We start from the raw sequence: 113767 nt of genomic DNA on the forward strand, positions 1-113767 counted from the left end.
TCGCCGTGACGAGCCGACACAGCCGCGCCCAGCCGCGCCCGGCCCCGATGCCCGACCCGCGGGCCAGGACGGTCACGCGCGGCAGCCGCTCGTCGACCTGGGCCCCGCCGCGCACCGGCGTGCGAGGTGCCCCACCCGATCCGCTCTGCCCACCTGGCCCGTCCGCGACGCGCCGGGCCGCGGACGGTCGCCGCTGGTCGGCCAGGAGCACCGGACGGCAGGCGAGGTCGACGCCGTGGACGGCACCGATCCCCGCGGCCTGGGCGGCCTGGGCGAAACGGACCGCGCCGTAGAGCCCGTCCCGGTCGGTCAGTGCGAGGGCCGGCTGCCCCCATTGCGCGGCGCGGTCGACCAGGGTCGCGGGGGTCGAGACGCCGTATTGCATGGAGAACCCGGACGCGACGTGCAGGTGGACGAAGTCAGTCGTCACCTCGCACCTCTCCCCGCGGCTCCTGACGGGGCTCGACGTGAGTCACCCGCAGCGGCGGCAGCGCCGGGTGGGGCGGCGCCGCGAGCACCCCCTCGACGAGGGTGAGGAACTGCTCGGACTGACGCAGCAGGTCGTCGGCCTCGCGGGCCGGAGAGGTCCCGCCCTGCTCGATCTGCGCCCGCCGCCTGGCCGAGGAGGTGTAGAACGCCGCCCACTCCCCGAGCTCGGGCGCCACCTGCGGCAGCACCTCCCACACGCTGCGGGGCCGGGCCCGGCGCTCGGGCCGGCTGCGCGCCGCGAGCAGCGCCGCCCCCGCCCGCAGCGCCGCCAGGTGGGCGGCGACGTAGCGCTCGGCGCTCGTCGGTGCGTAGCAGGACTGGACCAGGCTCACGTAGGCCCGGTCGAGCAGGTCGGTGGTCGCTACCCCGAGGGGTGCGGCCAGGGTCGGTGCGGTCATGACGTCCTCCTGGCTGGTCGTGCTGGCTGGTCGTGTCGGTGGGTGCTGAGCGCTGGTGCTGGCTGGTCGTGCGGCGGCGGCGCTCAGTCGTCGAGACCGACGAGGTGCCACCGGTCCCCGGAGCGGCTGAGGTCGTAGACCCCGGTGCCGGCAAGCCGTCCCGGACTGGCGACGACCCGGTAGACCCGCCCCTCCAACGCGTCCGGGGCGAGCAGCCGAGCGGGCTCGACCTCACCGGCGTCAGGGGCGAGCACGTCACGCCACCAGGCGCGTCGCTCGCGCCAGCTGTCGAGGACCTCACGCACGAGGTAGAGCCGGCCGCGCCAGATGAACTGATCGGGCACCTCCTCGGCCTGAACCCGCACCTCGCGGACCTCGATCACGTCTGCACATCGCCGCCCCATGACTGCTCCCTCATCGCAGATCTGTCCCACTATTCGAACTCTTGATCCGAACAGGTTTTCGATGAACGAGAGCCTAGCGCGCCCCTCTGACAGACCGCCAGTCCCTGGTCGCCTCGTTCCCCTGACCGGATGAGCCACACCCTAGGAGCGACCACCGACAGACCCCCTCGACGCACGCCCCGCCAGCCGCTCTACCAGCCGTTCCAGCGACCACAGAGGTCACGGAAGCACTACGACCCGATCGACGTTGACCTGCGCGAGGATGCCGGTAGGCCATCCTGGGTTGGATGGGCCACGGGGCCTACCGAGCACGAAGGAGCAAGCATGGGAACCGAACTGCTGCCGTGGGTCTTCACGTCCGGCTGGGCCAGTGGCATCAACGCCTACGCCGTCGTGCTGATCATGGGGCTGGCGGGTCGCTTCTTCGGCGTCGACGCCATCCCGTCCGTCCTCACCCGCTGGGACGTGATCATCCTCGCGGCCGTGCTCTTCGCGCTGGAGATGTTCGCCGACAAGATCCCCTATGTCGACTCGCTCTGGGACACCGTGCACACGGCGATCCGCCCGCTCGTGGCCGCCACCATCGGTTACCTGCTGGCGGGCCACGAGGGGTCGAGCCTGGACGCCGCGTTCGCGGCGGCGACCGGCGGCTTCGCGGCGCTCGCGAGTCACGGCGTCAAGGCGGCGCTGCGGGCCGGGATCAACACCTCCCCCGAGCCGGTGTCCAACGTGGCGGTCTCGACGGCCGAGGACGTCGCCGTCACCGGCGTCATGGCGTTGGCCATGAACCACCCGTGGTGGGCGGCCGGCGTCGCAGGCGTACTCCTGCTGGCCGGGATCGTCGCCGTGATCTGGCTGTTCTCCCGGCTCAAGCGGCTCAAGGACCGCTACGACGAGTGGGGCACGAACGCGCTCCGGCGCGAAGACCGGATCTGAGCCGGATCTCAGCCAGGCCCAACCCCCTGCCCGCCGGCGCTACACCCGCAGCCCGAGCGCGCTGAACACCTCGACCGTCGCGGTGGACCGGTTCATCGTGTAGAAGTGCAGGCCCGGCGCACCCTCGTCCATCAGCCGCTGGGCATGCTCGGTGGCGATCCGCACGCCCTCCTCGCGCACCGCGACCGGGTCGTCCTCGACGGCCCGCAGCCGCGACACGACGGCGTCGGGCAACGCACCGCCGGACAGGTCAGCCATCCGGGTCAGCTGGCGCACGTTGGTCACCGGCATCAGGCCGGGGACGATCGGCAGGTCGCAGCCGCGGGCGGCGACGAGGTCGCGCAGGCGCAGGTAGTTGTCGACGTCGAAGACCATCTGGGTGACCGCGAACGCCGCACCCGCCTCGGCCTTGGCGACCAGCACGTCGGCGTCGTGGTCGAGGGAGGCGGACTCGGGGTGCTTGTCGGGGAAGGCTGCGACCCCGACGGTGAAGTCGCCCTGCTCGTGCACGAGCCGCACCAGCTGGTCGGCGTGGTCGAGGCCGTCGGGGTGGGCCGTCCACGGGGTGCCGAGGCCGCCGGCGGGGTCGCCGCGCAGCGCCATGACGTTGCGGATGCCGGCGGCGGCGTACTGCGCGATCACGTCCACGAGCTCGGCGCGCGAGGACCCGACGCAGGTCAGGTGGGCCATCGGGGTCAGCGTGGTCTCGCGGGCGATCCGCTCGGTGATGCGGACGGTGCGGTCGCGCGTCGAGCCACCCGCGCCGTAGGTCACGGACACGAAGCTCGGCGACAACCGCTCGAGTCGCTGCACGGCCTCGAAGAGCGCCGCCTCCCCCGCGTCGTCGCGCGGCGGGAAGAACTCGAAGCTGAACGACGTCTCGCGGGCCGCCAGCGCGCTCGGGATGGTGGGGTCTACGGACATGGTCCGTGATGCTAGAGCAGCCGCGGCCTCGACCCCGGCGCTCCCCACCATCTGGGCACCCCACCTGCACCGTCTTGGCCGGCGGGCACTGCGCGGGCGATGCCAGAAATGCCTCGCGGCGGCGCTACCGTAGGGGCCATGAGCGACGGGGCGCTGCAGCGGGAGGTCCGGGAAGTCACCGACCTGGCGACGCTGCGCGCCGAGGTGCAGGCGGCCATCGACGCCGAGATCGCCCTGCGCGCCCGCCAGCTCGAGCCCGTCGGCCCCGAGACGACCCTGCTCGTCGACGCCATCGCCGACCTGCTGCGCGGCGGCAAGCGGCTGCGCGCGGCGTTCTGCTACTGGGGCTACCGGGCGGCCGACGGACGCGCCGCCGAGGAGTCGATCGTCAAGGTCGCCACCGCGATGGAGCTCTTCCAGGCCGCGGCCCTGATCCACGACGACGTGATGGACGACAGCGACACCCGGCGCGGCATGCCGGCGGCGCACCGTCGCCTTGCCACCGTGCACGCCGACCGCGACTGGGACGGCGAGCCGGACCGGTTCGGTCTCGCCGGCGCCATCCTCGCGGGCAACCTGTGCCTGACCTGGACCGATGCGCTGTTCGCGACCAGCGGCCTGCCGACCGACGAGCTCGCGCGTGCCCGGCCGATCTTCGACGAGATGCGCAACCAGCTCATGGGCGGGCAGTTCCTCGACGTGCTCGAGTCGGTGCGCGGCTGGGAGGACCTCGGTCTCGTAGAGCGACTGGCCACCTCCCGGCAGGTCATCGCCTACAAGAGCGCGAAGTACTCCGTCGAGCACCCGCTGCTCATCGGCGCCGCGGCTGCCGGCCTGGGCGCCACCGACCTCACCGAGCTGTCCCGGTTCGGCCTGGCGGTCGGTGAGGCGTTCCAGCTGCGCGACGACCTGCTCGGGGTCTACGGCGACCCGGAGGTGACGGGCAAGCCCGCCGGCGACGACCTGCGTGAGGGCAAGCGCACCGTGCTGATGGCCTACACGCTCGACGGGCTCGGCGAGCAGGAGGCCGACCGCTTCCTCGATCGCCTCGGCCGCCCCGACCTCGGGCCCGACGACGTCGCCTGGATGCGCGAGCAGATCACCGGCTCCGGGGCCGTCACGGCCGTCGAGGCCGACATCGCCGGCCTCGTCGACGACGCCCTCGCCGCGCTGGGGCGCACCCAGGGCCTGGTGCCCCACGGCCGCCAGGCGCTCCAGGAGCTCGCCCACCTGGCCACCCGCCGCAGCAGCTGACGCGGCGGCCGCCGCAGCTCCGGGGCTCTCGAGGCGCCGACGTTCTGGACATGCTGAGTGAGCTGCTCCGCGATGGGTGACCTGCTCAGCACTGGGTGAACTGCTCAGCGCTGGCCATCCTCACCCAGCGCAGAACAGTTCAGCCATCGACGAACACGTCACCCAGTGGAGCGGCGGCCAGATCGCCCAGGAGCACCCGTCCGCGCAACTTGATGGGCCACGATCATCCGGCAGCGGCAGCGTTGATCGGCCCGCAAGCACACGACGGCGGTAGCCGACCCGGCTCGGCCGAGCGGTGACGCATCCGGTGGCCCCGACCTGTCCGATGCGTACCCTTCGGACTGATTCATGGGCCGAAACGGCAGATTCGAGCCTTCAAACGGCCGTCAACCAGTCCGAACGGTACGAACCGCGACACCTCGGCGACGTGGGCGGCGGCGGTGGAAGCGACGGCGGTGGCGGGCGAGGCGGCGGCCGACCGACCTAGTAGGCCAGCTCCTGGGCGCGGCGGCGGACCTCCGTCTTGTGCCCGGCCAGCAGGTCGCTGATCGCGGAGCCGGTGCGCCACGACGAGTCGGGACGGTAGAGCCACTCGATGGCTTCCTCGCCGCTCATCCGGGAGTCAGCCAGCACGGTCAGGGTGCCGGGCAGGTGGTGCAGCGGTCCCTCGTCCGTGACGAAGTCGGCCGGGATGCTGACGATCAGGCGGCCTTCGCTGCTGCGCCGGCGCACGGCCACCAGCTCGCCGTCCTTGATCCACGCCCGCACCAGGGTGACGGGGCGGCCGGTGAGCTCGACGATGTCGGGCACGGTCAGCCACGCGGGCACGAGCTCCTCCAGGCGGGCGAGCAGCGCGGCGTCGACCGGCTCGCTGCTCGGTCCGGTAGACCCGTCGGTGCCGACCGCGGCCTCGCTCGGGCCGCTGGTGCTCTGGGGCTTGGTCTTGCGGTGGGGCTGGGTGGACGGGGTGCCGTCACGCCGCGCGTTGGTGCTCACCAGGCCAGGGTAGCCACTTCGCGGACGACGGGCCGACCCTCACCATCCGTAGCGGTCCCGACACAGGTCACGGTGCGGAAACAGTCCCATGTGCTCGACGGCCTATCCACCCGTTCGGCCCTGTCGGATGCCATCGTGAGGCACGCGGGTCTGACCACATCAGCCCCACCAGCCTCACCCGTCGAGTCCCCAGCGAGGCCCCTCAGCCTCGGCCCCGATCGTCCCGGGCCACCCGCCCGGACCAGGAAGGACCCCATGTTCGTGCCCCTGGCTCTCGCCGCCGCCACCGTGTCACCCACGGCAGCCGTCGAAGCGGCGGCCACCCCCGCCCACGCCGCCACCGCCACCGCCACCCCCATGCAGGTCGCCGCGGTCGCCCCCGCCGCTGCGACCTCGCCAGCCACCGTCACCGCGGCGACCACGGCCGCGACCACCGCAACGGCGAGCACCCCGTCTGCGCAGCAGGACGCCGGGTGGACGGGTTACCGCGTGCAGCGGGGCGACCGGCTCGCGACGATCGCGAAGCGCTACCACACCAGCGTCGGCGTGCTCGTGGCCAAGAACGGCATCACCAACGCGCACCGCATCGTCGCCGGCACCCGGATCCTCGTCCCCACCACGCCCCAGACGGCCGCTGGTGCTGGTGCGGGTGCTGGGGCCGCAGCCACGCCCTCCCCCGCCACCCGGCCGCAGCCCGCCACGGTCACCGCCAAGAAGGCAGCCCCGGCCACGCCCGCGGGGTGGACGACCTACACGGTGCGCCGCGGTGACGCCCTCGGTGCCATCGCCCGCCGAGCCGGGACGACGCCGGCGGCGCTCGCCGCCGCCAACCACCTCCCCCACGCCCGCCGCATCACCGTCGGGCAGCGCCTCGCCGTCCCCACCGCGGGCGCCCAGCCGGCACCCCAGAAAGCAACACCAAAGAAGGCAGCGCCCACGACGGCCTCGAGGCCCACCCAGCCCGGCCAGCTCTCGGCGGCGGAGGCGAAGGCGTTGATCCAGCAGACGGCCCGCAGCCGCGGGGTCGACCCGCGCCTCGCGACGGCGATCGCGTGGCAGGAGTCCGGCTTCAAGCAGGGCGTCGTGTCGCACGTCGGTGCCATCGGCATCATGCAGGTGATGCCGGCCAACGAGTCCTGGCTGAGCGCGATGGTGGGTCGTCCGCTCAACCTGCGCGACCCGCACGACAACATCACCGCCGGCGTCGCGCTGCTCGGCTACCTCACGAGCCGGACGAGCAGCGACGACTATGCCATCGCGTCCTACTACCAGGGCCTCGGGTCGGTGTCGCGCAACGGGTTCTACAGCGACACCGCGCAGTACGTCCGCAACGTCCAGGCCCTGCGCAACCGGGTCTGACACCGCCATGCCCTGCCCTGGAGCGGCCACGCGCCGCACGTGGTCGCTCCAGGGTCGGGAGCACCCCCGCCACTAGACTTCCCCCGTGCCTTCCGCCCCCCGCCAGGACCTCAGCGGCCGTCTGCTCGACGGTCGCTACGAGATCGTGGAGCACCTCGCCGACGGCGGCATGGCCTCGGTCTGGCGCGGGGTCGACCGGCGGCTGGATCGCGAGGTCGCGATCAAGATCCTCGGGCGGCACCTGGGCGGTGACCCGGCGTTCGCCGACCGGTTCCGGCGCGAGGCCCGGAGCGCGGCCCGGCTGAACGACCCGCGGGTGGTCGCGGTGTTCGACCAGGGTGAGGACGACGGCGACCTCTTCCTGGTGATGGAACTCGTGCCCGGCCGCACGCTGCGCCAGGTCATCCACGACGAGGCGCCCCTCACCCCGCGTGCCGCGCTCGACCTCGCGCTGCCGGTCGCCGAGGCCCTGTCCGTAGCCCATGACGCCGGCCTGATGCACCGCGACATCAAGCCCGAGAACGTCATCATCCGACCCGACGGCCAGGTGAAGGTGGCGGACTTCGGGCTCGCTCGGGCCGTCACGTCCGACACGGCGACGGCGCTCGGCGGCAACCTCATCGGCACCGTCTCCTACCTCGCCCCGGAGCAGGTGGAGCGTGGGGCCTCCGACGCGCGCAGCGATGTCTACGCGACCGGGCTGCTGCTCTACGAGATGCTCACCGGACGCAAGGCCTACGAGGGTGACAACCCGATCCACGTGGCCTACCAGCACGTCCACGGCACCGTCCCCGCGCCGTCCGAGACCGTGCCCGGCACGCCGAAGGCGCTCGACGAGGTCGTCGCCTGGGCGACGGCCCGCGACCCGCAGGACCGCCCGGCTGACGGCGGCGCGCTGGCCGCGCGGCTGCGCCGTGTCCGCGCGAGCCTGCCCGTCGAGGACCTCGACGCCCGCCCGGTGCCGCTCGACGTGGCCCCGACCACGCCCACCATCGCGATGCCTCGGCGCAAGCCCGGCGACACCGCCCCCGACCTCCCCACCGGCGCCGCAGTGGGCGCCGCAGTGGGCGCCGGCTCGACCAGGACCACCAACAGCCCCGGACGGCCACGACGCCGCACCGCGCTGTGGCTGGTGCCGCTGCTCGCGCTGCTGCTCGGCGGCTGGTACTTCCTCGCCGGTCCCGGTGCGACCACGCAGGTGCCGGCGGTCAAGAGCCTCAGTCAGAGCGACGCCGAGCAGGCACTGACGGGCGCGCACCTGACGTCGTCGGTCGAGGAGGGCTACTCCGAGACCGTCCCCAAGGGGGCGGTGATCGACTCGACGCCGCAGGGCGGCAGCACCGCACACCGCGGTGACACGGTCCAGCTGATCGTGTCCAAGGGGCCCGAGCGCTACGCCGTGCCACAGGTCGCCGGCCAGGACCAGGATGCCGCCACGGCCGCCATCACGGCGGCCCACCTGTCGGTCGGCACGATCCGCCAGGACTGGTCCGAGACGGTCGCGAGCGGCAAGGTCATCGCCACGGACCCGCCCGTCGGCAGCGAGCAGAAACCGCTCACCAAGGTCACGGTCATCGTGTCCAAGGGCAAGCAGCCCATCGATGTGCCGAGCCTCACCGGCAAGACGCTGGCGGACGCCACCACGATCGTCACGGACCTCAAGCTGACCCTCGCCCAGGCCCCCGAGCAGGTCAACCACCCGACCATCCCCGCCGGCTCGATCGTCTCGCAGACGCCGAGCAAGGGGCAGGTGCACGCCGGCGACACGATCACCGTGACCGTGTCGAAGGGGCCGAAGATGGTGGCGGTCCCCAACCTGTTCGGCAAGCAGCGCGACGAGGCCGTCGCGATGCTGCGCTCGGCCGGTCTCGGGGTGTCGGTCGAGGAGCTGTTCGGCGGGGTGTTCGGCACCGTCCGGAGCCAGGACCCGTCGGCCGGCACCCAGGTCCCCGAGGGCACCACCGTCACCATCCGCGTGGTCTGAGCGGCGCACAGATGACCCCCAATCTGCCTGCGCAGGGCCCTGACCGGCGCCGACGCCCCAGCCACCGCGCGTTGGCCACCGTGCTGCTGGTGCTGATCACTGCGGTCTGGGGCTCGACGTTCTTCATGATCCACGACCTGATGCAGACGCTGCCGGCCGCGGACTTCCTGGCCGTCCGGTTCGCCATCGCGGCGGTGCTGATGCTGGTCATCTTCTGGCGCCAGGTGCGGGCGCTCACCCGACGCGAGTGGGGCATCGGGCTCGGTCTTGGGGTGCTCTACGGGGTTGCGCAGGTGCTGCAGACCATGGGGCTCGCGCACACCGACGCCTCGCGCTCCGGCTTCATCACCGGCATGTACGTCGTGCTCACACCGGTGTTCGCCGCGCGGCTGCTGCGCGACCGGGTCTCCCCTGCGACCTGGGGCGCCGTCGGGCTGGCGACGCTCGGGCTCGGCGCGCTCTCGCTGCAGGGAGTCGGGCCGGGGTTCGGCTACGGCGAGACGCTCACGCTGGTGGGCGCCGCGATCTACGCGCTGCACATCGTCGGGCTGGGCCGCTACTCCACGGCGGCGTCGGCCACCGGGCTCGCGACCGTGCAGATCATCATGGTGGCGCTGCTGTGCACCATTGCGGCGCTGCCCGACGGCATCAGCATGCCCCGCTCGGGCTCGGGCTGGCTCGCGCTGCTCTACATGGCATCCATCGCCGGCGCCGGAGCGATGTGGGCGCAGACCTGGGCGCAGGCGCACCTCACCGCCGCCCGCGCCGCCATCGTCATGACCCTCGAGCCGGTGTTCGCGGCCTTCTTCGCCGTGCTCCTCGGCGGCGAGTCCGTCACCGTGCGGATGCTCCTCGGCGGCGGGCTCATCCTCGCCGCGATGTACCTGGTCGAGCTCACCGGCCGCCGACCGGACGAGCCCGGGCACGAGCGCACCGCGCTCGAGGAACCGCCCGCCGAGGCGCTCCACCACGAGGGGTAGCGCTCCCGAGGGCTAGCTGTACTGACCGGACACGTTGATCGACTGATTCTGTTACTCGGTAACTGTGACTGGGTATCATTGCGGCATGACTGTTCCGATTGACCGCCGACGTTTGCATGACATCGCCCTGCGCCTGTTCCGCGAGTTTGGCTACGACACCGTGTCGGTGGCCCAGATCGCTGAAGCGGCTGGAGTGTCACGGATGACCTTCTTCCGGCACTTCTCCAGCAAGGAGTCCGTCCTGGTGGAGGACATGTTCGATCCGGCGATCGCACTGGCCGTCGCCGCCCAGCCAGCGTCAGCACACCCGCTCGAGCGAGTGGTGGGCGGCTTCCTGGCCGCGCTGAGCGAGCCCGAAGCGGCGCGCGAGTTGTCGTCTCCCCAGTTCCGGGACCGCATCCAGCTCGTCGCGGCCACGCCCTCTTTGCGTGGGGCTGTCTGGGCTTCCAGCGCGGCAACGGAGCAGGCGATTCGCGAGGCCCTGGTCAGCTCCGGCGCATCCGCCGACCAGGCGCGAGCTGCTGCAGGGGCCGTGATGGGGGCCGCCACGGCGATCCTGCTGGGCTGGGCGGCCGAGCCCGAGCCCAGCCATGTTGCGATGGCCCTTGCCGGCGGGCTGCAGAGCTTGTTGGGCTCGGCCCGATGACCGCCGCGCTGACCTTGTCGGGGATCCAGGTCCGGCTGGGCGGATGCGAGGTGTTGCGTGGACTGGACCTTGAGCTGTCCCACGGACAGATTCGTGCGCTCGTCGGCCTCAACGGTGCGGGCAAGACGACCGCACTGCGGGTGGCGCTGGGCATGCTGCGACCCGATGCGGGCCATGTCCTGCTCCACGGCCAGGACATCTGGCCCAGCCCCGCAGAGGCCTGGTGTCGGGTCGGTCACATGGTCGAGACGCCGGCCGCCTATCCCGAGCTGACAGCGCGCGCCAACATCGACAACGCGATCATGCTCCACGGCATGGACCCATCAGGGTGCGCGCCACGCGTCGCGCAGCTTTCGCGGGCGCTCGGCATGGAAGCCCATCTTGACCAGCCCGTTCGGCGGCTTTCCCTAGGCACACGTCAGAAGGTGGGCCTGATCAGCGCGCTCGCCCATGAGCCCAGCGTGGCCGTCCTCGACGAGCCCACCAACGGCCTCGACCCTCTGGCGGTCGTGGCGTTTCGTGACGAACTGCGTCGCCTGGCAGGCCAGGGCAGCTCGATCCTGATCACCAGCCACCACTTCGACGAACTCGCCCGTGTCTCCGATGCGGTCGACGTCCTTCACCACGGACAGGTCATCGCCACCATCACCCCCGACGAACGTGACCTCGAGAAGGTCTTCTTCGACACCGTACTGGCCGCCGACCAACAGTTGCAGGAGATCTGATGACCCCACACGCCCCAGTCCTGCGCATCGAATCCCGAAAACTCTACGCATCCCCCGTGGCCAGAACCGCGGCCTGTGCCGTTCTCATCATGGCCACAGCCACCTCGGCCGGTGGCTACGCAGCAGCCGTCCACGCCCCAGGGACAGACATGGGCCGCAAGGCAGCCGCCATGATCAGCGGGCAGGGGTGGAGCGGATATGTCAGCCTGGCCGCCCTGAGCCTTGGAGTCACCCTGCTGCTGGCAGCCGGAATCGTCGCGGCGTGGGCAGTCGGCCGCGAGTTCACTGACGGCACCATCGTCGGTCTCTTCGCGATCGGCACGTCCCGCGCCGCGGTGGCACGCGCAAAGCTTGTCGCCTGCCTCGGCTGGGGCCTGGCCCTCACTCTGGTTCAAAGCGTCGCATCGATCATGGCAGGGATCGGTCTCGGGCTTGATCCGGCAGGGGCACTCCATGCCGGGCTGACACTGACGATCAGCGGATTCTGCCTGGTGTGCAGCGTGCTTCCCATCGCTTGGGTGGCCACCCACTGGCGCGGATACCTGGCCGGGATCGGCGCGACCCTGGCCGTTCTCGTGGCCACCAACCTGACCTCCGGCTTCGGTCTCGGCCGCTACGTGCCGTGGGCGATCCCGACCCTGTGGGCCTCTGGCGATCCGACTGTGCCGGCAGTTGCACTTGTCATCCCCCTGGCGGTCGGTCTGCTCGGCTGGTGCGCAACGTCGTCGGCATGGAAACGCATCCAGATCGGCCGCAGCTAGCCCTCAACTGCACTTTCCGGAGAACGCAATGTCTCACCACAATGCGGCCCTGACGCCGCGTCATCGCCTGATCGTCGCTCGTCTCGTCGTCGACGAGGGCTGGCCTGTCAGTGAGGTCGCTGCACGATTCCAGGTGTCGTGGCCGACGGTGAAGCGCTGGGCCGACCGCTACCGCGCCGGCGAGTCCATGCAGGACCGCTCCTCGCGCCCGCACCACTCGCCCAGCAAAACCAGCGCGCGGGTCACCCGACGCTGCATCCAGCTCCGGCTACGTCTCCGCGAAGGACCGGTGCAGCTCTCGTATCGGCTCGGGATCGCACCGTCGACGGTCCACCGCATCCTCACGGATGCCCATCTCAACCGGCTCTCCCACGTCGACCGCGCCACCGGTGAACCCGTCCGTCGCTACGAACACGCCCATCCCGGCGCGATGCTCCACGTCGATGTGAAGAAGCTCGGCAACATCCCCGACGGCGGGGGCTGGCGCTACGTCGGCCGACGACAAGGCGAGAAGAACCGCTCGGCCACCGCCGGCAAGCCCAAGAACAAGCACTACGACCCGTTGATGGGCAAGGCCTTCGTCCACACTGTCATCGACGACCACTCCCGTGTCGCCTACGCCGAGATCCACGACGACGAAACCGCCCAAACGGCCACCGCCGTCCTGGTCCGGGCCGTCGAATGGTTCAACGCCCGCGGCGTGATCGTCGAACGGGTCCTGTCCGACAACGGCGGCGCCTATCGCTCACACCTGTGGCGCGACACTTGCGCAGAACTCGGCATCACGCACAAGCGGACCCGGCCATATCGGCCACAGACCAACGGAAAGATCGAACGTTTCCATCGCACCCTGGCTGACGGCTGGGCCTATGCCCGCTGCTACACGTCTGAGGCCGAACGACGGGGCGAGCTCGAGGGCTGGTTGCACTACTACAACCAGCACCGGCCCCACACGGCCTGCGGGAACCAGCCGCCGTTCTCACGCTTGATCAACGTCCCCGGTCAGTACAGCTAGCGGCTCTCGGGCTGCGGAGGAGAGCCTGCACCCAGCTTGTTCAGCAACGGCCCGACGATGTCCATCGGCAGCGGGAAGACGACCGTGGAGTTCTGGTCGGCGCCGAGCTCGAGCAGCGTCTGCAGGTAGCGCAGCTGCAGCGACGCCGGGCTCTGCGACAGCGTGTCGGCCGCCTGGCGCAGCTCCTCGGAGGCCTGCAGCTCGCCGCGGGCGTTGATGACCTTGGCGCGCCGCTCCCGCTCGGCCTCGGCCTCGCGCGCCATCGCCCGCTGCATCGTCGAGGGGATCTCGACGTCCTTGATCTCGACGGTGTCGACCTTCACGCCCCACGGGTCGGTCTGCAGCTCCATGATCTCGCGCAGGTCCTTGTTGAGCTCGTCGCGGTGCGCGAGCAGGGTGTCGAGGTCGACCCGGCCCAGCACGGACCGCAACGTGGTCTGCGCGATCTGCGAGGTGGCTACGGCGTAGTTCTCCACCGTCATCACCGCGTTAACCGGCTCGACGACGTTGAACAGCACCACCGCGTTGACCCGCGCCGGGACGTTGTCCTTGGTGATGACCTCCTGCGGCGGGATGGTCAAGGTCACGACCCGCAGGTCCACGCGCTGCATCCGGTCGACCCCGGGCAGCACCACGTGCAGCCCCGGCTCGTAGAGCGGCCGCAACCGCCCCAGCCGGAAGACCACGGCCCGCTCGTACTGCGCCACGACCTTGAGCGACGTGGCGACGACGGCGGCCGCGATGACGAGCAGGGCGAGGATCACGGTGATCCACAACGACATGGAAGGCTACTTCCTGCTGTAGGTGCGGGGGCGACCCGGCCCACGGGACCTGCCAGGGGACCGAGACGTGCCCTCAGGGTCTACCACGGAGCCCCTCGCGGCCGGATCCGCCACGGCCGGATCCGCCACGGCCGGATCCGCCACAGCCCCGTCCACCACGGCCGGGTCGACCCGGGGCCGGTCACCGGTCCACCGGGTGGCGTAGCGGTCGATGACCAGGTCCAGGGGCACCGGCTCGCGGGTGCGCGGGGTGTCGACGTGGTCGGAGGACGCCTCGTGGACCAGGTGCGTGGGGAAGTTGTCGGGGCTGCCGGCGAGGTGCTTGCCGAGCGGGACCACCCCGAGGATGGTGACGACCGCGAGGGTCGCGACCAGCACGACGACGTCCGGCACGGCGTGGTCGGCGAGCAGCATGCCGGCGGGCAGGAACACCGCGATGACCGCGAGGACGAGCGCGATCCCGCGGTGGAACCGGCCGGCCTCGGAGTGCGGCCACGGGTCGACCGCCTTGGTGATCTCGCGCGGCCCGGGGGTCGGGGAGCACTCGGTCTTCGCGGGGCAGCGCCCGCAGATCGCGTGCTGACCCTGGTAGCGGATGACCCGCTTGTCGGGGTCGAACGACGCCGGCCACAGCCACTCGTCCTGGTGGCACTTCCAGGCGTCCCGGTCCTCGTGGTAGACGAAGTTGCCGGTCCGCCACGAGGCCGAGCGCGCCGAGGACTTCTTGCCGAGGCCGTCGAAGACCCAGGCGACGACCAGCAGCGCGACGCTGTAGCCGGCGAGCAGCAGCGCGATCAGTGAGGGCATGCGAGCCCCCGCCGGTCACGCCGGCCGGTCACCACTTCTTGGCCCCCGACGACTCGAGCTCGGTGAAGAGCACGTCCTGCGGCATCTGGTCGACCGTCCTCCCGGAGCGGTAGCTCAGCAGCCCCTTCCACGCCAGCCAGAGGAACGGCAGCACGCCGCCGATGATGAAGATCAGGTCGCCCGGCAGGCGCCCCCACTCCAGCAGCGTGTTCGTCGAGTTGGTCACGTAGTTGAGCTCCCGGGCCTCGTAGTAGCCCGATCCGACCGCGTGGTAGAGCTGCAGGATCCCGAGGGGCAGCAAGGTCGCGAAGACCATCCAGGCCAGGCCGATGTTGAGCGACCAGAACGAGATCTTGGCCAGCTTGTCGTTCCACTGGTCGGCCGGGATGAGATAGCGCAGGGCAAACATCGACAGCCCCACCGCGAGCATCCCGTAGACCCCCATCATGGCTGCGTGCCCGTGGTTGGCGGTGAGCGCGGTGCCGATCTCGTAGTAGGACACGATCGGCAGGTTGATGAGGAAGCCGAAGATGCCGGCGCCGACGAAGTTCCAGAATCCCACGGCCACGAGGAACATCACGGTCCACCGGTGCGGGAACGGCGCGCTCGACTTGGCCTCCTGGCGGGCGCCGAGCTGCATGAACGCCCAGGCCTCGACGGTGAGGAAGGTCAGCGGGATGACCTCCGCGGCCGAGAAGAACGAGCCGAGCGCCATGTGCTCCACCGGCGTGCCGGAGAAGTAGAGGTGGTGCATGGTGCCGAGGACGCCACCCATGGAATACAAGATGATGTCCATGAAGATGATGCCGATGGCGATGCGTTCACGCACCACGCCGAGCATCACGAAGATGTAGGCGACCATGACGGTCGTGAACAGCTCGAGGAAGTCCTCGACCCACAGGTGCACGACCCAGAACCGCCAGAACTCCGCGACCGACAGGTGGGAGTCGGTGGAGGCGAGCAGACCGACCGCGTAGAACGCGGGGATGGCGAGCGCGGAGAAGAAGAACAGCCAGGGCATGTTGCCCTTCGACTCGCCCTTGAGCCGGCTCCTGATCCCGCGATAGACGATCGCGATCCAGATGAACATGCCGGCGGTCAGCAGCACCTGGAAGACGCGCGGCAGGTCGAGGTACTCCCACTGTTGGCCGAACAGCGGGCCGTCCGCCCAGGAGACGCCGTGGATCGACAGCGCCTCGGCCGCGAGGGAGCCGAACACGACGACGGCGACCGCGCCGAGCAGGATGTAGCTGAGGACGTGCTGGTTCTTGGCCTCGCGCCCGGAGATGAACGGCGTGAGGAAGATGCCGGCGGCGAGGAAGCCCGCGGCCGTCCAGAACAGCGACAGCTGCAGGTGCCAGGTGCGAGCGAGGTTGTAGGGCAGCAGCTCGTTGATGAAGTCGAGCCCGAAGAACGAGCCGATGTCGGCGCGGTAGTGTTCCGCGAGCGCGCCGACGAGGGTCTGGACGAGGAACAGCAGCGCGATCACGAAGATGAACCACGCGACGGTGCGCTGGGACTTGGTCAGCCCCACCTCGCCGGGCTGGCGGAACGCGATGGCCGGCGCCTCCTCGGAGTGCCAGCCGATCTTGCGGCTCCAGCGCCCGTAGATCGCGAACAGCACGCCGGTGCCACCGATCAGCACGACCAGGGACAGGGCCGACCAGAGCAGCAGGTCGGCGGTCGGGCCGTTGTCGACCCGCTTCTCGGCGGGCCAGTTGTTGGTGTAGCTGTAGTCGTGCCCCGGCCGGTCTGCAGCCGACGCCCACGCGGTCCACGCGAAGAAGGACGTCAGCTGCTTGATCTGGGTGGGGTCGGTGATGCCGTTCTCGAGCAGGCCGTTGGAGCGCGCGTCCTTGCCGAAGAAGTCGCTGTAGTGCGAGATCAGCTGCTGGTAGGCGGTCACCTGGTTCGGGCTGAAGGTCAGCGTCCCGTCGGTGAACCGGTTGGTGCGCCAGTCCTTGACGTTCTGCTCGGTGGGGTCCTGGATGCCCGACTGGCGCTGCAGGTCCGCGGTGATGTCGGTCGCGCGCCGCAGGTAGTCGGCCGTGAAGTCGGGCCCGAGGTAGGCGCCGTGGCCCATGATCGAGCCGTACTCCATCAGCCCGCGGGCCTGGAACAGCTCCTGGCCCTGGGTGATGTCGGCACTGGTGAACAGGCGCTCGCCGCTCGAGGTCTGCACCACGTCCGGCACCGGCATCGACGCGGTGTAGGTGCGGTAGACGAGGATCCCCATGACGGTGAAGCTGAACAGCATCACCATGACGACGCCCTGCACCCAGCCCTTGCCGACCTGCATCATCCGTCGATCGGTGACGATCGTGTCGTGCGACATGTTCTCTCCAGAAGGTGTCGAGCCCCGGCGACCGCCTATTTGGAGGACGCTGCAAAGAAAATAGCGCATCAATTCCTGGACGTCGCGGCGGGGCCACCCCTGATGACCGAGTCGTGACCTGGACGAGTCCCTGGGCCTGGAGCAGCTGGGCCTACCAGGACCGCGCCTCGCTCACTCCTGGTAGGCGTACCGCTCCTCGCGCCAGGCGTCGCCGACGAGGTGGTAGCCCCGCTCCTCCCAGAAGCCGCGCTCCGGGGTGGAGGTGTAGCAGATCTCGCGGAGCCACTTGGGCCCCTTGAAGGAGTACAGATGTGGCACGACCAGGCGCACCGGTCCGCCACGCTCGGGGGCGAGCGGCGCGCCGTCCAGCGCGAGCGCCAGCAGCGCCCGCGGCGAGCTGAGGTCCTCGACCCGGAGCGTCGCGGCGTAGCCGTACTCGGCGACGACCAGCGCGTGCTCGACGCCGTCGGCGGGCGGCGCGAGGTCGACGACCGCACGGGCGAGCACGCCGCGCCAGCGCAGGTCCTGGCCGGTCACCTTGGAGACGCAGTGCAGGTCGGCCACGACATCGGTCTCGCCGAGCGCGACCAGCTGCTCGTAGTCGATGTGGGTGTCCTCGCCGGACGCGGTGTCGCCGGTGATCGACAGGGTCCAGGTGCGCGCGTCGACGGACGGCACCCGGCCGTAGTGCCGGACGGGCACCTCGTCGACCAGGCGCTGCCCGGGCGGCGTCGCCCGGGGCTCGGTCCACGGCGGCATGCCGGTCACCCTGCCACGGGTGGGGCGGTGAGCAGCTCACGGCACGCGGCGAGCGCCCGCGCGGTGCCCTCGTCGTCGACGTCGAGGTGCCACACCAGGCGGACCGTGCGGGGGCCGGTCTGGGAGGCGACCACCCCGCGCTCGGCGAGGGCCGCGACCAGGCCGGCGGCGGTCCAGCCGCTGGCCAGGGGGTCTACGAGGACGATGTTGGTCTGGACCCGCTCGAGGTCGACCGACCCGGGGGCGGTTGCGGCGAGCGCCTCGGCGAAGGAGCGGGCGCGACGGTGGTCCTGCGCGAGCCGCTCCACGTGGTGGTCGAGGGCGTGCTCGGCCGCGGCGGCGAGGACGCCGACCTGGCGCAGGCCGCCACCGAAGCGCTTGCGCAGCACGCGAGCACGCGCCATGTCGGCCGCGGACCCCACGAGCATCGATCCGACGGGGGCCCCGAGTCCCTTGGAGAAGCACACCGAGATCGTGTCGACGCAGGCGCCGTAGTCGGCGAGCGGGACGCCGGTCGCCACGTGCGCGTGCCAGAGCCGTGCCCCGTCGAGGTGCACCCGCACGCCGGCGGCCGCGGTGCCCTCCCGGACGGCCCGCATCGACTCCAGCGAGGCGATCGTGCCGCCGTGGAAGTTGTGCGTGTTCTCCAGCACCACCAGCGCGGTCGACACCAGGTAGGGGCCCGCGTCGGGGTGCATCAGCGCGAGCGGCTCCGCCGGGTCCAGCGTGCCGTCGCGGCTCACCCAGGTGCGGGACGAGATCCCCGACATCACCGCCCCGGCGCCGAGCTCGGCGCGCAGGACGTGGGCGAGCGAGTCGGCCACCAGCTCCTGCCCCGGCTCCACGCCGAGCCGCAGGCCCACCTGGTTGGACAACGAGCCCGTGGGCATGAAGAGCGCGTCCTCGTGGCCGAGCAGGTCCGCGACGCGGCGCTGCAGCCGCAGCACGGTCGGGTCCTCGCCGTAGACGTCGTCGCCCACCGGCGCGCAGGCCATCGCCTCGCGCATGGCCGCGGTCGGAAGGGTGACCGTGTCCGAGCGCAGGTCGACGACGTCCTTCGGGCGGTCCATCGCGTGGTCCATCGGCCGGTCCATCGGGCGGTTCATCAGGTGCTTCAGCCGCGCGCGTCGCGCGTCGAGAGCATCTCGGCGACGAGGAACGCCAGCTCCAGGCTCTGCTGGTGGTTGAGCCGCGGGTCGCACAACGTCTCGTAGCGCTTCTCGAGGTCGGCGTCCGCGATGTGCAGCGAGCCGCCGGTACACTCGGTGACGTCGTTGCCGGTGAGCTCGACGTGGATGCCGCCGGGCACGGTGCCGAGGTCGTCGTGGACCTCGAAGAAGCCGCGGACCTCCTCGACGACGTCGTCGAACGCCCGGGTCTTGTAGCCCGTGCTGCTCGTGTGCGTGTTGCCGTGCATCGGGTCGCTCACCCACACCGGCGTGTGACCGGCTGCGGTGACCGCCTCGACGATCGCCGGCAGCGCCTCGCGGATCGTGCCGGCGCCCATCCGGGTGATCAGCGTGAGCCGGCCGGGGACCCGGTCGGGGTCGACCTTGTCGATCAGCGCGAGCGCGTCCTTCGGCGAGGTCTTGGGGCCGAGCTTGATGCCGATCGGGTTGTGGATGCGGCTGACGAAGTCCAGGTGGGCACCGTCGAGCTGGCGGGTGCGCTCGCCGACCCAGACCATGTGCCCGGACGTGGCGTAGGGCAGGCCGGTGCGCGAGTCGATGCGGGTGAGCGCCCGCTCGTAGTCGAGCAGCAGCGCCTCGTGGCTGGCGAAGAACTCGACCGTGCGCATGGCGTCGAAGTCGGCTCCGCAGGCCGCCATGAAGCGCATCGCCTTGTCGATGTCGCGGGCCATCGACTCGTAGCGCGAGTAGGCCTGGTTGGCGGCGAACCCCCGGTTCCACGAGTGCACGTGGCGCAGGTCGGCGAACCCGCCGGTCGTGAACGCGCGCACGAGGTTCAGGGTCGCCGCGGAGTTGTGGTAGGCCCGGACCATCCGGGTCGGGTCCGGCGTGCGGGCCTCGAGGGTGAAGTCGAAGTCGTTGACCATGTCACCGCGGTAGGCGGGCAGGGTCACCTCGCCGCGGGTCTCGGTGTCGCTCGACCGAGGCTTGGTGTACTGCCCGGCCAGGCGGCCGACCTTGACCACCGGCACGCCCGCGCCGTAGGTGAGCACGGCCGCCATCTGCAGGATGGTCTTGATGCGGTCGCGGATGTTGTCGGCGGTGGCATACGCGAAGGTCTCGGCGCAGTCGCCGCCGGTCAGGACGAAGGCCCGCCCCTCGGCCGCGTCGTGCAGCCGGGTGCGCAAGACGTCGCACTCCCCGGCGAAGACCAGCGGCGGGAAGGTCGCCAGCGTGGCGACCGCGTCACGGCGGGCCCCGTCGTCCGGCCACCGCGGCTGCTGGGCAGCCGGCAGCTCGCGCCAGGCGTCGAGCCCGGCCAGGACCTCAGGGGTTGCATCGATACTCACAGGGCCAAGCCTACGAAGGCTGGCAAACCGCTGAGTCCTCGTCCAGGGGATGGGCCCGTCGAGCAGCCCATACTGGGCCATGACCTTCTCCATCGTGGCCGCCCTCGGTCCCCGCTGCGGCGTCGCCGTCGCCTCGAAGTTCCTGGCGGTGAGCAACACCGTCCCCGCCGTCGGACCGTTCGGCGCGGTCGCCACCCAGGCCGCCGCGAAGGTCTCGTTCAAGCCCGACCTGCTCGCCCTGCTCGCCCAGGGTGTCCCCGTGCACCAGGCGCTCGCCAAGGTCCTGGCCGCCGACCCGGGTGCCGACGACCGGCAGGTGGGGGTCGTGGCGCTGGGTGCTGGTGATGATGGCGGCGCTGGTACTGGTGGTGGCGCGGCGGCGTCGCACACCGGGGCGGGGTGCTACCCGTGGGCCGGAGGGGTGACGGGCGTCGCCGCGGATGGGGCGGTCTACGCGATCCAGGGGAATGTGCTGGCCGGGCCCCAGGTGGTGGCTGCGGTCGAGGCGGCCTTCTGCGCGGCCGCCGCGGAGTCGGGGTCGGACGCAGAGCCGGAGGCAGGGTGGGACGAGGAGCCGGGTGCGGCCGGAGCGGCCTTCGTGCGCCGGCTGATGGCGGCCCTGCTGGCCGGCGACCGCGCCGGCGGTGATCGGCGCGGGCGGCAGAGCGCGGCCGTGCTGGCGCACGAGGAGGGGTCGGGCTACGACGAGAGCGGGGTGCTCGCGGACCTGCGCGTCGACGACCACACCGACCCGGTGCCCGAGCTGGCGCGCCTGGTGGACCTGTCCGAGCTGTACTTCGGCCGGCCCGAGGGCGTGCAGCCGCTGACCGGGGAGCTGCTCACGGAGGTGGCGGCCCGGTTGCGGGCGCTCGGCCACGAGGTGTCGGCCGAGCCCGCGCTGCACCCGGACCGGCCCGACCCGGCCGTCGTCGACCTCGCGCTCGGCGCGTGGGCCGGGATGGAGAACCTCGAGACGCGGCTCGTGCCCGGCGGCATCGATGCGCGCGTCCTCACCGCCCTGCGCGCCGCGACCCCCCGCGCCCGCTGACGACTGGGGCCGCTGACGGCTGATGCCGCCTGCCGGGTGGCACCCAGCGAGCGTGGGTGAAGTCAGCCCTGCGGCGGCTGCGGGGCGTCCAGCCCGTGGGCCAGCGCGTAGCGCACCAGCTGCACCCGGTTGTGCAGCTGCAGCTTGTTCAGCGTCGACTGGACGTGGTTCTGGACAGTGCGGTGGGAGATGAACAGCTCGGTCGCGATCTCCTTGTAGGACAGGCCGGTCGCCACCAGCAGCAGCACCTCGGTCTCGCGGGGCGTGAGCTGCAGCGCGGGATCGCTCGTGGGGGCGCTGGGCGAGGCGGCGAGGCGGCGGAACTCCCCCAGCACCAGGCCGGCGAGTCCGGGGGTGAAGACGGCCTTGCCGGCGGCGGTCGCGTGGACCGCGTCGATAAACTCCTCGCGGGCGGCGGACTTCACCAGGTATCCCGAGGCGCCCGACTTCACCGCCTCCAGCACGTCCTGCTGCTCGGCGCTCGCCGACAGGATCAGCACCCGGGTCGGCAGGGCGGCCTCGGCGAGCGCGACGCACACCTCGTCACCGCGTAGACCGGGCAGGTTCAGGTCGAGGACGAGGACGTCCGGCCGGGTGGCGATGGTGCGGCGGACGGCCGACGGGCCGTCGTCGGCGATGCCCACGACGTCGAACCCGGCGTCCTCGAGGTCGCGCGCGACGGCGTCCCGCCACATCGGGTGGTCGTCGGCGACGAGGACGCGCACCTGCTCGGCGGACCCACGCCCGCTCGGCGCGGCGCCTGCGCTGCTCGGCTCTGTCGTCCTGCTCACGGCCTCTCCTCGCGCTGGGGCGGTGCCACCAGCGGCACCGTCAGCACCACCGTAGTGCCCCGACCGGGCGTGGAGCGGACGTTCGCGGTGCCGCCGAGGTCGGCGACCCGTCCACAGATGCTCTGACTGACCCCGAGCCGGCCGGCGTCCTTGGCCTCGGCGAGCCGCTGCGGGGTGCAGCCGACCCCGTCGTCGCGCACAGTGACGGTCACGTCGGTGCCGAGGTCCTCGATCAGCACCCAGGCCTTCGCGTCCGGACCGGCGTGCTTGGTCACGTTGTCCAGGGCCGCCCGCACGGCCAGCGCCAGCTCCTGCGCCCGTCCGGCCTCGAGCAGCACCGGCTGGGCGGGCGCGGCGACCGAGACGCGGGCCGACCCCGAGGCCGCGAGCAACCGGCCGAGGTCGGCGTCGCCGGTGCCCACCGCGGCTGCTCCGGCGGCCCCGGCTGCCGGCGATGCCGGTGCCGATGACTCGGGCGTGCCGGCACCGGCTCCCAGGGTCGCCGACCGACCCTGGCCCGCTCCGCGCCGCCCCTGCACCAGGTCGCGCAGCTCGCGCTCGGACTCGGCCGCCAGGTCGGCGAGGTCGGCGCTCGGGCCACCGAGCTGCTGGCCACGGCGGTGGATGAAGGCGAGGTTCTGCAGGACGCCGTCGTGGATGCTGCGGGCGAGCCGGTCCCGCTCGGCGATCTCGGCGCGGACGCGCATCGCCTCGTCCAGCGCGCGCTGGCCACGACGGGCGACGTCCACGCACCACCCGAGGCAGCCACCGATGAGCAGCAGCAGCACCAGGTTGTAGACCGTGCCCTCGGTCGGTGCCCCGACCTCCAGGATGTCGGCGGCGCCCACGACGAGCGCCGCAGCGAGACCGCCGCGCCACCCGCCGAGCACCGCGCAGCCCATGACCGGCGAGGCGGCCCAGGTGGCCGGCAGCGTGGTGGCCCCGGCCGCGATGTTCTCCGGGCTGTCGGCGACCCGGGTCAGCAGGATGCCCGCACAGGCGAGCGCGAGCTCTACCGCGAGCAGGGGCCAGGTGCGGCGCCGCAACAGCAGCACGAACACGGTCCACAGCCCGAGCACGAGCACCACGGCGAGCGCGACCAGCGGCCGGTGGAAGTCGCCGAGCCGGTGCCACACCATGACGACCGCATACAGCCACGACAGGACGCGATAGGTGTCGACCCCGCGGTCCAGCGCGAACTCCAGCGCCGACCCCCGCCCCCGGTCCGCCGCGCCGGCCGCCGTGGCCGCTCTGCTCACCTCGCTGTGCCCCGCTCGTCCCGACCGGCCTCGTGCGGTTCGTGCGGCTCGGCGGTGTCGTGCGGCTCGAGCGACTCGGCCGGCTCGTGCGGCTCGGCGGGAGCGGCGAGCTCTACCTCGTCCTCGGCGGGCGCATCGGGGTGTGTCTCGGCCCGCCCGCCGGAGCGCCGGACCGTGGCCACGGCCTCCTCCTGCAGGTGCCGGGCACGGGTGGTGGCCTCCTCCTGCAGCTGGCGGGCGCGGGTGGTGGCCTCCTCCGAGATCACCTTGGCGCGGGCCGTCGCGTCTTCCTGCAGCTGGCGGGCCCGCGTGGTCGTCTCCTCCGAGATGACCTTGGCGCGAGCGGCCGCCTCGTCGGCGCGGGTGCGGGCCTGGTCGACCAGGCGCTGCTTGCGCGAGGAGGCGTACTCGTCGACGTACTCCTGGCCGGACAGCTCCATCAGCTCGTACATCACCTCGTCGGTGATGGCGCGCAGGACGAACCGGTCCTCCTCCATCCCTTCGTACCGCGAGAAGTCCAGCGGCTCGCCGATCCGGATCCCGATGCGCATGATCTTCGGGACGATGGTGCCGGTCGGCTGGGCCTTGTCGGTGCCGATCATGGCGACCGGCAGCACCGGCACGCCCGCCTCGAGCGCGAGGCGCGCCACCCCGGTCTTGCCGCGGTAGAGCCGCCCGTCCGGCGAGCGGGTCCCCTCGGGGTAGATCCCGAACAGCTCGCCCTCGCGCAGCACCTTCAGCCCCGCGTTGAGCGCCGCCATCGACGCCTTGCCGCCGGACCGGTCGATCGGGATCTGACCCACGCCCTTGAAGAAGCCGGCCGTGAGCCGACCCTTGATACCCGTGCCGGTGAAGTACTCCATCTTGGCCGGGAAGGTGATCCGCCGCGGCAGCACCAGCGGCAGGAAGATCGAGTCGGAGAAGGAAAGGTGGTTGCTCGCGAGGATCGCGCCACCCTTGGCGGGGACGTTCTCGAGTCCCTCCACCCACGGCCTGAAGAGCACCTTGAGGACCGGCCCCAGGGCCAGCGTCTTGAGCAGCCAGTAGAGCACGCAGTCCTCCTCGAAGTGTTCGGACGGACTCTAGCGGGTGTTACAGACGCGCGCCGTCGTCGGTCTCGTCCGGGCGCGAGCTCGGCAGCCGCCAGAAGAGCAGTCCGAGGCCCGCGATCGCGAGCGCCCACCCTAGGTAGAGCAGCCAGCGGCGCCCGTCGGTGCCCACGACGGCCAGCACGAGGAGCAGCAGCGGGCCGCCCACCAGCCCGACCAGGATGGCCCAGAAGGTCGGGTCGGCCACCAGCCCCGGCAGCCGTCGCGGCGCCGGCGGCTCCCAGTCGTCGGCGTCCTCGTCGCTCTCCGGGGCCAGCTCGTAGGACCGCCACGAGCTCCCCATCGTCAGTCCGTCGTGGGTGCGAGGCTGGTAGATCGGGGGCGGGCCCTGCCTGTTGGGGCGCTGGTGGTCGGGGCCTTGGGGGTTGGGGTCGTGGAGGTTCGGGGTTTGGAGGTTCGGGCCTTGCTGGCCCGGTAGCGCGTTCGGCGGCGGCTTGATCGGCGCAGGCGTGGGGGCTTCCCCAGCCCCAGCAGTCTCGGCAGCCCCAGGGGTCTCGGGTGTCCCACTGGTCTCGGCAGCACCACCAGTTGCTGCCGCCCCACCAGTTGCTGCAGCCCCACTGGTCCCAGAGGCCTCGGGGGCCTCAGCAAGGCGGGCGTCGGTCGCCGCGCCCGGCTCGTTCCAGCGCGCCACGATCTCGGCGAACGCCGCGTCGAAGTCGGTGTCTGCGTGCGAGTCGTCGTGCGAGTCGGCCTGGGAGCTGGCGGGCGAGTCCGGCTGGGAGTCCGGCCGACTCTCGTCGGCGTCCTTGCGCGGGTCCTGTGGAGCCTCGGGCACGGCATGCTCCTCGTGGGTTCCTCGTGGGTTCGTGAGCCGCCGCGAGCAGCTGGTCAGGGCTGGCCACGCCGGTCGACGAACGAGCAGGACTGGGCGCACCAAGGCTAACCCGTCCGCACCTCGACGTCGCTCCACACGGGCAGATGGTCGGTGGCCGACACGACGTCGCGCCGAGCCAGCCCGTCGGCGACCAGCTGGTCGATCGAGCCCTCGGCGACCACGTCGACGTGCCGGTCGCCCCAGATGACGTCAAGCCGGTGCACCGGGGCGTCGACGGGATAGGTGGGCGCCGATCCGGTGAGCACGTGCAGCCGGCCCGCGATCAACCCCCAGGCCGGCCCGTCTGACCCCTCGTTGAGGTCGCCCGCGACGAGGATCGGCAGCTCGGCCGCCGCGGCGTCGGCCCCCAAGCGGTCGAGGATCGCGCGGGCGTGCCGGACCCGCTCGTCGCCGCGCAGCGACAGGTGCACGGACGCCGCCACGAGCTCTACCCCGTCGAGCGCGAGCTGGACGATCGCGAAACCGCGGGTGCGCGCGAACGGCCGCACCGGCAGCCGCAGGTGCTCGGCGTGCCGCAGCTGGACGCGCGGCGACAGCAGCACCGTCGTGCCGCCGCTGCCACGATGGTGACCGGGCCAGACCAGGCCCACCCCGGCAGCGAACCGCGCGACGCGGCGACCCGACCCGAGCCGGCGGGGCACCTCCTGAAGCAGCAGCACGTCGGGGGCGATGGCGCGCACCACGCGCCGGGCCGCTGCTTCGTCGTCGAGGAAGTCGCGCAGGTTGTAGGACGCGACCCGCAACCGGGCGACCGGCACGTCAGTCGACCGGCACCCCGGCGTCGACGCGCGCCAGGTCGGCGGCACCGATCACACCGGCGTCGTTGCGGAAGGACGCCACGACGATGTCGGGCTCGGGCCGGTAGCCACGGCCGGTCAGGTCGCGCTTGAAGGTCTCGCGCGCCGGGCCGAGCAGCAGCTCCCCCGCCGCGGACACCCCGCCGCCGATGACGAACCGACCGGGATCCAGAGCCGCAGCGAGATTGGCGAGCCCCCGCCCGAGCCAGGTGCCGATCTCGCCGAGCAGCTCGATGCACGCCTGGTCGCCCTGCTGGGCGGCCTCGGTGATGAGCGGTCCGGTCAGGTTGTTCTCGTCGCCCTCGAGGCGGGCGATCAGGTCGCTGGCCACGGGCGAGCGCGCGGCGATCAGGCCACGGGCCTCGCGCACGAGCGCGTTGCCGGAGGCGTACTGCTCCCAGCAGCCGCGGTTGCCGCACTCGCAGCGGTGCCCGCCGGGCACCACCTTCATGTGGCCGAACTCCCCCGCGATGCCGAAGCGGCCACGATCGATCTGACCGTCGCGGACGATGGCGCCGCCGATGCCGGTGCCGAGGTTGACCATCATCAGGTGGCTCTCGCCGATGCCGGAGCCGAAGCGCCACTCGGCCCAGGCCGCCGCGTTCGCGTCGTTGTCGACGAAGATCGGCAGGTTGACCCGGTCGCTCAACCGGTCGCGCAGCGGCTCGTTGCGCCAGGACAGGTGTGGCGCGAAGAGCACGGTCGCACGGTCGGCCGACACGAAGCCGGCGGCGCCGATCCCCACCGCCACGACCCGCTCCGCATCAGCACCCAGCTGATGGCGCAGGTCGTCGATCACCTCGACGAGCGTGTCCTCGACCACGGCCGGTGAGGTGCTGCGGTGCGGCGTGTGCCGCCGCGCCCGCGCGAGGATGGAGCCGTGCTCGTCGAGCACGCCTCCAGCCACCTTCGTGCCGCCGATGTCTACCCCGATGGACAGGGTGCTGGTCATGCATCTCCTTGGGTGGACCGTCGGCCGCGGCCGCTCGGTGCGGTGGCCTGGGTCGGCGTGCTCTGGGCGGTCTTCTTGGTGGTGCTCGTGGTGGCCTTGTTGGCGGTGCTAAACGCGGTGCTCGTGGCGGGGGTGGAGCCGGCCGCACCGGGCACGACCGCGTCGACCGCCTGCAGCAGCTCGGCCGCGAGCGCGGCGGCACCGATCATGCCGGCGTCGTTGCCGAGCGTGGCGGGGATGAACTGCGCCTCCGGCCGGTGGCCGCGGGCGGTGAGGTTGCGACGGAACGAGCGCCGCGCCGAGTCCAGCAGCAGGTCACCGGCCTCGACCACGCCGCCACCGACGACGATGACCTCCGGGTCGAGCACGGCCACCATCGAGGCCGCGCCGACCCCGACCCAGCTGCCGAGGTCCTCGAGCAGCTCACGGCAGGCGGGGTCACCCTCCTTGGCCAGCGCGGTGATCGACTTGCCCTTGAGCTTGGCGGGGTCGTCGTCGCAGGTCGCGCGAAGCTTCGCCGCGTGCGGTGTCCCGGAGGCGACCAGCGCCCTGCCGGCCCGCAGCAGCGCGTTGCCGCTCGCGTACATCTCCCAGCAGCCCTTGTTGCCGCAGCCGCACTGCGGGCCGTTCTTGACCATCCGGATGTGGCCGATCTCGGCCGCGAAGCCGTAGGCGCCGCGCAGCATCCGGCGACCGATGATGATGCCGCCGCCGATGCCCGTGCCGACCGTGATGGCGAGGATGTGGTCGTAGCCCTGGCCGGCGCCGAAGCGGTACTCGCCCCAGGCCGCCGCGTTGGCGTCGTTGTCGAGCACCACGGGGTAGTCGATGAGCGACTCCATCCGCAGCTTCATCGGCTCGTCCTGCAGGCCGAGGTTGGTGCCGTAGCTGACGTGGGACCCGGTCGCGTCGACGAAGCCCGCCACCGCCATCCCCACGCCGGCGATCTGGCGGTGGACGGCGAGCTCCCGCACCAGGTCCGCACAGGTCGACGCCACGGCCTCGGCACCCCGGTCGGTGCTGCGCCGCCCGCGGGCGACCACGTGGCCGTGCTCGTCGACGACAGCACCCGCGATCTTGGTGCCCCCGATGTCCAGTCCGATGTTCAGGCTCACGTTGACTCCTTCGTAGATCGACGTGCCTGATTCTTCGCCGGTGCGCGCGTTTTCGCAGGTTTCGCTTCCGGGGTGGCCTCTGGCGCCTGCGACGGCTCGCCCGGGTGCTGCTCGTGGTGGTGCTGGTGCTGGTGCTGGTGCTGGTCGGGATCGGGCTGCCGCTCGGGGGCTGTCGCACCCGCGCGTCGGGCCCGGCCCTGCTCGGCCAGCCCGCGCAGCAGGTCCGCCCCCATGGTCACCAGGTCGGCGACCTGGTCGATCGCGTCGGGGCTCACTGCCGTGGCGATGCGGATGGCCCGGCAGATCGGGCACACCTGGCACGCGTCGGTCCCGCCGTCACGGGCGCACCGCTCGTGCGAGGGGTCGTGCGCCTCGTGGTCCCGCGCGTGGTCCTCCGCTCGGCCCTTCGCGTGGTCCTGCGCACGGCCCGTGCCGTGACCGGCAGCGGTGCTTGCCGCCCGGCCGGCAGCCGCACCGGCGGCCGACCGGCCGGCGGCGAACGCGTGGGCGGCCGACTTGGCCCGTCGCGGGCCGAGCGCCTCGCGCAGTGCCGCGGTCAGCTGCGCGGCCTGCTCGCCGACCGGGTCGGACTCGCGGGCCGTGCCGTGCTCGGTGTCATCGGCCGATCCGTGGGCCGGCCCCTGGTCAGCGTTCGACACGGGACTTCAGGCCGGCGAGCGCGGTGCTCACGATCTGCTTCTCCGCCTTGCGCTTGAGGGCACCGAGCATCGGGATCACGAGGTCTACGGCCAGGTCGTAGGTGACCTTGGTGCGGTCGCCGTCCTGGGCGATCGTGTAGGACCCGTCCATCGCCTTCAGGACCTGGGCCGAGACGAGGCTCCAGCTGACCCGACCGGTGCCGTCCTCGACGACGTCCCACTCGTAGTCCAGGACGTAGGTGTCCTTGAGCGCGCCGGACGCCAGGGTGAACTCGACCTGGTCGGCCCAGCCGTCGCCGTCCTCGGCGAGGACCTTCACCTCCTTGACCTCCTTGGCCCATTCCGGGTACGCCGCGAAGTCCGCGATGACGTCCAGGACGTCGCCGGGTGAGGCATTGATCACGATGCTCGAGGAGGTGCTCTCAGCCATGGGCTCAGGCTACCCTTCGGTCCATCGCTCCGGAGCCCCACACCGTCGTCTCGCTACCGAAGGCCTGTCATGCCGACCACCCTGACCGAGTTCGCCACCCCGATCCTCGTCGCGCAGCCCTCGTCCCCCAACCTCGGCGACCTGCCGTTCCGCAACGCCGCTCGGCACCCGGACCTGGTCGCCTTCGGTCGGCGGGTCCCCGGGTCCGACGACGGGCCCGCCCAGTGGGAGGACGTGACGGCGAGCGAGTTCGCCGCCGACGTCAGCGCGGTGGCCAAGGGGCTGATCGCCTCGGGACTCGAGGTCGGCGACCGGATCGGCCTGCTCAGCCGCACATGCTACGAGTGGACCGTGCTCGACTTCGCCATCTGGGCAGCCGGCGGTGTGGGCGTGCCGATCTACGAGACGAGCTCCGCCGACCAGATCGCGTGGATCCTCGACGACTCCGGCGCGCGCGCCCTGTTCACCGAGACGACGAGGCACGCCGACACGGTGGCCGGCATCCGCGACCGGCTGCCCCACCTCGAGCACGTCTGGACCATCGACGGGGACGGCCTGGACGATCTGCGCACCGCCGGCGAGGCCGTCAGCGCCGCGGATCTCGACGAGCGTCGCGCGGTGCCGACCCTCGACGACCTGGCCACCCTGATCTACACCTCGGGCACCACCGGCCGCCCCAAGGGCTGTGAGATCACTCACGGCAACTTCCTGCTGCTGTCGGCCAACGTCATCGATCGACTCACCGACGTGGTGGCCGACGGGTCGGCGACGCTGCTGTTCCTGCCGCTCGCGCACGTCTTCGCCCGGCTGATCGAGGTCGTCGCCTTCGACGCCGGGGTGCGCATCGGCCATGCGCCCGACGTCAAGAACCTCATGTCCGATCTGGAAGGCTTCCAGCCGACCTTCCTGCTGGCCGTCCCCCGGGTGCTCGAGAAGGTCTACAACCTCACCGAGGCCAAGGCCGCCTCCGGCGGGCGCGGGAAGATCTTCAACGCAGCAGCGCGGGTCGCGATCAGCCACAGCCGGACCACCGCGACGGGAGCCACGCCGCCGCTGAAGCTGCGCCTCACGCACGCGCTCTACGACCGGCTCGTCTACTCCAAGCTGCGCGCCGCGCTCGGTGGCCAGGTGAAGTACGTCGTGTCCGGCGGTGCACCGCTCGGCGCCCGGCTCGGCCACTTCTATCGCGGGGTCGGGATGCTGGTGCTCGAGGGCTACGGGCTCACCGAGACGACGGCGCCGCTGTCGGTCAACACCCCCGAGCTGATCAAGATCGGCACCGTCGGTCTGCCGCTGCCGGGCGTCGGCGTGAAGATCGCCGACGACGGCGAGATCCTGGTCCAGGGCATCAACGTGTTCCGCGGCTACTGGGGCAACGACGAGGCGACCCGCGAGGCCCTCAGCGACGGCTGGTTCCACACCGGCGACATCGGAGCGCTGGACGAGGACGGCTACATCTCGATCACCGGCCGCAAGAAGGAGCTCATCGTCACCGCCGGCGGCAAGAACGTCGCTCCGGCCGTCCTCGAGGACCGGTTGCGCGCCAGCGCCCTCGTGTCGCAGTGCCTCGTGGTCGGCGACCACCGCCCGTTCATCGGCGCGCTCGTGACCCTCGACGAGGAGATGTGGCCGACGTGGTCGGCCAACCACGGCGTCACCTGCTCGTTCGCCGAGGCCAAGGACGACGAGACCGTCCAGAAGGCGCTCCAGGACGCCGTCGACTTCGCCAACGAGGCGGTGTCGAGGGCCGAGTCGATCCGCAAGTTCGTCGTGCTCGACACCGACTTCACCGAGGCCAACGGCTACCTGACGCCGTCCTTCAAGGTGAAGCGGCACGCGGTGCTCAAGGACCAGAAGGCCGTCATCGACGACCTCTACGGCGGGCCGCTGGAGTCCGACGACTGAAGGCTGCGCGACCAGCCCGTCACGAGCGCCTGCTCGGTCAGCCCGGTGCTGGCATGCAGGGCGGCGGCCAGGCTCTCACCCGCGCCCACCCGGCGCGACAGGTCGACCAACGCCGCCGGTCCGGACCGGTCGGCGAGGTAGCGGCACGCCGTCCACGCCTGGGCATAGGCCAGGTCCACGTCACCGGACGAGAAGGCACCTTCCGCCGGGAGCTGCTGCGGCTCGCCGGAGCGCGCGTGCTCGACCGCGGGGCCGGCGGTGCGCCCCTCGTCCACAGGATGCGCTCGGTAGGCCACCCAGGTCGCGAACCCCTCGCTCACCCACAGCGGCGGGGCGTGCGTCGTCGAGGCGCGCACCGACACGTGCGTCAGCTCGTGGGTCACCACGATCTCTCGGCCGGCCGCCGAGAGCCGGTCCCAGGCGGTCGGGTTGAGGATGACCCGGTCCCCTCGGGCGGTCCGCCCCTGGGCGACGGAGCCGTAGGTCACGGCCGCGACCTGGTCGCCCGACGCCGGCACGCGCCCGGACAGCGTCCTGAGCTCGGCCCCGGTCGCCGGGGCCAGGACGAGCACGCGGGTGGGGACCGGGGTCCACACCCGGCTCACCTCACCCAGGCCCTCGTCGGCAGCCCGCGCGTAGAACTCGAGTCGGTCCGACGGCGCCGTCCCCAGCACGATCGCCCGTCCGTGCCGCACGACCTGCGCACCGGTCAGGTCGAACGCCTGCCGCGTGGTCCCGGGGTCGTCGTCGTCGACCAGCACCGGGGTGGACGAGATGGTGGACGAGATGGTGGTCGAGGTAGCGGTAGAGCCGGTCGACGGCCACGATGAGGGGGCTGAGCTGGCCGAGCGGACCGTGAACACCGTGACGAAGGGAGCCGGCGCGGGATCCACACCCGGCACGGTCCACTCCCCCGCCACCTCGACCCGCGACAGCCCTGCCGCCGTCTGCGCCAGGACGCGAGCCACGGTCCAGCGCACGGTCCGCACGTCGAGCTCGCGCAGCACCGCGAACGCCTCGCGCTGACGGCCCACGAACTCAGTGGCAGCCGGGTCCAGCGGGGTCAGCCAACCGGCGAGATCCCCTGCGGCGAGGGCTGCCGCGCGCCGATCGAGGACCCGCTGCACCTGGCTGGCCAGCGCGTCCGTCGAGGGGTTGGAGGTCGTCGGCGCCGGCGACGGAGCAGCAGCGCCGGCGGAGCCTGCCGGTCTGGGGTCGGCGCCCGGGCGCACCAGCTCGGCCAGCAGCCCGACACCCAGCGTCAGCACCAGCACCGCGACCACAGCGACGACGAATCCGCGCCACAGCGAGCGCCGGTCCGCAGCAGCCGACGACCCGGGGGCCCCACCGGCATCGTTGCCGTCGGTGGCCATAGTCCCATCGGCGGCAGCGGTGGCATCGATGTCATCGCCTCGGGTCACCCGCCCCATGCTAGGGCGGACCGGCTAGCCGACCGCTCGACGACTGAGCGGGACCGCGTCCCGGCGCGCCACCAGCGTCTCGGCCTCGCTGCGCGACACGAGACCGGCCTGCAGGAAGGCGCCGACGCCCGCGCGCTCCTTGGCGTCCAGCGGGAGCGGGACCCCTTCGAACAGCGCAGTGACGAGGCATCCCTCGCACCCCTGGTCCTGCGCCGGACAGCGACTGCACTCGACGAGCATGACGTGCTCCTTTCGTTTGGTCCTGTCCTTGACGGTAGAGGTGGGTACTGACATACCTCCCGCCCTCGGGCGACAGGGGTCGGTCGCGGGCAGTGGCCCAGGGGGGTGTGTCAGACCCCGTCCCTAGTGTCCTGGCCATGCAGGACGTCACAGATCTCGCCCAGCCGGCCCAGCGCACCGCGGTGCAGGCGAGCTTCGAGGACCTCGGGCCCACGCTCGCCGAGGTCACCTTCGTCGTGGTGGACCTCGAGACCACCGGCGGCAGTCCGAGCGACTGCGACATCACCGAGATCGGTGCCGTGAAGGTGCGCGGCGGTGAGGTGCTGGGCGAGTTCCAGACCCTGGTGCGGCCCACCACCCCGATCCCCGCATTCATCACCGTCCTCACGGGCATCACCAACCAGATGGTCGTCGACGCGCCGCGCATCGCGGCCGCCCTGCCGGCCTTCCTGGAGTTCGCGCGCGGCAGCGTCCTGGTCGCGCACAACGCCCGTTTCGACGTGGGCTTCCTCAAGGCCGCTGCCGCCGGCCTCGGCATCGCCTGGCCGGGGTTCGCCGTGGTCGACACCGTCCACCTGGCGCGCCAGCTCGTCACCCGCGACGAGTCCCCCAACCACAAGCTGGCCAGCCTGGCGCGCGTCTTCGGCGCCACCACCCAGCCCGATCACCGGGCGCTGCACGACGCCCGGGCGACGGTCGACGTCCTGCACGGGCTGCTGGCCCGGGTCGGCAACCTCGGCGTCCACACGCTTGACGAGCTGACCGCCTACACCTCGCGGGTGACGACCACCCAGCGTCGCAAGCGCCACCTCGCCGACGGGCTGCCCGCCGGCCCCGGGGTCTACCTGTTCAAGGACGGGCAGGGACGCGTGCTCTACGTCGGCACCTCCCGCAACGTCCGCACCCGCGTCCGGCAGTACTTCACGGCGTCCGAGCAACGCACGCGCATGTCCCAGATGGTCGGGCTGGCCGAGTCCGTGACGGTCGTCGAGTGCACCACGGTGCTCGAGGCCGAGGTGCGCGAGCTGCGGCTCATCGCCGAGCACCAGCCGCGGTTCAACCGTCGGTCCCGCTTCCCGGCGCGCGTCCAGTGGGTCAAGCTCACCGTAGAGCCCTACCCGCGGCTGTCGATCGTCCGGGAGGTGCGCCCCGACGGAGCGGCCTACGCCGGGCCGTTCACGTCCAAGGCCGCTGCCGTCGACGCGGTGGCCGCGCTGCACGAGGCCGTCCCCCTGCGGCAGTGCACCGGGCGGCTACCCGTGCGGCCCACGGGCACCGCCTGCGTGCTCGCCGAGCTCGGCCGCTGCCTCGCGCCGTGCACCGGCGCGGTCACGCCAGAGGCCTACGCCGCCATCGCCGACCAGGCGCTCGGCATGCTCGCCGGCGACTGCACGACGGTGGTCGGCGGGTTGCGCGAGCGGATGCGGGTGCTGGCCGCGGACGCGCGCTACGAGGACGCCGCCCAGGTGCGCGACCGGCTGCTCGCGCTGGTGCGCGGCGCGGCGCGGGCCCAGCGGCACACGCCGCTCGCCGAGACGCGCGAGCTCGTGGCCGCACGCCGGGCCGTGCTCGGGGGTGGGAGATCATCGTCGTCCGCCACGGCCGGCTCGCCGGCTCGACGATCACCCCGCGCGGCGCCGACCCGATGCCGCACGTCGCCGGCCTGATCGCCAGCGCCGAGCACGTGGAGCCGCCGCCGGCCCCGCGCACCGCGGCCACCGCGGAGGAGACCGACAAGATCCTCGCGTGGCTCGAGACCGACGGCGTGCGACTGGTCGAGCTCGACGGTCGCTGGGTCTCACCGGCCAACGGCGCCGGCCGCGCCCGCGCCGAGCTCCGCAACGCGCTGGCCGGCTGAGCCCACTAGGCTGAGGTGGTGATCTCCGCGATTGTGCTCATCAATGCTGATGTCGACCGTATCCCCGAGGTGGCCGAGGCGGTCGCCGATCTCGACGGTGTCACCGAGGTCTACTCCGTCACCGGCGACGTGGACCTGATCGCCATGGTGCGGGTGCGCCGCCACGAGGACTTCGCCGACGTCATCGCCGACCAGCTCAACAAGGTCGACGGGGTGCTCGGCACCTCGACGCACATCGCGTTCCGGTCCTACTCCAAGCACGACCTCGAGGCTGCGTTCAGCCTGGGCCTCGACGAGTCCTGACCGACGAGTCCCGGATCGACGAGTCCTGAGCCGAGATATCTGACGAGGTCGTCCCGCCGGGGGTCAGGCTTCCGACGGTCAGGCCACCGACGCGGCGACCCAACGATCCAGCACCGCCGCCGCAGCCCCGCTGTCCAGGCTCTGCTCGGCCCGGTCCATGCCGGCTCGCACGGCCTCGGTGAGTCGATCCGCCGTGGCCGAGGGGTCGGTGAGGGCCAGGGCGATCCCGGCGTTGAGCACCACGGCGTCACGCACCGGGCCGTGCTCTCCGGCCAGCAGCTCGCGGACCACCCCGGCGTTGTGCTGCGGGTCGCCCCCGCGCAGCGTCTCCAGGTCGTGCAGCTCCAGGCCCAGGTCGCGCGGGTCCAGCAGGTACTCGGTCACCACCCCGTCGCGCACCCACCACACGTGCGTGGTCGTCGACACGGTCACCTCGTCGAGCCCGTCGTCGCCCCGGAACACCGCCGCCGTCGTGCCCCGGGCGGCGAAGACTCCAGCCATCAGCGGCGCCATCCGCAGGTCAGCACAGCCGACGGCCGAGTAGGCCGGGCGGGCGGGGTTCGTCAGCGGGCCGAGGAAGTTGAAGATCGTGCCCACCCCGAGCTCACGCCGTGGGGCAGCGGCGTGCGCCATGGACGGGTGGAAGGTCTGGGCGAAGCAGAAGCTGATGCCCGCCTCACGGGCCACCTCGGCGACCCGCTGAGGGGTCAACGTGAGGTTGAGGCCGAGGGCTTCGAGCACGTCCGCGGTGCCGGACTTGGACGAGGCCGCCCGGTTGCCGTGCTTGACCACCGGCACCCCGGCGCCCGCGGCCACCAGCACGGACATGGTGGAGATGTTGACCGTGCCGGCCCGGTCGCCACCGGTGCCCACGATGTCGAGGACGTCGCCGTCGACCTCCACCGGTCGGGCGTGGTCGAGCATGACGTCCGCGAGACCGCGGACCTCGTCGACGCTCTCCCCCTTGACCCGCAGGGCCATCAGGAACCCACCGACCTGCGCCGGGCTCGCGGCGCCGGAGAAGATCTCGTTCATGGCCCACGACGCCTGCTCGGTCGACAGGTCCGCACGGGAGATGAGAGCGCTGTGGATCTCTCCCCAGGTTGGTTCGGTGGCGCCCATCAGGCCGGCGCGACCGCCCCGCGGCGACCGAGCTCGGCCACCGCCGCGGCCAGGACGACCGGGTCGAGCGGGTGGGGCACAGCCAGGTCGGCCATCGACCACGCCGCGAGCCACGCGTCCTGCGGGCGTCCGGTGAGGACGAGGATCGGCGGGCAGTCGTAGACCTCGTTCTTGAGCTGGCGAGCCAGTCCCATCCCGCCGACCTTGCCGGCCTCGCCGTCGAGGATCAGCAGGTCGAAGTCGTCGTGCTCGGCGGCGCGCAGCGCCATCTCACCGGTCGCGCACTCGAACCACGACTCGATGGACACGTCCCGTGCGGGACGGCGCCCGACGGCGAGGCGCACCTTGTCACGGGTAGTGCTGTCGTCGGAGTAGAGGAGCACCCGGAGCGAGCGCCCCGAGCTGGTGCCACGCCCGCCGGCGGCTGCGGCGTCGCCCCTGGCCGTGTCGTCGGCCGGGACGCCGGCTGGGGAGCCGACGGAGGCGTCGGCTGCGGGAGCTTCGGTGCTTCGACTCATGTCTCGATCTTAGCCAGAGCGGCGCGCTGCACCACCCCGCGACCACCCCGCGACCACCCCGCGGGCCGACGGTCGGCGGCACCGGGACGAAGCCGCACCGACAATAAGCGTGGCTCGTTGGGCAGTCGGGCGAGTTTGGTCAAGTCCCGGGTAGTGGTGTAGCGCTGCGTTCTCCTTCGTGATGGGTCAGGCGGTCAGTGCGTGCACGTCATCAGCTCCGATCTCGGGTTCGGTGGTGGGGACGATGTTGACGCGGCAGCGGGCGAGGAGGTCGAGTCCGAGGTAGCGGCGGCCCTCGGCCCATTCGTCGGTTTGCTCGGCCAGGACGGCGCCGACGAGGCGGATGATGGCGGCGCGGGTGGGGAAGATGCCGACGGCGTCGGTGCGGCGGCGGATCTCGCGGTTGAGTCGTTCGGCGGGGTTGTTGGACCAGATCTGGGTCCACACGTCTTTGGGGAAGTCGGTGAAGGCGAGGATGTCGGCGCGGGCGCCGTCGAGGTGGTCGTGGACCTCGGGCAGCTTGCCGTCGACGTAGTCCAGGAGCCGGTCGAACTGTGCGTGAACCGCCGGACGGTCGGGCTGGTCGTAGACCGAGTGCAGCATCGCTTTGACCGCGGGCCACATGCTCTTGGGTGTCACGCCCATGAGGTTCGCTGCGTAGTGGGTGCGGCATCGCTGCCACGAGGCTCCGGGCAGGTTGGCTGCGATCGCCTCGACCAGGCCGGCATGGGCATCTGAGGTGACCAGCCGGACCCCGGTCAGGCCACGGGCAACCAGGTCGGCGAAGAACTCGTTCCACACCGGGCCGGTCTCAGCGGTGGCCACGCGCATGCCGAGGACCTCGCGGTGCCCGTCGCCGTTGACGCCGGTGGCCAGCAGCACGGCGGCGTTGATCACCCGCCCACCTTCGCGGAGCTTCATGGTCAGCGCGTCCGCGGCGACGAACGTGAACGGCCCCGCTGCGTCCAACGGCCGGTGGCGGAACTGCTCGACGTGCTCGTCGAGCTCGGCGGCCATCCGCGAGACCTGGGACTTGGACAGCGAGTCGATCCCGAGGGTCTTGACCAGCTTGTCCATCCGCCGCGTGGACACCCCGGCCAGGTAGCAGTCGGCCACGACCGTGATGAGAGCGGCCTCGGCACGCTTGCGGCGCTCGAGGAGCCACTCGGGGAAGTAGGTGCCCTTGCGCAGCTTGGGGATCGCGACGTCGATGGTCCCGACCCGGGTGTCCAGGTCGCGGTGGCGGTAGCCGTTGCGCTGCGCGACCCGTCCCGGCGTGGGGCGGCCGTACTCGGCGCCGACCACCGCATCGGCATCGGCACACAGCAGGGCGTTGATCATCGTCTGCAACAGCTCGCGCATCAGATCGGGTGAGGCTTCGGCGAGTGCTTCGCCCAGCAGACGTGCAGGGTCAACAATGTGGGGAGCGGTCATCGTGATGGTCCTCGAGGATTCGGTAGAAGGTTGACTCGAAGGATCACGCGGTGGCCGCGCCCACGTCTTCCGTACACGCCGGTGACGATCTCGGCGACCGCGCTACACCACTATCAGGGACTCAACTGCGAGTTTTGGGGCAAGATAGCGGCGTGTCGACCGCATCCGCTGTGCATCACAGCTCCCCAGCGCCCCATGCCGGCCACGGTCCTGCCACGAGACCCAACATGGTCTCGGTGGGCACGATCGTGTGGCTCTCCAGCGAGTTGATGTTCTTCGCGGGTCTGTTCGCGATGTACTTCACGATCCGCGCCGTGCGGCCGGACCTGTGGGCCGAGGAGACGCACAAGCACGCGGTCCTGTTCGCCTCGGTCAACACCGCGATCCTGGTCATCTCCTCCGTCTGGTGCCAGCTCGGCGTGCTGCAGGCCGAGCGTGGTCGGGCGGGGCGCGTGGGCGGTCTGCTCGACATCAAGGGCTGGGGCATGCGCGAGTGGTACACGCTGACCTACCTGTTCGGTGCGGTGTTCGTCGCCGGCCAGTGCTGGGAGTACGCCAAGCTGTGCAGCGAGGGCATCACGATGTCCTCCAACGGCTACGGCTCGGCGTTCTACATCACCACCGGCTTCCACGCCCTGCACGTCACCGGCGGTCTGATCGCGTTCCTGCTGGTGATCGCCCGGTCGTTCACCTCGCGCAAGTACAGCCACGCCAACGCCACGACGGCGGTCGTCGTCTCCTACTACTGGCACTTCGTCGACGTGGTGTGGATCGCGCTGTTCTTCATCATCTACGTGCTCAAGTGATGACTGGCGTGACGACCCTGCGCCCCCTCTCGGCACCCCGCCCCGTGTCCACCTCCGACGACAGGACCTCATCGTGAAGACCTTGGCCGCCAAGCGTCGGCACCCCGCCGCCCTGTTCGTGCTCCTGCTGGCCGCGCTGCTCACGATGGGCACCGCCTACGCCTTCGCCAGCCCGCGCACGACCGCTGCTCCCTCGACCGCGGCCGCGGCCACCGACGAGGAGGCCGGCAAGGCGATCTTCCTGGCCAACTGCGCCTCCTGCCACGGCGTCCTCGCCCAGGGCGGCCAGTTCGCGCCGTCCCTCGCCGGCGTCGGCGCGGCCTCGGTCGACTTCCAGATGGGCACCGGCCGGATGCCGATGGTCCGTCCGGGTGTCCAGGCCCCCCGCGAGCCACGCCTGTTCGACCAGCAGCAGATCAACCAGGTCGGTGCCTACATCGCCTCGCTGGCCCCCGGGCCGGCGGTTCCCTCCACCGAGTACACCGAGGGTGGCGGCGACGCGGCCCGCGGCGGAGAGATCTACCGCGTGAACTGCGCGATGTGCCACAACGCGTCCGGTGCCGGTGGCGCCCTGACCCGCGGCAAGTACGCCCCGAGCCTGCGTGGCGTCGAGGGCAAGCACATCTACGAGGCCATGCTCACCGGCCCGCAGTCGATGCCGGTGTTCAAAGACACCAACCTCTCCCCGACCGACAAGAAGGACGTCATCACCTTCCTGCAGGAGGTCGACAAGGGTGAGAACCCTGGCGGCTACGCGCTCGGCAACATCGGCCCGGTGCCCGAGGGCATGTTCGCCTGGACCTTCGGGATCGGGCTCATGATCCTCGCCGCCATCTGGCTCGGACGGAAGGCCGCCTGACATGACCACCCACGGAACTCCCGACGGAGCACACACCCCGATGAACGACGAGCACGGCTCCACGGCCGTCCGGCTCGACCAGGGACACATCCAAGGAACGGGCGGGATCCCCGCACAGTTCCAGAACCCCGGCCTGCCGCCCCACGTGGAGCGCATGTCCGACATCGACCCGAAGGCCGCCAAGCGGGCGGAGCTCCAGGTCGCGAGCATGTTCATCCTGTCGATCCTCGGCAGCCTGGCGTGCCTGGTCGCCTACTTCGTGATCCCCACGCACCAGCAGATCTGGATCCCCGCGATCGAGAACGGCAACCTCAGCCACCTCGCGATCGGCCTGACCCTCGCCATCTCGACGTTCTTCATCGGCGCGGGTGCCGTGCACTGGGCCAAGACGCTGATGCCCGACCAGGAGGTCGTCGAGGAGCGGCACCCGCTGCACAGCACCCCCGAGGAGCGTCAGGCGTTCGCCCGCGCGCTCGCCGAGGGGGACGCCGCCGCGCAGCTGTCCCGTCGTCCGCTCCTGAAGATGACGCTGGCCGGAGCCCTCGGCCTGTTCGCCATCCCGCCGATCGTGCAGCTGGTCGGTGGCCTCGGGCCGCTGCCCGGTGACGACCTGTCCACCACCTTCTGGGACAGCAAGTACTGGACCAACGGCAAGGCGCCGCGCCTCATGCGCGACCCCGAGATGACGCCGATCAAGGCGTCCGACGTGACCATCGGCTCGGTGTTCCATGTGCTCCCCGAGGGCATCATGGACTCCGAGCACCCGCTGGACGAGAAGGGCAAGGCCGCCGTCCTGCTCATGCGCCTCCACCCCGACCAGATCAAGTCGCAGAAGGAGCGCGACTGGGGCTACCACGGCATCGTCGCGTACTCCAAGATCTGCACGCACGTCGGCTGCCCGGTCGGCCTCTACGAGCAGACCACGCACCACCTGCTGTGCCCCTGCCACCAGTCCACGTTCGACGTGACCGACGACTGCAAGGTGATCTTCGGGCCGGCACACCGTCCTCTCCCCCAGCTGAAGATCGCGGTCGACGCCGAGGGATACCTCATCGCTGAGCACGGCTTCGCCGAAGCCGTCGGCCCGAGCTTCTGGGAGCGTGGCTGATGTCTACTCGCACCACTGACGGCCTGCGCGCGGGCGACTCCCGCAGCGCAGCGACCAGCTCATCCTCGACCAAGGCCGGAGCGATCGCCGGCTGGGTCGACGACCGCACGGGCCTCGCCAAGGGCGCGCGCTACATCATGAGCAAGGTCTTCCCCGACCACTGGAGCTTCATGCTCGGTGAGGTCGCGATGTACTCGATGATCATCACTTTGATCACCGGAGTCTTCCTGACCTTCTGGTTCGTCCCGAGCGCCGGGCACGTCGAGTACAACGGCTCCTACATCCCGCTCAAGGGTGTCCAGATGTCCGAGGCCTACGCCTCGACGCTGCACATCTCCTTCGACGTGCGTGGCGGCCTGCTGATCCGCCAGATCCACCACTGGGGCGCGCTGCTGTTCGTCGTGGCCATCGTCTGCCACATGTTCCGCGTGTTCTTCACCGGCGCCTACCGCAAGCCGCGTGAGATCAACTGGCTCATCGGCACCATGCTCGCCATGCTCGCCCTGATCGAGGGCTTCGCCGGCTACTCGCTGCCGGACGACCTGCTCTCGGGCACCGGCCTGCGCGCCGCCCAGGGCTTCATGCTGACGATCCCGGTCATCGGCTCGTACTTCGTGTACTTCCTGTTCGGCGGCACCTTCCCCGGCGAGGCGATCATCCCCCGCCTCTACAGCGTGCACATCCTGCTGCTGCCGGCGATCATCGTCGGGCTGTTCGCGGCGCACCTGATCCTGGTCATGGTGCACAAGCACACCCAGTACCCCGGGCCCGGCCGCACCAACGAGAACGTCGTCGGCTTCCGGCTGATGCCGGTCTACACCGCGAAGGCCGGTGGCTTCTTCTTCATCGTCTTCGGCATCATCGCGCTGATCTCGTCGCTGTTCAGCATCAACTCGATCTGGAACTACGGCCCCTACGACCCGACGGCTGTGACCGCAGGCTCCCAGCCCGACTGGTACATGGGCTTCGCCGACGGTGCGCTGCGTCTGATGCCGGGCTGGACCGAGGTGAGCTTCGGTGGCTTCACGTTCACCTACGGCATCCTGCTCGGCTCGCTGGTGCTGCTGCCGCTGGTCTACGTGCTGATGGGCGCCTACCCGTTCGTCGAGCAGTGGATCACCGGTGACCAGCGCGAGCACCACCTGCTCGAGCGCCCGCGCAACGCCGACACCCGCACCGCCATCGGTGTCGCCGCGATCACCGCGTACTGCGTCCTGTGGTTCGCTGCCGGCAACGACATCATCGCGACGCACCTGAGCCTCTCGATCAACGACATCACCTGGTTCTTCCGGATCCTGTTCTTCGTGGGCCCGCTGCTGGCCTTCTGGGTGACCAAGCGCATCTGCCTCGCCCTGCAGCGCGCGGACCGCGAGAAGGTCCTGCACGGTCGCGAGACCGGCGAGATCGTGCGCACCGCCGACGGCAGGTTCTACGAGCGTCACGAACCGCTCGACGAGTACACCCGCTGGCACCTGGTCACCGGCGAGCCGCCCGTCGCGCTCGCCCTCGACTCGGGCACCGACCACAACGGTGTGCGCCGTCCCGCCTCCAAGAGCGAGCGTCGTCGCGCCAAGTGGGCCCGGTTCTTCTACAAGGACAACATCCCGCCGGTCACCCCGGCCGAGCTGATCGCCGCTCAGCACGACGGCCACGGTCACGAGGCGGTCGCCGAGATCGAGTCCGGCGAGACCACCAGCCGGCACTGACCTACACCACCGACCGACGCCACACCGGCCGACGTCAACCGATCAACGCGGGCGGGCGCCGTCTCCCTCAGGGAGGCGGCGCCTTCGCCGTGCCTGGGTCTTCAGGCACGGTCATCAGCCGGGTCATCAGGCGGATCAGCTGCCGTGGCAGAGTAGGCGCATGCCGATCACCATCGCCGCTGCCGAGTTCGACGAGCTCGTCGCGGCAGCGCTGGACCAGGTGCCGCAGGAGCTGCTCGCCCAGCTGGACAACGTGGTGTTCCTGGTCGAGGACGAGCCGCCGGCGGACGAGCCGGAGCTGCTCGGGGTCTACGACGGGGTCCCGCTCACCGAGCGCGGGATCGGCGCGGGCTTCCTGCCGGACCGGATCGTGCTGTTCCGCGGACCGCTCACGCGGATGGTGGACAGCCACGAGGAGCTGGTCGACGAGGTGGCCATCACCGTCGTGCACGAGATCGCGCACCACTTCGGGATCGACAACGCGGCCCTGCACGCCTGGGGCTGGGGCTAGGCGAGGGCGGACTGCTTCTTCCACTGGTCGTAGGTGTACTGCCAGACGCCGATGCCCTCGACCGGCAGGAACGGCCGGTCGCTGCCGGTGAACTTCACGACGTCCCCGACCTGGCTGAAGCCGAACATCCAGCGCGCGTTGGCGGCGGACATGTTCGTGCAGCCGTGCGAGACGTTGTCGCGGCCCTGCGCGCCCACGGACCATGGCGCGGAGTGCAGGAACTCCCCCGTCCAGGTCACCCGCATGTTGTACTGCGTGTCGAGCTTGTAATACTCCTTGTTGCCCTTGGGGATCCCCACCGTCGCGGAGTCCATGGTCATCTTGCCGACCTTCTCGATGATGACCTTGGTGCCCGAGCGAGTCGTGAAACCGTCCTTGCCGGTGGTCACGGGGATGACGCGCTGCACCTGACCGCCTCGGGTGACGGTCATCTCGTGGGTGCGCATGTTGACCGTGGAGACCTGGTTGGCGCCGATCGTGAACGTGTGCTCGCCGTCGCGGCCGACCCACTTGCTGTCACCGGTCTGCAGGCCGTGCAGGTTGGTCTTGACGACGACCTTCGTGCCGGGCTTCCAGTAGTCCTTGGGCCGCCACATCAGCTGGCGGTTGTCCAGCCACCCCCACGATCCCTCGGTCGCCGGTGAGGTGGTCACCGTGACGTTCTTCTCGACGGCCGCGCGCTGCTCCTTGGTGGTCACCTTGGTGGCGAACTGGATCGACACGGGCATGCCCACGCCCACCGTGCTCTGCGACGGCAGGATGTCGTACTGGGCGACGCTCTCGGGCTTGAGGGTGCTGAACGTCGAGGTCTGCGCGGTGGCGACGCCGTCGGCGTTGACCGCCTCCGCGCGCACGGTGTAGCTGACTGAGGGGCGCAGCCGCGAGGTCGAGTGCCAGCCGTCCGCACCGATCGTCCCGGGGACGGGGGTGCCGTCGGACTCCTTCACCGCCACGCTCTTCAGCGTGCCCTCGCCTGCGCGCACCGTCACGGTGGCGCTGGGCAGGACGCCGGAGGCCTTGTCGGCGGGGTAGACTTTGACGGAGGCCGCGGGAGCGGCCGCCACCGAGCTGGTGGTCGCCGACGGTGCCTGCCCGGTGGCAGCGACCGCCAGGGTCTGATTGTCCTGGGCGCTGCAGGCCGCGAGGCCGCCCACCAGCGCGCAGGCCAGAGCCAGGCTCCCCCCGCGCGTGACCGTCGTGTGTGCCATCTGGTGTGTCCTCCCGTGCTCTCCCCCGCGCCGTGTCCTCACGGCGCCCCGTTGCCCTACCAGGATACCGAGCGTGATGCCCTGTCCCTACACAGGACGGTCGTCACGCCCGAGGGCGTGACGACCTTCACCTGACCGGATGAGCCGAGCTCAGACCGAGTAGTCACCGTGGAAGAACTCGAAGACCCACCCGATGATGAAGATGAGGGACATGCCCACACCGATGGCGAACATCCACCACCCGACCATCAGACCCATAACCGTCCAGGCCGCCGAGAACGCGAGGCCGATGGGCCACCAGGAGTACGGCGCGAAGAAGCCGTACTCACCCTCGGCCTCGTGGATCTCACCGAGCGCCTTGTCCTCCGGAGGGGTGGCGGGCAGACGCTTGTAGGTCGCGCCGAAGTAGAACGCGATCATCCAGCACATGAAGCAGCACAGCAGCAGCGCCATGATGCCGGCGAACTCCGCGCCGCCCGAGGCCCACAGGTGGGTGCTCACCGCGTAGATGATGGTGACGACCAGGAAGAACACCCCGAGCCACAAAAACATCGTGCGTCCGGTCTTCATGGGTCAGTGCCCTCCATCCGTGTGAGCGTCGCTGTGGGCCGTGGCCCCGGTGCTGCGCCGGTCGCCCTTGAGGCGCTCGAGCGTGGCCGGGTCGGCGGACGGCGAGGGGCCGTCGGCGTCGGGGTGGTGCAGGTCCCAGGCAGGACGCTCGGAGCGGATCCGCGGGATCTCGAGGAAGTTGTGCCGCGGCGGCGGGCATGAGGTGGCCCACTCGAGCGACTGGCCGTACTGCCACGGGTCGTCGACGAGGACCCGCGGGGTCCGCAGCGACTGCCACGCGTTGTACATGAACGGCAGCATCGAGACGCCCAGCAGGATCGAGCCGATGGTCGAGATCTGGTTGTAGAGCTCGAACCCGTCCTCGGGCATGTAGTCGGCGTAGCGGCGGGGCATGCCCTCGACGCCGAGCCAGTGCTGGATCAGGAAGGTCAGGTGGAAGCCGAAGAACAGCATCCAGAAGTGGACCTTGCCGAGCCGCTCGTCGAGCATGTGCCCGGTGAACTTCGGCCACCAGAAGTAGTAGCCGGCGAACATCGCGAACACCACCGTGCCGAACAGGGTGTAGTGGAAGTGCGCCACGATGAAGTACGAGTCGGAGAGGTGGAAGTCCAGCACCGGGCTCGCGAGCATGATGCCGGTGACGCCACCGAAGAGGAAGGTCACGACGAAGCCGAGGGCGAACAGCATCGCCGTCTCGAACGTCAGGTGACCACCCCAGATGGTGCCGACCCAGTTGAAGAACTTCACGCCGGTCGGGACCGCGATCAACATCGTCATGATCGAGAAGAACGGCAGCAGCACCTGGCCGGTCACGAACATGTGGTGCGCCCAGACGGCCATCGACAGCGCCGCGATCGAGATGGTCGCGAAGACGAAGCTCTTGTAGCCGAACAGCGGCTTGCGCGAGAAGACCGGCAGCACCTCGCTCACGATGCCGAAGAACGGCAGCGCGAGGACGTAGACCTCGGGGTGGCCGAAGAACCAGAACAGGTGCTGGTAGAGGATCGGTCCACCGTTGGCGGGGTCGAAGATGTGCGCACCGAACTTGCGGTCGACGAGCAGGCCGAACAGCGCGGCCGCGAGCACCGGGAAGACCAGCAGGATCAGCAGCGAGGTGACCAGCGCGGTCCAGGTGAAGATCGGCAGCCGGAACATCGTCATCCCCGGGGCCCGCATGCACATGATCGTGGTGATGAAGTTGACCGCACCGAAGATCGAGCTGAAACCACCGAGGATGATGCCGGCGACCCACAGGTCACCGCCGAGACCCGGCGAGTAGACGTTGTCCGACAGCGGCGCGTAGGCGAACCAGCCGAACGAGGCCGCACCGTTGGGGGTGAGGAAGCCGAACGCCGCCACGAGGCCACCGAAGACGTAGAGCCAGAAGGCGAACGCGTTCAGGCGGGGGAAGGCGACGTCGGGGGCGCCGATCTGCAGCGGGACCAGGGCGTTCGCGAAGCCCGCGAACAGCGGCGTCGCGAAGAGGAACAGCATGATCGTGCCGTGCATCGTGAACAGCATGTTGAACTGCTCGTGGTTGTCCACGACCTGCAGGCCGGGCTCGAACAGCTCGAGGCGGATCATCAGCGCCAGCACGCCGGCGATGATGAAGAAGATGAACGAGGCGATGAAGTACATGTTGCCGAGGACCTTGTGGTCCGTCGACGTCAGCCACTTGCGGGCGATGGTGCCCTTGGAGTTCTTCGGCATGGAGATCTTCGGCATGGACGGCGCCGTCGTGCTGGTCATCAGTTGCTCCCCTTCGACAGGTCGGCCTCGAGCTTCTTGAGCTGAGCGGGCTCTTCGATCGGCATGCGGCTGTCCTCGTTGCTGAGCTGGCCGGTCTGCCCCTTGGCGCGCAGGTCGGCCATGTGCTGGTCGAACTCGGCCTGGGAGACGATCTTGACGTTGAACAACATCATCGAGTGGTAGGCACCGCAGAGCTCGGCGCACTTGCCCTTGTAGGTGCCCTCGCGGTTGGGGGTCACCTGGAAGGCGTTGACCTTGCCCGGGATCATGTCCATCTTCTCCTGGAAGGCCGGCACCCAGAAGGAGTGGATGACGTCACGCGCGGTGAGCACGAACTCGACCCGCTTGTTGACCGGCAGGTAGAGCGTCGGCAGCGTGGCCTCGACACCCGGCTTGCCGTCGAGCTGGCCCTGCGTGCCCGACTCGTAGACGTCGGCGTTGACGTAGTTGAAGTCCCAGCTCCACTGCTTGCCGACGACGTTGATGGTCACGTCCGGCTTGGCGGACGTGTCGATCAGCGCCGACTCGTCCCGCGCGGTGTAGTAGAAGAGCGTGGCGACCATCATGATCGGCACGACCGTGTAGAGGATCTCCAACGGGATGTGGTAGCGCAGCTGGGGCGGGTAGCCCGTGTCCGTCTTCTTCTTGCGGTACGCGATGATGCACCAGATCGTCAGCCCCCAGACGAGGACGCCGACCGACAGGGCGGAGATCCAAGTCCAGATCCACAGCGACTCGATCATGCCCGTCTCGACGGTCGCGCCCTGGGGCAACCAGCCCCGCTTCACCTCCTCGCTGCAACCCGACAGCAAGGCGGCTCCCGCGACGGCGGTCCCCGCCATGGCGAGCCCCCTCCACCGCGGTGAACCAGGGGAAGTGTCGACGTGCTTGCGCAACGGATACACCTTCCGATTGAGAGACGAACTCAGACGTAGATCAGACGTGGATCACCCTACCCCGAAGAATCCCCGTTGTCCGTCCACGACGTGCCCTGCGGATCGAAGGTCCCACGCGGTGGATCCGGGTGCTCGCAGGGCCGCTGGGGTGGTGACACACAGCGACCAAGGAGCGCCCGTTCGTCACTGAGCGCGTACGCTGAGCGGGTGAGCCATCCCGCGCGGCACCCGGCAGGACGGCGGCGGCGCAGCGACGTCCAGCTCGACGCGCGCGACTGGCGGCCGGCCGAGGCCGTCGTGCGACTGGCGCGGCTGCTGGCCCGGCGTCGCCGCGGCACCCTGGTAGAGCTCGTAGGCCCCTCCGGCGACACCCGCGCCACGGTGCTGGCCTGGTGCGCGTCCCATGGCTACGAGGCCTTCGACGGCTCCCGCACGCTACGGCTGCGCCGGCCGCTGCGACCGGTCGCCGGTGCGGACGGCACGGTCCGCGAGCCCGTCGAGCCGAGCGGGCCCTACTGGTGGCGACGGGGCGCCGACCAGCCCCGCCAGCCGCTGCAGGTAGTCGTCCCGTGAGCAGGTCCTGACCCCCAGGCTCGCAAGGTGCGGCGTGCTCCACTGGGTGTCGATCAGCCGGTCCGCCCCCTGCCCAGCCACACCCTGCCCACCCACGCCGCCGTCCCACCCCTCGCTCAGCACGTCCACCAGCCCGACGAGCGCCACCTTCGAGGCGTCGCGCGCGTGGTGGAACATCGACTCGCCGGCGAACAGCCCACCCACCAACACGCCGAACAACCCGCCGACCAGCGCGTCGCCGGACCACACCTCGACGCTGTGCGCCCAGCCGAGGTCGTGCAGCGCGCGGTAGCCGGCGACGTAGTCGTCCGTGATCCAGCTGCCGGTGCGGCGCGGGTCGGCGCACGCGGCCACCACGGCGTCGAAGGCGAGGTCGACGGTCACGTCGAAGCGGCGCACCGCAGACCGCAACGACCGGTGCACGACCAGGTCGCCCAGCTCGAGCACACCGCGAGGGTCCGGCGACCACCAGCCGAGAGCGGTGCTGACGCCGAGGTCTACCTCCATCGCGAACAGGCCGTGCCGATAGCCCTCGAGCAGGGTCCCGGGCGCGAGGTCCGCTCCCAGCCCGACCAGGTCCTCACCCGGCACCTCGGCCCCCAGCGTGAGCCGCCACGGGGTGCGCGGGGGCTCTACCGGCGGGAACGGGCTGGGGGCCATGGTCTCAGCGGATGCGCAGCCCGTCCAGGTCCTTGGCCGCGTCCTCCCCGTAGACCGAGGCGAACCGGCGGATGAACGACTGCTGGCCGAGGCGGTACTCCTGGGTGCCGACGGTCTCGAGGACGTGCGTGGCGAGCAGCGCGCCCAGCTGGGCGGCGCGGGCGTGGCTCAGCCCGAGGCTGAGCCCGGTGATGAAGCCGCCGCGGAACGCGTCGCCGACCCCGGTGGGGTCCTTGACCTTGTCGGTGAGCGCCGCCTCGACCTGCACCGGCTCCTGGCCGCGCTCGGCGACGACCACGCCGTCCTTGCCGCGGGTGATCACCCGCACCCGGACCCGCTCGGCGATGTCGTCGGCGCTCCAGCCGGTCTTCTGCTCGGCGAGGTACGACTCGTACTCGTTGGTGAACAGGTAGTCGGCGCCGTCGATCAGCTTGCGGATGCCGGGGCCGTCCATGAAGGCGAGCTGCTGGGACGGGTCGGCCGCGAAGGGGATGCCTCGCGACCGGCACTCGTCGGTGTGCCGGATCATCGCCTCCGGGTCGTTCGGCCCGATGACCACGAGGTCGAGGTGCCCGACGCGCGCGGCGACCGGCCCCAGCTCGATGAACCGGGCCTCCTTCATGGCTCCCGCGTAGAACGTCGCGATCTGGGCCAGCGCGGTGTCGGTGGTCACGACGAACCGGGCCGTGTGCAGCGTCTCGGAGATGCGCACGGACGCGCAGTCGACGCCGTGCCGCTCGAGCCACGAGCGGTAGTCGTCGAAGTCGGCGCCGGCCGCCCCCACGAGGATCGGCTTCATGCCGAGCCGGGCCATCGCGAACGCGATGTTGGGCCCGCAGCCGCCACGACGGATGTCGAGGTCGTCGGCGAGGAAGGACAACGAGATCTTGTCGAGCTGCTCGGCGACGAGGGAGTCGGCGAAGCGGCCCTTGAAGGTCATGAGGTGGTCCGAGGCGATGGACCCGGTGACGGCGACACGCACGCGCACAACCTAGCAGCGGCCGGCCCCGGGTGTCGGGGCCGGCCGCTGCCGGGTGCTGAGCTGGGATCAGCTAAACGAGTCGCCGCAGGCGCAGGACGAGCCGGCGTTGGGGTTGTCGATGGTGAAGCCCTGCTTCTCGATCGTGTCGGCGAAGTCGATGGTGGCGCCCTCGAGGTAGGGAGCGCTCATCCGGTCCACGACCACCTCGACACCGTCGAAGTCGCGCACCAGGTCGCCGTCGAGCGTGCGCTCGTCGAAGTACAGCTGGTAGATCAGGCCGGAGCAGCCACCCGGCTGCACGCCCACGCGCAGGCGAAGGTCGTCACGACCCTCCTGCTCGAGCAGGCTCTTGACCTTGGCGGCGGCGACGTCGGTGACGATGACACCGTGCGTGCCCTCGGCCTGGCCGGCAGCCGCAGCGTCGGTCCGGGTCTGGGTGTCGTCCTGGAGACTCATCTGTGTCTTCCTTCGCTGCTGGGGTATCGGTCGACCCGTGCGGGTCGGATCGGTTGTCAGTCGTACGTGGACAACCGTGGGAGTCCTTGCATTGTTCCCCCGCCGGTCGGCCGCGACCAAACCGCCCCCGTCTGCGGCCCGTCGCGCCGGGCCTCAGGCGCGTGGCGACCAGGTGCGCGCCACGCGGGTGACCCGGTGCTCCAGCGCCGCACGGAACGCGTCCGTCCCCGCGGGGGTGCTGGGGGCGATCTCGCCCAGGCGGCGACGGTCCGGGGCGAGCGGGTGCACGCCGCTCAGCCCGAGCGCCATCGTCTCGCGCCGCCCCAGCTCGCTGCGGGCGCAGACCGCGACGGTGGGCACGCCGGCGGCCAGCCCGATGGCCGCCGCGGTGGCCACCTCGGTGTGCGCGACGCTCTGCCAGTCCAGCACCGCCTCGCCGGTCACGAGGACGCCCGCGCCTCGGGCGCGCTGCGCCAGGTGCCACAGCTCGGCGACGTGCACGGCGGCCGACACCGACCGCACCCGCGCGCCCGTCGCGGCCCCCAGCACCTCCATCCCGTAGACCAACCCGCCTCCTGCGCCTGCTGCCGGCACCTTGTCGCGCCGCACCGGTCGTCCCGAGAGCAGGTCGGTGGGCTCGGGCAGCGCCTGGCGCACCGCGTCGACGAAGACCCCGATGTCGGCCTCCAGCTGCTGCGCCTGCTCGGGGGTGGCGCCCTTGTCGGTGGCGAACTGGGCGGACACGCCGCTCAGCCCGAGCAGGGTGACGTCCCAGTCCCAGGCGACCAGGAGGTCTACGTCAGCGAGAGGGTGAGACGGGTGCGGGCGCAAGAATCCGGTCGCGCGGTCCCCCGAGTCGTCCGCCGAGGCGTGCGTCGAGTCGTCCGCCAGGTGATCCCTCGAGTCGTCCCCATCCGACAGGAGCCGCTCGAGCATCCCGCGACCGGCGTCGTGCGCGAGCACGCCCCCGACGGCGAGCACGACCCGGCGCGCACCGGCGTCGACCGCGGCCTGCAGCAGGTCGGCGACGGGTGCCGAGCTGGTGCCGGCCGGGTCACGCTCCGCCTCGGTCACGAGGTGCAGCCCGACCACCTGAGCGGCCTCGAGCCAGACGGTCGGCACACCGTCCGGTCGGGCCAGCAGCGCGTGCGCGAGCAGCGGCGCGCCGTCCGGTCCGACGGTCTGCACAGGCAGCACCTGCGGGTCCAACCCGTCCGCCAGCAGCGCCTGCTCGACGACGTCGAGGAAGCCGGCCCCACCGTCGCTCAGCGGGCAGCAGGTGATCTCGTCCCACCCCGCGACCGAGGTCCAGGTGTCCGCGATGAGCGTGGCGGCCCCACCGGCGCTCAGCCACGGCGCGAAGGCGCCGGGGGCGATCAGCACGCGCACGGTCTACCGCCTAGCGGGGAGTGTCGAGGTCTACCTGAGGTTCAGGGTGAGTCGGCGCCCCACCCTCGGCGGCGACGTCGTGCTCGTGGTCGTCGTGCTCGTCGTGCTCGTCGTCGTGGCCGAACGGGTCGCGATCCACGCCGGGCATCCAGCTGTTGCCGGGGACGGTCCAGCCGTGGGCGCGCAGCATCTTCTTGGCCTTGCGGGCCTGCCGCCCCTCGAGCCGGTCGACGTAGAGGGTGCCGTTGAGGTGGTCGTACTCGTGCTGCATGCACCGGGCGAACCACCCGGTGGCGTCGAACTCCAGCTGGCGGCCGTCGACGTCGAAGCCGATGACGTGCGCCTGCAGCGGTCGGACCAGCGGATAGCTCTCACCGGGGACCGACAGGCAGCCCTCGGAGTCCTCGTCCGGGTCGGGCGTGCCGGAGGACCGGCCGGACGTGGTCACGACCGGGTTGATGATGTGACCGCGCGCCGGGACGCCGTCGTCGTTGCGCATGGCCCAGGTGAAGATCCGCAGCCCCACGCCGATCTGGGGAGCCGCCAGGCCCACACCGTTGGCGCGCTCCATCGTCTCGTCCATGTCCGCGACCAGGGCGCGCAGCTCGTCGTCGAAGACGGTGACGGCCTCGGCCCGGCGGTGCAGGACGGGCTCCCCGTAGATCACGACGGGACGGACGGTCATGCGCTGGCTCCTCAGGTCTGGGTGCGGGTCGGCCTCACAGTCTGGCAGACGGCGCGGACCCCCCGCCCCACGAGGACGGGCTACGCGCCGGCGGCCCCCAGCCGAGCCAGCAGCAGGGCCTCGGCGAGACAGGCCGACTCGAAGTCCGGCAGGTGCAGCGACTCGTTCGCGCCGTGCGCCCGGGTGTCGGGGTCCTCGACGCCGGTGATCAGGATCTGGGCCTGCGGGAAGGCGTCCGCGAACTCCTTGACGAACGGGATCGACCCGCCCATCCCGATGTCCACGCACGGCGCACCGTAGGCCTGCGTGAACGCCTCGCGGGCGATCTCGAGCGCAGCCCCGTCGGCCGGTGCTGTGAAGCCGGACCCCGCGTGGTCGAGGCGCACCTCGACCACGGCACCCCACGGAGCGTGCGCGCGCAGGTGCGCAGCGACCGCCTCGTAGGCCTCCATCGGGTCCTCGTCGGGGTGCAGGCGCACCGAGAGCTTGGCGGCGGCACTCGGCGCGAGCAGGTTGGCCGCGGTGGCGGTGTCGGGCACGTCCATGCCGAGGATCGTGATGGCGGGCTTGGACCAGAGCCGTTCGAGCAGGCGGCCGGTGCCGATCGGACGCACCCCCGCCAGCAGCCCCGACTCGGCGCGCAGCTGGTCCTCGTCGTAGTCCAGCGCGGCCGTGGCGCCGGACTGCAGCCCCGTGACGGCGACCTCGCCGCTGGCGTCGTGCAGGGTCGCGAGCAGCCGCACCAGGGTCGTGGTCGCGTCGGGCACCGCCCCGCCGTAGAGCCCGCTGTGCACCCCGTGGTCCAGCGTGCGCACGGTGACGGTGAGCCGGACCATCCCCCGCAGCGTCGTGGTGAGCGCGGGCACGCCGATGCGCCAGTTGGCCGAGTCCGCCAGCACGATCGCGTCGGCGGCCAGCCGGTCTCCGTGCCGCTCGAGGATGGCACCGAGCGACGGGGAGCCGATCTCCTCCTCGCCCTCGACGAAGACCGTCACCCCCACGGCGAGGTCGTCACCGAGCGCCCGCAGCGCCGCCACGTGCGCCATCACCCCGGCCTTGTCATCCGCAGCCCCTCGTCCGTAGAGCCGGTCGCCGCGCCTGGTGGGCTCGAACGGTTCGCTCTCCCACGCCTCGCGCGGGCCCGGCGGCTGCACGTCGTGATGCGCGTAGAGCGTCACGGTCGGCGCGCCCTCCGGTCCCGGGCGGTGCCCGATGACGGCCGGGCGCCCGCCCTCGCGGACGATCTCGACGGCCAGCCCCTCGGCCTCCAGCAGCCTCGCCACCGCCGCCGCACTCGCGTCCACGTGGGCCTGGTCGAAGGCGTCGAGCGACACGCTCGGGATCCGGACCAGGGCCTCGAGGTCGGCCTGGACCGCGGGCAGGAGCTCGCGGACCCTGGCGCGCAGGTGTTCTACGGAGGGCGTGGTGGTGGCCATGCCCCGACGATATCGGGCCCGGTTCGCTGCCCGGGCGACGGACCGGGCGCGGAGGGCGGATAGGGTTAGGCCCGTGTTCGGACGTCAGAAGAAGAAGGACGAGACGCTGCAGGAGCAGCTCTCGACGCAGAGCGAGCCCGCACGGCCGGGCGCCAAGGGCCGCCCCACGCCCAAGCGCCGCGACCAGGAGGCCGCTCGCCGGCGCCCGATCGTGCCCGAGGACCGCAAGGCCGCAGCGAAGGGTGACCGCGCCGCCGCCCGCGAGGCGCGGGTGAAGCAGAACGCCGCCATGATGCGGGGCGAGCAGTGGGCCCTGATGCCGCGCGACCGGGGACCCGAGCGCCAGTTCATCCGGGACTACGTCGACGCCCGGTGGAACATCGCCGAGTTCGCGATGCCCGTGCTGCTGGTGGCGATGGTGATGTCGTTGTTCTTCAGCCGGTTCCAGTCGAGCTGGCTGATGAGCGCCATCTTCATGCTGACCTACGGCTGGCTGCTGGCCGGGATGATCGATATGGCGATCACCTACCGCCGGATCAAGAAGCGCTACCAGGCGAAGCACCCCGGCGCCGAGTTCCCCCGCGGGTCCGGCTGGTACGCCGGCGTCCGGGCGTTCCAGATCCGGCGCACCCGCGTCCCGCGTCCCCGGGTCAAGCGCGGCGAGTTCCCCGGCTGACCCTCCCTCCCCCCGGCCGCACTCTCCCCCGGCAACCCGTCCGCCGGCGGCCATCCCCGACAGACCCTCTGGCATGCTGGGCCGCATGGCGAGCTTCGTGACAGGGCGTGACCACTGGCTCACGCGGGAAGGTCTGCTGCGCAACGTGGTGCGGCAGGAGGTGGTCCGGCGCCAGCTCGAGGTGCACCTCCCGCTGGCCGACGCCGGCACCACGGCGCTCGACGTGGGCGCCGGGCAGGGCACCCAGGCGCTGCACCTCGCTCGGGCCGGGTTCGCCGTTACGGCTGTCGAGCCGGACCCCGAGATGCGGGCGGCCTTCCAGGCCGCGCTCGCGCAGGAACGCCCGGCTGTCCGCCGGCGCGTGCACCTCGTCGCGGGCTCGCTGGAGGACCTGGACACCCTCGGCGAGCTCGGTGCGCTGGGCAGCGACGAGGGCACCTACGACGTCGTCTGCTGCCACGGCGTCCTGATGTATCTGCCCGACCCCAACCCGGCGATCCGGGCGCTGGGCCGCCGCGTGGCCGTCGACGGCATCCTCTCGGTGGTCGCGCGCAACAGCGCCGCGATGGCCTGGCGGCCGGCGATGCGAGGGGACTACGCCGGAGCGCACGCTCTGCTCGACGAGGTCGACCGGGCCGCGCGCGAGCGGCGAGACCCGTTCTACGACAACGAGCTTGGGGTGAAGGCGCGCGCCGACAGCCTCGAGCGGCTGGGCGCCTTCTTCGGCGGCAGCCGGGTGGCCGTGGAGTACTGGTACGGCGTGCGCACCTTCTCCGACTCGGTCCCCGTGGACACGCCGGTGCCCGAGTCCGCCGACGAGCTCGAGGAGATCATCGCGCTCGAGACCCGCCTCGGCCGCACCGATCCCTACCGCCGGATGGGCACGCTGCTGCACCTGGTCGGGCGACGGGGCGAGGGCCGCGGACCGCAGCTGTGACGGCTAGTCCATCGCCTGCAGGCTCATCGGCCCGTAGACCACGGTGTCGCCCTCCATCAGCGTGACCGCGTCGACCCCCTCGTCCGCGACCAGGCTCCAGTCCTGCGCGAACCACGCCTCCGCGTCGGCCTGCGTCGGGAACGAGCTGGTCGGCAGCGCCGCGCTGTGCATCGGGCGTCCGGAGGCGTCCAGGTAGGTCCAGGTGAAGTCGCTCATGACTCGTTCCTACCACCCTCCGCCGGAGGGTGGGACCCCGTCGCGAACCGGGCCACCTCGCCGATCACCACCACCGCCGGCGCCCGTAGACCGTCCGGTGCCCCCGCACTGACCAGCTCACCGACCGTCGTGGTCACCACGCGCTGAGAGGCCAGACCGCCGTCCATGACGCAGGCGACCGGGGTGGCCGCACGCGTGCCGGCGTCGGCGAGGGCCGCGGCGATCCGCGCGAGGTGGTGCACGCCCATCAGGACGACCAGGGTCGTGCCGCCTCGGGCAAGAGCCGCCCAGTCGAGGGTGCTGGCGGGGTCGTCGGGTGGGACGTGCCCCGACACGACCGTGAAGCCCTGCGACAGCCCCCGGTGGGTGACGGGGACGCCGGCGAGCTCGGGCACCGACACCGCCGACGTGACCCCCGGGACGACCGTCACCGGGACGCCGGCCTCCTGGCAGGCCAGCACCTCCTCCATGCCGCGCCCGAAGACGAACGAGTCACCACCCTTGAGCCGCACCACAGCTCGCCCCTCGCGGGCCTTGGCGACGAGGATCTCGTTGATCCGCTCCTGCGACGTGAACCGCCCGCGCGGGATCTTCGAGACGTCGATCACCTCGATATCCGAGGCCAGCCGGTCGAGATAGCCCACCGGGGCCAGCCGGTCGACCACGACCACGTCGGCGCGGTGCAGCTCCTCGGTCGCGCGGACCGTGAGCAGCCCCGCGTCGCCCGGGCCGCCGCCGACCAGGATGACCCGGCCCTGTTGCCTGGCGTTCGTGGCGGACGCGTCTGCGTTGGTTGAGTCCGTGGTGGTCGACTCCTTCGCGGCCGAGTCACGTTGAGCCGGAAGGAGAATCACGCCGGCAGCCTCGGCCGACCGCGCCACCCCGGCGTCCAGCGTCGGGTCCCCCGTCGCGGTGACGACGAGCGCGAAGTCGCGGATCACGGTGTCGCGCAACGACCCCGGGAGGTGAGTCACCAGACCGCGTTGCACCAGGTCGTCGACGACGGGCGCCAGCGCGTCGGCGAGGACGCTCACCTGGGCCTGCGCCTGCACCAGGGCGACGACGGCGGGCACGGCCGGCTCGGCGCCGCCGACGACCAGCACCCGACGCCCGGTCACGTCGAGCCCGCGGTACTGCTCACTCATCGCTGCTGCTCCTGTCCTGCTTCTGGTCTCGCTCCTGGCCCGCCCTCGATCGTGCCACCGTCCGGCGACTCGCTCACACCCGCGGAGGCGAAGGTGGCCACCTCGCGCAGCATCCGCACCGACGCCTGTACGACCGGGACGGCCAGCGCAGCACCAGACCCCTCGCCGAGCCGCAGGTCGAGGTCGATCAGCGGCCGCAGCCCGAGCTGGGCCAGGGCCGCACGGATGCCGGGCTCCATCCCCGAGTGCCCGGCGATGAGGTAGTCCACCGTGTCAGGAGCCAGCGCCGTCGCGACCACCGCTGCGGCACAGGCGATCACGCCGTCGAGCACCACCGGCGTGCGCAAGGCCGCTGCGCCCAGGAGGTAGCCCACCATGGCGGCGTGCTCCAGGCCACCCACCGCTGCCAGCGCCGCGATCGGGTCCGCGGCACTCGCCCGGTTGACCGTGATGGCGGTCTCGATCACGTCGATCTTCGCGGCCTTGCCCGCGTCGTCGAGCCCCGCACCGTAGCCCGTGACCCACGCCGGCGCCTGCCCCGTGAAGACGCTGACCAGTGCCGCGGCGGGCGTGGTGTTGCCGATGCCCACCTCACCGACCAGGAGCAGCCGGGTGCCGCGGGCCACCAGGTCGCGGGCCACGCCGATCCCCACCTCCAGGGCCGCGTGGACCTGCGCCTCGGTCATCGCCGGTCCGACCGTCATGTCACCCGTGCCCGACGCGATCTTGCGTCGCAGCAGGCCCGGGACGTCCGGCAGCTCGGGCACCAGGCCCACGTCCACGACGACCACGTCGGCGCCGACCTGGCGGCACATCGCGTTGACGACGGCGCCCCCGGAGGCGATGTTCAGCGCCATCTGGGCAGATACCTCCTGGGGCCACCGGCTGACGCCGTGGGTCTGCACGCCGTGGTCGCCCGCGAACACCGCGAGGGCTACGGGATCCGGGACTGGTGGCGGGAACTCGCCGACCATGGCCGCGACGCGCTCACCCGTCGGCTCCAGCAGCCCCATCGACCCGGCGGGCTTCGTCAGCTGCGCCTGATGCGCCTGCGCGGCGGCCAACGCCTCGGCGTCGGCGGGACGGATCGCCGCGATGGTCTCGGTCAGCAAGGACACGGCAGTGCCTCCGGGTGGTCGGTGGTGGAGCCGGTGGTCGTCGTCATGGTCCTACCTCATCGTCCTAGCTCGTCCAGGATCGGGCGTAGCGTGGCCGTCAGCTCCTCGACCACCTCGGGGTCCCGGGCGGCGAACCGAAGCCACTGTGGGCCGAGCCCGGGGAAGGTGTCGCCTCGCCGCACAGCGATGCCCTTGTCCCGCAACCTGACTCGAAGCAGTCGTGCCTGGTCGTGCCGGGCCAGGACGAAGGGGGCATTCGGCGGCACGACCTGCAGCCCAGCGTCACTCAACGCGGCGGCGATGTGCAGCGCGTTGCGGTGCAGCCGTCGCGCGGTCTGCTGTGCGAACGCGTCCCCCTCGTCCGTCAGCACGGCGTCGACGGCGGACAGCGCCAGCGCGTTGACCGACCAGTGGCCCTGCAGCCGCTCGAGTCGCTCGACCAGGGCGGGGGTGCTTACCACCAGCCCGGCCCGCAGCCCCGCGAGGCCGTAGGTCTTGGTGAGGCTGCGCACCACGACCACCTCGCCCTCGCGCTCGGCCACCTCGGGGTCGAAGAGCGAACGGTCTTGCAGCAGAGACTGACTCGGGTCGCTGCTGGCGTCGATGAACGCCTCGTCGACGACCAGGACCCGTCCGGGGCGCCTGAGCGCCAGCACGTCCGAGCGGTCGAACAGCACCGACGTCGGGTTGACCGGGTGACCCACGACCACCAGGTCCGGCGCGGTCGGCACCAGGTCGGGGCGCAGCGAGAACCTGTCCTCCGCGCTCAGCACGTGGTGCTGCACCGGCACGTCCGCGGCCCGCAGCGCCGCCTCTGGCTCGGTGAACTGCGGCTGCACGATCAGCGCCTCGGTCCACCGTCGTGCGTGAGCGAGCAACGAGAACGCCTGCGCCGCACCGTTGGTGAGCAGCAGCCGGTCCGGCTCCAGCTGGAGGTGGTGGGCGGCACGCCTCGTCGTCGGCCCCTGGTCCGGGTAGACCGCGAGCTGCGGGAGCGCGCGCTCGATCGCCTGCGCCACGAAGGGCGGCGGGGACGGCACGGCCACGTTGACGGCCAGGTCCAGCCGGGCGCCCCGGGCCTCCACGTCCCCGTGGTGCTCGAGATCATGGTGCTCGAGACCATGGTGCTCGAGACCACGGTGCTCGAGACCATGGTGCTCGAGATCGGCTTGGTGAGCCACGTCGGTCTGGTGCTCCAGACCGGCTGGATCCCTCTCGACGAGCTCCCCCACCGCGACGGTGAAGTGCGCGCTGGCGCGCTTGCCCAGCACCAGCCGGGCACCCGAGGCGAGCACCGACGCCTCCGCGACGCTGGACGTTCCGACCGCCCGCGCCGCCGCTTCGCTGGGATGCGGCGCCGGTTGGCCGGCGAGGACGGCCTCGGCGTGCGGCACGAGCGGCGCACGGCACGCGCTCGCCAGCTCGATCACCGCAGGCCGGGAGGAGGCCCGGGTCGAGGTGGTCACCAGAGTGACGTCGCCCCGGTCGCGGCCCGCCTCGGTCAGGGCGACGTCGACCAGCGCCTGCAGCTCGTCCGGGGTGCCGACGCTCCGGGCGCCGACCCCGAGGACGAGACCGCGTCGTCCGCCGGTGCCGAGACTCATGCGACCGCCGCCGCGAACCGCTCGACCAGTGCGGGGTGGCCCGCCCAGTGTGTGTGCAGGTAGGCCGCATGGACCGATCCGCGCACGAATCCGTCGGTGTGCGAGGCACCTTCGGGCGACGGCCAGCTCCAGGCGCGCGCCACCGTCTCGTCCGTCGCCGCCACGCTGGTGCGGTGGAACTCGTGGCCGGTGACCACCTGCCCGCGCTCGGAGAGCACCGAGTCGGTGACCGCGGTGGCCGTCCGGTAGCCCAGGGTCAGCCGGGACCCGAAGGTCGCCTCCACCGGCAGCACCCCGCACATCTCGTGCCCGTCGAGCCGGTCCGCGAGGTAGAGCAGCCCGGCGCACTCCGCGACCACGGGCAGGCCGTCGTCGACCGCCCGCGCGATCGCCGACCGCAGCACGGTGTTGGCCGCAAGGTCCACCGCGTGCACCTCGGGGAAGCCGCCCCCGATGACGAGTCCGCCGATGCCAGAGGGCAGCTCAGGATCGACCAGGGGGTCGAAGCCGACCGGCTCCAGGCCCGCGGCGGCGAGCAGCTCGGTGTGCTCGGCGTAGCCGAAGGTGAACGCGCGTCCGCCCGCCACCGCCACCCGTCGACCCCCTGCCGACGCGTCGGGTCCGGCGACGGCCGTCCGCGGCGACCAGGCCTCGTCGACCAGCGGGGGCGCCGTCCGCGCGACGTCGAGGAGGGCGGGGAGGTCTACGTGCTGAGCGACGAGGGACGCGAGGGCGTCGACCTCGGCCATCGCCTCCGGGGAGCGCTCGGCGGCCGGCACCAGGCCGAGGTGGCGCGAGGGGACGACGATCTCCTTGACGCGAGGCACGCAACCGATGACGGGGATCCCGCTGGGGGCCAAGGCTGCTCGCGCCTCGGCCTCGTGCCGCACCGAGCCGACGTTGTTGAGGACGACGGCGGCGATCCGCACCTGCGGGTCGTAGCTCGCGAAGCCCAGCACCAGCGCGCCCACGCTCCTCGACATGTGGGCGGCGTCGACGACCAGCACGACCGGGGAGGCGGTCAGCGTGGCGACGTGCGCGGTGGACGCGAAACCCTGGGTGCCCAGCTGCCCGTCGAACAGGCCCATGACGCCCTCGATCACAGCGACGTCGGCGGGCTCGGGGGTGCTCGCACCGTGGAGCAGCAGCGGCACGATGCGCTCGGCGCCCTGCAGGTGCGGGTCCAGGTTGCGCCCCACCCGTCCGCACGCCGCCCCGTGGTAGCCCGGGTCGATGTAGTCCGGCCCCACCTTGTGCGGCGACACGCGAGTCCCGCTGCGGTGCAACGCCGCCAGCAACCCCGTGGTGATCGTGGTCTTGCCGCTGCCGGAGCCCGGCGCGGCGATCACCACGCGGGGCAGATGGGTGGGGGGACGGTCTACCACTCGATCCCCCGCTGGCCCTTCTGACCGGCGTCCATCGGGTGCTTGACCTTGGTCATCTCGACGACCAGGTCCGCTGCCTCCACGAGGCGTGGGTCGGCGGAGCGGCCGGTGATGATGACGTGCTGGTGGCCGGGCCGGTCGCGCAGGGTGGCGACGACGTCGTCGACGTCGACCCAGCCCCACTTCATCGGGTAGGTGAACTCGTCCAGCACGTAGACGTCGTGCTCCTGCGCGGCGATGCGGCGCTGGATCTCGCGCCAGCCCTCGAGCGCGGCCTCGGCGTGGTCCTCCTCGGAGCCCGCCTTGCGGCTCCAGCTCCAGCCCTCGCCCATCTTGTGCCACTCGACGGGGCCACCCTCGCCGGTCTCGTCGTGGAGGCGCCCGAGAGCGCGAAAAGCGCTCTCCTCGCCCACCTTCCACTTCGCCGACTTGACGAACTGGAAGACGCCGATGCGCCAGCCCTGGTTCCAGCCGCGCAGGGCCAGCCCGAAGGCCGCGGTGGACTTGCCCTTCATGTCGCCGGTGTGGACCACGAGCAGCGGTCGGTTGCGTCGCTGGCGGGTCGTCAGGCCGTCCTGCGGCACGGCGGTGGGCTTCCCCTGGGGCATCAGGCCACGCTCCTTCGTCGGACGGCGTCGTGCAGGTCACCGGCCGCGACCTGGTCGAGATCGAGATGCTGCGCACCGAGGTGACCGGCGAGCTCGCGGGCCAGGTGCAGTCGGATCCCCCGGCCCGGCTGCTCGCAGTCGATGACGACGGCGGCCGTGCCCGTGGCCCGGATCCCCTCGGCGACCCGGCGCGCCCGCGGAAGGGCCGCTCGCCCACCGCTGCTCGCCCGTCCGTCGGTCAGCACGACGAGCATCGCTCGGCGGTGCGGGTCGCGGGCGCGCTCGCGCGACACCACCTCGTAGCCCACCTCGAGCCCCTGCGCGAGCGGCGTGCGCCCGCCCGTGGGGACCTTCGCGAGCAGCCGCTCGGCGAGCTCCACGGAGGACGTGGGGGGCAGCACCAGGGTGGCCTGCGAGCCCGCGAAGGTCACCACTGCCACCTTGTCACGGCGCTGGTAGGCATCCAGCAGCAGAGACACGCAGGCCGTCTTGACCTCCCGGATCCGGGCAGCCGCGCCCATCGACCCGGACGTGTCGACGACGAAGACCACCAGGTTGCCCTCCTTGCCACGGCGGACGGCGCGGCGCAGGTCCAGCGGCGCGACCGACAGCGGCTCCCCCGGTGCGCGGGCACTGTCGGCCGCGCGGCCCGCGGCGGTGAGCACCGTTGCGGTGAGCGCTAGTCCGCGACCTCGGGGATCGCCCGGCAGCACCGCCCGCACCTGGCGGCCGGTCGCCGTGTCGGCGGTCGAGCGCCGCCCGGCCACCCCCTCACCCGCGTGCGGCAGGGTCAGCAGCCGGGTGCGGTAGGGCGCCCCAGCCTGGGCTCCCGCGGTCGATCCCGCAGGCCCGGGAGCACCCGACGGTGCCTCGGCCGAGTCCGGGCCGTCGGACGGCGGGTCCGGCTGCGACGCAGCCTCGCTCGGCTCCGGCGGCTTACCCCCGCCCGAGCCGTCGGGTCCACCAGGGTCGTCGTCCGGGCCACCAGGGTCGTCGTCCGGGCCCTCGTCCGGCGGCTCGGGCAACGCCTCGTCCAGCACCTCGTCCAGGTCGTGCGCGGCGCTGGCGTCGTCGAAGGGGTTGCGCCGTCGCCGGTGCGGCAGCGCCAGCCGGGCGGCGACCCGGATGTCCTCGTCCTGCACCATGTCCCGACCCGACCAGGCGGCGTGGGCGACGGCGGTGCGCGCGGTGACCAGGTCGCCTCGCATGCCGTCGACGTCGAAGGCCGCGCAGATCTGCGCGATGGCCGTGATCGCCTCGTCCGGGAGGCGCACCTTCCGCAGCTGCTGCTGTGCGGCCGCGATGCGCGCTGCCAGTGAAGCCTCCTGCCGCGCAAAGTCGTTCACGAACCCGACCGGGTCGTCCTCGTAGCGCATCCGGCGCCGGACGACCTCGACCCGCACCTCGGGCTCGCGACTCGCCGCGACGTCGACGGCCAGCCCGAAGCGGTCCAGCAGCTGCGGACGCAGCTCGCCCTCCTCCGGGTTCATGGTGCCGACCAGCACGAACCGGGCCGCGTGCGTGACGGAGACGCCCTCGCGCTCGATCCGGGCCCGTCCCATCGCGGCGGAGTCGAGGAGGGTGTCGACCAGGTGGTCCGGCAGCAGGTTCACCTCGTCGACGTAGAGCATCCCTCGGTGCGCCGCCGCCAGCAGGCCAGGGTCGAAGGACACCTCGCCGCTCGAGAGCAGCCGGTCCAGGTGCAGCGAGCCGACGACGCGGTCCTCGCTGGCCCCGACCGGGAGCTCTACAAGACGCAGGGGGCGCACGACCCCGCCCGCCGCGTCGGAACCGCCGGCCTCGCCGGTCTTGCCGGACCCGTCGATGCCGTGGCGCGACGCGTCGGGGCACTGAGGGTCGGGATCGGCTGGGTCGCAGGCGAATCGGCAGTGCTCGATGACCCGGATCGGCGGCAGGACCCCGGCGAGGGCGCGCACCATGGTGGACTTCGCGGTGCCCTTCTCGCCGCGTACGAGGACGCCACCGATCGCCGGCGACACTGCGGCGAGGCACAGCGCCAGACCCATGTCGTCCATGCCGACGACGGCCGAGAAGGGAAAGAGCGTCTCGCTGCTCATCGGGCCACCCGCCCGCCGACCGGTGCCGAGCCCCCCGGCGCGTCGTCCGGCCCGGCCTCGAGGTCACCCTCGGCGTCCAGGTAGGTCGCCCGCAGCTCGTCGAGCAGCGCCGGGTCGGGAGCGGCCCACAGGCCGCGGTCGCGGTCCACGGCCTCCAGCAGCCGCTCGGCCATCCCGTGCAGCGCCCAGGGGTTGGCCTCGGCGAGGAACTCGCGGTTGGTCTGGTCGAGGACGTACTCCTGGGTGAGCCGCTCGTACATCCAGTCCGGGACCACACCCGTGGTGGCGTCGTAGCCGAAGAGGTAGTCCACGGTGGCCGCCATCTCGAACGCGCCCTTGTAGCCGTGCTGGCGCATCGCCTGCATCCACTTCGGGTTGACGACGCGGGCCCGGAAGACGCGGCTGGTCTCCTCGACCAGGGTGCGTGTCTGCACGATCTCGGGGCGGGTCGAGTCACCGATGTAGGCCTCGGGGGCCTCGCCCGTCAGCTGTCGGACGGCCGCCACCATGCCGCCGTGGAACTGGAAGTAGTCGTCGGAGTCGGCGATGTCATGCTCACGTGTGTCGATGTTCTTGGCCGCCACGCGAATTCGCCGGTAGGCCGTGTGCATCTCGTCGCGCGCCGGCTTGCCGTCGAGGTCGCGACCGTAGGCATAGCCACCCCACACCGCGTAGACCTCGGCCAGGTCCGCGTCGGTGCGCCAGTCGCGCGAGTCGATCAGCTCGAGCAGACCGGCGCCGTAGGTGCCCGGGCGGGACCCGAAGATGCGCGTGGTGGCCGCGCGCTCGGGCGTGCCCGAGGCGAGATCCGCCTGCACGTGCGCCCGCACGAAGTTGCGGTCGACCGGCTCGTCCACCGAGGCCGCGAGCCGGACGGCGTCGTCGAGCAGCGCGACCGCGTGCGGGAAGGCGTCGCGGAAGAAGCCGCTGATCCGCAGGGTGACGTCGACGCGGGGACGACCGAGCTCGTCCAGCGGCACGACCTCGAGCCCCGTGACGCGCCGCGAGGCGTCGTCCCATATCGGGCGGATCCCCATGAGCGCCAGAGCTTCTCCGATGTCGTCACCCGCCGTGCGCATCGCGGAGGTGCCCCAGAGGGACAGCCCGACCGATGCCGGTGGCTCGCCGTGGTCGGCGGCGTAGCGCGCCACGAGCGAGTCGGCGAGCGACGCACCCGTCTCGTAGGCCAGGCGGCTCGGGATGGCCTTGGGGTCCACGGAGTAGAAGTTGCGGCCGGTCGGCAGCACGTTGACCAGTCCGCGCAACGGCGAGCCGGAGGGACCGGAGGGGACGAACCCGCCGTCGAGAGCGTGCAGCACCGCGTCGATCTCGTCGGTGGTGCCGGCCAGTCGAGGCACGACCTCCTGCACGGCGAACGTCAGCACCGCGCGGACCGCGTCGACGTCACCAGTCGTGGCGAGGGCTGCGACCTCGTCCACCGCGTCGGGGTCCCAGTCGCGAGCCTCCATGGCCTCCACCAGGACTCGCGCAGCGGCCTCGGCGGCGTCGGTGTCGGTGCGCACCGAGGCGGCCTCGTCCAGACCCAGCGCCTCGCGCAGACCGGGTAGCTGGCGCACACCACCCCAGATCTGCTTGGCCGCCAGGACGGCCAGCACGAGCGAGACGCGTGCCTCCCCCTGCGGCGCCTGGCCCAGGACGTGCAGGCCGCCGCGGATCTGCACGTCCTTGATCTCGCACAGCCATCCGTCGACGTGCAGCACGAACTCGTCGAAGGAGTCCTCGGTCGGGACCTCCGTCAGCCCCAGGTCGTGGTCCAGCCGGGCCGCCTGGATCAGCGTCCAGATCTGCTGGCGCACGGCGGGCGCCTTGGCCGGGTCCATCACCGACACCATGGCGTACTCGTCGAGCAGCTGCTCCAGCCGCGCGATGTCGCCGTAGGAGTCGGCACGCGTCATGGGCGGGACCAGGTGGTCGACGAGCACCGCGTGGGCCCGGCGCTTGGCCTGGGTGCCCTCGCCGGGGTCGTTCACGAGGAACGGGTAGACCAGGGGCAGGTTGCCGAGGGCGGCGTCGGGGGCACAGCCCGCGGACAGGGCCGCGCCCTTGCCCGGCAGCCACTCGAGGTTGCCGTGCTTGCCGACGTGCACGATGGCGTGAGCGCCGAATCCGCCCTCGTCCGTAGGCGCCTCGAGCCAGCGGTAGGCCGCGAGGTAGTGGTGGGAGGGCGCCAGGTCGGGGTCGTGGTAGATCGCGATCGGGTTCTCCCCGAAGCCGCGGGGCGGCTGCACGAGGACGACCACGTTGCCCGCCTGCAGCCCTGCGTAGACCAGGTCGCCCGGGTCGGTCCTGCTGGTCGCGCGCGACCGATCGAGATACATCTCACCCGGCGCCGGCCCCCACGCCTTGGTGACCTCGGCGCGCAGCCCGTCGTCCAGCTGGTCGAACCAGCGTGCGTAGTCACCCGCGTCGACGCGCAGCGGGTTGGCGGCCAGCTCGTCCTCGGTCAGCCAAGCCTGGTCGTAGCCACCACGCGCGATGATCGCCTTGATGAGGTCGTCCCCGTTGCCGCTCTCGAGGCCGGGCAGCGAGCCCTCCCCCGCGAGCGGCCCCACGCCCCAACCGTGCTCGTGCAGCGCCCGCAGCAGCGCCAGCGTCGACGCGGGGGTGTCGAGCCCGACCGCGTTCCCGATCCGGGCGTGCTTGGTCGGGTAGGCGGACAGCACGACAGCGAGCCGGCGGTGCTCTACAGGGACCTGCCGGAGGCGCGCGTGAGCCGTGGCGATCCCCGCGACCCGCCGGCACCGCTCGGGGTCCGGGATGTAGGTCGGGAGCCCGTCGGCGTCGAACTCCTTGAAGGAGAAGGGGACCGTGATGATCCGGCCGTCGAACTCCGGCACCGCGATCTGCGTCGCCGCGTCCAGCGGGGTGACCCCGTCGTCGTTGGTCTCCCAGTCGGGGCGCGACGACGTGAGGCACAGCGCCTGGATGATCGGCACGTCCAGATCGGCGAGCGCCCCTGCGTCCCAAGCACCTTCGTCTCCGCCGGCCTGTGCCTCGGCGGGCGTGGTCCCGCCCGCCGCGAGCACCGTCGTGATGACGGCGTCGGCCTGGCGCAGCGTCTGCAGCATCTCCGGCTCGGGGGCACGCAGCGACGCGACGAACAGCGGGAGCGGGCGTCGCGCACCCGCAGCGTCGAGCGCGTCGCAGAGGGCACCGACGAAGCGGGTGTTGTCGCTCATCTCGTGCGCCCGGTAGTAGAGCACCGCCACCGTGGGCCGCCCCTCCACCGGCGCCCGCCACGCGCGACAGCTCTGGACCCCGCAGGCCGAGCGCGGCCCGTCGGACGTCAGGCAGGCACCGGTGCAACCCAGCGAGCCCCAGGACGGGGCGGGCGCCGGGGGCGCGAAGCCATGGCCGGTCAGCAGGACCGTGTCCGACAGGAACGCCGCGAGGGCCGCGAGATTGTGCGCACCACCGTGCGCGAGGTAGGCGTGCGCCTGGGCCGCCACGCCCGCCGGGACCGTGGAGGACGCCATCAGCTCGGCATCCGGGGCCTGCTCGCCCGAGAGCACCAGCACGGGTCGCGGACCGGCCAGCAGGTGGTCCAGGCCCTCCTCCCAGGCGCGGCGGCCGCCGAGCAGGCGCACGACGACGAGGTCGGTGCCGTCGAGGAAGTCGTCCAGCTCGTCGACCGGGACCCGGTTGGGGTTCGCGTAGCGCCAGGGCACCGGGCCGTCTGCAGCACGCGCACTGCGCACATCGGTGTCAGAGGTCGAAAGCAGGGCAAGCATGGTGGCTCCTTGGGGTCCGCGCCCGTAGGGGTCGCGACGACGGGAGTTCCTGGCTCACGGTCCGCCACCTCGCGGTGCCGGGACCGCACACAGTGGCGGGACCGCGCCGGAGTCGCACCGGCTTCCTCCGCTGCTGTCGTCAGCGGTGGCGCCGAGGCAGCTGCCCCGACGCAGCGACTCTAGCAGCGGGGTAGCACGACCCACGGCCCCCACCCTCGTGGCACGCTCCCCCATGGGCTTAGGGTCGAGGTCATGCCAGCCGTCCCCGCCCACACCGCGCCCGACCAGTGCCCGGGCGCGCTGCGGATGTTCGCCGCCTCGGACGGCCTGATCGCGCGCGTCCGGCTCGCCGGGTCGCCGCTGACGGTCGCCCAGGCCCGCGCGATCGGGGCGATGGCCGACCAGCTGGGCGACGGGCAGGTGCTGTTCACCACGCGCGCCAACGTCCAGCTGCGGGGGCTGACGGACGCGGGTGCTGCGGCGTTCGTAGACCGGGTGCGCGAGATCGGGCTGCTCCCCTCCGACACCCACGAGCGGGCGCGCAACATCGTCGTCAGCCCGCTCGGCACGGCCGCCCCGCTCGAGGCGCTGGCCCGGGCCCTGGACCAGGCCCTGTGCGCCGAGCCCGCGCTCGCCACGCTGAGCGGTCGGTGGCTGATCGGCCTCGACGACGGCTCCGGCGACATCGCGTCGCTCCCCCTCGACGTCACCGCCCAGGTGCAGGGCTCGCGCGTCGTCCTGGCGCTCGGCCGCCACCACGACGAGACCGTCTGGGACGTCGGCCCCGCTGCTGACCCCCAGTCCGTAGCCCGGTTGCTCGCCGACGTCTGCGCGGCCTGGGTCGCCGTGCGGGACGCTCGACCGGACACCCCGTGGAACGTCGACGACCTCGACCACGTCGGCTGGGACGCGTTGCGGGACAAGGTTTCTCGCCTCCTGCCGCGCGCGACGGCTCAGGTGCGCAGACGGTCTACCGAACCCAGGCTGGCGGGAGTCGTCCGCGAGGAGAGTGTGCCTGGCGGGTCGCGCACGAGTGGGGCCGGACCGGGCACCGTCACCCTCGTCCTCAAGGCACCGCTCGCCGCGATCAGCGCCGCCGGGTGGCTGGCGGCCTGCGACGTGGCCGCCGAGGCTGCCGGCACGCTCGCGGTGACGCCCTGGCACACGACCGTCATCGCCGGGGTGGCCGCCGACGTCGCGTCCGCCGCGCTCGCGGACCTCGCGCGGGTGGGCTGGGTGGTCGACCCCGCCGACCCGTGGTTACGCGTCCACGCCTGCACCGGTCGACCGGCCTGCGCCAAGTCCCGCGCGGACGTCCAGCTGCGCGCCCGCGAGATCGTCGGCGACCTCGCAGCCGACGCTTCCACGGCGCACCAGCCGCCTGCGGGGCACCGGCTGCCACTCATGATCTCGGGCTGCGCGAGGCAGTGCGGACACCCCGCGACGCCGCACCTGGCCGTGGTGGCGAGCAGCGACGACAGCTTTGCGGTGCGCGTCCACGACGGGAGCCACGACACCCAGCGCGGCCTTGAGCATGGCACCCTGAGCGCTGCACAGGTTCGGTCGATGGCGAGGGGCGAGGGCAGCACGTGAGCGACGGCAGCACCGGGGACGGTCAGCAGGACTACGTCAAGGACGGCGCCGAGATCTACCGGCGCTCCTTCGCGATGATCCGCGAGGAGGCCGACCTGTCCGCTCTGCCCGACGACATCGCCTACGTCGCCGTGCGGATGATCCACGCCTGCGGCCAGGTGGACCTGGTCCGGGACATCGGCTACTCCCCCGACGTCGTACGGAAGGCGCGGGCCGCCCTGCAGGCCGGCAAGCCGATCCTGTGCGACGCCACCATGGTCGCGAGCGGGTTGACCCGCAAGCGGCTGCCCGCCGACAACGAGGTCCTCTGCCTGCTGGGCGATCCCCGCGTGCCCGACCTGGCCCGGCGGATCGGCAACACCCGCACCGCCGCCGCGCTCGAGCTGTGGGGTGACCGGCTCGACGGCGCGGTGGTGGCCATCGGCAACGCCCCGACGGCGCTGTTCCACCTGCTCGACCTGGTCCGGCGCACCGACGCGCGGCCGGCCGCCGTTGTCGGCATCCCGGTCGGGTTCATCGGTGCCGCCGAGTCCAAGGAGGCGCTGGCGACCAACGACCTCGGGCTCGACTACCTGGTCGTCCACGGCCGCCGCGGCGGCAGCGCCATCACCTGCGGCGCGCTCAACGCGATCGCCAGCGAGGTCGAGTGATGGCGGGTCGTCTCGTCGGTGTCGGGCTCGGGCCCGGTGATCCAGAGCTGTTGACGCTCAAGGCCGTTCACGCCATCCGCGACGCCGACGTCGTGGTCTACCACTCGGCGCGGCACGGCCGTTCGACGGCCCGCTCCATCGCTGCCGAGCACCTGCGCGACGGCGTCGTGGAGGAGCAGCTCGTCTATCCCGTGACCACCGAGGAGACCGACGACCCGCGCGGCTACCGCGCGGTGATCGACGAGTTCTACGAGCAGTGCGCCGCTCGGCTGCGGACGCACCTGGACCAGGGGCGCACCGTCGCGGTGCTGAGCCTCGGCGACCCACTGCTCTACAGCTCCTATCAGCACCTGCACGAGCGGCTGTCCGCGGACTACCCCACCGAGGTCGTGCCGGGCATCACATCGATCAGTGCCGCCTCGGCCGCCCTCGCCCAGCCGCTCGCCGAGGAGACCGAGATCCTCACGGTGATCCCCGGCACCCTCCCCGAGGACCAGCTGGTCGCCGCCATCGACGCCACCGACACCGCCGTGATCATGAAGCTCGGGCGCACCGTCACCACCGTGCGGAGCGCGTTGGAGCGTGCCGGCCGCCTGGACGACGCCTGGTTGGTCGAGCGCGCGTCGATGGCGGCCGAGCGCCGGGTCCGGCTCGCGGAGGTCGACCCCGACACGGTCCCCTACTTCGCCGTAGCCCTCCTCACCTCGCGTCAGGCGCGCCCGGCCGTCCCGGCCCCTCCCGTCGGTGCCGACGTCCCGGTCGGCACGGTGACCGTCGTCGGCACCGGGCCTGCGGGAGCCGAGTGGCTCACCCCGCAGGCCCGGGGCGCCCTCGCGGCGGCCGACGACCTCGTGGGCTACGTGACTTATGTCGACCGAGTTCCCGTGCGGCCGTGGCAGATTCGGCACGCGTCCGACAACAAGGTCGAGTCGGAGCGAGCGGCCTTCGCCCTCGACCTGGCGCGACGCGGGCGGGAGGTCTGCGTGGTGTCGTCCGGCGACCCTGGCGTCTTCGCGATGGCGACGGCGGTGCTCGAGGTGGCGAGCGAGCCGGGCTACCAGGACATCCCCGTGCGCATCGTGCCCGGCATGACCGCCGCCCACGCCGCGGCCGCCCGTGCCGGGGCGCCGCTCGGCCACGACTACGCGACCATCTCGTTGTCCGACCGGCTCAAGCCGTGGTCGGTGGTGTCCCGGCGGGTGCGGCTCGCCCTGGAGGCCGACCTGGTCATCGCGATCTACAACCCGGCCTCGCGCTCGCGCCGACACCAGGTCGTGGCCCTCAAGGAGCTGATCGGCGAGCACCGCTCCCCCTCGACCCCGGTCGTCGTCGCCCGTGACGTCGGCGGCCCCACCGAACGGGTGCGCGTCCTCACCCTCGCCGAGCTGCCGACCGACGAGATCGACATGCGGACCCTGCTCATCATCGGCTCGAGCCAGACCGAGCGCGTCAACCGCCGCGGCGCCGGCCCCGGCGGTAGCGACGTCACCATCGCCTGGACCCCCCGCCGCTACCCCGAGGCCTGACCCCACCCGCCGACACGGCACTTCGGCACCGACACGGCACTTAGCTGTAGGAGGCCAGCACGTTGTTGACGCGTGATGGGGTCGCGGATGCGGGTGGTTGCCCATCGTGTGCGCCGTGGGGTCTGTGGTAGTTGTAGTGCCGGTTCCAGACCTCGAGCGCGGCGGTGCGTTCCTGTTCTGAGCGCCAAGTTCGGGCGTAAAGAAACTCCTCGGCGAGGATCCGGTTGTAGCGTTCGATGCTCCTATGTTGGTCAAGCGGCGGCGTCCACGATGTCGTCGGACGGCTGGGTGAGCATGGCACGGGGGAGGTTGTTGAACACCTCCCGAGCGATGTATCGCTTGAGGCATCGGATGATTTCTCGCTTGCTCAGGCCTTCTGCCGTGCGGCGGTCGACGTAGGCACGAGTCGGCGCGTGGTGTCGCATCCGAACGATCGCGACGATGTACAGGGCGCTGTTGGCTGCGCGGTCTCCACCGCGGCTGAGGCGGTGACGGCCGGTGGTGCGGCCGCTGCTAGCCGGCTGCGGGGCTACGCCGCACAGCTTGGCGAACGCTGCCTCGTTGCGGATGCGTTCGGCGTTGTCACCAGCTGTGACAAGGAACTGACCGGCGATCTCGACGCCGACTCCGTGCATCTCGACGAGGTCCGGTGCGGTGGCGGTGACCAGAGCCGCGATCTGCTCGTTGAGGGCCTTGATCTCCGCATCGAGTGTCTTCCATCGACGGGCCAGGTCGCGCAGCGAGGTCTTCACAGCGGCCATCAGCAGTCGTTCCGGGTTGTGGCTGAGGGAGTGCAGGTCCGTGGTTTCCGGGCGCAGCCCCATGCAGCGGTTGACCAGGGTGCGCTTGGTGAGGACGACCAGTTCGTCTCGCAGCGGTGAGGGTGCGCCGATCATCACGCCCCATAGGGTGTTGAACGCCTGGGTGCGGGCCTTGACGGCACTGGCCCGGGTGACACGCAGCGTGCGGATCACCTCGACGGCACCTGACTTTGCCTTCGGAACGGCGGTCGAGGTTCCAGCGATTACGGCGCGGGCGATCTGCTCGGCGTCCAACCGGTCGGACTTCCCGTCCATACGGCGGGCGAGCCTGTTGGGACGGTTGACCTCCACGACCGCGATTCCCTCGGCGCTCAGGTGCCGGGTCAAGGTGGCGCCGTAGGAACCGGTGCTTTCCACGCCGATCGCCTGGACCTGTCCTTGAGCGCGCATCCATGCTAGGAGTGCTGCGTAGCCGCTGTCGTTCGCCGTGAACTCCCGGTGGCCCAAGAGCCGACCGTGGGCGTCTACCGCCGCGGCGTAGTGGGTGTGCTTGTGCGTGTCGACGCCGCCAATGACGGTCACTGGCTCGATCGCGAGTTCGGTTGTCATGCTGGATTCCGCTCCTCCGCTAGGGCTGTGCTGACGGACGGCGGCGAACCGGTCGGACGGGCGACAAGTCTGTGACGGGGCTTCTCGTCCAAGCTCCTATCAGGTCAGATCCGTCCGGCCGGCGCGCGCCACGGAGCTGCACCAGGACCAGCCGACAAATCGAACGCAGGACACCATGGTCATACCTTGGCCGGGGTCAGACCGGCCCCGGTGCAGCGCCACCATAGATTCTTCACAGATCTTCCCGTTGTGCCGCGGCGTGTAGGGCGTGATCCGTTGGTGCCGGCTCGCGCCCATCGCATCGGCGAAAGCGGCGGCGCGATAGCAGGAGCCGTTGTCCGTCACGATCCGCTCGAGTCGTGTGATGCCGTGGGCCTCGAACCATGCTCTTGCTCGGTCGAGGAACGCGATAGCGGTCACGGCCTTCTCGTCAGGCAGCGCCTCGGTGTAGGCGAGTCGGGAGTATCCGTCGATCGCAGAGTGTAGGAACACGTAACCGGTCTTCGTGCCGCGAGTTTTCGTCCTCGCCACAGCCTTGGCTTCGGGGCTGTTCTTCCCGTGCACGCGCCACCCGCCGCCGTCTGGGATGCGGCCGGTCTTCTTGACATCGATGTGCACCATGTGGCCGGCCTCTTAGGGATGATTTTCTGCGGTTCCCGGTTGCTCTCGCCGTTCGGGTCGATGAACCTCCGCCGGTTCAGGCCGAGCTGTGCGAGAAGTCGGGTTACGGTTCGGCGGCTGACCGGGGTGCCGTCTTGCCGGAGCTCGAACGCGATCCGCGATGCCGGCCATTTGTGTTCGCGGCGCATCGCTTCAATACGTTCAACCAATCGGCCTGGTGTGGCGGTGGGCTGGCGTGCTGGGGCGGAAGAGTGATCGATCAGCCCGAGCGTGCCGTGTTGCTTGTAGCGGTTCACCCACTTGGACGCTGTCGCGCGGGAGATGCCCATCTCGGCGGCCACGTGCGCGATAGGGCGGGTGCGACAGCGCTGGATCAGCCGATTCCTCCCTTCAACTGTGAGTGGCGCGTTCGCATGCACCGACATGGCCTCTCAGTTCACACCCATGAACATGTACGCGGTTGTCACCTGGCCATCAGCGTTGCGGAACACGACGTCGACGCCGCGTCCGACAACGTCGCTAGAGGGAGCTGTCATCGACCAGCGCAGCAGGAGCGCGTCATCGGCGTCGAGCTGCTGGTCATAGTTGAACACGAGTCGCTTGGTCGCGATCATGTCGTCGTGAACGCGGGCGATGTGCTCCGCGATCTCTGCCGCGCCGCGGAGGGCGATTCCGAGGGATGAGATCACGAGCTTGCCCTCGGGAGCCCACAGCTTCTCGATGATGTGGCGTCGCTGCTCAGGATTTGGCTCGGTCCAGGTCGACAGGTAGTGCTGCTGGAAGTCGATTGGGGTGCTGGCGTTCATGGATTCTCCTCAGTGGATCTGCGTGTGAGTGGTTAGACGGTCTTGACGGTGCCGCCGTCGATTACGAGGTCAGCGCCGAGGATGCTCGCGGTCACGGGCGAAGCGAGCAGAGTGATGAGAGCCGCGACTTCCTCCGGTTCCACCAGGCGGCCGCCAGTGACGCCGAAAGTGGCCGGTAGCGCAGCAAGGAAGTCGGCATGCGTTGCCCCGAACGTCTCGGCAACTTTCCCGCCGAATCCGTCCGGGTCGCGCCAGAGGCCCGTGCCGACAGGGCCGGGCGAGACGGTGTTCACACGCACACCTTGCGGGCCGAACTCTTCCGCCAGCCGCTTCCCGAATGCCGTGAGCGCCGCTTTCGCTTCGCTGTATCCGACCGGACCGGTCGCCGGGACGCGCGCGTTGATCGACGACACGTTGACGATCGCGCCACGTCGCTCGATCAGCGACGGCAGTGTCGCACGAGATGTCCATACCGCGCTGAACAGGTTCAGGTCGAGTAGGTTCCTCCACTGCGTGTCATCGGCTTCCAGGAACCCGCCGAGCTTCAGCTGGTCGGCATCGCCGGCTCCCACGTTGTTGACCAGGATGTCCAGGCCGCCCATCTCCATGAGCGCTTCATCGACAACCCGACGGGCAGCGTCCGGTGCGGAGAGGTCCGCTGCGATACCGAACGAGGCTACCGCTTTGAGCTCGGGCGTGATCGTGCGCGCGGCACCGACCACACGTACGCCTTCTGCTGCGAGGGCCCGAACCGTAGCGAGTCCGATTCCCCGACTCGCTCCCGTCACGAGAGCCGTCTTGCCATTGAGTGCGAGTTCCATTCGCATCACCTTTCTTGAACTACTGGTCTAAAACGTGGACATGAAGAAGCCCGGCTCGATCTCCGGCTGGAGCCCTAGAGCACCGTCAGTGCAGTGTCGATGATTCGATGCAGAGCCGGGGCCTCGTGAGTCATCGCCATCACGCGCAGGCCTGCCAGCGTGTTCGCCACATGCTCGGCCAGTGCCTGAGCATCGCGATCGTGAGGTACATCTCCCTCGACCTGGCCGCGCCGAATGCGTTCGGCGAACCAGCTCGTGGACTCGTCCTGCATCCGTCGCAGCTTCTCGGACATCCCCGCATCCTCACCTGCGAGCTCCACCGCGGTGTTGCCGACGAGGCACCCACGACGCTGCGCCTGCGCAAGATCCCCATCGACCACAGCCTTCAACGCGGCCGAAATGCACTCGCGCGCGGTCCCAGGCCGCGCCATCCAATACTCTGCTGTCTCGATCACCCGCCGGTGGTAGAGATCCAAACACTGGTCGAAGAGCGCTCGCTTACTAGAGAACGCGTTGTACAGGCTGCCCTTCGCGATGCCCGTTGCCTCGGCCAGCCGGGCCGGCGACGTGCCGGCGTAGCCGTGGGTCCAGAACTCCTCCATCGCGCGCGACAACACCAGGTCGTCGTCGAAGCTCCTTGGGCGTCCCATACCGCGAGACTATCCGTTACTAGTCCCATAGGTCAAAAACTGTGTCAACAACCTCATGGCCAGCAACACTTAGCTACGCCCACCCCGCCGACACGGCACTTGGCCACCGAAACGGCTGTTACACCAGCCATCTCAGTGGCCAACTGCCGTCTCGACCCCTGCAGCGTGACCAACCGCCATCTCAGTCGCCAACCGCCATCTCGACGCCCTCGGCCAACCCCTCGACCAGGCATGACGACCGGGCGGGGCGGGCAGGCAGCACCACCGGGCGGCCGGGACGGGCACCAGCACGACGCCTGCCGTGCACACGACGTCAGCCCCGCGCGGGAGGTCAGGACGTCCAGGCCTCCCACAGGCGGGCGTACTCGCCGTCCAGGGCGACCAGCTCGTCGTGGCTGCCGAGCTCGGCGACGCGGCCGTCGATGACCACGGCGATGCGGTCGGCGTCGTGCGCCGTGTGCAGGCGGTGGGCGATGGCGACGACGGTGCGCCCGGTGAGCAGGGCGTTCATAGACCCCTCGAGGTGCTGGGCCGTGCGCGGGTCGATCAGCGAGGTCGCCTCGTCGAGGACCAGGGTGTGCGGGTCGGCGAGCACCAGTCGGGCCAGCGCGATCTGCTGGGCGCGTCCCGGTGACACGCTCTGGTGCCCGGCGCCGAGGGTCGTGTCGAGCCCGGCGGGCAGCGACTCGACCCAGGACCAGGCGTCGACCGAGCGCAGCGCCTGCTCGACCTCGGCGTCGGTGGAACCGTCCCGCGCGAGCCCGACGTTGTCGCGGACCGACCCCACGAACACGTGGTGCTCCTGGGTCACCAGCGACACCTCGGTGCGCAGCACGTCCAGCGGCAGCGTGGTGATCTCGACCCCGCCGACCGTCACCGACCCGGTGCGCGGACCGTTGATGCCCGCCAGCAGCCGCCCGAGGGTGGACTTGCCCGAGCCGCTCGGCCCGACGACGGCCAGCCGCTCGCCCGGCGTCAGGTCCAGGCTCACGCCGTGCAGGACGTCGTGCTCCGCGCGGTAGGCGAACCGCAGGTCCCGACCGGCGATCGCCGGGTCGGCAGGACGGTCCGACCCCACCTCGCGGTCGGCGGGGACGATCGCGACGCCGAGCAGGCGGGTGGTCGAGGCCAGCGCCACCTGCAGCCGGTCGATCGTGTGCACCAGCATGTCGAACGGGCCCCATACCGCCTCGATGTAGAGCATGGCGGCAGTGATCTGACCGAGCCCGACCCAGCCCCGCTCGTAGCCGATCGCGCCGAGCGCGAGGGTCAGCACGCGGGGCAGCGAGAAGGCCAGGTCCATCACGATGAAGAGCAGGTTGCGCAAGGTCATGCCGTAGCGCTCGGCCTGCCCGGACACGGCGATGTCACGACGGCCGGCGTCGCGGCGGCGCTGCCCGAGCCGCAGTGCCTCGACGGTGCGGGCCCCCTCGACGGTCTCGGTGAGGGACGTGTTGATGCGCGAGTAGGTGTCGCCCTCGAGCAGGTAGGCGGCCGGCGCCCGGCGCAGGTAGCGCAGCACCTGCAGCGTCGCCGCCCCCATCAGCACCAGGGTCGGCAAGGCCAGCAGCGGCGAGTTGAGCACCATGGCGACCACGGTCAGCAGCACCATGACCGAGGCGATGATCGCCTCGGGGAGAGCCCAGCGGACGCCGTCGCTCATCGTTCCGGCGTCGCGCGTGACGCGGGTGACCAGGTCGCCGCTCGCTGCCTGCTCCACCCGCGACAGGGGCAGCCGCAGGATGGCCCGCACGACCGACTCGCGCGCCTCGGCCAGCACTCCCTGTCCGAGCACCGCCGAGGCCAGCTTGGCGCCGAAGGTGAGGGCCGCCTGGAGCGCCACCACCGCCAGGACCACGAGCGCGGCCCGAGTGGCCGTGTCACCGGCCTCGCTGCCGCGCCCGAGGGCCAGCAGCGAGGCGGTGCGGTCGACGAGGTCGCCCAGCAGCCGGGGCACGAACAGCGACGCCAGCGCGGCCCCGGCGTTCAGCAGCAGCACCGCGACGAGCAGCCCGCGTCGGCGGCCGAGCAGCTCACCGAGGAAGGTGACGACCTGGCGCGCCGTGGCGATCGGCAGCCCACGGTCCGGCGACATCGCCCCGGCGACGAAGTGCTCTGCCCGACGACGGCGCAGCAGGTGCCGGGTGCGCAGGGCGCGCAGCCGCCGGACCAGACCCACGGTGCGTGGGGGCGGGACCAGCTCGGGCGGGACGGCTCGCTCGTGGGCGCCATGGCGGGTCGGGTCCCAGGTGCTCGCCGAGTGGTGCGCCAGGTCGTCGCGCAGCAGGTCGGAGCCACGGCCGCTCGGCCGCGCGTCGCTGCGGACACTCATCGCTGGACCTCCTCGGTGCGTGAGACGACGGATCGGTAGTCGAGGTGGTGCGACCACAGGTCGCGGTGGGTGCCCGTCGCCACCACCCGGTAGACCGTGGCGTCCGTCCCGGGGTGAGGCGACGGCTCGGGCGCCAGCAGGGTCACCTCGTCGGCGTGGTGGAGCAGGAGCGGCGAGGCCGTCATGACGACGGTCGTGCGGCCCGCTCGGAAGCCGCCGAGCCGGGCGGCGATGCGCGCCTCGGTGTGCGCGTCGACCGCCGAGGTGGGCTCGACCAGAACCAGCACGTCAGGGTCGAGGGCCAGGGCGCGCGCCAGGGTCAGGCGCTGCCGCTGGCCGCCGGAGAGTCCCCGACCACGCTCCTCGACCTGCCCCTGCCAGCCCTCGGGCAGCGCGTCGAGCACGTCCTCGGCGGAGGCGGCCACCAGCGCCTCCTCGGCCTCGGCGAGGCTGAGCCGGCGGTGCGGGTCGAGGGCGTCCTGCAGCGTCCCCGCGAAGACCGTCGGCCCGGTGTCGCACACGAGCACGCGCTCACGGACGGCGTCGAGCGGGACCTCTCCGAGGTCGACGCCACCGAGGGTGACACCCCAGCTGGTGGAGGTCAGCGCCCGCTCCTGCGCCGCCAGGGTGGCCCGGCGCTCGCGTTGACGACGCCGCTCGGTCCGCGCCGCCCGGCCCTTGAGCTCGGCGTCCGGAGCCAGCTGCACCTGGGCCGACTCCTCCGTCGGCAGGTAGCGACCGAGCCGGTCGGCCAGGGCGGCGGTGCGCTCGGGGTCGGCGCACACCACCATGGTCAGCCGGCCGGGTCGCGCGGTGAATCCCGTTGCCAGGTCGGTGAGCTCGGCGGTGGCGGCGGCCGGCAGCGCGACCTCGGTCGGGTCGTCCGACCACGGCACCGGCTGGTCCAGCAGGGCCACGGTGCGGTGCGCCGACACCAGGGCGCGCGTCCCCTTCTGGACCAGCTCGAAGAACGAGCGCAGCGGCTGGGTCATGAACAGGCCGTAGCCGAGGAAGGAGACGAACTCGCCCACGGTCAGCCGACCGGCTCCGACCTCGCGCACGCCGGCCCAGAGCAGGCCGGTGAGCAGCAGGCCGGACAGCAGCACGCCGACGCCGTCGACGGCGGCCTGCCACCGACCGGCCGAGATGCCGGCGTCCCGAGCCGACTGGGAGGCGCGCGCGTAGTTGTCGGCAAACCGCTCCTCGCCCCCGACGCCGCGCAGGATCCGCAGGCCGGCGACGATGTCGGTGGCCATCGACGTGAGCGTCGAGGTGCGCGATCGCTCCAGCGCCTGCCGCGCACCGAGCGGGCGCAGCAGCGGGAGCGCCAGGACCACGACCGCCGGCGCCGCGAGCAGCACGAGCACGCCGAGCCGGGGCGAGGTGACCAGCACGAGCACGGCGACGATGACGTAGGCGACCGCCTGCGAGGCCGCACGCACGGTGATCTCCATGAAGCCGCCGAACTCGTTGGAGTCGCTCGACGCCACCGAGAGCACCTCGCCGGACGGCGCGCGGCGGGTGAGCACGTGCCCGAGCCGCACGGCCTTGTTGGTTACCAGCTGGGTCGTGCCGTAGAGCGCGACGAGCCACTGGCGGACCGCGAGCGTGTGGTAGACGAACCCGCTGGAGGCCCCGACCACCGTCACCAGGGCGAACAGCGCGAGCCAGCGCACCAGCGCGGCGTTGTCGTGCGGCACGATCGCCTGGTCGATGGCGCGGCCGAGCATCCACGGCGCGAGCGCCTGCGGGATCATCCAGACGATGGCGACGAGCAGCGCGGCGAGGAACAGCACCCCCTGGTCGCGCACCAGCCACCAGAGGTAGGCGGCAGGGCTACGCGTGTCCGGATGCGGGGCTGCGGGATCGGCGTAGGCGTCGACGGTCTGGGGGAAGTCCTTCATGGCAGGCCCCACCCTAGGCCTGACCACCGACACACCCCCACCCGTTTTCCCCGCGCCAGATCGTCACCCCACAGGCCTCACACGCCCAGGCCTCACACGCAACATCTCACGCACGCACCGCACCGGCCCGTGGCGATCGCCACGGCCGGTGCGGTGGAGCGGTGGTGCGGGTGAGTCTACTTGTTGTGCGACTGGTAGCGCGCGATGGCCGCGAACTCCTCGGCCTCGAGGGAGGCGCCACCGACGAGCGCACCGTCGACGTCCTCCTTGGCCATGATGGCCGCGACGTTGCCGGACTTCACCGAGCCGCCGTAGAGGATGCGGATGGCGTCGGCCGTCTCCTGGTCGTAGAGCTCGGCGAGCTTCTCGCGGATCGCGGAGCAGACCTCCTGGGCGTCCTCGGGGGTCGCGACCTCGCCGGTGCCGATGGCCCAGATGGGCTCGTAGGCGATGACGATGGTCTTGGCCTGGTCCTGCGGGATGTCCTTGAGGTCGGCCTCGATCTGGGCGAGCACGTGCTCGACCTGCTTGCCCTCCTTGCGGACGTCCAGACCCTCGCCACAGCACAGGATCGGGATCAGACCGTGCCTGAACGCGGCCTTGACCTTGGCGTTGAGCAGCTCGTCGCTCTCGCCGTGGTGCTCGCGGCGCTCGGAGTGGCCGACGACCACGTAGGTGCAGCCGAGCTTCGCGAGGAACGCGCCGGAGATGTCACCGGTGTAGGCACCGGAGTCCTGGACCGCGAGGTCCTGGGCGCCGTACTTCAACGACAGCTTGTCGCCCTCGACGAGGGTCTGCACGGAGCGCAGGGCGGTGAACGGCGGGAGCACGACGACCTCGACGGCGCCGAAGTCGTGCTTGGCGTCGCGCAGCGTCCAGTCGAGCTTCTGGACCAGGTGGGTGGCCTGGAGGTGGTCCAGGTTCATCTTCCAGTTGCCCGCCATGAGCGGGGTACGGCCAGCGGCCATGGGGGTCTCCTTGCGGGTTGAGGTGCGTGGGTCGGGCCGGGGCCCGAGGCCGGGACGGCCCCGCGGTCGAGGACCACGGGGCCGTCCGGTGGCTGCGATCGATCAGGCGAGGATCGCGACGCCGGGGAGCTCCTTGCCCTCGAGGTACTCGAGGGAGGCGCCACCACCGGTGGAGATGTGGCTGAACTGGTCGTCGGAGAAGCCCAGCTGGCGCACCGCGGCGGCGGAGTCGCCACCGCCGACGACGGTGAAGGCACCGCCCTCGGTCGCCTTGACCAGCGCCTCGGCGACGGCCTTGGTGCCGGCCGCGTAGGGCGCCATCTCGAAGGCTCCCATCGGGCCGTTCCAGAAGACCGTCTTGCAGTCCGCGAGCTTGCTCGCGTACAGCTCGGCGGACCGGGGCCCGATGTCGAGACCCATCGCGTCGGCGGGGATCTGGTCCGCGTCGACGGTCCGGATGTCACCGTCGGCGGAGAACGAGTCGTTGACGACGACGTCCACCGGCAGGACGATCTCGACGCCGCTCTCCTTGGCCTTGTCGAGGTAGCCCTTGCAGGTCTGCACGTTGTCCTCGTCGAGCAGGCTCTTGCCCACCTCGTGGCCCTGGGCCTTGAGGAAGGTGAAGACCATGCCGCCACCGATGAGCAGGCGGTCGGCGGTCTTCATGAGGTTGTCGATGACGCCGAGCTTGTCGGCGACCTTCGCGCCACCGAGCACGACCGCGTAGGGCCGCTCCGGGTCCTCGGTGAGGCGCTTGAGCACCTCCACCTCGTTCTGGACCAGCCCGCCCATGGCCGCCGGCAGCAGCTGCGCCACGTCGTAGACCGAGGCCTGCTTGCGGTGGACGACGCCGAAGCCGTCGGACACGTAGGCGTCGGCCATCGCGGCGAGCTGCTCGGCGAAGGCCTTGCGCTCCGCCTCGTCCTTGCTGGTCTCCCCCGCGTTGAAGCGCAGGTTCTCCAGCAGGGCCACGTCGCCGTCCTTCAGACCCTCCACCACGGACTTCGCCGAGTCACCGACGGTGTCGGTGGCGAAGGCGACGTCCTGACCGAGGAGCTCGCTCATCCGCGCCACGACGGGCTGCAGCGAGTACTTCTCCTCGGGGGCACCCTTGGGGCGCCCGAGGTGGGCGACCACGATGACGCGGGCGCCCTGGTCGGTCAGGGCCTTGATGGTCGGGACGGACGCGCGGATCCGGCCGTCGTCGGTGATGTTCTTGTCACCGTCGAGCGGGACGTTGAGGTCCGAGCGCACGAGGACGCGCTTGCCTTTGAGGTCTCCCAGGTCGGCAATCGTCTTCATGAGCGATCGCCGATCAGAGCTTGGAACCGACGAGCGAGGTGAGGTCAACCAGACGGTTGGAGTAGCCCCACTCGTTGTCGTACCAGCCGACGACCTTGACCTGGTTGCCGATGACCTTGGTGAGGCCGGCGTCGAAGACGCAGGAGGCCGGGTCGGTCTCGATGTCCTTGGAGACGATCGGGTCCTCGGTGTAGACCAGGTAGCCCTTCATGGGGCCCTCGGCGGCCTTCTTGACGATCTCGTTGACCTCCTCGACCGTGGTGTCGCGCGGGGCCTCGAAGGTGAGGTCCGTCGCCGAGCCGGTCGGGGTCGGGACGCGCATGGCGTAGCCGTCGAGCTTGCCCTTCAGCTCCGGCAGCACCAGCGCGACGGCCTTGGCGGCACCGGTCGTGGTGGGCACCATGTTGAGGGCCGCGGCGCGGCTGCGGCGCAGGTCCTTGTGCGGGCCGTCCTGCAGGTTCTGGTCCTGGGTGTAGGCGTGGATGGTGGTCATCAGACCACGCTCGATGCCGAGCCCGTCGTTGAGCGCCTTGGCCATGGGGGCCAGGCAGTTGGTGGTGCACGAGGCGTTCGAGATGATCGTCTGGCTGCCGTCGTACTTGTCGTCGTTGACGCCCATGACCACGGTCAGGTCCTCGTTCTTCGCCGGGGCGGAGATGATGACCTTCTTGGCGCCGGCGTCGATGTGCGCCTTGGCCTTGGTGGCGTCGGTGAAGAAGCCGGTGGACTCGACGACCACGTCGACGTTGTTCGCGCCCCAGGGCAGAGCGGCCGGGTCCTTCTCGGCGAAGGCCAGGATCTTCTTGCCGTCCACGGTGATGGACTCGTCGTCGTAGGTCACCTCGCCGGGGAAGCGGCCGAGGATGGAGTCGTACTTCAGCAGGTGGGCGAGCGTCTTGTTGTCGGTCAGGTCGTTGACCGCCACGATCTCGATGTCGGCGCCGGAAGCCACCGCGGCGCGAAAGAAGTTGCGGCCGATGCGGCCGAAGCCATTGATCCCAACACGTACAGTCACGGGATAAAGCCTTCCTAGTGGGTCTTTCAACTTGGCCCTGCCAGCCTAGTACGTCGGCCGAGGGCTGTCGTGACCGGGCCGTGACTTCGCGACAGTTGACCTGATGAGAGCGTCCGTAGACCCCTCGCCTCACACGTCGAGCATGTCGGCGGTGAGGTTGGCCTCGGTGCCGGGCATCCCCTCGTCCTGGGCCCGCTTGTCGGCCATCGCCAGCAGCCGCCGGATCCGACCGGCGACCGCGTCCTTGGTCATCGGCGGGTTGGCGAGCTGACCGAGCTCCTCCAGGCTCGCCTGCTTGTGCGCGAGGCGCAGGTCGCCGGCCTCGCGCAGGTGGTCCGGGACCTCGTCGCCGAGGATCTCCAGCGCGCGCTCCACGCGGGCACCGGCCGCCACGGCCGCGCGGGCGGAGCGGCGCAGGTTGGCGTCGTCGAAGTTGGCCAACCGGTTGGCGGTCGCCCGCACCTCGCGGCGCATCCGCCGGTCCTCCCAGGCGAGCACCGCGTCGTGCGCGCCCATCCGGGTCAGCATGGCGCTGATGGCGTCGCCGTCGCGGATGACCACCCGGTCGACCCCGCGCACCTCGCGGGCCTTGGCCTGCAGCGACAGCCGCCGGGCCGAGCCGACCAGGGCGAGCGCGGCCTCGGGACCCGGGCAGGTGATCTCGAGCGCCGACGAGCGGCCGGGCTCGGTGAGCGAGCCGTGCGCGAGGAAGGCTCCGCGCCACGCGGCCACGGCGTCACACGAGGCGCCGGAGACGATCTTGGGCGGCAGGCCCCGCACGGGTCGGCCCATCAGGTCCACGAGCCCGGTCTGGCGGGCCAGCGCCTCGCCGTCCTGGGTCACCCGCACGATGTAGCGGCTGCCCTTGCGCAGCCCCCCGGCGCTGAGGACCTGCACCTCGCTCGGATAGCCGTAGACCTCGGCGATCTCGCGCTTGAGCCGACGAGCGACCGCCGAGGTGTCCAGCTCGGCCTCGATGACGATGCGTCCACCGATGATGTGGAGCGCCCCGCAGAAGCGCAGCATGGTCGAGACCTCGGCCTTGCGGCAGCAGGGCTTGGTCACGGCCAGCCGACTGAGCTCGTCCTTCACGAGAGCGGTCATGGACATCAGAACATCCTGTCATCGAGTTGCGGTCAGCACGCCCCCGAACAGGGGCCTGTGACTGCATTGCGTAACCATTGGTGCCAGCGGAGTCAGCCGATGATGTCACGATAGGCGGCGGCCAGGCGCAGCGTGTCGTGCTCGGCCAGACGCTGCGGGGTCGCCACCGGGGCGACGACCAGGTCCGCACCGAGTGCCGCGGCCGCCGCCCGGAGCGCCGGCTCGTCGAGCACGATGCTCGGGTCGGCGATCACGGCGTCGAAGGTCAGCTCCGGGGCGTGTCGCCAGAGTACCCGCAGGTGGTCCGCCGCCGTGAGGCCGAAGGTCTCGCTGGTGTCCAGCTGCAGGTTCAGCGTGAGCACCCGCCGGGCGGGGGTGTCTACCAGGGCGCGGCGCAGCTGGGGCACGAGCAGGTGGGGCATGACGGAGGTGAACCACGAGCCCGGCCCGAGGACGACGACGTCGGCCTCCTTGACCGCAGCGATGGTCTCGGAGCACGCCGGGGGCTCGTCGGGGTGCAGGGCGACCGAGCGCACCAGGCCCTCGGTCTTGGCCACGTGCTCCTGCCCGCGGATCAGCACGACCCGCTGCGGGTCGTCGGGGTCCAGCCCGGCCACCTGGGCCTCGATGCTCAGCGGCACCGCGGCCATGGGCAGCACCCGCCCGCGGGCGCCGAGCAGCCGGCCGACCATGTCGAGGCCGGCGACCGTGTCGCCGAGCTGCTCCCACAACGAGACGATGAGCAGGTTGCCGAGGGCGTGCCCCCCGAGTGGGCCGTCCCCGGCGAACCGGTGCTGCAGCACGCCGGCCCAGGTGGTGCCCCAGTCGCCGTCGTCGCAGAGGGCCGCGAGCGCCATCCGCAGGTCGCCGGGCGGCAGCACGTCGAACTCGCGGCGCAGCCGCCCGGAGGAGCCGCCGTCGTCGGCGACGGTCACGACGGCGGTGATCCGATCGGTCACCAGCCGCAGCGCGCGCAACGAGGCGGCGAGGCCGTGCCCGCCCCCGAGGGCGACCACGGCGGGGCGGTTCACTCGCGCCCCAGGTCGCGGTGGACCGTCAGGGTGCCGACCTCTCCCCCGGCCAGCTCGGCGGCCAGGCGCTCGGCCACGGCGACGGAGCGGTGCTTGCCGCCCGTGCAGCCGACCGCGAGCGTGATGTAGCGCCGGCCCTCGCGCACGTAGCCGGAGATCATCGCGTCCAGCATCGCCACGGTGCGGGTGACGAACTCGGCCGCGCCGAGCCGGTCGAACACGAAGGCCGCGACCTCGGGGTCGCGCCCGGTCTTGCCGCGCAGCTCGGGGATCCAGAACGGGTTGGGCAGGAAGCGCATGTCGAGGACGATGTCGGCGTCCAGCGGGATGCCGTACTTGAAGCCGAACGACATGACCGCGACGCGCAGCCGCGGCCCGCGGTCGGCGTCGAAGATCTGGCCGACCTTCGCCGCCAGCTGGTGCACGTTGAACCCGGAGGTGTCGAGGATGACCTCGGCCTGCGAGCGCAGGTCGCCGAGGAGCTCGCGCTCGCGCCTGATGCCGTCGAGCAGCCCCCCGTCACCCTGCAGGGGGTGCGGGCGCCGGACGCTCTCGAACCGGCGCACCAGGGTCTCGTCGGTGGCGTCGAGGAAGACCACCCGCGGGCGCCAGCCGTCGTCGTGCAGCTCCTGGATGGCCTCGGAGAGCGCGTCGAAGAAGCCGCGGGAGCGGACGTCGACGACCGCGGCGACCCGACGCACGCCGGCGGGGCTGTCGGCGTCGGCCTTGCGGATCATCTCGCCGAGCGAGTGCAGCATCTTCGGGGGGAGGTTGTCGGTGACGTACCAGCCCGAGTCCTCGAGGACGTTGGCGCACACCGAGCGACCCGCGCCGCTCATGCCCGTGACGATGACGAAGTCGTGCCCGGGCCCGAGCGGGGTCAGCTCGGCGGTCGGCTGGTCCATGACGGTCCTTCCTCGCGGTGCGGGCGGGTGGCTCGTGGAGTCACAGCACCTCACCCGTGGTCAGGTTAACGGCTGGGGCCGCCTCGTCGGGGGCGGCGAGCGCAGTCACCACGGCGGCCGCGAGGGTGGGGCCGATGCCGGGCACCGCCTGGATCTCCTCGACGGACGCGGCGCGGAGCTTCTTGACCGAGCCGAAGGTGCGCAGCAGGGCCTTGCGCCGCGCCTCTCCGAGGCCGGGCACGTCGTCGAGCACGCTCGCCGTCATCGCCTTGGACCGGCGCTGACGGTGGAAGGTGATGGCGAAGCGGTGCGCCTCGTCGCGCAGCCGCTGCAGCAGGTAGAGCCCCTCGCTGAAGCGCGGCAGGATCACCGGGAACTCCGAGCCCGGCAGCCACACCTCCTCGAGCCGCTTGGCGAGGCCGACCACGGTCACGTCGGTGATCCCCAGCTCGGTGAGCGCCGCCTGAGCGGCCTCGACCTGGGGGCGACCGCCGTCGACGACGACGAGGTCGGGGGCGTAGGCGAACCGCCGCGGCTTGCCCGTGTCGGGGTCGATGATCGATCCGGGCTCGGCGCCGGACCGCTCCTCGACGTAGCGGCGGAACCGCCGGGTCAGCACCTCGCCCATGTCGTGCAGGTCGTCCTTGGGGTCCTTGACGATGAACCGGCGGTACTCGCTCTTGCGCGGCAGTCCGTCCTCGAAGACCACCATCGAGCCCACCACGTTGGTGCCCTGGACGTGCGAGATGTCGTAGCACTCGATCCGCAGCGGCGCCTCGTCGAGGTCCAACGCGTCCTGCAGCTCCTGCAGCGCCTGGCTGCGGGCCGTGAGGTCACCGGCACGGGCTACCTTGTGGCGCGCCAGCGCCTGCTCGGCGTTGCGGGACACCGTCTCGATCAGCGCCCGCTTGTCGCCGCGCTGCGGCACCCGCACGTCGACCCGTGCCCCGCGCAGGCTCGCGAGCCAGGCACGCACCGCGTCGGCGTCGTCGGGCAGGTGCGTGACAAGCACCTCGTCGGGGACGCCCTCGGCCGACTCGCCGCCGTAGACCTGCTGCAGCAGGGCCTGCACCAGCGGACCCATCGCGCCCTCGGCCTGGCCCTCGGGGTCGGCGGCGTCGGCGTTCTCGCGCTCGACGACCCAGCCGCGCTGACCGCGCACTCGGCCGCCGCGCACGTGGAAGACCTGCACGGCGACCTCGAGCTCGTCGCCCACGAAGGCGAACACGTCGGCGTCGGTGGCGTCCCCGAGCACCACCGTAGACCGCTCCAAGGCCTTGGTGAGCGCCCCCAGGTTGTCGCGCAGCACGGCCGCCCGCTCGAACTCGAGGGCCGCGGACGCCGCCTGCATCTCGCGCTCGATCTGGCGGACGAAGCGGGCGGTGTTCCCCGCCATGAAGTCGCAGAAGTCCTCGGCGATCTCGCGGTGCTGCTCGGCGTCGACCCGGCCGACGCACGGCGCGGAGCACTTGTCGATGTAGCCGAGCAGGCAGGGCCGACCGACCTGCGCCGCCCGCTTGAACACCCCGGCGCTGCAGGTGCGGATCGGGAAGACGCGCAGCAGCTGGTCGAGCGTCTCGCGGATCGCCCAGGCGTGGCCGTAGGGCCCGAAGTATCGGGTGCCCTTGCGCTTGACCCCGCGCATCACCTGCGCGCGCGGGAACTCCTCGGACATCGTCACGGCCAGGTAGGGGTAGGACTTGTCGTCGCGGTACTTGACGTTGAACCGGGGGTCGAACTCCTTGATCCAGGAGTACTCGAGCTGGAGCGCCTCGACCTCGGTCTTGACGACGGTCCACTCGACCGAGGCCCCCGTGGTGACCATCCGGCGGGTGCGCGGGTGCAGCGCGCCGATGTCCTGGAAGTAGGAGGACAGCCGCGGGCGCAGCGACTTCGCCTTGCCGACGTAGATCACCCGGCCCTCGGCGTCGCGGAACCGGTAGACCCCGGGGTCGGTCGGGATCTCGCCCGGCCGGGGGCGGTAGGTCGAGGGATCAGCCACGACCTCACCCTATGCGGCCCCCCTGACAGACCCCCAAGCCTCGACGATCCGCCGAACCGAGCCGCTCGCACGCAGCGAAACAGCGGCGAAACCGCCGCGAAACCTGGCGGCGGCACCATTTCCATCATCGGGTCGACGGACATCGCCGCTGCTCAGGGCGGGTGTCACAGGCCGGTAACGAAGAGGGTGCCGATGGGGTGAAGGAGATTCCCCTTCCGCCGATCGCCCCCTACGCTTCGACCAACCGCGGCGCTGCCATCCATGTCGCCGCTCAAACCCAGGAGGACACGTGTCCCAGCGTTCCCTGATCACCGTCGGCGTCTCCGTCGTCGCCGCCTCGCTCGCTCTGTCCGCCTGTGGCTCGCGCGACGCCGACACCGGCACGGGCGGGGGCGGCGGCACCGGCTCCGCCGCCGGCAACAAGACCGCCACCATCGGCGTCATCGCTCCCCTCTCCGGCGACCTGTCGGCCATGGGCAAGGGCATCCAGCACTCGGTCGAGCTGGCCGTCAAGCAGGCCAACGACTCCGGCGCCATCCCCGGCTGGACCCTCAAGGTCGACGCCAAGGACGACGAGGCCAAGCCCGAGACCGGCAAGAACGCCGCGACCGCCCTCGCGGGCGACAACAACGTCGTCGGCGTCGTCGGCACGCTGAACTCCAGCGTCGCGCAGAACGTCCAGCCGGTGCTCGCCACCGCCAAGATCGTGCAGGTCAGCCCCGCCAACACCAACCCGTCGCTGTCGCGCGGCAAGGACTACCTGACGGCGCCCAAGCGCACCTATCCCACCTACTTCCGCACCTGCACCACCGACGACGTGCAGGGCCCGTTCGCGGCCAAGTACCTCCTCGACCAGGGCATCAAGCAGGTCGCCACGATCCACGACAAGAAGACCTACGGCCAGGGCCTGGTCGACGCCTTCACGACGTACTTCAAGGCGCACGGCGGCACGGTCGTCGCGGCCGAGACGATCAACCCCGACGACAGCAACTACCAGAACGTCATCTCCAAGGTGAAGGGCTCCGCGCCCAAGGCGGTCTACTACGGCGGCGAGTACCCGCAGATGGGCCCGCTTTCGCAGCAGGCCAAGGCGGCCGGCCTCAACGTCCCCTTCATGGGCGGTGACGGCGTCTACGACCCGAAGTACATCCAGCTCGCGGGCGCCACGGCGACCGGTGACCTGGCCACCTCGGTCGGCGCCCCGACCGACAGCCTGGAGAAGGGCAAGGAGTTCCTGGCGGCCTACGAGAAGGCCGGCTACGCCGAGCCGTCGTCCGCCTACGGCGCCTACGCCTACGACGCGGCCAACGCCATCATCGAGGGCCTGAAGACCTCGCTGAAGGGCGCCTCGGACGCCCAGGGCGCACGCCAGGCCACCATCGACGCCGTCGGCAAGGTCAACTTCCAGGGCGTCACCGGTGACGTCGCGTTCGACCAGTACGGCGACTCCAAGACCCGTGTCCTCACGGTCTACAAGGTCGAGGGCGGCAAGTGGGTCCCGGCCAAGACCGAGGACATGGCCAAGGCCGGCAGCTGATCATCCGTTCGCGCCTCGGGGGGCGGGGAGGCAACCCCTCTCCGCCCTCCGCCACGTCCCCCACCTCCCACCAGAGAGGAGAAGCACGCACGTGGACCTGCTCCAGCAGCTCGTCAACGGCCTGACTCTCGGCTCGTTGTACGCCCTGATCGCCGTGGGCTACACCGTCGTCTACGGCATCGTGCAGCTGATCAACTTCGCCCACGGCGAGGTCTTCATGATCGGCGCGTTCGGCGGCCTCACGACCTACCTCGCCCTGTTCCAGGGCACCACCGCCTGGTGGACCCTCCCGATCATGCTCGTCGGCGCCGTCGCGGCGTCGGTCCTCACCGCCGTGGTGATGGAGCGGGTGGCCTACCGGCCGCTGCGCAGCGCGCCGCGCCTGGCGCCGCTCATCACCGCCATCGGCATCTCGGTGTTCCTGCAGGAGCTCGTGCGCCTGTTCTACGGCAAGATCCCGGGCCTGCCGGACGCCAAGTCGCGGCTGCCGTTCCCCCGCATCGACGGCGTGACCGGCCCCGCGTTCAGCATCGGCGGGCTGGACTTCCAGCGCCCGGCGCTGTTCACGATGGGCTCGCTCGCCGTCTGCGCCGCCTTCTTGTGGTGGTTCATCAACCGCACCAAGCAGGGCCGCGCCATGCAGGCCGTCTCGCAGGACCCGGACACCGCGCGCCTCATGGGCATCGACGTGGACCGGATCATCGTGACGGCCTTCGCCCTCGGAGCCGCGCTCGCCGCCATCGCCGGCGTCGCCCAGGGCCTGCAGAACAACAACATCGACTTCCGGATGGGCTTCATGGCCGGTCTCAAGGCCTTCACGGCCGCAGTCCTCGGCGGCATCGGCAACGTCGCGGGAGCCGTCGTCGGCGGCCTCACGCTCGGCGTGGTCGAGGCGCTCGCCTCCCAGCTCGGACCGACGGCGTGGAAGGACGTGTGGGCCTTCGGCCTGCTCATCCTCGTGCTCGTCTTCCGCCCGCAAGGCATCATGGGCGCCCGGGTGGTGGATCGCGCATGAGCAGCTCCGTCTCCAACCCCGGCAGTCACCGCGCCGAGCGCGACCCCCGCAGCTGGCGCGACCGGCTCGCGGCCGGCTCCCCAGACTCCCCGGACGCCCCGGCCCAGCTGAACCGCGCCTTCGTCATCGGCCTCGTCGGCGTAGCCCTCCTGGTCGCCAGCGCGTTCATGTCCTGGACCTACAACCCGGCGCTGCTCGGCAACGTCACGCTCTACGGCAACCCGGGGACCGTGCAGATCTACCTGCTGGTGATGGCGCTGATGGCGCTGTTCCTGCTGCTCATCCGCAAGGGTCCGCTGAGCCGGCTCGGCCGCCACCTCGGCCGGCAGACGGGTCTGCGTGCACTGGGGATCGGCATCACGCTCTACCTCGTGATCGCCGTCGGCGCCTCCATCGCGCTGACCGACGACGCCATGCTGGGCGCGCTGGACCCCGGCGTCTACGTCGGCATCCTCGGCGGCCTGCTGGTCGCGGCGGCGGGCCACCTCCTGCCGACCCACAAGGCCGTCGGCGAGCGGCACCAGCGGTTCCCCGCCTGGCTCGAGATCCTCGTGGTCGTGCTGCTGGTCGCGCTCGCCCTCGCGGCCGCGGCCTACGGTCTCGGCATCGGCGACCCGGCCCTGTTCGTCGCGTTCCTCGCCTTCGTCGCGGTGATCGCGGCCGGGCTCGCGCGGGGCGGCTTCTTCGACTGGCTCTCCATCGTCGTCGGGCACCACCGGACCGTGCTGCTGCTCGCGACGTTCGCCGCCGCGTTCGCTTTCCCGCTCACGCAGAACGGCTCGGACGCCAACATGTCGATCGCCACCTCGGTGCTGATCTTCGCGGCGACCGCCATGGGCCTCAACATCGTCGTCGGCCTCGCCGGCCTGCTCGACCTGGGCTACATCGCCTTCCTCGGCGCGGGTGCCTACGTCGGCGCGATGCTGTCGGAGTCGGCGTTCGCCACGATCGACTGGAAGCCGCCGTTCATCATCGTCGCCCTCATCGGCGCGCTCTTCGCGGCGCTGCTCGGCCTGATCATCGGCTCGCCGACGCTGCGCGTCTCCGGCGACTACCTCGCCATCGTCACCCTGGCGTTCGGCGAGATCTTCCGCCTGACGATGTTCAACCTCGACGGCAACAACGGGCCGGACCTCACCCACGGTCCGAACGGCATCCCGGCCATCCCCGAGCTGAACTTCTTCGGGTTCGACTTCGGCGCCACCCACGCGTTCTTCGGGGTCCCGATCACCCGCTTCGCCAACTACTACTTCCTGCTGCTGCTGCTGATCGGGTTCATCATCTTGGTGTTCACCCGCCTCAACAACAGCCGCATCGGGCGTGGCTGGATCGCGATCCGCGAGGACGAGAAGGCCGCCGAGGCCATGGGGGTCAACGTGTTCGGGCTCAAGATCCTCGCGTTCGCGGGCGGTGCGTTCCTCGCCGGTCTCGCGGGCACGGTGAAGGCCCACCAGGACGTCTCGGTCACCCCGGACCAGTACCAGTTCCTCGAGTCGGCGTTCCTGCTGGCCGCCGTCGTCCTCGGCGGCATGGGCACCGTCGGCGGCGTGCTGCTCGGCGCGGTGATCCTCAAGCTGCTGCCCGAGAAGCTGCGCTTCTTCGCCGACTACCGGCTGCTGCTGTTCGGCCTCCTGCTCGTGCTGATGATGCGCTTCCGGCCCGAGGGCCTGGTCGCCAACCGTCGCCGCCAGCTGGAGTTCCACGACGACGACGAGGCGCTGGCCGACGAGGTCGAGGCGATCCACACGGAGAAGGTCACATGAGCACCGCCACCACCGCACCGGTCCCCGCGGCCGCCGCGCAGGACTCCCCCACCATCCTCTCGGCCCGGGGGGTGACCATGCGCTTCGGCGGTCTGACCGCCGTCAACAAGGTGGACATGACCGTCCACGAGGGCGAGATCGTCGGCCTGATCGGGCCGAACGGAGCCGGCAAGACGACCTTCTTCAACTGTCTCACCGGGCTCTACAAGCCGACCGAGGGCGAGGTGTGGCTGGCGGGGGCCGAGCTCCCGCCGAAGCCGCGCGAGGTCGTCGTCGCCGGCATGGCCCGCACCTTCCAGAACATCCGCCTGTTCGCGAACATGACGGCGCTCGAGAACGTCATGGTGGGACGCTACTGCCGCACCAGCTCCGGGCCACTCACCTCGATCCTGCGCGGGCCCAAGTTCCGCCGCGAGGAGGAGGCGACGCGCGCTCGGGCGCAGGAGCTGCTGACCTTCGTCGGGCTGGGTGGCAAGGGCGAGCACCTGGCCCGCAACCTCCCCTACGGCGACCAGCGCCGGCTCGAGATCGCTCGCGCGCTCGCGACCGACCCGAAGGTCGTGCTGCTGGACGAGCCGACCGCCGGCATGAACCCGCGCGAGACCGAGGAGTGCAAGGACCTGATCTTCAAGATCCGGGACAACGGCATGGCGGTGGTCGTCATCGAGCACGACATGAAGTTCATCTTCAACCTGTGCGACCGGGTGCTCTGCCTGGTCCGCGGCGAGCTGCTCGTCGAGGGCGACCCCGGCACGGTGCAGTCCGACCCGCGGGTCGTCGAGGCCTACATCGGTGGTTCGGAGCTCGACGACGAGGAGGACGAGCACTGATGGCGATGCTCGAAGTCAAGGACCTGCGGGTCGCCTACGGCAAGATCGAGGCCGTCAAGGGCATCTCCTTCGAGGTCGAGGAGGGCCAGGTCGTCACGCTCATCGGCACCAACGGTGCCGGCAAGACCACCACCTTGCGCACGATCTCCGGGCTGCTGCGCCCGTCCAGCGGAGCGATCTACTTCGAGGGCAAGCGGCTCGACCAGGTGCCGGCACACAAGATCGTCACGCTCGGCGTCGCGCAGTCGCCCGAGGGGCGACGGATCTTCCCGCGGATGACCGTCGAGGAGAACCTCATGCTCGGGGCGTTCTCGCGTACCGACCACGGGGCCTTCACCGAGGACCTCGACCGCGTGTTCGAGCTGTTCCCGATCCTGCAGGAGCGTCGCGCCCAGCCCGCCGGCACGTTCTCCGGCGGCGAGCAGCAGATGCTCGCCATGGGCCGCGCCATGATGTCGCGTCCGCGCCTGCTGCTGCTCGACGAGCCGTCGATGGGCCTGTCGCCGCTGATGATGAAGCGCATCATGTCGACGGTGAAGACGCTGCAGGAGCAGGGCACCACCGTGCTGCTCGTCGAGCAGAACGCCAACGCGGCGCTCAAGCTCGCCGACCGGGGCTACGTGCTCGAGGTGGGGTCGATCGTGCTCTCCGGCACCGGCCGTGAGCTGCTGGCCAGCGACGACGTCCGCAAGGCCTACCTCGGCGAGGGGTAGCGTCACCTGCCTCCCGATCGTCCGCGGCGCGATCCGCCGCGGGACATCCGCCGCGCGCTGCATGATTCGCGGGCGATCGGGTAGGCAGTGAGGATGAGCGACGAGTCGAAGAAGATCACCGTCAGCCGCACGATCGACGCCTCGGCCAAGGACCTGTGGGACGTGTTGTCCAACCCGGCCCGGCACGTCGAGCTCGACGGCTCCGGATTCATCCAGTCCGACCACAAGACCGACCGCATCACGGCCAACGGCCAGGTGTTCACCATGAACATGAGCGGTGCGCACATGGGCGGCGACTACCAGACCGACAACCACGTGGTCGGCTACGACAAGGACCGGCTGCTCGCGTGGAAGACCGCGCCCGCCGGCACCGAGCCGCCCGGCTGGCAGTGGGTGTGGGAGCTCCAGGCCGACGGACCGGACCAGACCACCGTCACGCTGACCTACGACTGGAGTGGTGTCACCGACAAGGCGCTGCTGCAGAAGGTCGGCTTCCCGCTGGTGTCCAAGGACCAGCTCGAGGACAGCCTCAACAAGCTGGCCGCAGCCGTCTCCGGGTCCTGAGTCCACCCCGGCTGGACCCCGGCTGACGAAGCCCGCCCTCCCCCGCGAGGGCGGGCTTCGCCTTCCCCCTTCTTCCCCCTCTTCGTCAGCGCATCCGGCCGACGAAGCCTTGAGCCCGGCGCAGGTCGCCCAGGCGCTGCTCCCAGGTGATGCCGAGGCCGACGAGCATGACGCCGGCCGCCGAGAGCAGGAGCCACTGCGGCACGACCGTGACGTAGGGCGTCAGCTCGGCCAGCGCGAGCGCGGCGGTGCCGACCGCTCCCACCGTGAACGGTGCCGCCAGCCGCAGCCGCAGGCCGACGAGCACCAGCGCGAGACCGACCAGCCCGACCACGAGGGCGCGCACGCTGACCGGGTGGTTCAGCGCGGCGGCGAGGCTCGGTGCGTAGCCGAGCGCCAGCCCGGGGGTGAGCGTGGTCCAGGTGGACCGCCCCGTCCCGTGCCAGGGCAGCTCGAGCCGCGAGCGTCCGACGCCCGCCTCCGACGCGGTGTCGCGCTCGCGGTGCAGCCGGCGCGCTCCCCACACCAGCAGCGCGACGGCGGCCGGCACGGTGTAGAGCTCGAGCGTGCGCAGGTCGGCGTCCACCAGCCGCAGCCAGGTGGCGACGGTGAGCAGCACCCCCGCAGCCCAGCCGTAGACCGGCCGGTCGTCGCACCGGGCGCGCGCCACCCCCAGCCCCACGCCGGTGAAGGTCAGGCCGACGGCCAGCAGGCTCAGGTCGCTCGCCAGCAGGGCCCAGGCGGTCACGGCGACCAGCAGGGCGGTCACCTCGAGGGCGAGGCGGTCGAGTGCGTCCGCGCCCTTGCTGGCGCTGGCGGCGGTGGGGGAGGTGGCGGTGGCGGCGCCGCAAAGACCCGCTTCAGCGGTGGCGCCGGCGTCGTCGAGCCTCGCCGCGCTCACGACCGTGGCCGCTGCGCTGACGGCCTCGGCGCTGGCGGCCACCCGCGCGCGGGCCGCCCGCGCAGCGGGGCCGGCCCGGCCCACGTGCGACCGGTCCTCGCCGGCCGGGCGCGCCCCGGCGGACGCGCCGAGGAGCACGGCGCTGATGCCGACGAGCAGGGCGCCGCGCTGGTGCGCCGTCAGTCCGGCCAGCCCGAGTCCGGACTCGAGCAGGGCCAGGGTGCAGGCGCCGGCGAGGGCAAGGGCTCCCCCACGCAGCTCGGGGCGCCGCTCGTCGACCGCGACGACCACGAGGGCCACGGCGAGGACCGCGAAGGACGCCGGCCGGAGCACGTCCGGCAGCCCGGCCAGGGCGAGCAGCGGGGCGAGGACCACACCTGCGGCCACGGCGGAGCGGGTCCGACCTGGCTGGTCCGGGCCCAGCACCCGACGGACGGCAAGCAGGCCGAGGCCGAGGCCGGCGAGCAGGGCCAGGGTCGCCGCGCCCGGCCGGACGTGAGCCACGCACACGAGGGCGAGCACGACCGCGGCGGCGAGCGCGGGGTCTACGGCAGCGGCGCGGTGCAGCCGGGCGACCAGGGGCTGGGCCGCCAGACCGACCACCACCAGCGCGACGGCGAGCAGGTCAGCGGCGCCGGCCGGCGCCGGCGCCATCCAGGTGCCGTGACCGGCCTCGATCAGCCGACGCGCCGCCGCCGCGAGCAGCTCGGGCGCCGGTTCGAGCGCCGCCAGCAGCACGGGTGCGGCGAGGCCGAGCAGGGCACCCGTCGTGGGCTGCAGGCCGCGCTCGCGCCACCACCCGCTGGCCGCCGTCGTGAGGACGACCGCGCAGCCGGCGGCCAGCAGCGGCAGCCGGGGCACCTGGGCGAGGACCGCGCAGAGCGTCACCCAGCCCGCGAGGTGGGTGCCCGCCAGGGCCAGGGCGCCCACCCGGACCTCCCGGCGCCGCGACACCGCTGAGACCCCGGTCAGGGCGAGCGCGGCGAGGACCAGCGTCCAGCGGTCGGCGAGCTGCGTGGCCAGGCCGACCGGAGCCGCATACCCGTCGACGAGACCGGCGTCGCCGAGCCTCTGGTCGGCGGGGAGCAGCCCCCGCCACACCAGGGCCAGGTAGCCGCACAGCCCCGCGCCGACGGCGACGACCTGGGTCAGCACCCCCGGGCTCACGCCACGGCGGCGGCGCAGCGCCAGCCCCAGCACCCCGACGGCTGCCAGCAGCGACCAGGTCACGGTGGCCGGGACGCCCGTGATCCGCGGCAGCGCGGTCGCGCCCACCACGAGGGCTACGGCGGCGTGGACGTCCAGGGCCCACGATCCGGCCGGCGGTCGAGCCTTGACCCCCGTGCTTCGAGGCTCGACCGCCGGCAGCTGGTGATGACCCGGGCGGCGGGCGAGCCAGGTGGCTCCAGCACCGACGGCGACCAGGGTCAGGAGGGCGGCACCGAGATCGGTGACGGCGCCCGGGAAGTACGGCGAAAGTCCTTGCTGCACACTGCTTTCCGCTGCCCACCAGAACCCGGCGCTGACGATGGCCAGGGTCTCGGCCGAGGCGCGGAGACCGCGGCGGGCGCTCACGACCGCCAACGCGAGGAGTGCGGCGACGACGGCGACCATGATCCCGGCGCGACCGGCCCAGCCGAGCAGCGTCCAGGCCCAGGCGGTGAAGACGCCACCGGCGATGACGAGGCACAGGCCGCCCACCGCGAGCAGGATGGCGCCGACGGACGCGCCTCGGCGTCGGGCCGGCTGGGGGGTGGCGTAGACCAGGCTCGGCGTCGCGGCGTGCCGGCTCGGGTCCGCCGGGAGCGGCAGGAAGAGCGCGGGGTTCGCCCGGATCTGAGTGAGCAGTCCGTCGGTCTCGCGCAGCGCCACACCGAGGGTGGCGACCAGTGGGGAGTCCAGTCGTAGACCGCACGAGGGGCAGACGGGACGAGGAGCGAGGCCACCACCGCACTGAGGGCAGCGAGACGGGTCGTAGTGGGCGTCCATGACCCCACCCTCTCGACCCGGGCGGGGCCGGCGGATCGGCTCAGATACTCAGATCTCGCGTCGAGAGGTACTCAGAGCCAACCGGGTGCTTCACCCGGGTGCGTGACGCGTTCGGCCCCGCCGGGACCACGGAATGTATAGGCTCAGCCACCACCAGTGCGGCTGTCGCTCCGCTGGGCTCGTCCACCTGAGTCTGATTGGTCCCTCATGAATCGCGCTTCCAGCCTGCTGGCCCTGTCCCTCGTCGCCACCACCGCCGTGTCGGCCGCACCCACCCTGACCGCGCAGAGCGCCCAGGCCGCCACCCCCGCGGTGCGCATCACCACCTGGCAGGCGGACTACGGCGGCACCAAGGTCAAGGACGAGCCCGCCACGAACGCCACCTTGAACGGTGAGTACCTCGCGATCGCCAACACCACGAAGAAGCCCGTCGCCCTCGGTGGCTACCGGGTCGAGGACCGTGGCGCGATCCACCGCTACACCTTCCCCAAGGGCTTTGTCCTCGCTGCGGGCAAGAGCGTCGTGCTGCACTCCGGGCAGGGCAAGACCACCGCGGCCCACGCCTACTGGGGGCAGAGCGTGCGAGGTGCCAAGCCGGTGAGCCGCAACGGCTACATCTGGAACAACACCGGCGACACGGCCACGCTCCGCTCCAGCACCGGCGCCGTCGTCCACACCTGCACCTACAAGAAGGTCGCCTCGGGCCGCAAGGTCTGCTGACCAGGCGCAGGCGGGTCTGCTGGGGCGCTCGGAGCAGACGAGCGGGTCAGCCGCGGCCGGTCCAGGTCGGTGTTGTCCAGGACCCACGTGCTCCGCTCGCGCGGCCGCGCCTGCTCGAGGTAGAGCCGCTGCCCGCCGACGTAGCGCCGGTTGCTCGCGGCCTCCGGGTCCGCGTCGTGCGGCCCGGCGAACCGGGCGTTCCCCCGCGGGACCGTCACGGTGAACGGCGCCTCGACCCACACCGTGGCGTCCCAGACGTCGACGAGCTCGGGACGCTGCAGGAAGATGCCGTCGACCAGCACGATCGCCTCCGGCGCCAGCTCGATGGCCTCCGGTGCCGCCGGTTCGTCGCGCGCCACGTCCCAGACCGCCGGCACGAGCGGCTGACCGAGCCGCACGGCGTCGACCACGCAGCGGCGGAACTCGTCGTAGCGGTACGACCCGCGGTAGAAGCCCTCCGGGCCTCGACCCGCTGCTATCCGGTCTGCGCGAGCCCGGTGGAAGCCGTCGATGCTCACGGACACCATCGGTCGGCCGCCGTAGGACAGCGCGTGGTGGACCAGCTCGGCCGCCAGGTGCGACTTGCCGACACCGTCGACCCCGTCGAGGGCCACCAGGCAGCGCCGCCCCGGCCGCACCCGGTCCAGCTCCGCCGCGAGAGCGCCCACGACCTCCGCCCGCCGAGGTACGCCGGCTGCCCCGGACGACTCGGTCACCGCGATCCCGCCCCCGTCGCCGCCCCGCTCAGCCGGCGCGGCGGACGCGGGCGGCAGCCTTTTGCGCGGCGGTGGCCGGCGCCTTCTTGGCGGCGGACTTCTTCGCCGGGGCCTTGGCGGCGGCCTTCGTGGCGGCGGTCTTCGTGCTGGCCGACGTCGTGCTGGTCCTGTCGGCAGCCGTCTTCTTGGCCGTGGACTTCTTGCCCTCCGCCGCTGGGCCGGGGCGCTCGACGACCGTGGACGTCACGGTGGCCCGCTGCTGGGTCTTCTCCAGGACGGGCGCGAGGAACCGACCGGTGTAGCTGTCGGGGTTGGCGGCGACGTCCTCGGGGGTGCCCTCGGCGACCACCAGACCGCCGCCGGCGCCACCCTCGGGACCCATGTCGATGATCCAGTCGGCGTTCTTGATGACGTCGAGGTTGTGCTCGATGACCAGGACGGTGTTGCCCTTGTCGACGAGGCCCTGCAGCACCAGCAGCAGCTTGCGGATGTCCTCGAAGTGCAGCCCCGTCGTCGGCTCGTCCAGCACGTAGACCGTGCGCCCGGTCGAGCGCTTCTGCAGCTCGGCCGCGAGCTTGACGCGCTGGGCCTCACCGCCGGAGAGGGTGGTCGCGGGCTGACCGAGTCGGACGTAGCCGAGCCCGACCTCCACCAGGGTGCGCAGGTGCCGCGCGATCGCGGGGACGGCCTCGAAGAACTCGGCGGCCTCCTCGATCGGCATGTCGAGGACGTCGGCGATGGTCTTGCCCTTGAAGTGGACCTCGAGCGTCTCGCGGTTGTAGCGGGCGCCGTGGCACACCTCGCACGGGACGTAGACGTCCGGCAGGAAGTTCATCTCGATCTTGATGGTGCCGTCGCCGTTGCAGTTGTCGCAGCGACCGCCCTTGACGTTGAACGAGAACCGACCCGGCTGGTAGCCGCGGATCTTGGCCTCGGTCGTCGACGCGAAGAGCTTGCGCATGTGGTCGAACACGCCGGTGTACGTGGCCGGGTTGGAGCGCGGCGTGCGACCGATCGGGCTCTGGTCGACGTGCACCACCTTGTCGAGGTGCTCCAGGCCGGTGACCGTGCGGTGTCGCCCGGCGACCTGGCGGGCGCCGTTGAGTTTGTTGGCGAGCACGGTGTAGAGGATGTCGTTGACCAGGGTCGACTTGCCCGAGCCGGACACCCCCGTGATGGCGACGAGGCGCCCGAGCGGGAAGCCGACGGACACGTCGCGCAGGTTGTGCTCGCGGGCCCCGAGGACGCGGACGACGCGCTCGGTCTCCGGAGGGCGACGGACCTCCGGCATCGGGATCTCCTCGCGCCCGGAGAGGTAGCGCCCGGTCAGCGAGGTCGGGTGCGCGAGCAGCTCGGCCACCGGCCCCGAGTGCACGACCTCACCACCGTGCTCCCCCGCGCGCGGCCCGATGTCGACGACCCAGTCGGCCGTGGCGATGGTGTCCTCGTCGTGCTCGACGACGATCAGGGTGTTGCCGAGGTCGCGCAGCCGGGTGAGCGTCTCGATCAGCCGGTGGTTGTCGCGCTGGTGCAGGCCGATCGACGGCTCGTCGAGGACGTAGAGCACGCCGACCAGGCCCGACCCGATCTGGGTCGCCAGCCGGATGCGCTGCGCCTCGCCGCCGGACAGGGTGCCGGCCGGTCGGTCGAGTGACAGGTAGTCCAGACCGACGTCGAGCAGGAAGCCCAGCCGGGCCTCGATCTCCTTGATGACGCGCTCGGCGATGGCCCGCTCGCGCTCGGTGAAGTCGACCTCGGTGAGGAACTGGGCGCAATCCCGGATGGAGAGCGCGCACACACCGGAGATGCTCTTGCCGCCGAGCAGCACGGCCAGCGACTCGGGCTTGAGCCGGGCCCCCTGGCAGACGGGGCACGGCACCTCGCGCATGTAGCCCTCGTAGCGCTCGCGCGACCAGTCGGAGTCGGTCTCGGCGTGCCGGCGCTTGACGAACGGCACCGCACCCTCGAAGCCGGTCGTGTAGGAGCGGTCGCGACCGTAGCGGTTGCGGTAGCGGACGTGCACCTTGTAGTCCTGCCCGTAGAGCAGGGCCTCCTTGGCCCGCTCGGGCAGCGCCCGCCAGGGCACGTCGAGGGAGAAGCTGAGGTCACGGGCGAGCGCGCCGACGACCCGCAGGAAGTAGTCGGCCGCCCCGCTGCCCTGGCCCCACGGCAGGATGGCGCCCTCGTTGAGCGACTTCTCCTCGTCGGGGACGATCAGCTCAGGGTCGACCTCGAGCTCGGTGCCGAGACCGGTGCACGCCGGGCAGGCGCCGAACGGGCTGTTGAAGGAGAACGAGCGCGGCTGCACCTCGTCCATCGCGAGCGGGTGGTTGTTGGGGCAGGCGAGCTTCTCGGAGAAGCGGCGCTCCTCGCCGGAGTCGACGAACTCGACCAGCATGACGCCGCCGGTCAGCCCGAGCGCCGTCTCGACCGAGTCGGTGAGGCGTCGGGCGGCGCTCGGGTCGTCACCCTTGGCCACCAGCCGGTCGATGACGACCTCGATGGTGTGCTTGCGCTGCTTCTCCAGCGCCGGAACCTCGGTGAGCGACACGACCTGACCGTCGACCCGGGCCCGGCTGTAACCCTTGGTCTGCAGCTCGGCGAACAGGTCGACGAACTCGCCCTTGCGGCCCTGCACGATCGGCGCGAGGACCTGGAAGCGGGTGCGCTCGGGCAGCGCGAGCAGCTGGTCGACGATCTGCTGCGGGCTCTGCCGCCCGATCGGCTCGCCGCACACCGGGCAGTGCGGGCGGCCCGCACGGGCGAACAGCAACCGCAGATAGTCGTAGACCTCGGTGATGGTGCCGACGGTCGAGCGCGGGTTGCGGTTGGTGGACTTCTGGTCGATGGAGACCGCCGGCGACAACCCCTCGATGAAGTCGACGTCGGGCTTGTCCATCTGGCCGAGGAACTGGCGCGCGTAGGCGGACAGGGACTCGACGTAGCGGCGCTGGCCCTCGGCGAAGATGGTGTCGAAGGCGAGGGACGACTTGCCCGACCCGGACAACCCGGTGAACACGACCAGCGAGTCCCGGGGGATGTCGATCGAGACGTTCTTGAGGTTGTGTTCGCGCGCACCACGCACCACGAGATGGTCGTGGTGGGGGCGGGGCTTCACTGAGGGTCCTGGCACGCTCCCTACTGTAGGTGGCACCACTGACAGACCCCCCATCCACTAGGTTGTCTCGCATGACGGATGCCGCTCGCCAGGCCGAGCTGTCGGCCCTCGTGGCCGAGACCGCGGCCCTGCTAGACACCGCCCGGTCGCTCGACGACGCCGCTTTGCGTGAGCCGAGCCTGTGCCAGGGGTGGACCCGCGCCCACGTGCTCAGCCACCTGTGGCACGGCGCCGACGCCCTCGGCCGGCTGGTGACGAGCGCCGAGACGGGCACCGCCACCCCGCTCTACGCCTCCCCCGAGAGCCGGGCCGCGGAGATCGAGGAGGGTGCTCGCGCGGACCGGCAGACGCTGCTCGACCAGCTGTCGGCGGCGTGCGACCGGCTGGCCACGGCCCTCGCGGGCATGGGGCCGGACGCCCTCGCGGCCGAGGTCCCCCTGCGCGGCACCACCGTGGCGGGCAGCCGACTGGCCTGGGTGCGCCGCCGCGAGGTGGGCTTCCACCACGTCGACCTGCGGGCGGGATACACGTTCTCCGACGTCGACCCGGCGCTCGCCGAGAGCTGTCTCGCCGACCTGGTCGACCGCTACCGCGCGAACCCAGCCACGCCGTCGCTGTCGCTGCGCACCGACGAGGGCGATGTCTACGCGATCGGCGACGGGAGGCCGGTGGTGTCGGCACCCCGTGCTGGAATGCTCCTGTGGACCGCTCGCGGGGTGCCGGACGGCATCGACGCCCCTCCCGCGGATCAGCTCCCAACCCTGCCGAGCCTGGAGGTGGCGAAGCCATGACCTACACCGGAGACGTGGCCCCTGGCGGCCCGAGCGACGTCCGCGAGCTCGAGCACGCGGTCATCCGCAAGATGGCCGTCTCGTCGATGCACAACAACGTCTATCTCATCACCTCCAAGGCCACGGGTGCCCAGCTGCTGATCGACGCGGCGGACGACCCCAAGCGGATCGCGGCGCTCGTGCGCGAGGGCAGCGGCCAGCTGGACCTGCTCGTCACCACGCACCTGCACTGGGACCACACCCGGGCGCTCAAGGACGTGGCCGAGGCCACCGGCGTGCGCACCGCCGCGGGGCGCGAGGACGGCCCGACCCTGCCGGTCAAGCCCGACCAGCTCCTCTCCCACGGCGACACGCTCACGGTCGGCGACCTCACGTTCGACGTGTTGGGGCTGCGCGGGCACACGCCCGGCGGGATCGCGCTCGTCTACCAGGAGCCGGGCGGCGACGCGCACATCTTCACCGGCGACAGCCTCTTCCCCGGCGGCGTGGGCAACACCAAGAACCCCGGACAGAGCTTCGCGTCGCTCATCGACGACGTCGAGCGGCGGATCTTCGACGTCTACGACGACGGCGCGTGGGTCTACCCCGGTCACGGCGGCGACACCACCCTCGGTGCCGAGCGGCCCAATCTCGACGACTGGCGCGCCCGGGGCTGGTGAGGCCCGGGGTCCCGCTTGACTTCCAGCAGCCCGCGACGTGCCTGTAAGGATGATGAATGGCTACCAAGTTCCACGTTGGCGACCAGGTGTGGGTGCCGTCGACAAAACTTGGCGGATCTCTTCCATATGCATTGACCTCGCGAGAAGTCAAAGGGCAGCGAAACCGGTCTGTGACGGTTGACGCGCAGGGCGGCGCGACAGTGAACGTGAGCAGTCGGTTGGTGCACCCAAACACGCTGGGATTTCTCATTCTCTCCATACCCACCTCCTTCATGGCCACGAATTCAAGGCATCCGCCCGCCTGGCGGATGCGGCAACCGAGGGGATCAAGTTCCGACACTGGCGAAATGGGCGACTCCAGACGGCCCCGCGCGCAGCACTTATTTCTGCAGTCTCGCCATGACCCTCACCGTGGTATTCACCGGCGACAGCCTCTTCCCCGCCGGCGTGGGCAACACCAAGAACCCCGGACAGAGCTTCGCGTCGCTCATCGACGACGTCGAGCAGCGGATCTTCGACGTCTACGACGACGGCGCGTGGGTCTACCCCGGTCACGGCGGCGACACCACCCTCGGTGCCGAGCGGCCCAATCTCGACGACTGGCGCGCCCGGGGCTGGTGAGCCCCCGCCTGCTAGCGTCTCACTCGGCAAGACTTACGTCTTGATTTATGAGATGAGGTAGAGATGGCGCCATCGCAGTACACCCACGGGCACCACGAGTCGGTGCTGCGCTCGCACACGTGGCGGACCATGGAGAACTCCGCGGCCTACCTGGTCCCCCACCTGCGCGCCGGGCTGGACGTGCTGGACGTCGGGTGCGGTCCGGGCACCATCACCCTCGACCTCGCCGAGCGGGTGCGCCCGGGCCGGGTGATGGGTCTCGACCCCTCGCAGGACGTCATCGCCACGGCCCGCGGGCACGCCGACGACCGGGGCGACACCACGACCGAGCTGACCACGGGCGACGTCTACGCGCTCGCGTTCGCCGACGACTCGTTCGACGTGGTCCACGCCCACCAGGTCCTGCAGCACCTCGCCGACCCCGTCGCAGCGCTGCGGGAGATGGCGCGGGTCACCCGCCCGGGTGGTCTGGTCGCGGCGCGGGACGCCGACTACGCCGCCATGTGCTGGTGGCCGCTGGTGCCGGGGCTGGACCGGTGGCTCGAGGTCTACGAGGCCGTGGCGCGCAGCAACGACGCCGAGCCGGACGCCGGGCGGCGCCTGCTCGGCTGGTCGCAGCAGGCCGGCCTGGCCGACGTGACGCCGTCGGCGAGCGTGTGGTGCTACGCGACGCCCGCCGAGCGCGACTGGTGGGGCTCGCTGTGGGCCGACCGGATCACCCGGTCAGACCTGGCCACCCAGGCGGTCGATCGTGGCCTCAGCGACGCCGACGAGCTGGCCGAGCTGGGTCGAGCGTGGCGGGAGTGGGCGGCGGCCCCGGACGGCTGGTTCACCGTCGTGCACGGCGAGATCCTCGCGCGGGTCTGACCGACCGGTCACGCCCGGTGGATCCGCGCCGCTAGATTGACGCCCACGAGGCCGCTCGACGAGGAGCGGCAGAACGGCGGAGATCATGCGTGCACTGGTCAAGACCGGCCCCCACCCCGGGCTGGAGCTGATCGACCTTCCCGAACCGTCGGTGGGACCCACCGACGTCAAGATCCGCGTCCTGCGCGCCGGCCTGTGCGGGACCGACCTGCACCTGCAGGCGTGGGACGACTGGGCGGCGGCCACGGTGACGCCACCCCTGATCCTGGGCCACGAGTTCTACGGAGAGGTGGTGGAGGTCGGCAGCGACGTCGCGAGCGTGCAGGTGGGACAACGGGTCTCGGGCGAGGGGCACGTCGTGTGCGGCTACTGCCGCAACTGTCGCGCCGGCCGGCGGCACGTCTGCATCAACACCCAGGGCGTGGGCGTCAACCGCGCCGGCGCGTTCGCGGACCTCGTCGTCATCCCGGCCGCCAACGCCTGGGTCCAGCCCGACTCCGTAGACCCTGACCTGGGCGCCATCTTCGACCCCCTCGGCAATGCCACGCACACGGCGCTGCAGTGGCCGCTCGTCGGCGAGGACGTCGTCATCACCGGCGCCGGCCCCATCGGCGTGCTCGCCACCGCGATCGCCCGGCACGCCGGCGCGCGGCACATCGTCGTCACCGACCTGTCCGACACCCGCCTCGGCCTGGCGCTGGCTGCCGGCGCCGACCTCGCCGTCAACGCGGGGCGCGAGCGGCTGCGCGACGCCCAGAAGGCGCTGGGGATGAAGGAGGGCTTCGACGTCGGGCTGGAGATGTCCGGTGCGCCGCCCGCCGTCAGCGAGATGATCGACAACATGAACCACGGCGGCCGGGTCGCCATGCTCGGGCTGCCGAAGGACCCTTACCCGATCGACTGCGGCAAGGTGATCACCCACATGCTGACGATCCGCGGGATCTACGGCCGGGAGATGTTCGACACCTGGTACGCCATGTCCTCGATGCTGCAGACCTCGACGGTCTTCGCCGACGCGGTGCGATCGGTCATCACCCACCGCTTCCCCGCGCAGCAGTGGGAGGAAGCGTTCGACACGGCCCGGTCCGGGCAGTGCGGCAAGGTCATCATGGACTGGAGCGACGAAGGAGCAGTGGGCTGATGTTTGCGTTCAAGGACGAGCTGGCGACCACGCTGCACGAGATCCGGGCCGCGGGGCTCTACAAGGACGAGAGGCGGCTCACCACACCGCAGTCCGCGCACATCGCCACGGCGCAGGGTGACGCGCTGAACTTCTGCGCCAACAACTACCTCGGCCTGTCCGACCACCCCGACGTCGTCGCAGCGGCGCGAGAGTCGTTGCAGCGGTGGGGATTCGGCATGTCGAGCGTGCGCTTCATCTGCGGCACGCAGGAGCAGCACACGGCGCTGGAGGACGAGCTGTCCGAGTTCCTCGGCACCGACGACACGATCCTGTACTCGTCCTGCTTCGACGCCAACGGCGGCGTCTTCGAGGTCCTCTTCGGTCCGGACGACGCGATCGTCTCCGACGAGCTCAACCACGCCTCGCTGATCGACGGCATCCGACTGTGCAAGGCCACGCGCTACCGCTACCGGAACGCCGACATGGCCGACCTGCGCGACCAGCTCACCGCCGCGCGCGACGCCGGCGCCCAGCGCGTCGTCGTGGTGACCGACGGCGTCTTCTCGATGGACGGCTCCTACGCCCCGCTGCCCGAGATCTGTGACCTGGCAGAGGAGTTCGAGGCGATGGTCATGGTCGACGACTCGCACGCCGTGGGTTTCGTCGGCCCGTCCGGCGCCGGCACCCCCGACCACTTCGGGGTGCGCGACCGCGTCGACCTGCTGACCGGCACCCTCGGCAAGGCCCTCGGCGGGGCGTCCGGCGGCTACGTCAGCGGCCCCCAGGAGGTCATCGACCTGCTGCGCCAGCGCTCACGGCCCTACCTGTTCTCCAACGCGGTGGCCCCGAGCGTCGTCGCGGGGTCGCGAAAGGCCCTCGAGATCGCCCGCACGTCCGACGAGGGCCGAGCCGCGCTGCAGCGCAACGCCACTGCCTTCCGGGCGCAGATGTCGGCGGCCGACTTCGACCTGCTGCCGGGCAGTCACGCCATCGTGCCCGTCATGTTCCCGGGGGACGACGGAGCCCGCGTCGCGGCCCAGGTGGCCGACGCGATGCTGGAGCGGGGGGTCTACGTGATCGCTTTCTCGTATCCCGTGGTGCCGCAGGGTCGGGCGCGAATTCGCGTGCAGCTCAGCGCTGCTCACAGCGAGGAGGACGTGCGCGCATGCGTGCGGGCGTTCACCGAGGCGCGTGACGAGGTGCGCGGGCGGTCGGGCGGCGGCCCAGGTCAGTCGGGTCGGACCGGCTCCGTCTCGAGGTAGCCGAGGACGGCCTCGCCCACGGCCGACAGCGCCGGCAGCACACTGATGCTGTAGTCCGCCCCGTGCCGGCGGTCGTACATCTCGGTGGCGACGCACGCCACCGTCGCCCACCGACCACCGGTCTCGATCAGCGCGATGTCGTGCCGCACGCCCGGCAGGTCACCGGGTTTCGAGCCGTGCCAGACGTGGTCGGGCAGCAGCGCGGTGATGCCGACGGCGTGCTGCTGCTCGGCGAGCAGGTCGCGCACCAACTGGGTGGAGCGCTGCCCGAGCACCACACCGGCGCGCACCGCAGCGAGCAGGCCGGCCATGTCACCGGCCGTCGTGTGGTTGTCGCGGCCGTCCTCGGCGGCTGCGCTGTCCATGAAGCGGCGCCCGACCACGGTGTGCTGCATGCCGATCTCTCGCGCCGTCGCCGTGATCCGGTCCAGGCCGAGGTAGTCGAGCATCAGGTTGCCGGCGTCGTTGTCCGACAGGACCACCATGAGCCGCAGCAGCTCCCCGATGGTGAGCTCCTCGACCGACGGCAGCAGCGCCAAGGCCCCGGACCCGCCCACCCGCTCGGCGACCGGGGGCAGCGCCACCGACTGGTCCAGCCTGGCCCGCCCCGCGTCGACCTCGCGCAGCAGCGCCACGAGGATCGGCACCTTGACCAGACTGGCGGCGCTCACGACGCGGTCGGCGTCGAAGCCGGCGACGACCCCCTGCTCGGCGCACACCTGCACGCTGATCCGGCCGGGCGCGTGCCGGATGATGTCGCGCAGGTCGCGCGCGAGGGAGGCGGCGGGGTCCAGGGCAGTCATGGGTGCCAGTATGGCGGGTGTGCTCACCGCCTCCGAGCTGACCTCGCTGTGGCCCTCCCCCGCCGCGTCGGCCGATCTCGATCGCCTCACCCAGGTGGTCCCCGGCGAGCCGGTGCTGGTGGTGGGCCGTGCGCCGGCCGCAACCCGGGTCGAGGTGGTCCTCCCCTGGCAGCCCAGCAGCCTGGACCCGCGCGGCTATCCCGGCTGGGTCGAGACGTCCGCCTTGGTGCCGGGGTCAGCCGTAGGCCCTGGCACCGGGCCGGGGAAGCCGCACCGCGCCGACCCCCGTCCGGTGCCGGCGATCGCCGCCGACCACCTGGGCACGGCCTACCTGTGGGGTGGGTTGAGCCAGGCCGGGATCGACTGCTCGGGGCTCGTGCACCTCGCGGCTCGCCGCGCCGGCCTGGTCGTCCCGCGCGACGCGCACGACCAGCATCATGCGTTGCCCGGGGTGCCCCTCGACCAGGTCCGGCCCGGCGACCTGCTGTTCTTCGCCCCCGCACCGGACGCCACCATCACCCACGTGGGGCTCGCCACGACCGCTGCACCGGGGACAGCACCCCGGATGCTGCACGCGCCCCAGACCGGAGCCGTGGTGGTGGAGGAGCCGCTCGACGAGCACCGCCGAGCGACCCTGGTCGCCGCCGCGCGGCTCGCGCCCTGCGCACTAGGGTGAAACCCATGACCTCGCCGATGCGCGCCGTGCGGTCCAGGTCGGCGTCGCCGTCCGGGTCGCCGTTCGTGTCGCCGACCGTGCTGGTGCTCGCGGGCATCGTGTCGGTGCAGTTCGGCGGCGCCCTCGCCGCGACGCTGGTGCCGCTGATCGGTGCGCCGGCCACCGTGACCTTCCGGCTGCTGGTGAGCGCCGTGATCATGGCGCTGATCACCCGGCCGAGGCTGCGCGGGCACGGCTGGCCCGCCTGGCGGGCCGGGCTGCTCTTCGGCGTGGCCCTCGGCACCATGAACTTCACGTTCTACGAGGCGCTGGCCCGCCTGCCGATCGGCGTCGCCGTGACGATCGAGTTCCTCGGACCCCTCGCCCTGTCGGCGGCGCTCTCGCGCAAGGCCAAGGACGCCGCGGCCGTCGTCGCGGCGCTGCTCGGCGTGGTGCTCATCTCGCAGGCTCTGACCGTGCCGTGGGACCAGCTCGACCACGCCGGCATCGCGTTCGCCGCGACCGCAGGGGCCTGCTGGGCGGCCTACATCCTGTGCAGCCGGGAGGTGGGGCGACACTTCGCATCGCTGGACGGGCTGACCGTAGCGCTCGTGGTCGCCGCGGCGCTCGTCTCCCCGATCGGGGTGCTCACCGCGCACGGACCGCTGACCAGCCCGACCATCCTGATCGGCGGCGTCGGGATCGCGCTGCTGTCCTCGATCGTGCCGTACTCCCTGGAGCTGCTCGCGCTGCGGCGGATGGACCCGCGCGTCTTCGGCATCCTGCTGAGCCTGGAGCCCGCGGTCGCCGCGCTCGCCGGGCTGCTGATCCTGCGTCAGCGCCTAGATCTGGTGCAGCTGCTGGGCATGGCCCTCGTGGTCGGCGCGAGCGTGCTGATCATGACCGGCGCCCGACCGGCGGCCACCGTGGCCGAGTCGTCGGCCGACGTCGGCTAGCTCTGAGCGTTCGCGCGCTCGTCGCGCCGGGTCTTGGCCAGGCTGGCGACGGTCGTGACGCCGAGGATCAGCACGATGGCGCCGAGGGAGACACCGATCGGGATGTCCGGGGCCCACGCGATGTGCTCGCCACCGTTGATGAACGGCAGCTCGTTCTCGTGCATGGCGTGCAGGATCAGCTTGACGCCGATGAACGCGAGCAGGACCGCGAGGCCCAGGCCGAGGTAGACGAGCCGCTTCAGCAGCCCACCGATGAGGAAGTAGAGCTGGCGCAGACCCATCAGCGCGAAGATGTTGGCCATCAGGACCAGGAAGGGCTCCTTGGTCAGGCCGAAGATCGCCGGGATCGAGTCGAGCGCGAAGAGCAGGTCGGTCGTGCCCAGCGCCAGGATGACTATCAGCATCGGCGTGATGACCCGGCGGCCGTTCTCGTGCGAGATCAGCTTGGTGCCGTGCCACTCGGCGGTCGCCGGGAAGTGCTTGCGGACCCAGGAGATGAAGGCGTTCTCCTCGTAGTCGTCGTCGTCGCTCTCGCCCTCGAAGGCGAGCTTGACAGCGGTGTAGATGAGGAACGCGCCGAACAGGTAGAAGATCCAGGAGAACCGGTTGATCAGGCCGGCGCCCACCGCGATGAAGATGCCGCGCAGGACCAGCGCGATCACGATGCCCACCATCAGGGCCGACTGCTGGAGCTTCTCCGGGACGGCGAACTTGCTCATGATGATGAGGAAGACGAAGAGGTTGTCGACCGACAGGGAGTACTCGGTCAGCCAGCCGGCGAAGAACTGCAGGCCGTAGTCGGCGCCCGCAAAGAACCACACCCCGAGCCCGAAGACGATCGCCATGGCGACGTAGACGGCGAGGTGGCGTCCCGACTCCCCCATCGAGGGGACGTGTGGGCGGCGGGCGATCACGAAGATGTCGAAGAGCAAGACCGCCAGGGTCACTGCGAGGGTGACGATCCAGACCCACAACGGGATGCTCATGTACTGCCTCTCCTCGACCGGCGAACGCCGCTAAATCGTCTCATAGGGCTCTCAGGTGGACGGAATCGACGGCCGCGCCGGTCCAGCTCGTGGCTCACTTGGTCGCCTCCGTCATCTGGCGCAGCTCCTTCTTGAGCTCGCGCACCTCGTCACGCAGCCGCGCCGCGAGCTCGAAGTGCAGGTCGGTCGCGGCCTGGTGCATCTGCTCGGTGACGTCCTGGATGAGCTGGGCCAGCTCGGCTGCGGGCAGGTCGGCCGCCTCCTTGAGGACGGCACCCGGCTCGGCGGAGGTCGCCGCCGCGACCGCACCCCGCCCGCGGGCCCCCCGGGACTGGTTGCGCCCCGCGCCCATCAGCGACTGGGTGTCGGCCTCCTCGCGGGCGATGAGGTCGGTGATGTCCGCGATCTTCTTGCGCAGCGGCTGGGGGTCGATGCCGTGCTCGCGGTTATAGGCGATCTGCCTGTCCCGGCGCCGGTTGGTCTCGTCGAGCGCCTGCTGCATCGAGTCGGTGATGGTGTCGGCGTACATGTGGACCTGACCGGAGACGTTGCGCGCGGCGCGACCGATGGTCTGGATCAGCGACCGGGTGGAGCGCAGGAAGCCCTCCTTGTCGGCGTCCAGGATGCTGACGAGCGAGACCTCGGGCAGGTCCAGGCCCTCGCGCAGCAGGTTGATACCGACCAGGACGTCGAACTCACCGAGGCGCAGCTCGCGCAGCAGCTCGACCCGGCGCAGCGTGTCGACCTCGGAGTGCAGGTAGCGGACCCGGATGTCCTTCTCGAGCAGGTAGTCGGTCAGGTCCTCGGCCATCTTCTTGGTCAAGGTGGTGACGAGCACCCGCTCGTCCTTGGCGGTGCGCTCGGTGATCTCGTGCATGAGGTCGTCGATCTGGCCCTTGGTCGGCTTGAGCACGATCTCGGGGTCCACCAGGCCGGTCGGGCGGATGATCTGCTCGACCACCCCGTCGGACTTGGCCAACTCGTAGGGGCCCGGCGTCGCCGAGAGGTAGACCGTCTGCCCGACCCGCTCGAGGAACTCCTCCCAGCGCAGCGGCCGGTTGTCCATCGCGCTCGGCAGCCGGAAGCCGTGGTCGACCAGCTGACGCTTGCGGGACATGTCGCCCTCGAACATCGCGCCGATCTGGGGCACCGTCACGTGCGACTCGTCGATGATCAGCAGGAAGTCCTCGGGGAAGTAGTCGAGCAGGGTGTGCGGCGCGCTGCCGGGGGCTCGACCGTCGATGTGCCGCGAGTAGTTCTCGATGCCGGAGCAGCTGCCGACCTGCTGCATCATCTCCATGTCGTAGGTGGTGCGCAGCCGCAGCCGCTGGGCCTCCAGCAGCTTGCCCTGCTGCTCGAAGGAGGCCAGCTGCTCCTCGAGCTCGGTCTCGATGGTGCGCAGCGCCCGCGTCATCCGCTCCTCGCCGGCGACGTAGTGGGTGGCGGGGAAGACATACATCTCCTGCTCCTCGCGGACCACCTCACCGGTGAGCGGGTGCAGCGTGTAGAGCCGCTCGATCTCGTCGCCGAAGAACTCGATCCGGATCGCCAGCTCCTCGTAGACCGGGATGATCTCGACCGTGTCGCCGCGCACGCGGAAGGTGCCGCGGGTGAAGGCGAGGTCGTTGCGCGTGTATTGCATCTGGACGAAGCGGCGCAGCAGGTCGTCGCGGGACAGTTCCTCACCGACCTTGAGGTCGACCATGCGGTCGACGTATTCCTGCGGGGTGCCGAGGCCGTAGATGCACGAGACGGACGCCACGACGATGGTGTCGCGCCGGGTGAGCAGCGAGTTGGTGGCGCTGTGCCGCAGGCGCTCGACCTCGTCATTGATCGACGAGTCCTTCTCGATGTAGGTGTCGGTCTGCGGGATGTAGGCCTCGGGCTGGTAGTAGTCGTAGTAGGAGACGAAGTATTCGACGGCGTTGTGCGGCAACAGCTCTCGGAACTCGTTGGCGAGCTGGGCGGCCAGCGTCTTGTTGGGCGCCATCACGAGCGTCGGGCGCTGGACCTGCTCGATCAGCCAGGCGGTCGTCGCCGACTTGCCGGTGCCGGTGGCGCCGAGGAGCACGACGTCCTGCTCCCCCGCGTTGATGCGTCGGGTCAGGTCGTGGATGGCCGCCGGCTGGTCACCCGACGGCGAGAACTCCGACACCACCTCGAAGGGGGCGACGGTGCGCTTGAGCTGTGTCGTGGGCCGCATGCAAGAAGACTAGACGCGACCTCTGACAGACCCCCCACCTACAGCCCTTCGGCCGACCCTACGAGCGACCCCACGAGCGAGATGGTTGACTCTGACACTGTGTCAGGGCCGACGGTGAGGACGTCATGATCAGCATCGGAGACTTCGCCCGGCTCGGACGCGTGTCCGTGCGGCAGCTGCGCCACTACGACGCGATGGGTCTGCTCCGGCCGGCCCGGGTCGACCCGTGGACGGGCTACCGCTCGTACGACGTAGACCAGCTGCAGCGCCTCAACCGGCTCCTCACGCTCAAGGACCTCGGACTCTCGCTCGACGAGGTCCGCCAGATCCTCGACCAGGAGCTCACGGGCAGCGCGCTCGCCGCCCTGCTCAGGCACCGGCACGAGGCGCTCGCAGCGCAGATCCAGGCCGACACCGCGCGGCTGGACCGGGTCGCGGCGAGGCTCCGACTCATCGAGAGGGAGAGCACCATGAGCCAGACCACCATCGAGATCAAGCACGTCCCCGCCCTGCGCCTCGCGGTCGTGCGCGGCCGGGCACCGGAGATCGACAGCGCCGAGATCAGCCCCGTGATCCAGCACGGGTTCGCCACGCTCGGGCAGGCGATGGCGGACCACCGCGACCTCGTCGTCGGACCCCCGGTGGCGTACTACGAGGACCTCCCCGACGGGGCCGGTCTCGAGTGCTGCGCCGGCCTCCCCGTGCGCGCCGACGCCGAGCTGCCGGACGGTGTCGAGGCGCTGGACCTGCCGGCCGTGGAGCGGATGGCGACCTATCTCCACGTGGGCGCCATGGACAGCATCAGCGCGGCCTACCAGGAGCTCGGAACCGGCATCGCGCAGGCCGGGGACCGGCCCGACAACACCTCGCGGGAGGTCTACATCGACTGCGACGCACCCGACCAGGCGCAGTGGATCACCGAGATCCAGATGCCGCTGGTCGACAGGTGAACGAGTTAGGTAGCCCTAACTAAGGGTGTGCTAAGTTCGCCCGCGTGAGCCAGTCTCCGGTCTACCTCCCGTTCGACGCCCAGGTGGCGCGCGTGCACGACGTGGCGCCGCACCTGCGGCGGATCACGCTGGTGGGAGACGACCTGCGACGCTGCCACGAGCGGTGCCTGGACCGACGAGTCAAGATCCTGCTCCCCCGGCACCCGGGTGACGCCCTGCGCGACCTGCCGCGCGGCGAGGACTGGTACGCCGACTGGCTGGCGCTACCCACCGACGAGCGCCCGGTGATGCGCACCTACACCCTGCGCGCCGTCCGTCCGGAGGTCGGCGAGATCGACCTCGACTTCGTCCTGCACGACGAGCCTGGCCCCGCCGGTGCGTTCGCCGCCGGGGCCAGGCCGGGCGACCGGCTCGTGGTCGTCGGCCCCGTGGCCGGCTGCGTCGCGGCCGCCGACGCCGGCATCGGCTGGCTGCCCGGAC

Annotated in this window: 103 protein-coding genes, 3 pseudogenes and 1 riboswitch (2 of these 107 only partly in view); of the genes and pseudogenes, 41 read left to right on the forward strand and 65 right to left on the reverse strand. The window is 71.3% G+C overall.

Features of this window, described 5'->3' with window-relative positions; genetic code table 11:
* The 3 genes from MM440_RS12850 to MM440_RS12860 all read right to left on the reverse strand — a co-directional run.
* Positions 1–430 carry the 5' portion of a DNA polymerase III subunit alpha gene (locus MM440_RS12850; protein WP_241444739.1) on the reverse strand. It extends 3593 nt beyond the left edge of the window, so only the first 430 of its 4023 coding nucleotides appear in the window; the start codon lies at positions 428–430; its stop codon lies off the left edge, out of view.
* A complete protein-coding gene (locus tag MM440_RS12855; protein ID WP_241444740.1) occupies positions 420–887 on the reverse strand; it encodes an SAV_6107 family HEPN domain-containing protein in 468 nt (155 codons plus the stop codon). Before MM440_RS12855 ends, MM440_RS12850 begins: the two co-directional genes overlap by 11 nt.
* Before the next feature lie 83 nt (positions 888–970).
* Positions 971–1291: a DUF6504 family protein gene (locus tag MM440_RS12860; RefSeq protein WP_277626686.1), complete on the reverse strand. Its 321-nt coding sequence runs from the start codon at positions 1289–1291 to the stop codon at positions 971–973.
* A 324-nt stretch (positions 1292–1615) separates the two neighbouring features.
* Between MM440_RS12860 and MM440_RS12865 the strand changes: the two genes are divergently transcribed.
* A complete protein-coding gene (locus tag MM440_RS12865; RefSeq protein ID WP_241444742.1) occupies positions 1616–2227 on the forward strand; it encodes a DUF4126 domain-containing protein in 612 nt (203 codons plus the stop codon).
* Positions 2228–2266: 39 nt separating this feature from the next.
* Here the strand turns inward: MM440_RS12865 and metF are convergent, their stop codons facing one another.
* The gene (gene metF, locus MM440_RS12870; protein ID WP_241444743.1) at positions 2267–3151 is read right to left on the reverse strand and encodes a methylenetetrahydrofolate reductase [NAD(P)H]; all 885 of its coding nucleotides are present in this window, start codon (positions 3149–3151) and stop codon (positions 2267–2269) included.
* A gap of 138 nt (positions 3152–3289) precedes the next feature.
* On the opposite strand from metF, the gene MM440_RS12875 reads away from it, so the two are divergent.
* The gene (locus MM440_RS12875) at positions 3290–4405 is read left to right on the forward strand and encodes a polyprenyl synthetase family protein (protein WP_241444744.1); all 1116 of its coding nucleotides are present in this window, start codon (positions 3290–3292) and stop codon (positions 4403–4405) included.
* A gap of 483 nt (positions 4406–4888) precedes the next feature.
* Here MM440_RS12875 and MM440_RS12880 read toward each other — a convergent pair whose 3' ends face one another.
* Entirely contained in the window at positions 4889–5401 is a 513-nt protein-coding gene (locus tag MM440_RS12880) for an Rv2175c family DNA-binding protein (RefSeq protein ID WP_241444746.1), read from the reverse strand.
* Between the two features lie 255 nt (positions 5402–5656).
* Between MM440_RS12880 and MM440_RS12885 the strand changes: the two genes are divergently transcribed.
* The 7 genes from MM440_RS12885 (at position 5657) to MM440_RS12915 (ending at position 12871) form a co-directional block, all read left to right on the forward strand.
* Positions 5657–6760 carry a lytic transglycosylase gene (locus MM440_RS12885; RefSeq protein WP_241444747.1) on the forward strand — a complete coding sequence of 368 codons (1104 nt, stop codon included), beginning with the start codon at positions 5657–5659 and terminating at the stop codon, positions 6758–6760.
* Between the two features lie 85 nt (positions 6761–6845).
* Entirely contained in the window at positions 6846–8744 is a 1899-nt protein-coding gene (gene pknB / locus MM440_RS12890; protein ID WP_241444748.1) for a Stk1 family PASTA domain-containing Ser/Thr kinase, read from the forward strand.
* An 11-nt stretch (positions 8745–8755) separates the two neighbouring features.
* Positions 8756–9724 (forward strand): DMT family transporter, encoded by a 969-nt coding sequence (locus MM440_RS12895; RefSeq protein WP_241444749.1) that lies wholly within the window; start codon positions 8756–8758, stop codon positions 9722–9724.
* Between the two features lie 85 nt (positions 9725–9809).
* Positions 9810–10370, forward strand: a complete 561-nt coding sequence (locus MM440_RS12900; RefSeq protein WP_059384764.1) for a TetR/AcrR family transcriptional regulator — start codon at positions 9810–9812, stop codon at positions 10368–10370.
* Positions 10367–11095, forward strand: coding sequence for an ABC transporter ATP-binding protein (locus MM440_RS12905; RefSeq protein ID WP_059384758.1), 729 nt, complete (start codon positions 10367–10369; stop codon positions 11093–11095). Before MM440_RS12900 ends, MM440_RS12905 begins: the two co-directional genes overlap by 4 nt.
* Complete coding sequence (locus tag MM440_RS12910; protein WP_241444750.1) at positions 11095–11856, forward strand: ABC transporter permease; 762 nt, start codon at positions 11095–11097, stop codon at positions 11854–11856. Before MM440_RS12905 ends, MM440_RS12910 begins: the two co-directional genes overlap by 1 nt.
* 28 nt (positions 11857–11884) lie before the next feature.
* Positions 11885–12871 (forward strand): IS481 family transposase, encoded by a 987-nt coding sequence (locus MM440_RS12915; protein WP_241444751.1) that lies wholly within the window; start codon positions 11885–11887, stop codon positions 12869–12871.
* Here MM440_RS12915 and MM440_RS12920 read toward each other — a convergent pair.
* From MM440_RS12920 to MM440_RS12945, 6 genes are all read right to left on the reverse strand, one after another.
* The gene (locus MM440_RS12920; RefSeq protein WP_241444752.1) at positions 12868–13653 is read right to left on the reverse strand and encodes a slipin family protein; all 786 of its coding nucleotides are present in this window, start codon (positions 13651–13653) and stop codon (positions 12868–12870) included. The genes MM440_RS12915 and MM440_RS12920 overlap by 4 nt on opposite strands.
* Before the next feature lie 6 nt (positions 13654–13659).
* Entirely contained in the window at positions 13660–14460 is an 801-nt protein-coding gene (locus MM440_RS12925) for a hypothetical protein (protein WP_241444753.1), read from the reverse strand.
* A gap of 28 nt (positions 14461–14488) precedes the next feature.
* Positions 14489–16795: a nitric-oxide reductase large subunit gene (locus MM440_RS12930; protein WP_241444755.1), complete on the reverse strand. Its 2307-nt coding sequence runs from the start codon at positions 16793–16795 to the stop codon at positions 14489–14491.
* Between the two features lie 171 nt (positions 16796–16966).
* On the reverse strand, positions 16967–17554 hold the full coding sequence (locus MM440_RS12935) for a molybdopterin-dependent oxidoreductase (RefSeq protein WP_241444756.1): 588 nt from the start codon (positions 17552–17554) through the stop codon (positions 16967–16969).
* A 5-nt stretch (positions 17555–17559) separates the two neighbouring features.
* Positions 17560–18660 (reverse strand): threonine aldolase family protein, encoded by a 1101-nt coding sequence (locus tag MM440_RS12940; RefSeq protein ID WP_241444758.1) that lies wholly within the window; start codon positions 18658–18660, stop codon positions 17560–17562.
* Positions 18661–18668: 8 nt separating this feature from the next.
* Positions 18669–20033, reverse strand: a complete 1365-nt coding sequence (locus MM440_RS12945) for a class II 3-deoxy-7-phosphoheptulonate synthase (protein ID WP_241444759.1) — start codon at positions 20031–20033, stop codon at positions 18669–18671.
* 79 nt (positions 20034–20112) lie between these two features.
* Here MM440_RS12945 and MM440_RS12950 point away from each other — a divergent pair, with 79 nt between their 5' ends.
* Positions 20113–21081 (forward strand): DUF1028 domain-containing protein, encoded by a 969-nt coding sequence (locus MM440_RS12950; protein WP_241444760.1) that lies wholly within the window; start codon positions 20113–20115, stop codon positions 21079–21081.
* A gap of 62 nt (positions 21082–21143) precedes the next feature.
* Here MM440_RS12950 and MM440_RS12955 read toward each other — a convergent pair whose 3' ends face one another.
* The 9 genes from MM440_RS12955 to MM440_RS12995 form a co-directional block, all read right to left on the reverse strand.
* On the reverse strand, positions 21144–21872 hold the full coding sequence (locus tag MM440_RS12955) for a response regulator (protein WP_479370978.1): 729 nt from the start codon (positions 21870–21872) through the stop codon (positions 21144–21146).
* On the reverse strand, positions 21869–23131 hold the full coding sequence (macS, locus tag MM440_RS12960) for a MacS family sensor histidine kinase (RefSeq protein WP_241444761.1): 1263 nt from the start codon (positions 23129–23131) through the stop codon (positions 21869–21871). The genes MM440_RS12955 and macS overlap by 4 nt, the downstream gene beginning before the upstream one ends.
* Entirely contained in the window at positions 23128–24183 is a 1056-nt protein-coding gene (locus MM440_RS12965) for a 1-acyl-sn-glycerol-3-phosphate acyltransferase (RefSeq protein WP_241444762.1), read from the reverse strand. Before MM440_RS12965 ends, macS begins: the two co-directional genes overlap by 4 nt.
* Before the next feature lie 40 nt (positions 24184–24223).
* Positions 24224–25018: a hypothetical protein gene (locus tag MM440_RS12970; RefSeq protein ID WP_241444763.1), complete on the reverse strand. Its 795-nt coding sequence runs from the start codon at positions 25016–25018 to the stop codon at positions 24224–24226.
* 104 nt (positions 25019–25122) lie between these two features.
* On the reverse strand, positions 25123–25836 hold the full coding sequence (locus tag MM440_RS12975) for an endonuclease/exonuclease/phosphatase family protein (RefSeq protein ID WP_241444764.1): 714 nt from the start codon (positions 25834–25836) through the stop codon (positions 25123–25125).
* A gap of 1 nt (position 25837) precedes the next feature.
* Positions 25838–26827: an ROK family glucokinase gene (locus MM440_RS12980; RefSeq protein WP_241444765.1), complete on the reverse strand. Its 990-nt coding sequence runs from the start codon at positions 26825–26827 to the stop codon at positions 25838–25840.
* The gene (locus tag MM440_RS12985; RefSeq protein ID WP_241444767.1) at positions 26824–27942 is read right to left on the reverse strand and encodes an ROK family glucokinase; all 1119 of its coding nucleotides are present in this window, start codon (positions 27940–27942) and stop codon (positions 26824–26826) included. Before MM440_RS12985 ends, MM440_RS12980 begins: the two co-directional genes overlap by 4 nt.
* Complete coding sequence (locus MM440_RS12990) at positions 27939–28601, reverse strand: hypothetical protein (protein ID WP_241444768.1); 663 nt, start codon at positions 28599–28601, stop codon at positions 27939–27941. The genes MM440_RS12985 and MM440_RS12990 overlap by 4 nt, the downstream gene beginning before the upstream one ends.
* Positions 28588–29031 carry an SRPBCC family protein gene (locus MM440_RS12995; RefSeq protein ID WP_241444769.1) on the reverse strand — a complete coding sequence of 148 codons (444 nt, stop codon included), beginning with the start codon at positions 29029–29031 and terminating at the stop codon, positions 28588–28590. Before MM440_RS12995 ends, MM440_RS12990 begins: the two co-directional genes overlap by 14 nt.
* A gap of 69 nt (positions 29032–29100) precedes the next feature.
* Between MM440_RS12995 and MM440_RS13000 the strand changes: the two genes are divergently transcribed.
* Complete coding sequence (locus MM440_RS13000) at positions 29101–30936, forward strand: AMP-dependent synthetase/ligase (RefSeq protein WP_241444770.1); 1836 nt, start codon at positions 29101–29103, stop codon at positions 30934–30936.
* On the opposite strand, the gene MM440_RS13005 is transcribed toward MM440_RS13000, so the two are convergent.
* Entirely contained in the window at positions 30906–32357 is a 1452-nt protein-coding gene (locus tag MM440_RS13005; protein WP_241444771.1) for a gluzincin family metallopeptidase, read from the reverse strand. The genes MM440_RS13000 and MM440_RS13005 overlap by 31 nt on opposite strands.
* 24 nt (positions 32358–32381) lie before the next feature.
* Complete coding sequence (locus MM440_RS13010; RefSeq protein WP_241444772.1) at positions 32382–32597, reverse strand: hypothetical protein; 216 nt, start codon at positions 32595–32597, stop codon at positions 32382–32384.
* Positions 32598–32734: 137 nt separating this feature from the next.
* Between MM440_RS13010 and MM440_RS13015 the strand changes: the two genes are divergently transcribed.
* From MM440_RS13015 to MM440_RS13020, 3 genes are read left to right on the forward strand one after another with little or no spacing between them, the layout of a single operon-like run.
* The gene (locus MM440_RS13015) at positions 32735–34264 is read left to right on the forward strand and encodes a DEDD exonuclease domain-containing protein (RefSeq protein WP_420914163.1); all 1530 of its coding nucleotides are present in this window, start codon (positions 32735–32737) and stop codon (positions 34262–34264) included.
* Entirely contained in the window at positions 34243–34455 is a 213-nt protein-coding gene (locus MM440_RS17635) for a hypothetical protein (RefSeq protein ID WP_420914164.1), read from the forward strand. Before MM440_RS13015 ends, MM440_RS17635 begins: the two co-directional genes overlap by 22 nt.
* 18 nt (positions 34456–34473) lie before the next feature.
* Entirely contained in the window at positions 34474–34758 is a 285-nt protein-coding gene (locus tag MM440_RS13020; protein ID WP_241444773.1) for an Lrp/AsnC family transcriptional regulator, read from the forward strand.
* Between the two features lie 78 nt (positions 34759–34836).
* On the opposite strand, the gene trpD is transcribed toward MM440_RS13020, so the two are convergent.
* The 3 genes from trpD to MM440_RS13035 form a co-directional block, all read right to left on the reverse strand.
* The gene (gene trpD / locus MM440_RS13025) at positions 34837–35880 is read right to left on the reverse strand and encodes an anthranilate phosphoribosyltransferase (RefSeq protein WP_241444774.1); all 1044 of its coding nucleotides are present in this window, start codon (positions 35878–35880) and stop codon (positions 34837–34839) included.
* The gene (locus MM440_RS13030; protein WP_241444776.1) at positions 35880–36398 is read right to left on the reverse strand and encodes a response regulator transcription factor; all 519 of its coding nucleotides are present in this window, start codon (positions 36396–36398) and stop codon (positions 35880–35882) included. Before MM440_RS13030 ends, trpD begins: the two co-directional genes overlap by 1 nt.
* Positions 36399–36584: 186 nt before the next feature.
* The gene (locus tag MM440_RS13035) at positions 36585–37832 is read right to left on the reverse strand and encodes an IS256 family transposase (protein ID WP_241443653.1); all 1248 of its coding nucleotides are present in this window, start codon (positions 37830–37832) and stop codon (positions 36585–36587) included.
* A gap of 152 nt (positions 37833–37984) precedes the next feature.
* Here MM440_RS13035 and ctaE point away from each other — a divergent pair, with 152 nt between their 5' ends.
* From ctaE to MM440_RS13060, 5 genes are all read left to right on the forward strand, one after another.
* Positions 37985–38638 (forward strand): aa3-type cytochrome oxidase subunit III, encoded by a 654-nt coding sequence (gene ctaE / locus MM440_RS13040; protein WP_431308205.1) that lies wholly within the window; start codon positions 37985–37987, stop codon positions 38636–38638.
* A gap of 73 nt (positions 38639–38711) precedes the next feature.
* On the forward strand, positions 38712–39497 hold the full coding sequence (gene qcrC / locus MM440_RS13045) for a cytochrome bc1 complex diheme cytochrome c subunit (RefSeq protein ID WP_241444780.1): 786 nt from the start codon (positions 38712–38714) through the stop codon (positions 39495–39497).
* 1 nt (position 39498) lies between these two features.
* Positions 39499–40605, forward strand: coding sequence for a cytochrome bc1 complex Rieske iron-sulfur subunit (gene qcrA / locus MM440_RS13050; protein ID WP_241444782.1), 1107 nt, complete (start codon positions 39499–39501; stop codon positions 40603–40605).
* Positions 40605–42311, forward strand: coding sequence for a cytochrome bc1 complex cytochrome b subunit (gene qcrB, locus MM440_RS13055; RefSeq protein WP_241444784.1), 1707 nt, complete (start codon positions 40605–40607; stop codon positions 42309–42311). The genes qcrA and qcrB overlap by 1 nt, the downstream gene beginning before the upstream one ends.
* Positions 42312–42471: 160 nt before the next feature.
* Positions 42472–42822: a metallopeptidase family protein gene (locus tag MM440_RS13060; protein ID WP_241444785.1), complete on the forward strand. Its 351-nt coding sequence runs from the start codon at positions 42472–42474 to the stop codon at positions 42820–42822.
* Here MM440_RS13060 and MM440_RS13065 read toward each other — a convergent pair.
* The 11 genes from MM440_RS13065 to MM440_RS13115 form a co-directional block, all read right to left on the reverse strand.
* Positions 42819–44030 carry a L,D-transpeptidase gene (locus MM440_RS13065; protein ID WP_241444786.1) on the reverse strand — a complete coding sequence of 404 codons (1212 nt, stop codon included), beginning with the start codon at positions 44028–44030 and terminating at the stop codon, positions 42819–42821. The two genes, MM440_RS13060 and MM440_RS13065, sit on opposite strands and share 4 nt — an antisense overlap.
* A 150-nt stretch (positions 44031–44180) precedes the next feature.
* Positions 44181–44600 carry a cytochrome c oxidase subunit 4 gene (locus tag MM440_RS13070; protein WP_241444787.1) on the reverse strand — a complete coding sequence of 140 codons (420 nt, stop codon included), beginning with the start codon at positions 44598–44600 and terminating at the stop codon, positions 44181–44183.
* Between the two features lie 3 nt (positions 44601–44603).
* Positions 44604–46325, reverse strand: coding sequence for an aa3-type cytochrome oxidase subunit I (ctaD, locus tag MM440_RS13075; protein ID WP_241444866.1), 1722 nt, complete (start codon positions 46323–46325; stop codon positions 44604–44606).
* A gap of 23 nt (positions 46326–46348) precedes the next feature.
* Positions 46349–47191 (reverse strand): aa3-type cytochrome oxidase subunit II, encoded by an 843-nt coding sequence (gene ctaC, locus MM440_RS13080; RefSeq protein ID WP_241444788.1) that lies wholly within the window; start codon positions 47189–47191, stop codon positions 46349–46351.
* Between the two features lie 237 nt (positions 47192–47428).
* A complete protein-coding gene (locus MM440_RS13085; protein WP_241444789.1) occupies positions 47429–47650 on the reverse strand; it encodes a hypothetical protein in 222 nt (73 codons plus the stop codon).
* A gap of 30 nt (positions 47651–47680) precedes the next feature.
* On the reverse strand, positions 47681–48478 hold the full coding sequence (gene aat / locus MM440_RS13090) for a leucyl/phenylalanyl-tRNA--protein transferase (protein ID WP_241444790.1): 798 nt from the start codon (positions 48476–48478) through the stop codon (positions 47681–47683).
* Between the two features lie 4 nt (positions 48479–48482).
* On the reverse strand, positions 48483–49460 hold the full coding sequence (locus tag MM440_RS13095; protein WP_241444791.1) for a carbohydrate kinase family protein: 978 nt from the start codon (positions 49458–49460) through the stop codon (positions 48483–48485).
* 66 nt (positions 49461–49526) lie between these two features.
* On the reverse strand, positions 49527–49916 hold the full coding sequence (locus MM440_RS13100) for a HesB/IscA family protein (protein WP_241444793.1): 390 nt from the start codon (positions 49914–49916) through the stop codon (positions 49527–49529).
* Between the two features lie 153 nt (positions 49917–50069).
* Complete coding sequence (locus tag MM440_RS13105) at positions 50070–51299, reverse strand: glycerate kinase (RefSeq protein ID WP_241444795.1); 1230 nt, start codon at positions 51297–51299, stop codon at positions 50070–50072.
* A gap of 16 nt (positions 51300–51315) precedes the next feature.
* Positions 51316–51990, reverse strand: coding sequence for a peptide deformylase (gene def, locus MM440_RS13110; protein ID WP_241444797.1), 675 nt, complete (start codon positions 51988–51990; stop codon positions 51316–51318).
* An 80-nt stretch (positions 51991–52070) separates the two neighbouring features.
* On the reverse strand, positions 52071–53426 hold the full coding sequence (locus MM440_RS13115; RefSeq protein WP_241444799.1) for a dipeptidase: 1356 nt from the start codon (positions 53424–53426) through the stop codon (positions 52071–52073).
* A gap of 73 nt (positions 53427–53499) precedes the next feature.
* Here MM440_RS13115 and MM440_RS13120 point away from each other — a divergent pair, with 73 nt between their 5' ends.
* Positions 53500–54102 (forward strand): DUF3043 domain-containing protein, encoded by a 603-nt coding sequence (locus MM440_RS13120; protein WP_241444801.1) that lies wholly within the window; start codon positions 53500–53502, stop codon positions 54100–54102.
* 85 nt (positions 54103–54187) lie between these two features.
* On the forward strand, positions 54188–55039 hold the full coding sequence (locus tag MM440_RS13125) for a class I SAM-dependent methyltransferase (RefSeq protein WP_241444802.1): 852 nt from the start codon (positions 54188–54190) through the stop codon (positions 55037–55039).
* A gap of 3 nt (positions 55040–55042) precedes the next feature.
* On the opposite strand, the gene MM440_RS13130 is transcribed toward MM440_RS13125, so the two are convergent.
* From MM440_RS13130 to cobN, 8 genes are read right to left on the reverse strand one after another with little or no spacing between them, the layout of a single operon-like run.
* A complete protein-coding gene (locus tag MM440_RS13130) occupies positions 55043–55255 on the reverse strand; it encodes a hypothetical protein (protein WP_241444803.1) in 213 nt (70 codons plus the stop codon).
* Positions 55252–56400: a uroporphyrinogen-III C-methyltransferase gene (gene cobA, locus MM440_RS13135; RefSeq protein ID WP_241444804.1), complete on the reverse strand. Its 1149-nt coding sequence runs from the start codon at positions 56398–56400 to the stop codon at positions 55252–55254. Before cobA ends, MM440_RS13130 begins: the two co-directional genes overlap by 4 nt.
* The gene (cobT, locus tag MM440_RS13140; RefSeq protein WP_241444805.1) at positions 56397–57518 is read right to left on the reverse strand and encodes a nicotinate-nucleotide--dimethylbenzimidazole phosphoribosyltransferase; all 1122 of its coding nucleotides are present in this window, start codon (positions 57516–57518) and stop codon (positions 56397–56399) included. The genes cobA and cobT overlap by 4 nt, the downstream gene beginning before the upstream one ends.
* Before the next feature lie 56 nt (positions 57519–57574).
* Positions 57575–59122, reverse strand: a complete 1548-nt coding sequence (cobC, locus tag MM440_RS13145) for an Rv2231c family histidinol phosphate aminotransferase CobC (RefSeq protein WP_241444806.1) — start codon at positions 59120–59122, stop codon at positions 57575–57577.
* On the reverse strand, positions 59119–60474 hold the full coding sequence (locus MM440_RS13150; RefSeq protein ID WP_241444807.1) for a cobyrinic acid a,c-diamide synthase CobB: 1356 nt from the start codon (positions 60472–60474) through the stop codon (positions 59119–59121). Before MM440_RS13150 ends, cobC begins: the two co-directional genes overlap by 4 nt.
* A 26-nt stretch (positions 60475–60500) precedes the next feature.
* Positions 60501–61115 (reverse strand): cob(I)yrinic acid a,c-diamide adenosyltransferase, encoded by a 615-nt coding sequence (gene cobO, locus MM440_RS13155; protein ID WP_241444808.1) that lies wholly within the window; start codon positions 61113–61115, stop codon positions 60501–60503.
* Positions 61115–63193, reverse strand: a complete 2079-nt coding sequence (locus MM440_RS13160; RefSeq protein ID WP_241444810.1) for a VWA domain-containing protein — start codon at positions 63191–63193, stop codon at positions 61115–61117. Before MM440_RS13160 ends, cobO begins: the two co-directional genes overlap by 1 nt.
* Positions 63190–66945 carry a cobaltochelatase subunit CobN gene (gene cobN / locus MM440_RS13165; RefSeq protein ID WP_241444812.1) on the reverse strand — a complete coding sequence of 1252 codons (3756 nt, stop codon included), beginning with the start codon at positions 66943–66945 and terminating at the stop codon, positions 63190–63192. The genes MM440_RS13160 and cobN overlap by 4 nt, the downstream gene beginning before the upstream one ends.
* A 24-nt stretch (positions 66946–66969) precedes the next feature.
* Positions 66970–67130, reverse strand: a riboswitch (cobalamin riboswitch).
* 67 nt (positions 67131–67197) lie between these two features.
* Here cobN and MM440_RS13170 point away from each other — a divergent pair.
* From MM440_RS13170 to cobJ, 3 genes are read left to right on the forward strand one after another with little or no spacing between them, the layout of a single operon-like run.
* Positions 67198–68538 (forward strand): hypothetical protein, encoded by a 1341-nt coding sequence (locus MM440_RS13170; RefSeq protein WP_241444814.1) that lies wholly within the window; start codon positions 67198–67200, stop codon positions 68536–68538.
* Entirely contained in the window at positions 68535–69188 is a 654-nt protein-coding gene (locus MM440_RS13175) for a precorrin-8X methylmutase (protein WP_284284343.1), read from the forward strand. The genes MM440_RS13170 and MM440_RS13175 overlap by 4 nt, the downstream gene beginning before the upstream one ends.
* Complete coding sequence (cobJ, locus tag MM440_RS13180; RefSeq protein WP_241444816.1) at positions 69188–70714, forward strand: precorrin-3B C(17)-methyltransferase; 1527 nt, start codon at positions 69188–69190, stop codon at positions 70712–70714. Before MM440_RS13175 ends, cobJ begins: the two co-directional genes overlap by 1 nt.
* A gap of 40 nt (positions 70715–70754) precedes the next feature.
* Here the strand turns inward: cobJ and MM440_RS13185 are convergent.
* From MM440_RS13185 to uvrC, 15 genes and pseudogenes are all read right to left on the reverse strand, one after another.
* Positions 70755–70952, reverse strand: a pseudogene (locus MM440_RS13185) (integrase core domain-containing protein); the annotation flags it as partial.
* A gap of 13 nt (positions 70953–70965) precedes the next feature.
* Positions 70966–72084 carry an IS110 family RNA-guided transposase gene (locus tag MM440_RS13190; RefSeq protein WP_241444818.1) on the reverse strand — a complete coding sequence of 373 codons (1119 nt, stop codon included), beginning with the start codon at positions 72082–72084 and terminating at the stop codon, positions 70966–70968.
* 237 nt (positions 72085–72321) lie between these two features.
* Positions 72322–73130, reverse strand: a pseudogene (locus tag MM440_RS13195) (helix-turn-helix domain-containing protein); the annotation flags it as partial.
* A 6-nt stretch (positions 73131–73136) separates the two neighbouring features.
* Complete coding sequence (locus tag MM440_RS13200) at positions 73137–73511, reverse strand: nuclear transport factor 2 family protein (RefSeq protein WP_241444819.1); 375 nt, start codon at positions 73509–73511, stop codon at positions 73137–73139.
* Positions 73512–73543: 32 nt separating this feature from the next.
* Positions 73544–74332 (reverse strand): SDR family oxidoreductase, encoded by a 789-nt coding sequence (locus MM440_RS13205; RefSeq protein ID WP_241444820.1) that lies wholly within the window; start codon positions 74330–74332, stop codon positions 73544–73546.
* 74 nt (positions 74333–74406) lie between these two features.
* Positions 74407–74982, reverse strand: coding sequence for a TetR/AcrR family transcriptional regulator (locus MM440_RS13210; protein WP_241444821.1), 576 nt, complete (start codon positions 74980–74982; stop codon positions 74407–74409).
* Between the two features lie 331 nt (positions 74983–75313).
* Positions 75314–77314: an ABC transporter ATP-binding protein gene (locus MM440_RS13215; RefSeq protein WP_241444822.1), complete on the reverse strand. Its 2001-nt coding sequence runs from the start codon at positions 77312–77314 to the stop codon at positions 75314–75316.
* The gene (locus MM440_RS13220; protein ID WP_241444823.1) at positions 77311–79218 is read right to left on the reverse strand and encodes an ABC transporter transmembrane domain-containing protein; all 1908 of its coding nucleotides are present in this window, start codon (positions 79216–79218) and stop codon (positions 77311–77313) included. Before MM440_RS13220 ends, MM440_RS13215 begins: the two co-directional genes overlap by 4 nt.
* Before the next feature lie 176 nt (positions 79219–79394).
* Positions 79395–80186: a triose-phosphate isomerase gene (gene tpiA / locus MM440_RS13225; RefSeq protein ID WP_241444824.1), complete on the reverse strand. Its 792-nt coding sequence runs from the start codon at positions 80184–80186 to the stop codon at positions 79395–79397.
* Between the two features lie 102 nt (positions 80187–80288).
* Positions 80289–81488: a phosphoglycerate kinase gene (locus tag MM440_RS13230; protein WP_241444825.1), complete on the reverse strand. Its 1200-nt coding sequence runs from the start codon at positions 81486–81488 to the stop codon at positions 80289–80291.
* A gap of 13 nt (positions 81489–81501) precedes the next feature.
* On the reverse strand, positions 81502–82503 hold the full coding sequence (gene gap, locus MM440_RS13235) for a type I glyceraldehyde-3-phosphate dehydrogenase (protein ID WP_241444827.1): 1002 nt from the start codon (positions 82501–82503) through the stop codon (positions 81502–81504).
* 129 nt (positions 82504–82632) lie between these two features.
* Positions 82633–83613, reverse strand: a complete 981-nt coding sequence (whiA, locus tag MM440_RS13240; protein ID WP_241444829.1) for a DNA-binding protein WhiA — start codon at positions 83611–83613, stop codon at positions 82633–82635.
* Between the two features lie 86 nt (positions 83614–83699).
* Positions 83700–84638 (reverse strand): gluconeogenesis factor YvcK family protein, encoded by a 939-nt coding sequence (locus tag MM440_RS13245; RefSeq protein WP_241444831.1) that lies wholly within the window; start codon positions 84636–84638, stop codon positions 83700–83702.
* The gene (gene rapZ, locus MM440_RS13250) at positions 84635–85543 is read right to left on the reverse strand and encodes an RNase adapter RapZ (RefSeq protein ID WP_241444832.1); all 909 of its coding nucleotides are present in this window, start codon (positions 85541–85543) and stop codon (positions 84635–84637) included. Before rapZ ends, MM440_RS13245 begins: the two co-directional genes overlap by 4 nt.
* A 40-nt stretch (positions 85544–85583) precedes the next feature.
* Positions 85584–87545, reverse strand: a complete 1962-nt coding sequence (gene uvrC, locus MM440_RS13255; RefSeq protein WP_241444833.1) for an excinuclease ABC subunit UvrC — start codon at positions 87543–87545, stop codon at positions 85584–85586.
* A gap of 289 nt (positions 87546–87834) precedes the next feature.
* Here uvrC and MM440_RS13260 point away from each other — a divergent pair, with 289 nt between their 5' ends.
* From MM440_RS13260 to MM440_RS13285, 6 genes are all read left to right on the forward strand, one after another.
* On the forward strand, positions 87835–89082 hold the full coding sequence (locus MM440_RS13260) for a branched-chain amino acid ABC transporter substrate-binding protein (RefSeq protein WP_241444834.1): 1248 nt from the start codon (positions 87835–87837) through the stop codon (positions 89080–89082).
* Positions 89083–89173: 91 nt separating this feature from the next.
* The gene (locus MM440_RS13265; RefSeq protein ID WP_241444835.1) at positions 89174–90097 is read left to right on the forward strand and encodes a branched-chain amino acid ABC transporter permease; all 924 of its coding nucleotides are present in this window, start codon (positions 89174–89176) and stop codon (positions 90095–90097) included.
* Complete coding sequence (locus MM440_RS13270; protein WP_241444836.1) at positions 90094–91860, forward strand: branched-chain amino acid ABC transporter permease; 1767 nt, start codon at positions 90094–90096, stop codon at positions 91858–91860. Before MM440_RS13265 ends, MM440_RS13270 begins: the two co-directional genes overlap by 4 nt.
* Entirely contained in the window at positions 91857–92690 is an 834-nt protein-coding gene (locus MM440_RS13275; protein ID WP_241444837.1) for an ABC transporter ATP-binding protein, read from the forward strand. The genes MM440_RS13270 and MM440_RS13275 overlap by 4 nt, the downstream gene beginning before the upstream one ends.
* A gap of 5 nt (positions 92691–92695) precedes the next feature.
* Entirely contained in the window at positions 92696–93403 is a 708-nt protein-coding gene (locus MM440_RS13280) for an ABC transporter ATP-binding protein (RefSeq protein ID WP_241444868.1), read from the forward strand.
* A 93-nt stretch (positions 93404–93496) separates the two neighbouring features.
* Positions 93497–93967, forward strand: a complete 471-nt coding sequence (locus tag MM440_RS13285; RefSeq protein ID WP_241444838.1) for an SRPBCC family protein — start codon at positions 93497–93499, stop codon at positions 93965–93967.
* 85 nt (positions 93968–94052) lie between these two features.
* On the opposite strand, the gene MM440_RS13290 is transcribed toward MM440_RS13285, so the two are convergent.
* Complete coding sequence (locus MM440_RS13290; protein ID WP_241444839.1) at positions 94053–96857, reverse strand: SCO7613 C-terminal domain-containing membrane protein; 2805 nt, start codon at positions 96855–96857, stop codon at positions 94053–94055.
* Positions 96858–97064: 207 nt separating this feature from the next.
* Between MM440_RS13290 and MM440_RS13295 the strand changes: the two genes are divergently transcribed.
* On the forward strand, positions 97065–97577 hold the full coding sequence (locus MM440_RS13295) for a lamin tail domain-containing protein (RefSeq protein ID WP_241444840.1): 513 nt from the start codon (positions 97065–97067) through the stop codon (positions 97575–97577).
* Here the strand turns inward: MM440_RS13295 and MM440_RS13300 are convergent.
* Together MM440_RS13300 and uvrA are read right to left on the reverse strand one after the other, a co-directional pair.
* Complete coding sequence (locus MM440_RS13300; protein WP_241444841.1) at positions 97541–98293, reverse strand: nucleoside/nucleotide kinase family protein; 753 nt, start codon at positions 98291–98293, stop codon at positions 97541–97543. The two genes, MM440_RS13295 and MM440_RS13300, sit on opposite strands and share 37 nt — an antisense overlap.
* A gap of 28 nt (positions 98294–98321) precedes the next feature.
* Positions 98322–101411, reverse strand: coding sequence for an excinuclease ABC subunit UvrA (gene uvrA / locus MM440_RS13305; RefSeq protein ID WP_241444842.1), 3090 nt, complete (start codon positions 101409–101411; stop codon positions 98322–98324).
* 71 nt (positions 101412–101482) lie between these two features.
* On the opposite strand from uvrA, the gene MM440_RS13310 reads away from it, so the two are divergent.
* The 6 genes and pseudogenes from MM440_RS13310 to MM440_RS13335 all read left to right on the forward strand — a co-directional run bounded on the left by MM440_RS13310 (position 101483) and on the right by MM440_RS13335 (position 106734).
* Positions 101483–102202: a maleylpyruvate isomerase family mycothiol-dependent enzyme gene (locus tag MM440_RS13310; RefSeq protein ID WP_241444843.1), complete on the forward strand. Its 720-nt coding sequence runs from the start codon at positions 101483–101485 to the stop codon at positions 102200–102202.
* Complete coding sequence (locus MM440_RS13315; protein ID WP_241444844.1) at positions 102199–102861, forward strand: MBL fold metallo-hydrolase; 663 nt, start codon at positions 102199–102201, stop codon at positions 102859–102861. Before MM440_RS13310 ends, MM440_RS13315 begins: the two co-directional genes overlap by 4 nt.
* A gap of 408 nt (positions 102862–103269) precedes the next feature.
* Positions 103270–103482: pseudogene (locus MM440_RS13320) on the forward strand (MBL fold metallo-hydrolase); the annotation flags it as partial.
* A 63-nt stretch (positions 103483–103545) separates the two neighbouring features.
* A complete protein-coding gene (locus MM440_RS13325) occupies positions 103546–104349 on the forward strand; it encodes a methyltransferase domain-containing protein (protein WP_241444845.1) in 804 nt (267 codons plus the stop codon).
* 85 nt (positions 104350–104434) lie between these two features.
* A complete protein-coding gene (gene tdh, locus MM440_RS13330) occupies positions 104435–105490 on the forward strand; it encodes an L-threonine 3-dehydrogenase (RefSeq protein WP_241444847.1) in 1056 nt (351 codons plus the stop codon).
* Entirely contained in the window at positions 105490–106734 is a 1245-nt protein-coding gene (locus tag MM440_RS13335; protein WP_241444848.1) for a glycine C-acetyltransferase, read from the forward strand. Before tdh ends, MM440_RS13335 begins: the two co-directional genes overlap by 1 nt.
* Here MM440_RS13335 and MM440_RS13340 read toward each other — a convergent pair.
* Positions 106701–107537: a serine hydrolase gene (locus MM440_RS13340; RefSeq protein ID WP_241444849.1), complete on the reverse strand. Its 837-nt coding sequence runs from the start codon at positions 107535–107537 to the stop codon at positions 106701–106703. The genes MM440_RS13335 and MM440_RS13340 overlap by 34 nt on opposite strands.
* Here MM440_RS13340 and MM440_RS13345 point away from each other — a divergent pair.
* Positions 107536–108213 carry a C40 family peptidase gene (locus tag MM440_RS13345; RefSeq protein ID WP_241444850.1) on the forward strand — a complete coding sequence of 226 codons (678 nt, stop codon included), beginning with the start codon at positions 107536–107538 and terminating at the stop codon, positions 108211–108213. The two genes, MM440_RS13340 and MM440_RS13345, sit on opposite strands and share 2 nt — an antisense overlap.
* A 5-nt stretch (positions 108214–108218) precedes the next feature.
* Positions 108219–109148 carry an EamA family transporter gene (locus MM440_RS13350; protein ID WP_241444851.1) on the forward strand — a complete coding sequence of 310 codons (930 nt, stop codon included), beginning with the start codon at positions 108219–108221 and terminating at the stop codon, positions 109146–109148.
* Here the strand turns inward: MM440_RS13350 and MM440_RS13355 are convergent.
* Together MM440_RS13355 and uvrB are read right to left on the reverse strand one after the other, a co-directional pair.
* The gene (locus MM440_RS13355) at positions 109145–110134 is read right to left on the reverse strand and encodes a TerC family protein (RefSeq protein WP_241444852.1); all 990 of its coding nucleotides are present in this window, start codon (positions 110132–110134) and stop codon (positions 109145–109147) included. The genes MM440_RS13350 and MM440_RS13355 overlap by 4 nt on opposite strands.
* Positions 110135–110228: 94 nt before the next feature.
* On the reverse strand, positions 110229–112337 hold the full coding sequence (uvrB, locus tag MM440_RS13360; RefSeq protein ID WP_241444853.1) for an excinuclease ABC subunit UvrB: 2109 nt from the start codon (positions 112335–112337) through the stop codon (positions 110229–110231).
* Positions 112338–112462: 125 nt separating this feature from the next.
* Between uvrB and MM440_RS13365 the strand changes: the two genes are divergently transcribed.
* Positions 112463–113287 carry a MerR family transcriptional regulator gene (locus tag MM440_RS13365; protein WP_241444854.1) on the forward strand — a complete coding sequence of 275 codons (825 nt, stop codon included), beginning with the start codon at positions 112463–112465 and terminating at the stop codon, positions 113285–113287.
* A 44-nt stretch (positions 113288–113331) separates the two neighbouring features.
* Positions 113332–113767, forward strand: the start of a protein-coding gene (locus MM440_RS17430) for a siderophore-interacting protein (RefSeq protein ID WP_241444855.1). The gene runs 497 nt beyond the window's last position; 436 of the gene's 933 nt are visible here — the first part of the coding sequence; it begins with the start codon at positions 113332–113334; the stop codon falls past the right edge of the window.

The organism is Arsenicicoccus piscis, from assembly GCF_022568835.1.
Lineage (GTDB): Bacteria > Actinomycetota > Actinomycetes > Actinomycetales > Dermatophilaceae > Arsenicicoccus > Arsenicicoccus piscis.

What these genes read in the sequence shown, in the direction of transcription:
- MM440_RS12855 (WP_241444740.1), bottom strand. Translation starts at nt 887, where the DNA reads ATGACCGCACCGACCCTGGCCGCACCCCTCGGGGTAGCGACCACCGAC.
- MM440_RS12860 (WP_277626686.1), bottom strand. Translation starts at nt 1,291, where the DNA reads ATGGGGCGGCGATGTGCAGACGTGATCGAGGTCCGCGAGGTGCGGGTT.
- MM440_RS12865 (WP_241444742.1), top strand. Translation starts at nt 1,616, where the DNA reads ATGGGAACCGAACTGCTGCCGTGGGTCTTCACGTCCGGCTGGGCCAGT.
- metF (WP_241444743.1), bottom strand. Translation starts at nt 3,151, where the DNA reads ATGTCCGTAGACCCCACCATCCCGAGCGCGCTGGCGGCCCGCGAGACG.
- MM440_RS12875 (WP_241444744.1), top strand. Translation starts at nt 3,290, where the DNA reads ATGAGCGACGGGGCGCTGCAGCGGGAGGTCCGGGAAGTCACCGACCTG.
- MM440_RS12885 (WP_241444747.1), top strand. Translation starts at nt 5,657, where the DNA reads ATGTTCGTGCCCCTGGCTCTCGCCGCCGCCACCGTGTCACCCACGGCA.
- MM440_RS12895 (WP_241444749.1), top strand. Translation starts at nt 8,756, where the DNA reads ATGACCCCCAATCTGCCTGCGCAGGGCCCTGACCGGCGCCGACGCCCC.
- MM440_RS12900 (WP_059384764.1), top strand. Translation starts at nt 9,810, where the DNA reads ATGACTGTTCCGATTGACCGCCGACGTTTGCATGACATCGCCCTGCGC.
- MM440_RS12905 (WP_059384758.1), top strand. Translation starts at nt 10,367, where the DNA reads ATGACCGCCGCGCTGACCTTGTCGGGGATCCAGGTCCGGCTGGGCGGA.
- MM440_RS12910 (WP_241444750.1), top strand. Translation starts at nt 11,095, where the DNA reads ATGACCCCACACGCCCCAGTCCTGCGCATCGAATCCCGAAAACTCTAC.
- MM440_RS12915 (WP_241444751.1), top strand. Translation starts at nt 11,885, where the DNA reads ATGTCTCACCACAATGCGGCCCTGACGCCGCGTCATCGCCTGATCGTC.
- MM440_RS12920 (WP_241444752.1), bottom strand. Translation starts at nt 13,653, where the DNA reads ATGTCGTTGTGGATCACCGTGATCCTCGCCCTGCTCGTCATCGCGGCC.
- MM440_RS12925 (WP_241444753.1), bottom strand. Translation starts at nt 14,460, where the DNA reads ATGCCCTCACTGATCGCGCTGCTGCTCGCCGGCTACAGCGTCGCGCTG.
- MM440_RS12930 (WP_241444755.1), bottom strand. Translation starts at nt 16,795, where the DNA reads ATGTCGCACGACACGATCGTCACCGATCGACGGATGATGCAGGTCGGC.
- MM440_RS12935 (WP_241444756.1), bottom strand. Translation starts at nt 17,554, where the DNA reads ATGCCGCCGTGGACCGAGCCCCGGGCGACGCCGCCCGGGCAGCGCCTG.
- MM440_RS12940 (WP_241444758.1), bottom strand. Translation starts at nt 18,660, where the DNA reads ATGAACCGCCCGATGGACCGGCCGATGGACCACGCGATGGACCGCCCG.
- MM440_RS12950 (WP_241444760.1), top strand. Translation starts at nt 20,113, where the DNA reads ATGACCTTCTCCATCGTGGCCGCCCTCGGTCCCCGCTGCGGCGTCGCC.
- MM440_RS12980 (WP_241444765.1), bottom strand. Translation starts at nt 26,827, where the DNA reads ATGACCAGCACCCTGTCCATCGGGGTAGACATCGGCGGCACGAAGGTG.
- MM440_RS12995 (WP_241444769.1), bottom strand. Translation starts at nt 29,031, where the DNA reads ATGGCTGAGAGCACCTCCTCGAGCATCGTGATCAATGCCTCACCCGGC.
- MM440_RS13000 (WP_241444770.1), top strand. Translation starts at nt 29,101, where the DNA reads ATGCCGACCACCCTGACCGAGTTCGCCACCCCGATCCTCGTCGCGCAG.
- MM440_RS13010 (WP_241444772.1), bottom strand. Translation starts at nt 32,597, where the DNA reads ATGCTCGTCGAGTGCAGTCGCTGTCCGGCGCAGGACCAGGGGTGCGAG.
- MM440_RS13015 (WP_420914163.1), top strand. Translation starts at nt 32,735, where the DNA reads ATGCAGGACGTCACAGATCTCGCCCAGCCGGCCCAGCGCACCGCGGTG.
- MM440_RS17635 (WP_420914164.1), top strand. Translation starts at nt 34,243, where the DNA reads ATGCCGCACGTCGCCGGCCTGATCGCCAGCGCCGAGCACGTGGAGCCG.
- trpD (WP_241444774.1), bottom strand. Translation starts at nt 35,880, where the DNA reads ATGGGCGCCACCGAACCAACCTGGGGAGAGATCCACAGCGCTCTCATC.
- MM440_RS13030 (WP_241444776.1), bottom strand. Translation starts at nt 36,398, where the DNA reads ATGAGTCGAAGCACCGAAGCTCCCGCAGCCGACGCCTCCGTCGGCTCC.
- MM440_RS13035 (WP_241443653.1), bottom strand. Translation starts at nt 37,832, where the DNA reads ATGACCGCTCCCCACATTGTTGACCCTGCACGTCTGCTGGGCGAAGCA.
- qcrA (WP_241444782.1), top strand. Translation starts at nt 39,499, where the DNA reads ATGACCACCCACGGAACTCCCGACGGAGCACACACCCCGATGAACGAC.
- qcrB (WP_241444784.1), top strand. Translation starts at nt 40,605, where the DNA reads ATGTCTACTCGCACCACTGACGGCCTGCGCGCGGGCGACTCCCGCAGC.
- MM440_RS13060 (WP_241444785.1), top strand. Translation starts at nt 42,472, where the DNA reads ATGCCGATCACCATCGCCGCTGCCGAGTTCGACGAGCTCGTCGCGGCA.
- MM440_RS13065 (WP_241444786.1), bottom strand. Translation starts at nt 44,030, where the DNA reads ATGGCACACACGACGGTCACGCGCGGGGGGAGCCTGGCTCTGGCCTGC.
- MM440_RS13070 (WP_241444787.1), bottom strand. Translation starts at nt 44,600, where the DNA reads ATGAAGACCGGACGCACGATGTTTTTGTGGCTCGGGGTGTTCTTCCTG.
- ctaD (WP_241444866.1), bottom strand. Translation starts at nt 46,325, where the DNA reads ATGCCGAAGATCTCCATGCCGAAGAACTCCAAGGGCACCATCGCCCGC.
- ctaC (WP_241444788.1), bottom strand. Translation starts at nt 47,191, where the DNA reads ATGGCGGGGACCGCCGTCGCGGGAGCCGCCTTGCTGTCGGGTTGCAGC.
- MM440_RS13085 (WP_241444789.1), bottom strand. Translation starts at nt 47,650, where the DNA reads ATGGGACGCGCACCAGGCCAGCACCGTGGCGCGGGTGTCGCCGGAGGG.
- aat (WP_241444790.1), bottom strand. Translation starts at nt 48,478, where the DNA reads ATGGCCCCCAGCCCGTTCCCGCCGGTAGAGCCCCCGCGCACCCCGTGG.
- MM440_RS13100 (WP_241444793.1), bottom strand. Translation starts at nt 49,916, where the DNA reads ATGAGTCTCCAGGACGACACCCAGACCCGGACCGACGCTGCGGCTGCC.
- def (WP_241444797.1), bottom strand. Translation starts at nt 51,990, where the DNA reads ATGACCGTCCGTCCCGTCGTGATCTACGGGGAGCCCGTCCTGCACCGC.
- MM440_RS13115 (WP_241444799.1), bottom strand. Translation starts at nt 53,426, where the DNA reads ATGGCCACCACCACGCCCTCCGTAGAACACCTGCGCGCCAGGGTCCGC.
- MM440_RS13125 (WP_241444802.1), top strand. Translation starts at nt 54,188, where the DNA reads ATGGCGAGCTTCGTGACAGGGCGTGACCACTGGCTCACGCGGGAAGGT.
- MM440_RS13130 (WP_241444803.1), bottom strand. Translation starts at nt 55,255, where the DNA reads ATGAGCGACTTCACCTGGACCTACCTGGACGCCTCCGGACGCCCGATG.
- cobA (WP_241444804.1), bottom strand. Translation starts at nt 56,400, where the DNA reads ATGAGTGAGCAGTACCGCGGGCTCGACGTGACCGGGCGTCGGGTGCTG.
- cobC (WP_241444806.1), bottom strand. Translation starts at nt 59,122, where the DNA reads ATGAGTCTCGGCACCGGCGGACGACGCGGTCTCGTCCTCGGGGTCGGC.
- cobO (WP_241444808.1), bottom strand. Translation starts at nt 61,115, where the DNA reads ATGCCCCAGGGGAAGCCCACCGCCGTGCCGCAGGACGGCCTGACGACC.
- MM440_RS13160 (WP_241444810.1), bottom strand. Translation starts at nt 63,193, where the DNA reads ATGAGCAGCGAGACGCTCTTTCCCTTCTCGGCCGTCGTCGGCATGGAC.
- cobN (WP_241444812.1), bottom strand. Translation starts at nt 66,945, where the DNA reads ATGCTTGCCCTGCTTTCGACCTCTGACACCGATGTGCGCAGTGCGCGT.
- MM440_RS13170 (WP_241444814.1), top strand. Translation starts at nt 67,198, where the DNA reads ATGCCAGCCGTCCCCGCCCACACCGCGCCCGACCAGTGCCCGGGCGCG.
- cobJ (WP_241444816.1), top strand. Translation starts at nt 69,188, where the DNA reads ATGGCGGGTCGTCTCGTCGGTGTCGGGCTCGGGCCCGGTGATCCAGAG.
- MM440_RS13190 (WP_241444818.1), bottom strand. Translation starts at nt 72,084, where the DNA reads ATGACAACCGAACTCGCGATCGAGCCAGTGACCGTCATTGGCGGCGTC.
- MM440_RS13200 (WP_241444819.1), bottom strand. Translation starts at nt 73,511, where the DNA reads ATGAACGCCAGCACCCCAATCGACTTCCAGCAGCACTACCTGTCGACC.
- MM440_RS13205 (WP_241444820.1), bottom strand. Translation starts at nt 74,332, where the DNA reads ATGGAACTCGCACTCAATGGCAAGACGGCTCTCGTGACGGGAGCGAGT.
- MM440_RS13210 (WP_241444821.1), bottom strand. Translation starts at nt 74,982, where the DNA reads ATGGGACGCCCAAGGAGCTTCGACGACGACCTGGTGTTGTCGCGCGCG.
- MM440_RS13215 (WP_241444822.1), bottom strand. Translation starts at nt 77,314, where the DNA reads ATGAGTGTCCGCAGCGACGCGCGGCCGAGCGGCCGTGGCTCCGACCTG.
- MM440_RS13220 (WP_241444823.1), bottom strand. Translation starts at nt 79,218, where the DNA reads ATGAAGGACTTCCCCCAGACCGTCGACGCCTACGCCGATCCCGCAGCC.
- tpiA (WP_241444824.1), bottom strand. Translation starts at nt 80,186, where the DNA reads ATGGCCGCTGGCCGTACCCCGCTCATGGCGGGCAACTGGAAGATGAAC.
- MM440_RS13230 (WP_241444825.1), bottom strand. Translation starts at nt 81,488, where the DNA reads ATGAAGACGATTGCCGACCTGGGAGACCTCAAAGGCAAGCGCGTCCTC.
- whiA (WP_241444829.1), bottom strand. Translation starts at nt 83,613, where the DNA reads ATGTCCATGACCGCTCTCGTGAAGGACGAGCTCAGTCGGCTGGCCGTG.
- rapZ (WP_241444832.1), bottom strand. Translation starts at nt 85,543, where the DNA reads ATGGACCAGCCGACCGCCGAGCTGACCCCGCTCGGGCCCGGGCACGAC.
- MM440_RS13270 (WP_241444836.1), top strand. Translation starts at nt 90,094, where the DNA reads ATGAGCAGCTCCGTCTCCAACCCCGGCAGTCACCGCGCCGAGCGCGAC.
- MM440_RS13275 (WP_241444837.1), top strand. Translation starts at nt 91,857, where the DNA reads ATGAGCACCGCCACCACCGCACCGGTCCCCGCGGCCGCCGCGCAGGAC.
- MM440_RS13280 (WP_241444868.1), top strand. Translation starts at nt 92,696, where the DNA reads ATGCTCGAAGTCAAGGACCTGCGGGTCGCCTACGGCAAGATCGAGGCC.
- MM440_RS13285 (WP_241444838.1), top strand. Translation starts at nt 93,497, where the DNA reads ATGAGCGACGAGTCGAAGAAGATCACCGTCAGCCGCACGATCGACGCC.
- MM440_RS13290 (WP_241444839.1), bottom strand. Translation starts at nt 96,857, where the DNA reads ATGGACGCCCACTACGACCCGTCTCGCTGCCCTCAGTGCGGTGGTGGC.
- MM440_RS13295 (WP_241444840.1), top strand. Translation starts at nt 97,065, where the DNA reads ATGAATCGCGCTTCCAGCCTGCTGGCCCTGTCCCTCGTCGCCACCACC.
- MM440_RS13310 (WP_241444843.1), top strand. Translation starts at nt 101,483, where the DNA reads ATGACGGATGCCGCTCGCCAGGCCGAGCTGTCGGCCCTCGTGGCCGAG.
- MM440_RS13315 (WP_241444844.1), top strand. Translation starts at nt 102,199, where the DNA reads ATGACCTACACCGGAGACGTGGCCCCTGGCGGCCCGAGCGACGTCCGC.
- MM440_RS13325 (WP_241444845.1), top strand. Translation starts at nt 103,546, where the DNA reads ATGGCGCCATCGCAGTACACCCACGGGCACCACGAGTCGGTGCTGCGC.
- tdh (WP_241444847.1), top strand. Translation starts at nt 104,435, where the DNA reads ATGCGTGCACTGGTCAAGACCGGCCCCCACCCCGGGCTGGAGCTGATC.
- MM440_RS13335 (WP_241444848.1), top strand. Translation starts at nt 105,490, where the DNA reads ATGTTTGCGTTCAAGGACGAGCTGGCGACCACGCTGCACGAGATCCGG.
- MM440_RS13345 (WP_241444850.1), top strand. Translation starts at nt 107,536, where the DNA reads ATGGGTGCCAGTATGGCGGGTGTGCTCACCGCCTCCGAGCTGACCTCG.
- MM440_RS13340 (WP_241444849.1), bottom strand. Translation starts at nt 107,537, where the DNA reads ATGACTGCCCTGGACCCCGCCGCCTCCCTCGCGCGCGACCTGCGCGAC.
- MM440_RS13350 (WP_241444851.1), top strand. Translation starts at nt 108,219, where the DNA reads ATGACCTCGCCGATGCGCGCCGTGCGGTCCAGGTCGGCGTCGCCGTCC.
- MM440_RS13355 (WP_241444852.1), bottom strand. Translation starts at nt 110,134, where the DNA reads ATGAGCATCCCGTTGTGGGTCTGGATCGTCACCCTCGCAGTGACCCTG.
- uvrB (WP_241444853.1), bottom strand. Translation starts at nt 112,337, where the DNA reads ATGCGGCCCACGACACAGCTCAAGCGCACCGTCGCCCCCTTCGAGGTG.
- MM440_RS13365 (WP_241444854.1), top strand. Translation starts at nt 112,463, where the DNA reads ATGATCAGCATCGGAGACTTCGCCCGGCTCGGACGCGTGTCCGTGCGG.